This window comes from Nocardioides zhouii (genome assembly GCF_004137345.1).
GTDB classification, from domain to species: Bacteria; Actinomycetota; Actinomycetes; order Propionibacteriales; family Nocardioidaceae; genus Nocardioides; species Nocardioides zhouii.
Genome location: NZ_SDWV01000007.1, coordinates 1 through 115,343 on the forward strand (window position 1 = coordinate 1; position 115,343 = coordinate 115,343).

Sequence of the window (115,343 nt, forward strand, 5' to 3'; positions counted from 1 at the left end):
CTGAGCACCGCCATCCGCGTCATGGACCCAGCATCAAGCCCGAACCACGCTCAACATTGGAGACACGCCCTAGCTGCGCGCGGCCTCGTCGATCAGGGCGGCCAGCGCGGCCGGCTGGGTGAACATCGGCCAGTGGCCGGAGTCGATGTCGACGAAGTCGACGCTGGTGGACTTGGCGAGCTCGGGGATGTCGCCCGACTCCATCCACTCCTTCGCCTGGGCCGGGGAGTACTCCGGGCACACCATCGTCACCGGCACGCCGTAGCGGCGCTCGTCGGTGAGGTGGATGGTGCCCTGCGTGACGGCGGCCGGTACGGCGATGGCGCCGGCCGCGACGCTCGCCTTGAGCTCGGCGGACATGTCGTCGGAGTCCGGGCCCTCGAACGGCTCCCACCCCGGGAACGGCACCACGCCGTCGACCGGGGCGAAGAAGCCGAAGTAGGTCTCGCCATCACCGTTGGGCATGCCGCCCACCAGTGCGACGCGCGCCACCTTCTCGGGCCGGGCGTCGGCGGCGACCCAGGCCAGCGCACAGGCCGCCGAGTGGCCGACCACGAACGCCGGTCCGTCCGTGGCGTCGACCGCGGAGAGGATCGCGGCCACCTGGTCGTCGTACGTCGCCGCGGTGTTGCCGTCGCCCTGCCCGGGCAGCGTGAGGGCCTGGGGACGGTGCCCGAGCCGCTCGAGCTCGGGGACGACGTCGTCCCACGCGGATCCGTCGAGCCACATGCCGGCGATGAGGACGATGTCCATGGTGTTCTCCCAGTTGAGTGCGGGTGGGGTCGGTGGTGGAGGTACGTCGACCACGCTAACGAGCATTCCGGACGCTCCACGACCGGATCCGGTGGCACCATCGCCCCATGAGCGAGATCAGCCCGACCGCGCGCGCCCTCCGGGCGCTCGACATCCTGCAGACCCGGCCGGGCATCACGGCCGCCGACCTCGCCCAGCGGCTCGGCGTCACCGAGCGTGCCGCGCGCCGCTACGTCGCGATCCTGCGCGAGGCCGACATCCCGGTGGAGTCGACCCGCGGGCCGTACGGCGGTTACACCCTGGGCCGGGGCCTGCGGCTGCCACCGCTCGTCTTCTCCGCGACCGAGGCGCTCGGCCTGGTGATGGCCGCGCTCGACTCCCAGCACGCGGTCGCCGACCCCGACGACCCGGTCGGCTCCGCGCTCGGCAAGATCCTGCGGGTGCTGCCGAGCAACGTCGCCCGGCAGGCCGTCGCCCTCCGCGAGACCGCTCGCGCCGTGCCCGAGCGCTTCCCGGCCAAGCCCGACGCCACCGTGACCACCGAGCTGGTGGAGGCCGTCGCGGGGCAGCGCCAGGTGCGGCTCGGCTACCGCACGGCTGCCGGCAACGCTCGTACGTTCGAGGTCGACCCGTGGTCCGTGGTGGTCCGCTACGGCCGGTGGTACCTGCTCTGCCACTCCCACCACGCCAGCGAGCTGCGCACCTTCCGGATCGACCGGATCACCGAGGTCCACCTCCTCGACGGCACCTTCGAGGTGCCCGCCGACCTCGACCCCGCGGCCGAGCTCGAGGCCAACCTGGGCAAGGGCTGGGAGCACGAGACGTACGTCGTGTTTGAGGCGCCGCTCGAGGAGGTCAGGCCGTGGATCCGGCCCACGCTCGGCGAGCTGCGCGCGCGGCCGGGAGGTGGCTGCGAGCTGGTGGGCACCACGAGCAACGCGACGGCGTACGCCGGCGAGTGGCTGGCCGGCGTCCCGTTCGCGTTCACCGTCGTGGGAGGTGCGGAGCTGAAGGCTGCGGTGGCGGTGCTGGGGGCGCGCTTCACGGCCGCCGTCAGCGACTGACCGCGACCTCCTTGCCGAGGGTCCAGCCGTCGGAGATCGGGAGGTAGTCGCCGCTCCAGAAGGTGCCCGGGTCGTACCAGGTGGCGCGGCGGTCGTCTCGCAGGATGCCCATCTCGATGTAGCAGCTCGCCACGATCTCCGCGCAGAACGCCGCCTCGGGGGTGACGCGTCGGGCCCGGTGACGGTGCGGGACGTACGCGTCGCGGCCGCGCAGCCAGCGCGCGCCGAGCTTGGTGAGGCTGGGGAAGGAGACGCCGTCGAGGCGCGCGACCGTACGGAGCATGCCGTCCTCCTCGACCTGGCCGATCTCCGGCTCGAGCTGGCGCAGCCACGCGTCCTGGCCGTACTCGGTCTGCCACCGCGACACCGCCTCGCGCAGGTCGTGCAGCTGGACGCCGCGGTGGTGGCCGCCGGTCCACATGTCGACCTGCTTCTTGCCGAGCTCGGCGTGGAAGATCAGCGGCGGCAGGTCGTCGACGACCACAGCGATCCCGACGTGGTTGACCGGCGAGTTCGTCACCGCGCGGATCGCCCGGTCGGGCGCGCGGCGCCCACGGAACAGCCAGATGTCGCCGCTCCGGGTCAGGTCCACCGCCTGGTCGAGGGTCACCGACGTCGCCATGCCGGGAAGTCTGCCGCACGACCCCGCCTCGCGGTGCGCGGTCGGGGATACGCTCGGGCCATGCGCGTGTGGAAGCTGCTCGGCCTGGCCGGGATCCTGGCCGGTGTCGCGACCGGTGCCGCGGTCGCCCGCGACGAGCGCGTACGCCGCCACTACGACGCCGGCGAGATCCGCGACCGCCTCCACGCCCGCCACGACGAGGCCGTCGCCCGGGAGTCCTCGGACTCCTGAGCGCTCGTGTGCGCGCCGGGGGTAGTCCAGTGAGGGATGGCTGTCGAGACGGCCTCCGGACAGCCGAAAGTCACTGGACTACCTCAGGAGCCTAGGGCCAGCCGGACCGCAATCGCGAGCATCACCAGCCCGATGAGGACGTCGAGGACCTGCCAGGCGCGGGGGTTCGCGAGCCGCGGCGCGGCGAGCCGGGCGCCGTACGCCAGACCGGTGAACCAGCCGATGCTGGCCAGGCACGCGCCGAGGGCGAACCACCAGCGGCCGGGGTGGCCGTGGGTGCCGGCGATCGAGCCGAGCAGCAGGACGGTGTCGAGGTAGACGTGCGGGTTGAGCCAGGTCAGCGCGACCGCGCGGGCCACCACGCCGCCGCGCGACTCGACCACCGCTCCGTCGACGGCGAGCGCCTGGGTTCGGCGCGCGCGCAGCAGCGAGGCGAGGCCGTACGCCGTCAGGAACGCGACGCCGAGCCAGCGGATCACCTCGATCGCCCACGGCGCGCGGTCGACCACCACGCCGATGCCGGCGACGCCGGCCACGATGAGTACTGCGTCGGAGACCGCGCAGATCGCGACGACGACCGCGACATGGCTGCGGCGCAGGCCCTGGCGGAGGACGAAAGCGTTCTGCGCGCCGATCGCGACGATGAGGGAGAGGCCCGTCAGCAGCCCGGCGGCGATGTCTCCCACGCGCTCAACCTAGAGGTGCGACAGCAGTGGTCCAGACCCCTGCCGACACCCCGGCACACCCCTGACGGATGTCAGGGCAGGCTGGGGGTGATATCCCATGGCTGCCCGCTTCGCAGCCCTGCGAGACTCGTCGCATGACTCAGCAGCCGGGGGACGCGACGAACGCCGTCGCAGCAAGCGCACGCGACCTGATCAAGGTGTACGGCAAGGGCGAGGCGGAGGTGCGGGCCCTCGACGGTGTGACCGTCGACCTCATGCAGGGGGAGTTCACGGCCATCATGGGGCCGTCCGGCTCCGGCAAGTCGACCCTCATGCACTGCCTGGCCGCCCTCGACACCCCGACCTCCGGCGAGGCCGTCGTCGACGGCACCTCCCTCGGCAAGCTCAAGGACAAGGACCTCACCACGCTGCGCCGGGAGCGGGTCGGCTTCGTCTTCCAGTCGTTCAACCTCGTGCCCACCCTCAGCGCGGAGGAGAACATCCTGCTGCCGCTGAGCCTCGCCGGCCGCAAGCCCGACCGCGCGTGGTTCGACCAGGTCGTCGACGCGGTCGGGCTGCGCCCGCGCCTCGGTCACCGTCCGAGCGAGATGTCGGGCGGCCAGCAGCAGCGCGTCGCCTGCGCCCGCGCGCTGGTCAGCCAGCCGAGGATCGTCTTCGCCGACGAGCCCACCGGCAACCTCGACTCCACGAGCAGCGCCGAGGTGCTCGGCTTCCTCCGCCGCAGCGTCGACGAGTTCGGCCAGACCGTCGTGATGGTGACGCACGACCCCGTCGCGGCGTCGTACACGGACCGGGTGCTGTTCCTCGCCGACGGCGTCATCGTCGACGAGCTGCGCTCGCCCGACCGCGACCAGATCCTCGCCAAGATGGCCAGCCTGCAGGACGCCGCCGTGAAGAAGGCGGCGAGCTGACGTGCTCCTCCTGACCTGGCGCAACCTGCTCGCCCGCAAGGTGCGCCTGCTGATGAGCACGCTCGCGATCGTGCTCGGAATCGGCTTCCTCGCCGGCGTGATGACCTTCAGCACCGGCCTCAACGCCACCTTCCAGAACATCGTCAGCGGGTCGACCCCCGACGGCCTGGTGCGACCGGCCGGTGACGTCTCGGGCGCCAACGCGGGTGTCGCCACCACGCAGCTGATCACCCCTGCCGACATCGACAAGATCGGCGCCCTGCCCGAGGTGGCGGCCGCGACCGGCTCCGTCGACGGCTTCGGCTCGTTCCTCCTCGGCAAGGACGACAAGCTGGTCGGCGGGCAGGGTGCCCCGACGCTGGCGTTCAACTACGCGCCCGGCGAGAACATGGCCGGTGACGAGGTCCTCGAGCTCAGCCAGGGCGGCTGGCCCGAGAAGCCCGGCGAGGTCACGCTCGACACCTCGTCGGCGGAGCGCGGCGGCTACGACATCGGTGACACCGTCACGATGATCGTGCCGACCGAGGTCCAGGACCCCCGGCGTACGTTCACGCTCGTCGGCACCGCCGACTTCAACGGTGGCGGCACGGCCGGCGCGACGCTGGTGCTGCTCGACACGTCGGAGGCGCAGGAGATCTTCCTCGGCGGCGAGGACGCGTTCACGAGCGTCGCGCTCACCGCAGCGGACGGCGTCTCCCAGACGCAGCTCGCCGATGCCGCGGACGCGGTGGTGCCGGGGGGCTTCACCGCCGTGACCGGCGACAAGGTGGTCAAGGAGACCCAGGACCAGATCGGCCAGTTCCTCGACGTCATCTCCATCTTCCTGACCACCTTCGCCGTGATCGCGATCGTGGTCGGCGCCTTCATCATCTTCAACACCTTCTCGATCCTCGTCTCCCAGCGGGTGCGGGAGTCCGCCCTGTTGCGCGCGCTCGGGGCGAGCAAGAAGCAGGTCACCCGCTCGGTGCTCATCGAGGCGTTCCTGATGGCGGTGGTCGGAGCGACGCTCGGGCTCCTGCTCGGGCTGGGGCTGTCGCGCCTGCTCGCGGGGCTCTTCCGTACGTTCGGCCTCGACATCGCCGGCGACGTGCTGACCCTCACGCCCTTCACGATCATCGCGGGCTACGTCGTGGGCATCCTGGTGACGATGGTCGCGGCCTTCGTCCCTGCCCGCCGGGCCGCCAAGGTGCCGCCCGTCGCGGCGATGCGCGACGACCTCGTGGTCCAGGAGAAGGGAATGGGCCGGCGCCTCGTGCTGGGCTCGATCGCCATGGCCGTGGGCGTCGCCCTCGCCGCGGCCGGGCTGGTCGGAGCACCCGGCACGGACGCCATCTGGATCGGTGCCGGCGCGGTGATCTGGGTCATCACGACCGCGGTGCTCGCACCCGTCCTCGGCCACCCGGTGCTGGTCGCGTGCCGCGCCGTGTTCGGCCGGCTGTTCGGCACGGCGGGTCTCCTCGCCGGTGAGAACGCCCTGCGCAACCCGCGTCGTACGGGCGCCACCGCGTCCGCCCTGATGATCGGGCTCGCGGTCGTCTCGGCCGTCGGCGTCCTCGCCTCGTCGCTCAGCGCGACGAACGACAAGGTGGTCGACGACCAGTTCAAGAGCGACTTCCTCGTGCAGATGCCGACCTTCCAGGGCTTCCCGTCCGGCTTCGGAGACCGGATGCAGGACGTCGACGGCGTCGACCTGGTCTCGCGCCAGCAGGGCACGCCGGTGAGCGTCGACGTCGACGGCACGCCCGACCAGACCTTCGCGATCGGCGTCGACCCCGGCTTCTTCGAGATCTACGACCTCACCATGATCGACGGGACCGACCAGATCTCCGGCCACCAGACGCTCCTCAGCGAGGGCCGCGCCGACGACCTGAAGGCCGGTCCCGGCGACACCATCGACGTGGAGTTCCCCGGTGGGAAGAAGATCCCGCTGGAGGTCGTGGGGGTCTTCGAGGACACCCCGACCACGGGCGGGATCACCTTCCCGCTCTCCGTGCTCGCCGACGCCGGCATCAAGCGCAGCGACTCCACCCTCAGCATCACCCTCGCCGACGGCGCCGACCGCGCGACGGTCAAGCGGGACCTCGAGGACGTGGTCAAGGACCTGCCGATCCTGTCGGTGCAGGACAAGGAGGAGTTCAAGGAGCTGATCAGCGGCCAGGTCAACCAGCTGCTCTACGTCATCTACGGACTCCTCGCCCTCGCCGTCGTCATCGCGGTCATCGGCATCGTCAACACCCTCGGGCTCAGCGTCCTCGAGCGGACCCGCGAGATCGGGCTGCTGCGCGCCGTCGGGCTCTCGCGGCGCAAGCTGCGCACCATGATCACCCTCGAGTCGGTGGCGATCGCCCTGCTCGGCGCCGTCCTGGGGATGGTGGTCGGCCTGGTCATCGGGGTCGTGCTGCGGCAGTCGCTCAAGGACGACCTGACGGTGCTCTCACTGCCGGTGAGCAACCTGCTGATCTTCCTGGTGGTCGCCGTGATCTTCGGCGTGCTTGCGGCGATCGTCCCCGCCATCCGTGCCTCGCGGATGAAGGTGCTGGCGGCCATCGCGACGGAGTGATCGGTGGCATGATCGTCACGTGATCGAGGCCCTCGGCTGGGGAGCGCTGGGCGCCAGCTCGCTGCTGATCGGCGCCGCGCTGGCGCTGGTGCGGACGTGGTCGGACCGCGTCGTCGGGCTGGTGCTCGGCTTCGGCGCGGGCGCACTGATCGCGAGCGTGTCCTTCGAGCTCGCGGAGGAGGGGCTCAAGGTCGGCAGTGCGTACGCCGTGGCGGGCGGGCTGGCCCTGGGCGGCCTCACCTTCTTCGCCGCCGACCGGCTGGTCGAGCGGTGGGGTGACCGCTCAGGTGGTTCGTCGGCCGGGGCGCCGCTCGCCGTCGGCGCCTTCCTCGACGGCATCCCCGAGCAGGCGGTCCTCGGGATCGGCATCGCGGCGGGCGGCGGCGTCAGTGCGGCGCTCGTGGTCGCGATCTTCGCCTCCAACCTCCCCGAGGCGATCGGCTCCGCATCCGACATGCGCTCGGGTGGCCGGTCGGGTCGCTCGATCCTCGGACTGTGGGCTGGTGTCGCTGCCCTCTGTGCCGCCGCGACGGTCGGCGGCGCGGCGCTGTCCGACGTGGTGTCGAGCGAGGGCCAGGCCTTCATCGACGGCTTCGCAGCCGGCGCGCTGCTCACGATGCTGATCGACTCGATGGTGCCCGAGGCCAAGGACAAGGCGAAGGACCTCGCCGGCCTGGCCACCGTGGTCGGCTTCGCGATCGCTGCCGGCCTCTCGCTGATCGGTCAGTAGCCGGCATTCTGCTGTCACTCGGTGCTGATGGCGACAGTGGAGCCAGCGGCCCGACCTAGCGCCCTCGGGCTCCACTGTCGTCGGTCAGTAGCCGCCGTCGGGCGGGACCATCTCCCCGCGCACGCCGAGCAGCCGTACGCGTCGCTGGTCGTCGAGCGCGAGGTAGAGGTCGTACGCCGTCTGCGTGATCACCTCGACGTCGAAGGTCGGCTCGGGCAGCTTGCGCACCTTGGTGAAGGTGAAGAACGGCGCGAACCGGACCTTGAGGTGCACCCGCTGCACCGCGCGCTCCTCCTTGCGTACGTCGTCGACGACGCGCGCGGCGAGCTCGGCCAGCGCGGCGCGCACCTCGTCGGGCGTGATCAGGTCGGCCTGGTAGGTCGTCTCTCGGCCGTGTGCGCGTGCCACCCACGGGGTGTCGTCGGGCGTCGTCCGTCCGCCACCTCGCCCGAGCCGACCCAGGTGGGAGCCGCTCGCCGGTCCGAAGGCGGCGACCAGTGCCTCCTCGTCTGCCGCGGCCAGGTCGGCGACCGTGCGGATGCCGATCGCCTCCAGCCGTGCACCGATCTTCGTGCCGACACCCCACAGGGCCGTCGTCGGCCGCTCGCCCATGACCTCCATCCAGTTGTCGCGGGTGAGCCGGAACGTGCCCTGCGGCTTGCCGAAGTCGGTGGCGATCTTGGCCCGTACGAGCGTGTCGCCGATGCCGACCGAGCAGTGAAGTCCGGTCGCCTCGAGCACCGCCGCCTGGATCGAGCGGGCCGCCGCGAGCGGGTCGTCGGTCTCGATGCCGACGAACGCCTCGTCCCACCCCAGCACCTCGACGACGGCACCAGGCGTCGCGCGCAACGTCTGCATCACCACCGCCGACGCGGCCTCGTAGACCGGGAAGTCCACCGGCAGGAACACCGCGTCGGGGCTGCGCCGCTTGGCCAGCTTGAGCGCCAGCCCGCTGCGCACGCCGTGCGCCCGCGCCTCGTACGACGCCGTCGACACCACCGCTCGTTCGGTGGGGTCGCCCCGCCCGCCCACCACGACCGGCAGCCCCACGAGCTCGGGGCGGCGCAGCAGCTCGACCGCGACCAGGAACTGGTCCATGTCGACGTGGAGCACCCAGGGGGTCACGCCGTCATTGTGGCCGAGGGGTGCGACAGCGGGGTGCGTCGAAAACCAGGTGCGCTGCGATGCGGTCGGCTCCTACCCTTGGTCGCGGCGAGATCAGCGGCAGGCCAGGAGTTCCGGGGCCGGTTCCGCGCGTCGTACCTCGCCACCAGCCCTGACAAGGCAATGGCATCGGAGCTGTTCACTCCTGTGAGTTCGACTCTCACTTCCTCAGGTGGTGGCCGGTGACGACGCGCAGGGTCGAGCCCTGAGGCGGATCCGGTCAGCACGACGGTTCCGGTCCCCGCTCGACGTTGTGGTCACCGGCCACCATCCCCATCCCATCCGTCACGCACACCCACCACGCCCACCAGAAGGAGGATCGCCATGTCCCTCATCCACTCACTCATCCACGTCCTGCGGCCCCGTCTCACGGTGCAGCCGTGGCAGGTCGCGCTCGAGCGCCGCGACGGTGAGCCCACCCGGGTGCTGCAGCCGGGTCGGCACATCGAGCGGACCCGGGCGACGTACGACGTCCTCGACGTGCGTCAGCACATCGACGTCGTGCCGGCCCAGGAGCTGCTGACCGCCGACGGTGTCACCGTCAAGGTGTCGGCGGTCTGGGTGTGGACCATCGGCGACCCGGTCGTGTTCACCGAGAAGGTGCGCGACCCGGTTCACGCGGTCTACCTCGCCATCCAGCTCGCCCTGCGTGACGCGCTGGCGACGCAGGAGGCCGAGGCGCTGGTGCGCTCACCGCGGACCGGTCTGGTGGCCGGCTTCACCGAGACCGTCGCGGGGGCGGCGGCCGAGGTGGGCATCCGGGTGCACGACGTCGTCGTCAAGGACGTCGTGCTGCCGATCGACCTGCGGATGGCCTACTCCGAGCTCGTCGTCGGCCGGCACCGGGCGCAGGCTCAGCTCGAGGCAGCGCGGGCGGAGACGGCCGCGCTGCGGTCGCTCGCCAACGGCGCCAAGCTGCTCGACGACCACCCGTCGCTCGCGCAGCTGCGGCTGGTCCAGGCGCTGCCGCCCGGCTCGCGTGTCGAGCTGGTGCAGCCCGGCCGCTCCGGCTCGCGGTCCGGGGAGTAGGCCGTCGAGCGGTGCGCGAGGCAGGTTCTGTCGTCCGGGAACCTGTCCCGCGCACCGCTCCCGGAGGCGTGGACGCCACCACCCCTGTGGGCGACCACGGCGGTACGCCGTCGGCGTAGCGTCGCGAGCATGAGCGACGACCAGCCCGAGGCCGACCCCTACGCCGTGCACTCCGAGGAGTCGGACTTCCCGGCCGCCGGTGAGCGGGTCAGCGACGAGGACCGGCAGCGCGCCCTCGACGCCGAGCCCGCGGGCAACGCCACCGTCGGCGACACCGTGGACACCGACGGCCTGGACTCGCGTACGCACGAGGACGGTGCGGGCTCGGAGGAAGTCGCCGAGCAGGCGCACGACAACTGAAAAAACGCGGTGCCGCGCAGGCGGCGGCGGTGCGAGAGTGCGGCCATGACTCCCGAGCGGCTGGACATCGACGCTGCCCTCCCGCGCATGCAGGCCCTGGCCTCGTCGCTCTGGTCGCCGCGGGCGCGCCACCACCCCGGGCAGCTCGCCTGGTCGGCGGCGTACGGCGAACCCGCGGCGCTCGACCTCGGACCGGTGTTCATCACCGACGGTGCCTGGGCCTGGCTGGAGTCGCCGGGGTGGCTGGAGGTCTGCGGCGCCGACCCCGAGGCCGTACGCGCCGTCGTGGACGCCGCGCTCGGAGAGTGCGACGGCGAGGTCAGGACCAGCACCCTCGAGACCGAGGACGTGGTGCTGGCGGTGCTGGCCGACGTCGCTTTCGTCGAGGTCGAGTCGCCATGGTTCACCCACCACTTCATCGACCTGGCCGACCTGCCGGACGTGGCCCTTCCCGAGGGGTACGCCGTCCGCGCGGTGCGCGAGGGCGAGCACGAGCCGCGGTCGGCGGTCCACCGCGCCGCCTGGTCGGCGACGTCGCTTGTCACGAGCGCGGCGTACGAACGGCTGATGGCCACGGCGCCTTATCGCGCGGCCACCGACCACGTCGTCGTCACGGACGAGGGCGAGTGGGTCGCGTCGTGCTGCGTGTGGCTCGACGAGGCGACCGGCATGGCACTGGTCGAGCCCGTCGGCTGCGTGGATCCGCACGCGCGCCGCGGCCTCGCGACTGCCGCCTCCGTCTCGGCCCTCACCGCCGCCCGCGAGCTGGGGGCGACCACCGGGCTGGTCTGCCCGCGCGGTGACGACGACTACCCGGCGCCGGCATTGCTCTACCGCGGCATCGGGTTCGAGCCGGGCGCGCGCACGCGGACCTACCGACAGCGGGGCTAGGTCGACCTTCGCTCGCGGATGCCGCGAGCCGACTTCGAGTCAGGCACGTCGGAGGCCGAGCGTGGCTCGCTCAGTCGGTGCGCCGGTACGCGGCCCACGCACAGAGCAGGAATCCCACGGCCACTGCCGCCCGCAGCCAGCTGAAGCCGTCGAGGAGCCAGAGCCCCTGCATGATGCCGAGGAACGCCAGGAGCATCGCCTCCCACCTGTGCTTGCGCGCGCGGTCCGGGGCGAAGCCGGCGGCGCACTCCTCCGGCGTCCCGAACTCCTCCTGCACCGTCCGTCCAGCGTGTGCATACCTATATACGGCACAACCTCACTTCAGGAAGTCGTCGAGGCCCTCGAGCAGGCGGTCCACGTCGGAGTCGTCGGTGTACGCCGCGAGCCCGATCCGCAGGCCCGAGTCGACGGGCAGGCCGAGCGCGCGGAACGTCTCGTACGCGTAGAAGGTGCCGGCCGGGACCAGCACGTCACGCTTCGCGAGCGCCTCGTACGCGTCCACGGGCAGGCGGTCGCGGAACGTGAGGAACAGCGTGGAGGTGCGATCGGCGGCGCGCGAGTGGAGCGTGAGGTCATCGCCCAGGTCGGCGAGGCCATCCTCGATCCGGAGTCGCAGCCGTAGCTCGTGCTCGGCGATCGAGGCGGCGGCCGAGACGAGCCGTTCGCGTCGGGTCGCGCCCGAGCCGAGGGAGGCGATCAGGTCGATCGCCGCGGTCGCGCCGGCGAGCAGCTCGTAGGGCAGCGTGCCGAGCTCGAACCGCTCCGGCACGGCGTCGCTCGACGGCAGCAGCTTGTCGGGGCGGAGCGTCCCCAGCAGGGCCGGGTCGGCGACGAGCGCGCCGCAGTGGGGCCCGAAGAACTTGTACGGCGAGCAGACCATGAGGTCCGCGCCCATCGCGGCGAGGTCGGGGGCGGCGTGCGCGGCGTGGTGGACGCCGTCGACGTAGACCAGTGCACCCACCTCGTGCGCGCGCGCGGCGACGGTCGCGACCGGCGGCTGCGTGCCGAGCAGGTTGGACGCCGCGGTCATCGCGACGAGCCGGGTGCGCTCGGTGATCGCGTCGAGCGACGACAGGTCGAGCTCGCCGGTGGCGGGGTCGAGCCGCAGCCACCGCACGGTGACGCCGGCCCGCTCGGCCGACTGGATCCATGGCCGCACGTTGGAGTCGTGGTCGAGCTCGCAGAGGACGATCTCGTCGCCCGGCGACCAGGTGCGCGACAGCGTGCGCGAGAAGTCGTACGTCAGTGCCGTCGCGCTGCGCCCGTGGACGACCCCCTCGGCCACCCCGCCGACCAGGTCGGCGATGGCCGAGCGGAAGCCGGCGACGGACTCCTCGGCGTTGCGCTGGCTGGTCGTCGCGGCGCCGCGCTGCGACAGCGGCCCGGTGAGGGTACGGGCGATCGCCTCGCCGACCACTCGGGGCGTCTGGGTGCCGCCGGGGTTGTCGAAGTGGGCGATGCCCGACTCGAGCGAGGGGAACTCGGCACGGAAGCCAGCGACGTCGAAGGACATGCAGGGCACGCTAGTTGGCGATGTGCACGACCGCGTCACCGGAGTTGACGAGGGGCGCCTCGGTGCGGCCGATGACGATGCCGTCGCGGCTGGCGTACACCGCGCGCAGCGTCCGGCCGAAGGAGTCGAAGAGGGTGCCGAGCCGCTCGCCGTCGCTGACCTTCTGGCCGAGGGCGACATCGAGGTGCAGGATCCCGGTGCGGCGCGCCCGCACCCACCCGCTCGACCGGCACTCCAGGCTGGGCTCGACCGTCGGCTCGTCGACCGGCTCGGTCATGCCGAGCGACGCCAGCACGCGGCGTACGCCGATCACGCCCGCGTCGACGGCGTACGCGTCGAACCGCAGGGGTTCGCCGGCCTCGTAGAGCAGCACCTTCGCGCCCTGCTCGCGGGCGGCGTGGCGCAGCGACCCGTCGCGGATCTTGGCGTGCAGCATGACCGGGGCACCGAAGGACTGGGCGAGCTCGCGGGTGCCGGGGTCGTCGAGGTCGGCGCGGATCTGGGGCAGGTTGCTGCGGCGGTCGGACCCGGTGTGGAGGTCGATGCCGACCTCGCAGCCAGCCACGATCTCGCGCATGAAGAGGTAGGCGATCCGGCTCGCGAGCGACCCGCGCGCCGAGCCGGGGAACGACCGGTTGAGGTCGCGGCGGTCGGGGAGGTAGCGGTCGCCGTTCATGAAGCCGAGCACGTTGACGATCGGCACCGCGACGAGCGTCCCGCGGAACGTCTTGGGGTCGAGGCCGGCCATCACCTGTCGAACGATCTCGACACCGGCGACCTCGTCGCCGTGGATGGCGGCGTCGATCCACACGCTCGGCCCGTCCTCGCGACCGTGCACGACCCGCACCGGGAGCGTCACGTCGGCACCGGTCACCAGGCGGGTGATCGGAAGCTCGAGGGCGCGCACCGTGCCGGCGCGGATCCGGACGCCGCCGATGGCGAAGGACTCGCGGGCCACTAGGCAGCCTGAGCGGGAGCGGCGGCAGTGGTCACGGGCTCAGGGTAGTCGCGCACGAGACCCGCCCCGGCCACCTCACGGGGAGAGGCGGTCCGGGGCGGGTCGGTCGGGGGTCAGCTGTTCTGCGTGGCGGAGTCCGAGGTCGAGCCGGAGTCGGTCCCGCTGTCGGAGTCGGTGTCGGGCTGGCCGTCGCCGTCGAAGTCCGGCGCCTGCCCGGTGCTGCCGTCGCCCTGCGTCGTGCCGTCCATCGGACCGCCCGGCATCTGGCCGCCCATCTGCCCGTCGCCGTCCATGTCGCCCATCGGGCCGCGGTCGCCGGGCATCCCGCGGTCTTCCCAGTCGGTGCCGGTGGTCCGGGTGGTCGCGGCGTCGTCCGCGCCGCTGTCCGCGACCGCGTACCCGGCGCCGAAGCCTGCACCGCCGATCGCGAGCCCGGCCACGACGGCGCCGGCCGCGGCCGCCTTGCGACCCGACGGGAGGCGGTCACGCCAGGTGCGCCGCGCCGCCGGCTGGTCGACGGGGGTGGCGGAGCCTTCGGTGGCGGGGGCGGTGGGGAACTGGTTCTCGGTCATGGAGGTTCCTTCTTCTTCTTCTGGAGTGGTGGAGGGAGTGGAGGTGCGGTCGGTCATCGGAGTCAGCCGCCCATCGGGCCGCGGCCCCCGGCCGGTGCCACGCCGGCGGTGACGGTGGTCGCGGTGCCGTCGACCGTGACGGTGTAGGTCGAGCCCTGCTCGATGTCGACCGACGAGAAGACGACGGAGGCGAAGTCCTTCTCGATCGCGTACGTCGCCACCTCGGCGCCGTCGGCGTCGCTGATCACGACCTCCGAGCCGGCCGCGGCGGTCGAGGCGAGGGCGGTGGCGATCCAGCCCTGCGCGGAGTCGGTCGACGGGGCGACCATCATCCCGGAGCTGCCGGTGGCGACCAGGGTGCCGCCGCTGACCTCGAAGGTGCCGTTCACGTCGAGGGCGCCGTTGCCGTCGGTGGTGGGTCCGTAGACCATGATGTCGCCGGCGGTGATCGTGGCGTTGCCGTTGGAGTCGAGGCCGTCGCCGCTCGCCCAGACCTCGAGCGAGCCGCCGTTGACGAACAGGTGCAGCGAGTCGTCGGCCTGCATCGCGCCGCCGCCCATCCCGCCGCCCTGTCCGGCCTCGCCGTCGGTGGCGGCACTGTCGTCGGACGTCGCGGCGTTGACCCCGTCGTCGGCGGAGTGCAGCTCGACGTCGCCGTCGTCGATGATGATCAGCGAGCCCTCCATGGCCTCGTTGGAACCAGCCACGTCGATGGTGCCGCCGCTGACGAGCACCTGGACGCCCTTGATGCCGTCGTCCTGGGTGGTGACGGTGAGCTCGCCGCCCTCGACGAGCACGAAGCCGGAGCCCGCGTCCTCGGTGTTGTCGGACTTGAAGGCGTCGCCGACGGAGTCGACCGTGACGCTGCCGTCGGTCAGGACGAGGTAGTCCTTGCCGATGATCCCGTCGTCGACCGAGGTCACCTCGACGGTGCCGCCGGTGATGACGAGCCCGTCCTTGCCGACGATGCCGTTGTTGCTGTTGCCGGTCACCGTCAGCGATCCGGCGCCGCCGATGGTGAGGTCGGCGGTGGAGTACAGCGTCGCGGTGGGCGCGTCCTCGGACGAGTCGGCGTACGTCGCCGCGTCGCTCAGCGCGTTGTCGCTGCCGTCGGCGAGCACGACCACGACCGACCGGGCGTCGACCACGTTGATCGCTGCCGTGGTGTCGGAGGTGATGGTCGCGTCGTCGAGCACGAGGCGTACGACGCCGTCGGCCGCGCTGTCGACGACCACCTGGCCGGTGAGGTCGCCGGTCAGGACGTAGGTGCCGGCGGCGGTGATAGTGACCGTGCCGTCCTCGGTGCGCACCGCGTCGCTGTCGGCGCTGGCGGTCGTGCCGTCGAGGGTGACCGCGATCGCGTCCGACTCGTCGTACGCCGTGTCGCCGGTCTCGACGGTGACGTCGTCGGCCAGGGCGTCGGCCACCGTGGTGCCGTCACTGGCCACCACGGACGTCGAGGAGCTCGTCGACGTCGTGGTGGTGGACGTGGTCTCGCTGGCGACGGAGGTGCCGCAGCCGGCGAGGAGGAGGACGGCGGCCCCGCCGGCGACGGCCTGGCGGATCCTGGTCGAGGTGGGCAGAAGTCGCATGGGAGCGGCCTTTCGGGGCAGGTGGAGAAGAAGGGAGCCGGGTTCAGCGGCTGGTGGAGTCGACTGTGGTCGGCTCGCCTGTCGGGGACGTGGGCTGACCTTGTGGACTGCCTGTGAGACCAGCCGGCGCCCGGAAGACGAAGCCGCGCTGGGCCGCGAAGCTCGTTGAGACGAGGGCCAGCTCGGTGACGACCTTGGCCGGGAGCAGCCCGACGCCCGCGCCGGAGAGCGCGCTGAGCAGGAGGTAGTTGAGGCCCAGCAGGCCGGTGGCGAGGAGGGCGTAGCGGCCGATGGCGCTGCGGGTGCGGACCCGGTGCCCGGCGTCGAAGACGAGCTGACGGTTGACCGCGAAGTTCACGCCGGCGCTCGTCAGCCGCGCTCCGACGACCGCGACGAGCAGGTCGCCCGTCATCGCCTGGAGCGCGACCAGCGCCACTGTGTCGATCACGAAGGCGGCGAGCGACGAGGCCAGGAAGGCCACGACTGGGGCGTAGACCCGCAGCGAGTCGAGCACGGGCCGGAAGTGGGACGACGCGTTGTGCTCGAGGTAGATCGTGGCGATCGGCAGCTGGTCGAGCTCGATGCCGGCCCGCCCCGCGCGCAGCAGGACCTGGAGCTCGTACTCGTACCTCGCGCCCGGCACGGCGCAGGCCCAAGGCCAGCAGGCCGGCCGGGATGCCGCGCAGGCCGGTCTGGGTGTCGGTGATCCGGGTGCGGGTGGCGGCGGTGAACAGCCACCGGGTGACGGTGTTGCCGAGCTGGCTGCGCAGCGGCACCCGACCGTCGAAGGTCCGCGCGCCGAGGACGAGTCGACGCGCGTCTGGGTCGGCGACGAGTCGTTCGCCGACGGCGACGATGTCGTCCAGCGCGTGCTGGCCGTCGGCGTCCGCGCAGACCACGGGTGCGCCGGGTCGGGTCGCTGCGACGTGGGCGAGCCCGGCCTTGAGGGCGGCGCCCTTTCCGCGGTTGGTCGGCAGGGTGACGACCTCGGCCCCGGCCGCGCGGGCCGCCTCGAAGAGACCGGCGTACGCCGCTCCGGAACCGTCGTCGACGACGAGCAGCGCCCAGTCGGGGCGGGCCGTCCGGAGGTCGGCGAGGGTCTGGAGCAGGGCGGGACCGGGGACGTACGCCGGCACCAGCACGGTGGGCAACACGGGGTCAGCCCTTGACGTAGAGGATGTCGGAGGTGCCGCGCTCACCGCCGTTGCTCGGCTGGTTCACCAGCTCGCCGTCGAAGACCATCGTCGAGGAGCCGCCGCCGTCGATGTTGTACGCGGTGACGGCGCCCAGCCCCTGCATCAGCGTCGCGAGCTCGGTCATCGTCGCGCCGGCGCTGTAGCCCGAGGACCGGCCGTCGACCACCACGAGCAGCAGGTGGTTGTCGTCGACGACGCCGACGGCGGTGCGCGGCTGGTCGCCCTGGATCGAGTGGTTGCCGACATTGGTGTCGACCTCGACCTCGTCGATGCCGCTCAACACCTGGCCGTCCGCGACGAGCGCCGGGCCGAAGGACAGCGTGTTCCACACCCCGGCGTCGACGAGGGTCGCGGCGTCGGTCGCCGTCTCGTCGTAGAGCTCGACGTGGCCGTCGCGGTAGAACGCGAGCCCCTCACGGGCGCCCGCGTCGCGGTAGGCGACGCCGTTGCGGATCACGATGCCGGTCTCGCGGAAGCCGTAGTAGTCGCCGTTGATCGCGAAGATCGCGCCGTTCTGCTCGGCGATGTCGGAGGTCTCGTCGACGATGTTGGTGCCGAAGGAGTCGCCGGCGAAGGCGGAGCGCAGCACCGTCGCGTCGCTGAGGACGAGGTCGGCGACGAAGTACGTCACGGTCTGGCTGCCCGATCCGGTGCTGACCTCGCGCACCGTGAGCGTGGTGCCGTCGGCCGACCAGCCGTCGTCGGTGAGCACGGCCTGCGAGGTGTCGAGCTCGGCGCCGTCGCTGCCCTGGCTCGCCTCGTACGCCGACGCGTCGGCGATCTCGACGTGGTCGATGACGAAGCGGTCGAGCGCCCACGCGCCGGTGCCGGTGGTCAGGGTGAGGGCGGTGAGGCCGCCCACGAGGAAGGCGCGTCGGGTGGGTGTTGGCACGGGAGGATTCCTGTCGTCGATGTGTTCTCGACGATGGGTCGACTCCCTGTTCGGACCCTGTGGTCCGCCTCACGATTCGATGTGGGCTACCGGCCCCAGTTCCTCCGTCGGACGGCCCGGCGCGGCTTGCCACCGGCGTACGAGCGTGCCGAGTCGACGAGGAAGCCGCGCTCGAGAGCCTCGCGCCCGATCAGCATCCGGAAGCCCATCTCGTCGCGGTTGCTCAGGGTCATCACGGTCGTGATGGTGCGCCCGGCGAGCGTCACGTCCAGCGCGACGGCGTACCTCTGCTCGACCTGGCCGTTGCTCGAGCGGACCTCGCGCCGGTCGAGGACCGGGAGGCTGACCTCGACGTGGTCCTCGTCGGACTTCTGCCAGGGATGGAGGGAGAAGCGCACCCACTCCGCGCCGTCGCGGTCGAAGGCCTCGAGGTCGAAGGCATGGATGGCCGACGACCGCGCGCCGGTGTCGATCTTGGCCTTGACCCACTCGACGCCGGCCTGCGGGAGGGCGACCCACTCGCGCCAGCCGACGACCACGGGATCGGTCACCTCGACGGGCTGGTCCCCGGAAAGCGAGGTCTCGGGGGAGGTGGACACCCGACCATCCTGTCAGGTCGCCTCGTGCTTGTATGAGGCCCGTGAAGCTCGCCATCCTCTCCCGCGCACCGCGCTCCTACAGCACCCAGCGACTCCGCACCGCCGCCCTCGAGCGCGGCCACGACGTCAAGGTGCTCAACACGTTGCGCTTCGGCATCGACCTCACCGGGGACGAGCCCGACCTGCTCTTCCGCGGAAAGCAGCTCTCGACGTACGACGCCGTGCTGCCGCGCATCGGCAACTCGATCACCTACTTCGGCACCGCCGTCGTGCGACAGTTCGAGCAGATGGACGTCTACACGCCCAACACCAGCTATGGCATCGCCAACAGCCGCGACAAGCTCCGCGCGACGCAGATCCTCTCGCGCCACAAGATCCCGATGCCGGCGACGACCTTCGTGCAGGACCGCGCCGACGTGATCCCCGCGATCGAGAGCGTCGGCGGTGCGCCGGTCGTGATCAAGCTGCTCGAGGGCACCCAGGGCATCGGCGTGATCCTCGCGCCGACGCTGAAGGTCGCCGAGGCGATCATCGAGACGCTGCAGAGCACCCGGCAGAACGTGCTGATCCAGCGCTTCGTCAAGGAGAGCAAGGGGCGCGACATCCGCGCTCTCGTCGTCGGCGACCGCGTGGTCGCGGCGATGCGTCGCGTGGCGCAGGGCGATGAGTTCCGCTCCAACGTGCACCGCGGCGGCAGCGTCGAGCCCGTCGCGCTCGACGAGGAGTTCGAGCGCGTGGCCGTACGCTCGGCGCAGATCATGGGCCTGCGCGTCGCCGGTGTCGACATGCTCGAGGGCAAGAACGGTCCGCAGGTGATGGAGGTGAACTCCTCGCCCGGCCTGGAGGGCATCGAGGCCGCGACCAAGCTCGACGTCGCCGGCGCGATCATCGACTACATCGACAACCAGGTCGCCTTCCCCGACATCGACGTACGCCAGCGGCTGACGGTCTCGACCGGCTACGGCGTGGCCGAGATCGTCGTGCACGCGGGCTCCGACATGGTCGGCAAGAAGCTCGGCGACTCGGGCCTCGACGAGCGCGACATCACCGTCCTGACGCTCCACCGCGGCCCGCAGGTCATCCCGAACCCCCGCAACAAGACGGTCCTCGAGGGCGAGGACCGGCTGCTCTGCTTCGGCAAGCTCGAGGAGATGCGCTCGATGATCCCCGACCGCAAGGAGCGCCGCGTCAAGCGGCTGATGAAGAAGCACCTGCCGCCCACGTCGCCGTAGGGCTGCGTCACATGTGGTGCGCGCCGAGGGAGCCCTGGACGGCGCCCGCCGGGTACGTCCGGTTGTGGACGTTGACGTAGTACCTGCCCGGTTGATCGGCGATGCGACGGATCAACCGACGCGAGGCGTTCGTGCACTTCGCGCCGCCGGTCACCGACCCCGTCAGGTCCACGACCACCTGCCCGTCCGATCGGCGGTGGATGTGGGCCGCGGAGGGCTTGTCGATCCCGGACCACGAGATGGTCGCGCAGACTCGGCTCACGGCCGGCCTGAGCGTGACCATCGCCATGCCCGAGCCGTCAGCGTCACCGCTCGGTGCGAGCGAGGCGTGCAGCACGGTGGCACTGACCAGGAGGGCGCCGGCGGAGGACGCCGGCAGGAGCAGCAGGGCGGCACCGAACGCGGCCGCGGCACGGGTGGCGAGGTTCATCTACTGATGGTGCTCCGAGCGACCCACGAAGTCGAGTGCGCGGCCCCGTGGCGACCACTACCGCGAGCGCACTCAACCTCGGGGGCGCGTGCGCCAGAGCCAGGCCAGGCCCACGAACGGCAGGACGAGCGGCAGCCAGCCGTAGCCCGCGCCGTACGCCGACCACACGGTCTGGTCGGGGAACAGCTCCGGGTCGAGGACGGTCAGCGTGCCGACCGTGAGCACCCCGACCAGCTCGAAGCCGACGGCCGCCCAGGCCAGCCGGCGCGGTGCCGGTCCGACCTCGGCGAGCCCGAGGGTGGCGGCGACGTAGACCAGCGCGGCGAGGGCCGAGAGGGCGTACGCGAGCGGCGCCTCGTCGGCCTTGGTCGCCAGCTGCACCAGCGAGCGCGCGGTGGCGGCGAGGGCGAAGACGCCGTAGACCGCGACGAGGGCGCGCCCCGCGCCGCTGCGCGTGGAGCTCACGACCACACCTGCAGCGTGCGTACGATGACAAAGGCTTGGGTCAGGCCCGTCACGGCGAGTACAGCGGTCGCCCCGCGGCTCCGCTCGGCGAGCGACCACACGAAGCCGATCGGCAGCACGACCAGTCCGGCCAGCAGGTAGCCGAAGAGCGTGACGGTGGCGCCGCCGCTCAGGTCAGCGTTGCCGACCTGGACACCGGCGATCACCAGGAGCACGAGCGTCCCGGCCTCGATCAGCCCGGCGAAGCCGAGCAGGCCCCAGTCGGGCGTACGGGCGAGGGCGACGTACACCAGCACCACCACGGCGAACGCCAGCGACGCGTAGATGAGCACGAGGGGCAGGGGTCCGTCCACGGCGCCGATCCTCTCAGGTCGGTCCGCATCTACAGCGCGGCCACAGGTCGGGAGCAGGCGGGCGACAGGTCGGCGCGACAACCTCGGGGCACACCGAACGCCGCCCGATCTGCAAGGACACCGCAATGAACCCGACCTACCTCCTCGCCGCCGTCGACCTGGTCGCCGTGCTGGTGCTCGCCATGGCCGTCTACTACCCGCGCCACCGTCGCGCCGACCTCGTCACCGCCTTCATCGCCGTCAACGTCGGCGTCCTGGCGGTGACGATCGTGCTGTCCGGCAGCGCGGCGACCGTCGGCCTCGGGCTGGGGCTGTTCGGTGTCCTCTCGATCATCCGGCTCCGCTCCGACGAGCTCGGGCAGCACGAGATCGCCTACTACTTCGCCGCGCTGGCCATCGGCCTCATCGGCGGCCTCGGCACCGGTGACGTCGCGCTCTCCGTCACCCTGATGGCCGCGTTGGTGGGCGTCCTCGCTCTTGCTGACAGCCGGCTGCTGCACGGCACCGGGCTGCGGCAGGTCGTCGTGCTCGACTCAGCGATCACCGACGAGGCGACGCTCGTCGAGCGCCTCGAGCTGCTGCTCGACGCCCGGGTCACCCGCGTCACGCCGGTGCGCGTCGACCTGGTCAACGACACGACCACCGTCGAGGTCCACTACGCCGCAGCGTCCCGACCTGCCATGCCCCGGGTGGAGCGCCACGACGTGCCGGCGGTCACCCGATGAACACCCCACGACGTTCTCCTCCCCCGCTCCGCTCCTCCGAACAACGCCGTAGGGACCCCGCATGAGTGCCGTCGATCGCCTTCCGACCGTCTCCCTCGCCGAGCTCAACGAGCGGGCCGAGCTGCTGACCCGCACCGATCGCAAGTACGTCATCCCTGCGGGCGACCTCGACGCCGTGCTGACCGGCATCCCCGGGATGCGCGTGCTGGAGATCGACGGCCGGCGCTCCTCGCGCTACGAGTCGACCTACCTCGACACCGTCGACCTCGACAGCTGGACCTCCGCCGCCCACCGCCGGCGGAGGCGGTGGAAGGTGCGGACGAGGACGTACGCCGACTCCGGCGAGCGCTGGCTCGAGGTCAAGACCCGCGGCCGCCGCGGCGTCACGGTCAAGGAACGGCTGCCCGGCTCCGGCGACGACATCCTCGTCATCGACGGGGGCGCGGGCGCGTGGGTGCGCGGCCGCCTCGCCGCGGCCCACGTGCACGACGTGGACCCGGCCGGTCTCGTGGCCACGCTGCACACGAGCTATCGCCGTACGACGCTCCTGCTCGACGGCGACACCGCCCGGGCGACCATCGACCGCGACCTCCGCTGGGTCTCCGGCCACGGCACCGCCGAGGTCGGCGACGTGCTGGTCGTCGAGACCAAGTCGGCCAGCGCCCGGCCCGGTCCACTCGACCGCCGGCTCTGGGAGCTCGGCCACCGGCCGACCCGGATCTCCAAGTACGGCACCGGACTCGCGCTCCTGACCCCCGACCTGCAGGGCAACCGCTGGCACCGCGTCACCAGCCAGCACCTCGCCAGCCGGCTCACCCTGCACACCGGGGTGCTCGCATGAGGCGCGGGCTCGCCGGTGTCGTTGCCGTTGCCGCCCTCACGCTCGGTGGCTGCGCCGACGGGGGCCCGCCGGACGCGGGATCGGGAGTCTCCGCGGCCGCTCGTACGGTGGCCGACGGCGCCGGCGTCTGGGACGCGAGCACCGTCCACCAGATCGCGATCGAGGTCGACGAGTCCGCGGTCGCCGCGATGATCGACACCTACCAGGAGACGGACGAGAAGGAGTGGCTGGAGGCCGCGGTCACGATCGACGGCACCACCTTCGAGCACGCGGGCATCCGGCTGAAGGGCAACTCCTCCCTGCGCGGCGTCGGCGACGGCGCCGACCCGACCGACCTGCCGTGGCTCGTACGCCTCGACGAGTACGTCGACGGCCAGGCGCTGGACGGCTGGACCGAGCTCGTGGTGCGGTCGAACGGCTCCGAGACCGCGCTCAACGAGGCGGTGGCGCTCGACCTGCTCGCGAAGGCCGGCCTCGCGAGCGAGTGCCCGGTCAGAGGTCAGGACGGGCACGAAGTGCCCGGTCAGCTGAGCACGTCGCGGATTTCGTCGGCCTCCTGCTGCACGGTGTCGGCGTCCACGAGGGCGTTGGACCCGCCGCGCATCCCGCCGCCGGCGCCCCCGGGGCCGCCCTCCGGCCGCTCGCCGTCCGGCATCTCGGGCATCCCCTCTGGCGCTCCCTCCGGGCGCTCGCCCGGGAAGCCGCCGGGGCCGCCACCGGAGCCGCCGGGCGACCCGCCGAACGCGAGGTTGTGGTCCCACGCGACGACGGTGAACCCGCCGGACTCGGCGTCGTAGCGGAGGTAGGCGTTGTTGCCCGGACCGTCGATGTCGTCGAAGTTGCCGACGAGCTCCTCGAACGCGAGGTAGCGGGCGAAGGCCTCCACGTCGAGCCGTTCGGGCAGCTCGGCGGCGAAGTCCTCGTCGCTGCTGGTGTCGAGGAACTCGAGGAAGTCGATCAACGGCGTCAGGTCGTCGTCGCCGGTCTCCTGGTCGAAGACGTCGGTGTACGCGTCGGGGTCGTCGCCCCGGTAGGTCCAGTCGCCGCCGGCCTCGGCCTTGTAGAGCAGGCCGGGGGTGCTGAAGTTCTCCGCCTCCCAGGCCTCGTCGAGCCCCTGGACGACCAGGCGCAGGCGGGCGTCCGCGCCGTTGACGCTGAACGACGACGCGATCGCGTGCTTCGTGCCCGTCCTCATCGGCGGACGGGCACGAACTGCCCGGTCGGTCTTCATGACCGGCACGAAGTGCCCGGTCACTGCACGGCGGGGAACTCCGTCATCGCATGGTCGGCGATCTTCTTCATCATGAAGCCGTCGATGCCGCCTCCGACGAGCCCGCCGGCCACGGGGATGCCGCGGCCGAAGCGGGAGAGCACCTTTTCGCTCACCCCGCGCATCAGGCGGAAGCCGACGGCCTTGTTGACCACCATCAGCGCCGCGGGCGGCAGGCCCTTGAGGGCGTACGACGTGACGCGGCTGCCGGCGGTCGCCATCCCGGCTTTCTTGAGCACCTCGTCGGAGTCCGAGCCGACGAGCGTGAGGAGGACGGCCGTACGCACCCGCGGCTCGGCGATGTCGTACCCCCGGAGCGTCGCGATGCCGCCGACCATCCGCACGGCCTGGACGTAGAACTCCGCGACGTTGACCGGCAGCGCAACCGGCATCGTGACGAAGCCGCCGAGCCCGGTGACGAAGCCACCGATGCTGCCGGTGACCATCGTCGAGCGGGCGAGCCGGTTGATCGCCTGCTCGCGGTCGCCGTGGGTCTTGGCGAGCGCCCCGTCGGCCAGCTCGCGCGCCGAGCTCAGCGGTCCGCGCCCCTCGAGCCCCGTGTCGACCAGCATTGCGACGAGCTTGTCGATCGCACCGGGGTCGGGGTCGACGTCATTGGCGGCGTCGAGCGCGGCGCGCGTCTTCTTCGTCTCGGAGCGGCCCGGCTTGAGCATGTCGATGAGTCCCATGCCGGGGAGCCTACGAACCCAGCGCCGGTGGCGGCTCACCCGAGCGAGTCTTTCAGCGCTGCGAGCGGTGGTCCACCCACATTTCGACAGCTTGAAAAGGTGGCTGGACCACCGCCCGAGCGGGATGTCAGATGGAGGAGCGGAAGCCCCGCAGCCGCAGGCTGTTGGTCACCACGAAGACGCTCGAGAACGCCATCGCGGCACCGGCGAGCATCGGGTTGAGCAGGCCGGTGGCGGCGAGGGGCAGGGCGGCGACGTTGTAGGCGAAGGCCCAGAACAGGTTGCCCTTGATCGTGCCGAGGGTGCGGCGTGAGAGCCGGATCGCGTCGACGGCGACGAGCAGGTCGCCGCGTACGAGCGTCAGGTCGCTGGCCTCGATCGCCACGTCCGTGCCGGTGCCCATCGCCAGGCCGAGGTCGGCCTGCGCCAGCGCGGCGGCGTCGTTGACGCCGTCGCCGACCATCGCGACGACCTTGCCGGCCGCCTGCAGCCGCTGCACCTCTGCCACCTTCTCGGCCGGGAGCACGTCGGCCACGACCGTCTCGATCCCGACCTGGGCGGCGACGGAGCGGGCGGCGGCCTCGTTGTCGCCGGTCAGCAGGATCGGCGTGAGCCCGAGGTCGCGCAGCCGGGCGATGGCCTCCGCCGACGACGGCTTGACCGTGTCGCCCACGACGATGACGCCGCGCGCCTTGCCGTCCCAGCCGACCGCGACGGGCGTACGTCCTTCGCCGTGCGCGCGGTCGACCGCGGCGGCCAACGACGCGTCGAGGTGCTGCGACCAGTCCGCCAGGAGCCGGGGTCGTCCGACGACGACGGCGTGGCCCTCGACGATGCCCTGCACCCCGAGGCCCGCGACGTTGGCGAAGTCCTCGACCCCCGATACCTGAGGACGCGGTGAACGGATTCCGAGGTGGATCACGTTCATGGTGTCCTCAGACATCGCGGCGATGGCCCGGCCGATCGGGTGCTCGGACGCGGACTCGAGGGCGGCGGCCAGACGGCGTACGTCGTCGACGGACTCGCCGTCGGCGGCCACCACGTCGTGGACGGCCATCTCGCCCGTGGTCACCGTGCCGGTCTTGTCGAGCACGATCGTGTCCACGCGGCGGGTCGACTCGAGCACCTTGGGGCCCTTGATCAGGATGCCGAGCTGCGCGCCGCGGCCCGTGCCGACCATGAGCGCCGTCGGCGTCGCCAGCCCCAAGGCACACGGGCAGGCGATGATCAGCACCGAGACCGCGGCCGTGAAGGCAGCCGTCGCCCCGCCGCCGGCGCCGAGCCAGAAGCCGAGCGTCGCGACGGCCAGGCCGATCACGACGGGCACGAACACCCCGGACACCCGGTCGGCGAGGCGCTGGACCTCCGCCTTGCCGTTCTGCGCGTCCTCGACGAGTCGCGCCATCTGGGCGAGCTGCGTGTCGGCGCCGACCCGCGTCGCGCGCACCACCAGCCGCCCGCCGGCGTTGACCGTCGCGCCGACGACGAGGTCGCCGGGACGGACCTCGACGGGCACGGACTCGCCGGTGAGCATTGAGGCGTCGACGGCGGACGTCCCCTCGAGGACCTCGCCGTCCGTGGCGACCTTCTCCCCGGGGCGTACGACGAACTCGTCGCCGACGACCAGCTGGTCGATCGGGACGCGCACCTCGCTCCGCCCACCAGAAGCGTCGTCGCGCAGCACGCCCGCGTCCCGGACCCCCAGCTCGAGGAGCGCCCGCAGGGCCGCTCCGGACTGGCGCTTCGAGCGGTGCTCGAGCCACCGGCCGGCGAGCAGGAACGTGGTCACGCCGGCCGCGGCCTCGAGGTAGATGTTGCCCGCGCCGTCGGTGCGGTCGATCGAGATCCGGAACGGGTGGGTCATGCCGGGCTCACCGGCGGTGCCGAGGAAGAGCGCCCACAGCGACCAGCCGAAGGCTGCCAGCACGCCGACCGAGACGAGGGTGTCCATGGTCGTCGCGCCGTGGCGCAGGTTGGTCCAGGCGGCCCGGTGGAAGGGCAGCGCACCCCAGACCACGACAGGTGCGGCGAGCGCGAGCGAGGCCCACTGCCAGTAGGTGAACTGCCACGCCGGCACCATCGCGAGCGCGACGACGGGGATGCTGAGCAGGGTGCTGACCAGCAGCCGCTGGAGCAGCGGGTCCCGCTCCGGCTCAGCGGGGGCCTGGACCGAAGGCGGCGTCGGCAGCGCGGCGGCGTACCCCGCGGCCTCGACGGTCTTCAGCAGGTCATCGGTCGAGACGGTGTCGGGGTAGGACACCTTGGCCTTCTCGGTCGAGTAGTTGACCGTCGCCGTGACGCCGTCGAGCTTGTTGAGCTTGCGCTCGATGCGGTTCGCGCACGACGCGCAGGTCATGCCGGTGATGGCGAGCTCGACGTCAGTGCTCATGGTCGCCTCCTTCGGCGTGGTCGCCCGAGGGTGCTCCGCCGGACTCGACGGTGAACGCGGCCGTACGGACGGTGCCGCGGTGCTGGAAGTCCAGGAAGAGCCCGTACGTCGCCGGCTCGGGGAACGCGGTGGCGAAGTCGATCGCGGGACCGGGCTCGCCCTCCTCGGGGTGGACGTGGAGGTAGCCCAGGTCGCCGGCGCGGATCGCGACGAGGTGGCCGAAGGCGCCGAGGTAGGGCTCGAGGTCGGTCACCGGCTCGCCGTCGAGCTCGATGCGGGTGGTCAGCACGGTCGCCGCGCCCGGCGCGGTGTCGCCCTCGAGAGTCACGGTGTACGTGCCCTCGTCGGTCGCGAGCGTCGCCGTCCGGGTGTCGCTCGGCAGCGGTTGCGGGGTGAAGTCGCCCACGACCGCGAGGTCGTCGGCGAGCGTGATGCCCTCCCAGCCCTCGGGCGTGAAGTCGGCGACCACGCGCCACACACCCGGCGTCAGGCGGACGTCGACGGACCAGGTCCCGCTCTCCGGGTCGAGGACCGTGTGCACGTGCTGGAAGCCGGTGAGGTCGCGGCGTACGACGATGAGGTGCAGGTCCTTGTCGTGCTCGCGCGTGTAGTCGAGCAGCGGCCGACCGCTGGACGTGAGGACCTGGAAGTCGAGCCGAGTGCGTCCGGCGGCCACCTCGCGGTCGGCCAGCGCCAGGGTGAAGCCGTCGGCGCGTGCGGTGAGGCCACCGACATCGGCGGCCGTCGTCGCGCCGTGCGCATCGCCGTGCTCCGCCGCGTCACCGTGCGCGGTGTCCTCGTGGGCAGCGACCGGCTCGGTGTCGATCGGTCCGACGGCCTGGCCCGCGCCCCACGCCACCGCGAAGGCGGCGACGAGGGCGGTGACGAACGCGGCCACCCGCAACGGCGTACTCATGCGATCGCGTAGCCGGCTTCCTCGACGGCGGCCCGGACGGCGGCGGGGTCGAGGGGGGCGGCGCTGGTGACGGTGACGGCTCCGGTCTCGACGACGACGTCGACGTGCTCGACGCCGGCGATCTCGGAGATCTCCTCGGTGACCGAGGCGGCGCAGTGGCCGCAGGTCATCCCGGTGACGGTGTAGGTGCTGGTGGTCATGGTGGCTCCTCGGGCGTGGGGATGGGTCAGGACTTCACGAGGCGCGCGATGGCCTCGGAGGCTTCCTTGAGCTTCTGCTCCTGCTCCGCGCCGCCCTGGCGGGCGGCGTCGACGAGGCAGTGGGCCATGTGGTCGTCGAGCAGCGACAGCGCGAGGGCCTGCAGGGCCTTCGTGGCCGCGGACACCTGGGTGAGGATGTCGATGCAGTACTTCTCCTCCTCGACCATCCGCTGGATGCCGCGCACCTGCCCCTCGATCCGGCGCAGTCGCTTGAGGTGGGCCTGGACGGCGGCGTCGTTGCCTTCGAGGTGTCCGTGCTGGTCGCTCATGCCTCCACCATACCCCTAGGGGGTATGTATTCAAAGTCGTTGAACCCGCCGCGCCCACCCCTGGGGGTGGAGTTTGCTACCCGATTCACGCTCAACCGGCCGACGGTGAAGGCGATCTGGTCTGGTCCAGTCCTACAGTGACGAACGACGGTCCGGGGGGACGTCGAGGACGCACTACCGTGCGCTCCTCTTCCTCAGGACTGTCAGGACGCACATGATCATCCGCGTAGCCATGCTCGGGGGCGACGAGCTCGTCCGCCGAGGACTCGAGAGCATGCTCCGGACCCTGGGCGGGTTCGAGCTCGGCAGCGTCAAGGACCGCATGCGGGCGCCGATCGACATCGCGCTCGTCGAGACGTACGGCACCTCGCTCGACGACACCACGCTCGCGCGCGCCGCCGCCGACCCATTCATCCACCGGGTCGCCGTCTTCACCTGGAACCACCACCCGGGACTCGTCGACGAGGTGCTCGTCAACGGCGTCGCGGGCTACCTCGGCAAGAGCCTCACGGCCGCCCAGCTCGGTCGCGCGCTGCGCTCGATCCACGAGGGCCAGGCTGTCGTCGCCCCGCCGCTGCCGGGCCCGGGTGCGCAGGGCATGGCCGTGCCGAGCGAGGTCGACATGCTCACCGCCCGCGAGCGCGAGACGCTCGCCCTCATCGCCACCGGTCGCAGCAACGACGAGATCGCCCGCGAGATGCGGATCTCGCTCAACTCGGTGAAGTCCTACATCCGCAGCGCCTACCGGAAGATCGGCGTGCAGAGCCGCAGCCAGGCCGTGCTCTGGGCGGTCACCCACGGTGTCCGCGTCGAGGTCCTCGAGAACGCCTGAACCCGCATCGGCCGGGCAGCCTCACGCCACCGGCGAGGGGCGTACGACGTCGGGGCGGGTCCACTCGCCCCGGCTGACCAGCACCTCGCGCAGCACGTCCGGCCGGTCGGTGATGATCCCGTCGACGCCGGCGTCGAGCAGGGTGCGCATGGTGGCCGGGTCGTCCACCGTCCACACCACGACCCGGATGCCGAGGTCGTGGGCACGGGCGATGACCCGCGCGGAGTGGATCGGCATCCGCCCCAGCCGCATGGGCACGTGCGCGAAGGCGCCGCCCGAGCTGCCGGTCGCCCGCACGCCGAGCGGGCGTACGCGCCCCTTCGAGCAGGCGATCAGGGTGGTGAGCGAGCGCCAGCCCAGCGCGGTGGTGACGCCCGGCGCCTCGTCCTGCAGTCGGCTCAGCCACCGGCTCCACGCCCCTGCGACGAGCACCCGCTCCGCCCAGCGGGGGTTGGCCGTGAGCAGCCGGGCCATCGAGTCGATGGAGGCCTCGTCCTTGAGGTCGATCGCGAACCTCGCCTGGGCGAAGGTTCCCATCGCCTCGGCCAGCGTCGGGATCCGCTCGGTGCCGTGCACCCGGAGCCTCCGCAGGTCGGCGAGGTCGAGGTCGCTGACCCGGCCCCGTTGTCCGGTCACCCGGCGCAGGTCGGCATCGTGGAAGCAGACGACGTGGCCGTCGCGGGTCGTGTGCACGTCGGTCTCGAGGTGGGTCAGGCCGAGTGCGGTGGCCCGGCCGAACGCCGCCAGGGTGTTCTCGGGAGCAAGCCCCATGCCACCGCGGTGGGCGATGGCGAGCGGACCGTCAGTGTCGCCGTAGCTGGTCACGCCTTCAGGATGCGCGTCCGGGCACCTCGCGCGAAGCCGTACGGCCCTCCATCGGCCACTGTTCATGCAGCCTTCGTCCGTGGTCCGTCCCCGACACCTGCTGGACACCGGGATGCCCCACAATGCGCGCGTGCCGACCCTGCTGACCGCCCTGCTCGCGAGCGGGCGAGCGCCCGCCCCCCGGACACTGGTCGACATCTTCCGTGAGGTCGTCGACTTCGCGCCGCAGAGCCCGGCGGTCGACAGCGGCGTCGCCCTGCTGACGTACGCCGAGCTGGCGGAGGCCGCCGACCGGGTGGCCGCCGAGCTCCACGAGGTGGGTGTGCGCGTCGGCGACAAGGTCGGCATTCGCATCCCGTCCGGCACCACCGACCTCTACGTCGCCATCCTCGGCATCCTCTGCGCGGGTGCCGCCTACGTGCCGGTCGACGCGGATGATCCCGACGAGCGCGCCCGCGTGGTGTTCGAGGAGTCCGGGGCGGTGGCCGTGATCGGCAACGACCTGCGCATCGAGGCACGTACGCCTGCCGACCTGCCGAGCGCCGACCACGTCGACCACGCCGACCACCCCGACCACGCCGGTCCGTCGATCGGCGACGACGCGTGGGTGATCTTCACCAGCGGGTCGACCGGCAGGCCCAAGGGTGTCGCGGTCACCCACCGCAACGCGGCGGCGTTCGTCGACGCCGAGTCGCGGCTCTTCCTGGCCGAGGAGCCCATCGGCCCGGGCGACCGGGTGATGGCCGGACTCTCGGTCGCCTTCGACGCGAGCTGCGAGGAGATGTGGCTGGCCTGGGCCCACGGCGCCTGCCTGGTCCCGGCGCCGAGGTCGCTGGTGCGCAGCGGAGTCGACGTCGGACCGTGGCTCGTCGCCAACTCGATCACCGTGGTCTCGACCGTGCCGACGCTGGTGGCGCTGTGGCCCGCGGCGAGCCTCGACGACGTCCGGCTGCTGATCATGGGCGGTGAGGCGTGCCCGCCCGAGCTGGCCCAGCGGTTGCAGCGGCCGGGACGCGAGGTGTGGAACACGTACGGGCCGACTGAGGCCACGGTCGTCGCCTGCGGCGCACTGCTCGACGGCTCGGACCCGGTCCGGATCGGTCTGCCGCTCGACGGCTGGGACCTGGCCGTCGTCGATTCCCACGGCGAACCGGTGGCCGAGGGCGAGAGCGGGGAGCTGATCATCGGAGGCGTCGGCCTCGCGCGCTACCTCGACCCCGAGAAGGACGCCGAGAAGTACGCCCCCATGCCCAGCCTCGGGTGGGAGCGCGCCTACCGCTCCGGCGACGTGGTCCGCAACGATCCGCTCGGACTGGTCTTCACCGGCCGGGCCGACGACCAGATCAAGCTCGGGGGCCGCCGCATCGAGCTCGGCGAGATCGACGAGCAGCTGCTGCGCCTGCCGGGCGTGCACCAGGCGGCAGCCGCCGTCCGGTCCACGAAGAGCGGCAACACGCTGCTCGTCGGCTACCTCACCGTCGACGACTCGTACGACGCCGTGACGGCCCAGGAGCTGCTCCGGGGCCGGCTGCCAGCAGCCCTCGTGCCCCGGCTGGCCGTGGTCGCGTCCCTCCCGACCCGCACGAGCGGGAAGGTCGACCGGGACGCCCTCCCGTGGCCGCTGCCCACGGTCGCGAGGCCCACTGTCGGGCTCAACGAGACGCAGCGGTGGGTCGCCGACATCTGGGCGGACGTGCTCGGCGCCGATGTCACCACGCCGGAGGACGACTTCTTCGCGTTCGGCGGCGGCTCGCTCACCGCCGCGCAGGTCGTCAGCCGGATCCGCGAGCGCTACCCCGAGGTGGTGGTCGGCGACGTGTACGCCCACCCGACGATCGCTGCCCTCGTCGACGCGCTGTCCGCGCTGGCCGGCAGCCAGGGCGCCGCGAACCGCGACGTCCGGCCGCTCCCGCTGAAGAGCCAGGTCGGCCAGCTGCTCAGCCTCGTTCCGCTGCGTACGCTCGCCGGCCTCCGCTGGCTGAGCTGGCTGCTCCTCGGGTCGGCCGTCGCCGGACCACTGCTGGACCTCGACGGCCTCCCGCAGGCGCCCGCCTGGGTGCTCGTGCTGACCACCTGGTTCTTCCTCGTGCCGCCAGGACGCATGACGCTCGCCGCGCTCCTGGCCCGCCTCGTGCTCCGGCCGCTCACGCCGGGGGAGCACCCGCGCGGAGGGAGGATCCACCTCCGGATCTGGCTCGCCGAACAGATCCAGGACGAGCTCGCCGCGACTTCGCTCGCCGGCGCCCCGTGGTTCCCCTACTACGCCCGGCTGCTCGGCAACACCATCGGCAAGGGCGCCGACCTGCACACCCTGCCGCCGGTCACCGGGCTGCTCACCGTGGGCAACGGCGCCGCGATCGAGCCCGAGGTCGACCTCGCCGGGCACTGGATCGACGGCGACGTGATCCACGTCGGTCCCATCGCGGTCGGTGCCCGGTCGCGCATCGGTGCCCGGTGCACGCTCAGCCCCGGCGCCGTCATCGGGAAGGACGCGGAGGTCGCACCGGGCTCGCTGGTCGAGGGCACGGTCCCCGCCGGCGAGTTCTGGGCGGGCTCGCCCGCACAGCAGAGCCGCGCGGAGGCGCGGGGACCCTGGCAGGGAGCACCGACCGGCCGGACGGCCACTGCCGAGCAGGCCTGGCTCGGCCTCTACGGCGTGATGGCCGTGCTCATCGCCGCGTTGCCGGCCCTCGCGGTCCTCGCCGGCGCGCTCGTGGTGCTGCCGGTCGTCCGGGACGCCGACGGACTGGGGGACGCCGTGCGACGTGGGATCCCGTGGCTGCCGCTGGCCGGGTTCGTCGGCTACAGCGCGCTGATCCTCATGATCTGTGCCCTGGTCCGGCTCCTCGGCGCCGGGATGGAGGCCGGTGTCCACAGGGTCCGCTCGGGGACCGGCGTACGGATCTGGAGCACCCTCCGGGTCCTCGACGAGGCGCGCACCTGGCTGTTCCCGCTGTACGCCAGCGCGCTGACCCCGACCTGGCTGCGGATGCTCGGTGCCACGGTCGGACCCGGCGTGGAGGCCTCGACGGTCCTGCTCATCCCGAAGTTCACCACCGTCGGCGAGCACGCGTTCCTGGCCGACGACACCCTGGTCGGCTGCTACGAGCTGGGTGGCGGATGGATCCGCGTCGACCACGTCAAGATCGGCAAGCGGGCCTTCGTCGGCAACTCCGGCATGGCGGCTCCGGGCCGCAAGGTCCCGAAGGAGTCGCTGGTCGCCGTGCTCTCCGCCGCGCCCGCGCGGCAGGTCGCGAAGGCGGGCTCGAGCTGGGTCGGGAGTCCGCCGACCCGCCTGCGTCGTACGGCGGGTGACTCCGACGACACCCGCACCTACTCCCCGGCCACCCGCCTGAAGATCGCCCGCGGGATCGTGGAGACGCTGCGCGTGTTCCCGCTCCTCCTGCTGCTCGTCCTCCACCTCGGCGTTGCGGTCGTCCTGCTCGCGCTGCTCGGAGCCCACCCGCTCGCAGCGGTGCTGCTCGCTGGACCGGTCCTGATCGTCGCCGGGCTCCTCGCCGCCCTGGTGACCGTGGCCGCCAAGCTGGTCCTCGTGGGCCGGCACCGCGTCGGCAACCACCCGCTCTGGTCGTCGTTCGTCTGGCGCAACGAGCTCGCCGACACCTTCACCGAGGTCCTGGCCGCACCCTGGTTCGCGGCCCCCGCGCGCGGCACGGTCGCCCTCAACGCATGGCTGCGCCTCCTGGGCGCCCGGATCGGACGAGGGGTGTGGTGCGACTCCTACTGGCTGCCCGAGACCGACCTCGTCACGCTCGACGACGGCGCCACCGTCAACCGCGGGTGTGTCGTCCAGACCCACCTCTTCCACGACCGCGTGCTCAGCATGGACGTCGTCACCCTCAAGGCTGGTGCGACCCTGGGGCCGAACAGCGTTATCCTTCCCGCCGCGACGATTGGTCGGCACGCAACCGTGGGCCCGGTTTCTCTCGTGATGCGCGGCGAGGGCGTCCCCTCCCGCACCTGCTGGATCGGCAACCCGATCGGCCCCTGGGAGGCACCATGAGCGACGAGCCCTACATCCCCGACCACGGGGACGACAGCTTCGACGTCACGCACTACTCGCTGGGCCTGGCCTACAAGGTCGTCGGCAACCGCCTGGACGGAGACGCAGAGCTGGCATGCCTCGCGCGTACGGGCACCACCAGCGTCACCCTCGACCTCGCCCACCTCCGCGTCAGCAGGGTGCTGCTCGACGGCAAGCCGGTGCGCTACTCGCACCGGGGCTCACGGCTGAAGATCACCGCCGGGCTCGCGGCCGGGCAGCAGTTCGAGCTGCGCGTGAAGTACGCCGGCTCGCCGAGCACCCTCAAGGCGCGCCACCTCGACGACGCCGGCTGGGAGGAGCTGACCGACGGTGTGATCGTCGCGGCCCAGCCGCACGGAGCTCCGACCTGGTTCCCGTGCAACGACCGCCCCAGCAACAAGGCGACGTACGCCGTCACGCTGGCCGCGCCGTCCGACTACTACGTCGCCATGTGCGGCCGGTTGACCGACCAGCGTCGCCGCGGCTCGGTCACCGATTGGACGTGGGAAATGACCCACCCGATGGCCACCTACCTCGCGACCGTGCAGATCGGTCGCTACGAGGTGCGCGACCTGGAGCACGGCATCGTCGTGGTCGCGCCGTCCGACCTCGCGGGCGAGGGGTACGACGCGTCGTTCGGCGAGCAGCCGGAGATGATGGCCTACTTCGAGACGGTCTTCGGCGACTACCCGTTCGACGCCTACACCGTGGTGGTGACCGACGACCCGCTCGAGATCCCGCTGGAGTCGCAGTCGCTCTCGACGTTCGGCCGCAACTTCGCCTCCGCCGACTGGGACGCGGTCCGCCTCGTCGCCCACGAGCTGGCCCACCAGTGGTTCGGCAACGCGGTGACGTTGACCGAGTGGAACGACATCTGGCTGCACGAGGGCTTCGCCTGCTACGCCGAGTGGCTGTGGTCGGAGGAGTCCGGTCGCGAGAGCGCCGCGGAGCAGGCCGAGCACCACCACGGCAAGCTCTCCGATCTCGACCAGGACCTGCTGCTCGCCGACCCCGGCCCGGCGCTGATGTTCGACGACCGGGTCTACAAGCGCGGCGCACTCACCCTGCACGCCCTGCGCACCACCGTCGGCGACGAGCCGTTCTTCGACGTGCTGCGCCAGTGGGTCGAGCGGTTCGGTGGCGGCAACGCGACCACGGCGGACTTCGAGGCTGTCGTCGAGGAGGTCACGGGCGAGCCGCGCGCCGACCTGTTCGACTCGTGGCTCAGGGAGCTCCCGCTCCCGGCGCTCCCCAGCTGATCGCGGCGACGTAGCCGTCAGGGGCGTCCAGGTCGTGCCACTGCTCGTCGGCCAGCACGACCTCGATCATCGGGGTCGCCAGACCCGTGCCGCGCTGCTTGAGCACCGCTTCCTTGCGCGACCAGGCGCGCGCCCGGTCCTCGTCGGTGGCCGGGTCCTCGCCGGGAGCGAGGACGAGGCTCGCGTCCCAGCGGCGCGCCACGTCGGCGACCGACTCGACGTCGATCCCGACGGGCGCGTAGGCCAGGACGGTGACCAGATGAGCACCGGAGCGCGACAGCGACACGTGGTGCGCGACCCCGTAGGCGCGCAGCCACGGGCGTCCGTGCCGCGATGAACCACACTGCAGACACAGGCGCCCGCTGTTCACGACGTCCGCCGTCACCCCGAGGTGGGCGGCGGCATGGAGCTCGAGCGCTCGCTTGCTGGTGGTGCCGGTGGCGTGCCAGCGGACGTCGTACGGCACCCGGGTCATGGCGCTCAGGCTCGGTACCCGCCGAGCAGCTCAGCCAGCCGGAGGTGCGGTTGGGCCTCGTCGCGACGACCCTGCCGCTGCAGGGACCGCCCCACCAGGAGGTGGGCGTACGGCTCGTTGGGGTCGTGCTCGAGCAGCTCGGTCGCGACCCGGATCGCCCCGTTGAGCTGGGCGGAGTGGTAGAGCGAGCGCGCCAGCAGGAGGCGTACGTCGGTGAGCTCGTGGCGTACGTCGTCGGACGCATCGGCGGCATCGAGCAGCTCGGTCAGCAGCACCGCCGCCTCGCGGTAGGCGCGCTCGTCGAAGAGCGCCTGGGCCCGCACCCAGCGGTCGTGGTCGCTGTCCCCGAGCAGCCCCGCGTGTCCGCGCAGCAACTGTTCGAATGGGATCTGGTCGAAGGGGGTGAAGTCGGTCATCGTCGCTCCTCTCGAGCGGGTCTCTCCTCCGAGCGTGCGCCCGGACACCGTCCCAACGCCGTAACGGTGCCCGGCGATTCCGCGGAATACTGCAGCCTCCAGCCTCGTTGGAGATAATACAAACTTCAACCACTGTGCATCTGGGAGGAACACCATGCAGTTCGGCATCTTCAGCGTCGGCGACGTCACCGAGGACCCCACCACGGGTCGCACGGTGTCGGAGGCCGAGCGCATCGAGCTCATGACGAAGATCGCGCTGAAGTCCGAAGAGGTCGGCCTCGACGTCTTCGCGACCGGTGAGCACCACAACCCGCCCTTCGTCGTGTCGTCCCCGACCACCCACCTGGCGTACATCGCGGCGAAGACCGAGAAGCTGCTGCTCTCCACGAGCACCACGCTGATCACCACCAACGACCCGGTGAAGATCGCCGAGGACTACGCGTTCCTCCAGCACCTGTCCGGCGGCCGCGTCGACCTGATGATGGGCCGCGGCAACACCGGCCCGGTCTACCCCTGGTTTGGCAAGGACATCCGCGACGGCATCAAGCTCGCGGTCGAGAACTACCACCTCCTCCGCAAGCTCTGGCGCGAGCCGCAGGTCAACTGGCAGGGCCAGTTCCGTACGCCGCTGCAGGGCTACACCTCGACGCCCGCGCCGCTCGACGGCACGCCGCCGTTCGTGTGGCACGGTTCGATCCGCAGCAGCGAGATCGCCGAGCAGGCGGCCTACTACGGCGACGGCTTCTTCCACAACCACATCTTCTGGAACAAGGAGCACACCGAGGCCATGGTGAAGCTCTACCGCCGCCGCTTCGAGCACTACGGCCACGGCGCCGCGGACCAGGCGATCGTCGGACTCGGCGGGCAGGTCTTCATGGCATCGTCCGAGGCCGAGGCCAAGCGGGTCTTCCGGCCCTACTTCGACAACGCGCCGGTCTACGGCCACGGCCCGTCGCTGGAGGACTTCAGCGAGATGACGCCGCTGACCGTCGGCACGCCCGAGCAGGTCATCGAGCGCACGCTCGGCTTCGCCGACTACGTCGGTGACTACCAGCGCCAGCTCTTCCTCGTCGACCACGCCGGCCTGCCCGAGTCGCTGGTCCTGGAGCAGGTGGAGATGCTCGGCACCGAGGTCGTGCCCGTGCTTCGCAAGGAGTTCGAGCGCCGCCGTCCGGCCCACGTGCCGAGCGACCCGCCGACCCACGCCTCGCTCGTTGCCGCCGGCCCTGACGCCCCGCACCACCTCGTCGAGCCGGCCCGCGCGCGGGCCGAGGAGCTGGCGAAGGCATGACGCGGAACATCGTCGTGGTGACGGCGGGACTGACCGTCCCGTCGTCCACCCGGCTGCTCGCCGACCAGATCGCCGAGGCCACCTCGGCTCAGGTCACCGCGCGCGGCGAGTCGGTCGACGTCGAGTTCGTCGAGCTGCGCGAGGTCGCGAGCGAGCTGGCGACCTTCATGACCACGGGCGGCATCCCAACCCCGCGGATCACCCGGCTGCGCGAGCAGGTCGCCGCGGCCGACGGCCTGGTCGCCGTGACGCCGGTCTTCAACGCCGCGTACAGCGGGCTGTTCAAGATGTTCTTCGACGCCCTCGACCCCGACGGCCTCACCGGTACGCCGGTGCTGATCGCCGCGACCGCCGGCACGGCCCGGCACTCGCTGGTGCTCGACCACGCGATGCGCCCGCTCTTCGCCTACCTCCGCGCGGTCGTCGTACCGACCGGGGTGTTCGCGGCCACCGAGGACTTCGGCAGCCACGGGCTCTCCGACCGGATCACCCGGGCCGCCTCCGAGCTCGCCGCGGCAGTGCTGAGCCAGGGCGACTACGGCGTCGGTGGGTTCGCTCCCGACCTCGCCGCCCGCCCCCGGCGTACGTCCGGCACGCAGGTGGAGTCCGATGTGACGCCCTTCGGTGACCTCCTCAGGGGTCACAGCGGCACCGACTGACGCCTCCCCGGTTCCGGTAGGTACGCCCCGAATCGCGTGCCCGTCGGCCACTCCGTCGTTAGCGTTCCGCTGGAGCGCAGCCGACGAGGTCGGGCTGGGCGTGGTCAAGGGGGCGTGGGATGGCGGGTCTGCCCGGCGAGGGTGCGACGTTCGGTCGGTACGACCTGAAGCGGCGGATCGGTCGCGGCGGGATGGGCGTGGTGTACGAGGCGACCCACCGCGACCTGCAGCGATCGGTGGCGCTCAAGCTGTTGTCGATGGACCTGCTGGACAACGAGGCACTGCGCAACCGCTTCATCCGCGAGGCGCAGGCACTGGCGGCCGTGGACTCGCCGATGATCGTGCCGGTCTTCGACGCGGGTGAGCACGAGGGCTGGCTCTACATCGCCACCAAGCTGTATCCCGACGGCGACCTCGGCGACTGGATCCATGAGCACGGCGCCCTGTCGCAGGAGGAGTCGATCTCGGTGCTGGCGCAGGTGGCCGAGGGGCTGGCCGACGCCCACGAGGCGGGATTCCTCCATCGCGACATCAAGCCGTCCAACGTCCTGCTGCAGCAGCGTCCGGGCGGCCTGCGCGCGGTGATCTGCGACTTCGGCATCGCGTTCGCCGAAGGCAGCGAGCACACCAAGACCGTGGGCGTCATCGGGACGCTGGGCTACATGGCGCCGGAGCGCCACGAAGGGTTGCCGGCCACTGCCGCCTCTGATGTGTACAGCCTGGGCTGCGTGCTCTACGCGTGCCTGCAGGGTCGGGCGCCCTGGGTCGGCACCGACGTCAAGGTGGCGATGGGCCACCTCTACAACCCCGTGCCGCAGATCCCCGAGGGCGCTGACGCGCTGAACCGCGTGCTGGCGCGCGCGCTCGCCAAGAGCCCCGACGATCGGTACCAGACCGCGGGGGAGTTCAGGGCCGCGCTCCTCCGCGTCGACGAACCCGAGGAGTCGACCGTCATCGTCGACTTCGCGCCCGGGGGGAGTGCCGAGGACCTGGTGGTCGTGCCGCCCGATCTCACCTACCTGCTGCCCGCCTCGTCGTCCGGCAACGGTCCGACCGTCGACGACACTTTCGTCCCCCGGATCGAGGCGGCCGCCGCGGCGCCCGAACCCATCGACCCGCCTTCCCCTCCTCGCCCTGACGGGGATCGCCACGTGGTCGCCGAGGACACCGTCGTCCCGCTCGCCGGCGCCGTTCCGGTCGCCCCGACGGAGTCGTCGCCGGCGTCCTGGCGCGACCGGCTCGCCGGGCTCGACCGCCGGCGTACGTGGTGGGTCGCAGGAGCAGCTGCCGTGCTGGTGGGCGCGCTCGCGCTGATCCCGGTGCTGAACGGGAGCGACGAAGCGCCGGCGAGCACTGGCCCGGACACGCTCACGCTCGAGGTCGTGGGCAACTGCACGCCGTACGAGCCGCGCTGCGACAAGGTGCGCATTCTCGCGACGGGACTTCCGCCGAATGAGCTGGTGCTCGTGCGGACACTCGTCGACGGGGTGATCGACACGGAAGGCTGCAGCTACGAGGACGACACGGTCCTGCCCTGCTTCTCCGGGACGACGTCGAGCACCGGCCGCCTCGAGGTGGGCATCGACTGGACGTCTCCCGGCGACATCGAGGTCCAGCTCCGGGGCAAGACCGCGAGCGTCGAGGTGCCGTAGCGACGTCCTTCACGATGAGGGGTCCTTAGGGGTCCTCAGGGGTCACAGCGGCACCGACTGACCCACGCGTGCCGTCCGGGCGCTGTCCACCCCTATCAAGGAGGTGGACTCCGAGGATCACGCGTGGTTACGTCGAAGGCGCACCACAGATCCCTGGGGAGGGAACATGCGTGACACCGTACGGAGGGACGTCGACGGCGTGATCGGGGCGGACCGGTGATCCGCGTCGGACGGGATCCTGCCTCGCGGCTGCCGCGGCCACTTCTTCCGCGACCGCGGCAGGAGTCACTAGGTTGGGTCGACAACACCGAGCCACGGGAGCCGACGATGTCGATCAACCTCAACCCCTACCTCAACTTCCCCGACGCCAAGGCGCGCGAGGCGATGGAGTTCTACCACTCGGTCCTCGGTGGCGAGCTCAGCGTGATGACGTTCGGCGACATGGGCACCGAGGGGCCGCTGGCCGACCAGGTCATGCACGGCCAGCTCCAGGCGCCGGGCGGTCTCGTGCTGATGGGCGCAGACGCGCCGCCGGAGATGGTGCAGGTCACCTTCGGCGACAACGTCTCGGTGAGCCTGTCCGGCGGGCCCGAGGACGCCGACGAGCTGCGTGGCTGGTTCGCTGCGCTCGCCGAGGGCGGCGACGTACGCCAGCCGCTCGAGGCCGCCCCCTGGGGCGACGAGTTCGGGATGTTCGTCGACCGCTTCGGGATCAGCTGGCTCGTGAACATCGCGGGTGCGGCTGCCTCCTGAGATCGGCTCGCTTCGGTCCGTAGGCTCGTCCCATGTTCAAGCGGCGCTCCCGACCTCAGCCACCGGTGGTGCGTACGGACGCGGAGTGGCGGGCGCGCCTGGAGCCGGAGGCCTACCGCGTGCTCCGTCAGGCGGGCACGGAAGCCCCGGGGAGCAGTCCGTACGCCCACCCGTCGCCCGGCTCCGACGGGATCTACCGGTGCGCCGGCTGCGAGGCCGAGCTGTTCCGGGCAGGGGACCAGTTCGACTCGAGGACGGGCTGGCCCAGCTTTTCGGATGCGGCGACCCGCGATGCGGTGTCGATCCACACCGACTTCAAGCTGCTGATCCCGCGCCGCGAGGCGACCTGCGCCACGTGTGGTGGCCACCTCGGGCACGTGTTCGGCGACGGTCCTCGGCCTACCGGCCAGCGGTGGTGCATCAACGGCGCCGCCCTCACCCTCGATGACACCCGTCCACAGGGGATCGAACACCTTGACGGATAGTGTCTTTCGGCGGTAGGATGGACGTACGTCCACGAGCTTCCGGGCCACCACTTCAGGCGGTGCGCTTTCCCGGTTGTGATGAGGACGAGTTGCGAGGGTAAGTAATAGCCCGGTCACCGGGCCTCCAGGAGCGACGACCGTTGTCAGGCACGCGAGCGCGTGCAGACCCCGTCGTCGAGAGGAGGCCGACCGTGACCGATGTGGCGACGCATCCGATCGTGGCAGCCGTGTCCGACGTCCGGTCCTCGCTCAAGTCGGTGTCGGGGGTGAACCCGACCTTCATGTCGACCGCCGACAAGGCTGTGGCGCTGATCGACCTGATCCGCGCGGAGTCGCAGCTCGCGGAGCTGCGGCTGCGGATCCTGGCCGATGCCGGCGACCTCGCGCACGAGACCGCTGCGAAGGATGCTGCCGGTTGGCTCGCGCAGGTGACCCGGACGCGGTTCGCCGACGCCCGCGCCGACCTGGGCTTGGCCTCCGCTTTGGTCCAGGACCGTACGAGCGTTGCTGCGGCGATGCGCGAGGGCTCGGTGACCTTGGCGCAGGCGCACGTGATCCACCGGGCTGTCTCGGCGCTTCCCGCGTCGGTGGACAGCGACACCGTGGCGCGTGCGGAGTCCCACCTCGTGGAGAAGGCGGGCGAGTTCGGGCCGAAGGAGCTCGGCCGGATCGGACGCCGGATTCTCGACGTGGTCGCACCCGAGATCGCCGAGGCCGTCGAGGCGGCCCGGCTGGCCGACCTCGAAGCGAATGCTGCGGGCCGGACCCGGCTCACGTTGCGTCGCCTCGGCGACGGAACCACCCGGATCTCCGGGCGGGTACCGGACGCTGTCGGCACGCGGTTCGCGACCTACCTCGAAGCCTTCGCCAACCCCCGCCTCCAGAAGAAGACCAGTGGAGGCGACCCGGTGGCCCGGTCGGCGTACCCGAAGCGGCTGGGCCAGGCGTTCAGCCTGTTCCTCGAGGCCGTCAACCCGAACCGTCTCCCGCTCCACGGCGGCGACGCCACGACCCTGATCGTCACCATCCCGCTCGCCGCGCTCCTGTCCGATCTCGCCGCAGGCGACCTCATCGGCGCCGGTCTCGTCCCCGGCGACGACCTCACTGGCGACCGGATCACTGCCGCCCAGGCGCGACGGCTCGCGTGCACCGCCAACATCCTTCCCGCGGTCCTCGGCGGTGACAGCCTGCCGCTCGACCTGGGCCGCACCCGGCGCTTCTTCAACTGGCCGCAGCGCAGGGCCTTGCTCGTGCGCGACAAGACCTGCCGCGGAGAGGGCTGCGACGTCCCCGGCGCCTGGTGCGAGGCCCACCACCGGGGCAAGCCCTGGAGCCAGGGCGGCCGCACCGACCTCGACGACGGTGAGCTTCTCTGCGGCCATCATCACCATCGGGTCCACGACCCCGCCTACCGCACCGAACGCCTCCCCAACGGCGACCTCAGGTTTCACCGACGCAAATAGGAGCCCTCGCCGAGGCTATGAAGGTGACTGCCGGCGGGTGTTGCATCCGAAGACGCGACGTGTCAACGAGGCGCTGGACAGCGCCGCTTGTCGGGCCGGACTTGCGCCAGGTCTCGTCCCACGTCGACCGCGAGCTCGTCAACATCCGACACTGACATCGCAGAGACCCGCGAGCTGCCGGAGTCCTGACGCCGGATCGAGGTGCGGGCCGAGTACCGCTCGTTAAACGCCCGATAGACAAACCACCCCCGACGAAACCCGCCGGGGGTGGTGATGGTGTCTCGTGCCCCCTCTCAGGGGGTCCGGGTGTCCGTTCTCTCGACCACCCGATCCTGGGGCAACGAGCATTCATGAATGCGTTGCCACCTGAAGTGACCGTACCCGGAATCGATCGTGGGATCCGTCTGTGCGCCCGTTGTCGCTCAGTCGTGACAACTGCCAACGTTGTGAGGCGGCCAGTGTGCGTACGGCGGAGCGTCAGGCATGAGGCATGAGGCATGTGCGCGTGGGTGATCTTCGTGGTCGCCCGTGCGTTCGAGTCCGGCCCAGGGACATGTCGGCGCGTTGAGCTAGCTCGCCTGGGGCGCCGGCTCAGTGACGGTCGCATTGCCTTGATTGTGGTGCGCCACGATGTCCTGGGCCATCTGCCGCAACTTGATGTTGAGGTCTTGGGAGTGGCCAGTGAGCTTCTCGAACGCCGCCGCATCGTCGAGCTTGTACTGCGCCATCATCAGTCCCAGTGCCTTGCCGATCTGGCGGCTGCTCTCCATCCCCTGCTCGAGCTGCTCGGCTAGCTTCCGGTAGTGTTCGGCGGCTGCTTCAACCTCGTGCCGCCGCTCTTCCTCCAGTCGCACGACCCGAATCGCGGCGAGGCGCAGCTCGAGTGAGTCCATCACGGTGGCGGCAAGCGTCCGGAGCGTTACTGCTTCTTGCACGCTGAGCTGGCGTGGCTGACGGTCGATGATGCACAGGGTGCCTAGCCGATGTCCCTCAGCGGTGATGAGCGGCTGGCCGGCGTAGAACTGCAGACCCATAGCGCCTGCGACCAACGGGTTGGCGAGAGTGCGCGGGTCGGCCTGTGCGTCCTCGACCACGTAGATGTCATCCGCCAGGATCGCCGAAGCGCAGAGCCCTGGGTCGCGGGAGGTCTCTGCGGCGTCGACGCCGTGATGGGACTTGAACCAGATCCGGTCGGTGTCGACGATGCTCACGATCGAGATCGGCACGCCGAATAAACTCGACGCCAATTCCGTGATCCGGTCGAAGGCGCCGTCGCGCGGCGTGTCGAGGATGTCGTAACGACGCACGGCTGCGAGACGCTCGACCTCGATCTCCGCCAGATGACGGTCATTCACATCGAGGGACGTGTCGTGACCACCCCGGGACGCGGGTTGATTGCCCTTGGTTGTAGAGATCGTCGCTCCTTCCCCGAGTTCCGCCAGAACCCCACCCGGCCAGCATGTCCTGATGGGGAGTTGATCGCTCCACTGCGCGAGGACCTCTGAGCTGAGTGAGAGGCCACCGGTCGCACTGCCGACACCTCGCTGACGAACACCGCTAGCGCGTGCGTCGATACAAAGGTGCGGGGGTCAGGGCACCACCCGCCAACTTACCGCAATCCTAGAGGGTGGAAGAACTACGGGTCGGCCGCGAGAGTGCGTCCTTTCGCCGCCAATGCCCGCCGCGTTGCGTACTCACCAGTCCAACTGCAAGCAGTAGAACCAGGCCGCGTGCTCTGGGCATAGCCCTCAGTGCTCAGAAGCCGCCGAAGTCGAATCCGCCGCCGCCGTCGAACCCGCCGCCATCGAAGCCCCCACCATCGCCACCACCGTCGTACCCGCCGCTGTCACCACCGTCGGATCCGCCACCGTCGCCGGAGTCGTCGCCCCCGTCACCACCGCCGTCGTAGCCGCCACCGAAGTCGCCGAACATCATCCCGCCCATGAACATCCACGACATGGGGCCGAAGGCGCCGAAGTAGCCGGCGGCGTACGGCTCGTAGGCGCGGCCGCCCTGGTAGTAGGGGACGCGCTGCGCGCCGACCATCACCTTGCGGACGTCGGGCTCGGCGCCGGCGTTGACGCGCTCGACGTCGAGGGCGCAGGCGGGGACGTCACGCTCGACGCCGTCCGGCGGGACGAAGAGGACGTCGGCGACGGACGGTCCGTGGCGGGGGTCGAAGAAGCACGGCGGCCGTCGGGTGGGCAGCGGTCGTCCTTCGACCCGGGCGCGCACGCACGCGACGGCGTACCGACCGTCCTCGACGATCGAGGTGATGTGGCGGATGTCCTCGGGCTTCGTGATGGAGTCACCCGCGGTCTTGGCCGACTCGTACGTGTCGAGTGCGCGCTGGTAGTCGGCGTTGGCGCCGGCATCCAGGTCGTGGCCGCTCATCTCGTAGTCGAGCTCCTGCAGGTCGACACCGAACGCGGTGATGTCCTCGAAGGCGAGCTTCTTCACCGGGGCGAGCTCGTCCTCGCGTCGCTGGAGCTCACGCTCCTTGGTGCGACGTGACATGACGACCGCGACGGCGCCGACGACACCCAGGACCACCAACAGCAGGATCAGCTCCATGACGAGAGCCTAGGTGGCCAGTCGAAGCCGGTGCTCCGTCTCGTCCTCGCCGACGTACGCGAAGCCGCACGACTCCCAGAAAGCGCGGGCGCGCGGGTTGTCCTTCTCCACGCCGAGCTCGACCGGCAGCCCGTCCGCGCGGGCCGAGGCGACGACGCCCTCGACGATGGTCCGTCCGACCCCGCGGGACTGGTGGTCGGGAAGCAGCTGCAGCCCGGCGATCTCGACGAGCCCGCCCCGGCGTACGACGCGCAGGCGGCCCGCGGGCTCACCGTCGACCTCCACCACCGAGATCGACGACCCGGCGCCGTCGCCGTCGACCTGCTCGGCGGTCCACGCGCCGAAGCCGGCGCGGTAGTCGACCTCGTCGAAGTCGTCGGGCAGTCGCCCCTGGTGCAACGTCGCCTCGATCACCACGGTCGTCAGGAAGTCGACGTCGGCGCGGGTGGCGGGACGGACGGTGACCTCCACGCCGTTCAGGACTCCCACGCCGGGCCGGACCCGCCGAGGCGCTCGACCAGGAGACGCCCGACGTGAGCGGCGTTGGCGCGACGTACGTCGTCGGGGATGTCGGGAAGGTTCTCCTCCCAGTCCAGGACGCACGAGCCGCGGAGCTGGCCCATGCGGGCCGGGCGACCGAAGAAGAACGGGTGCAGGTGCGCACCGCCGTCGCCGTAGCGCCCGACGTGGCAGCGACCCACGCTCGGCAGCGACTCGATGGCCGCGGTGATCGCGACCATCAGCCGGCCCATCTCCGAGGCGAGGTCGTCGGGGAGATCGGCCAGGTCGTGGTGGGCGCGCGGCTTCAGGATGAGCGTGACCGGGAGCTTCATCCCGGCGTCGGAGACGACCCACCGCTCGTTGCTCCACACCACCCGGGCCTCCTGCTCGGCCGAGGTGGGCTGGGCGCACGGGCACTCGGCCGGGTCCTCGCCGCGGCGGGCGGGCTCCTCGTCCAGCAGCGGCTCGAGCGGCTTGATCCGCAGGCCCTCGAGCTCGAACGGGAAGATGTCCCACCCCGGCATCAGCTCGATCGCGACGGGCAGCCGGCCCTCGTCGTCGGTCGCGGCGGCGACGCGTGCGTGGAAGTCCTCGGCGCTCTCGAGATCGCTCATGGCGCCGAGTCTGTCAGGTCACCAGGGGGACGGCTGGTAGTCCTTCACGAAGCAGCCGAAGAGGTCCGTGCCGGCCTCGCCGAGCACGATCGGGTCGTACACCCGGGCCGCGCCGTCGACGAGGTCGAGGGGCGCGTGCCAGCCCTCGGCGGCGATCCGCAGCTTCTCGTGGTGCGGCCGCTCGTCGGTGATCCAGCCGGTGTCGACGGCCGTCATCAGGATCTTGTCCGTCTCGAACAGCTCGCCCGACGAGGTGCGGGTCATCATGTTGAGCGCGGCCTTGGCCATGTTGGTGTGCGGGTGCCCAGGGCCCTTGTAGCGCCGCGAGAACTGGCCCTCCATCGCCGAGACATTGACGACGTACGCCCTGCCGGAGGCCGCCGATGTGGCCGCTGCGGCGAGCGCCGGCCGGAGCCGGGAGACCAGCAGGAACGGGGCGATCGAGTTGCACAGCTGCACCTCGAGGAGCTCCAGCGGGTCGACCTCGCCGACGGTCTGGGTCCACGAGTTGTTGACCTGCATGTCCGGCAGCAGGCCGCCGGCGTCGACGGCCGTGCCGGCGAGGTGTGCGTCGAGCGAGGCGTGCCCGGCCTTGAGCGCGAGCGCGGTCAGGGTCGCCGCGTTGTGGGCTGCGAGGGCCTGCTCGGCGGTCTCGCCGACGTGGTGCGCGACCGCGGTGTCGGTGAGCGCTCCGGCGATCGCGGCCGGGTGCGCCTCGGAGATGTGGTCGAACGTCACCAGCTCGGGCAGGGCGATCCCCGACGGGAGCGGCTGCTGCTCGGCGTCGACCAGCGGGGCGTACGCGCCGGGCGTGCGACGTACGGTCTGGCACGCGTTGTTGATGAGGATGTCGAGCGGACCGGACGCCGAGACGTCGTCGGCGAGCGAGATCACCTGGGTCGGGTCGCGCAGGTCGATGCCGACGATCTTGAGCCGGTCGATCCAGTCCGCCGCGTCCGGCAGTGAGGAGAAGCGGCGGACGGCGTCCTTGGGGAACCGGGTGGTGATCGTGGTGTGCGCGCCGTCGCGGAGCAGACGGAGTGCGATGTACATCCCGATCTTGGCGCGCCCGCCGGTGAGCAGCGCGCGCTTGCCGGTGAGGTCGGTGCGCTGGTCGCGCTTGGCGTGGCTCGTGGCCGCGCAGGCGGGGCAGAGCCAGTGGTAGAACGCGTCGACCAGGGTGAAGTCCTGCTTGCAGATGTAGCAGCCGCGCGCGACCGCCAGCTCGCCGGCGAACGCGCCGACAGTGGTCGACACCAGCGGGATGCCGGCGGTCTCGTCGTCGATGCGCATCGCCGACCCGGTCGCGGTGCGCTCGATGATCTCGCGGTCGTGGGCCAGCTCCGCGGCGCGCGCGGCCAGCTTCCGCTCGGCCTTGATCGACTTGTACATGTGCGAGGCCGCCCGCTTGACCGTGACGTGGTCGGGGTGGTCGCCGGGCAGGTGGTGCAGCGCCGCCAGCACCCGGAGCGTCGCGGCGAGGTCCTCGGGGTCGACGCCGTCGACCTGGGGGTGCTCGCTCACCGGGGAAGCGTACGGGCGATGTCGCCCGCCCCGGACATCCGGAATGGGGGTCAGCTGCGAGCGGGGGACCCGTTGATCCGTACGCGGTCGGCGCGCATGCCGTGCTCGACGCCCCAGAGCACCGCCTTGGAGCGGGAGTCGACGTCGATCTTGCGGTAGGCCGAGCGGATGTAGGACTTGATCGAGTTGAGCGACAGCAGGGTGCGCTCGGCGATCTCCTGGTTGCTCAGGCCCATCGTGATGAGGGACAGCACCTCGGCCTCGCGGGCGGTCAGGCCCTCCTCGCGGCCGGGCCAGTCGCCACCGACGAGCGACGAGCGGCCGCGCGAGGGGGAGACGACGAGCTGGCCGGCGGAGATCGCGTGGAGCGCGTCGACGAGCCGGGCCGCCGGGAGGCTCTTGGAGAGGTAGCCGCGGACGCCGGTGCTGAGGGTGTCGCGGGTCAGCCAGGGCTGGAAGTTCCAGGTGTAGACGGCGACGCTGCGCACCTGCGGGCTGTCCACCAGTCGCTGCACCGCGGGGCCGTTGCCCTGGCCCATCCCGAAGGTGTCGTAGAGGGCCACGTCGACCGGCTGGCTGACCGGCTTGCTCGCGACGAGCTCGACGACCTCGATCCGCTGGCTGTAGTTGCGCATCATCGCATCGAGGCCGCGGACGACGACCTCGTCGTCGTTGACGAGCGCTACACGTATGACCATGCGCTCAACGTACGTCAGTTTATGTATGTTGAAGCCCGTTGTTCATGACTTAGGGGGGGACGTGCGGGGAAGGGCCACCACGGTCGAGGAGACCCGCACGGGAGGACTCGGCATCCGCTGCGAGGGCGTCGTCCACCTCTACAAGACCTTCGGCGGTCACGACGTCGTGGCGCTGCGCGGCGTCGACCTGACGATCCGTGCCGGCGAGCGCGTCGCCTTCCTAGGGCCCAGCGGCTCGGGCAAGTCCACCCTGCTCGCGCTGCTCGGCGGCATCCAGCGCCCCAGCGCCGGCCAGATCTTCCTCGGCGAGGAGGAGGTCTCGCGGATGGGCGAGCGCTACCTCGCCCGGATCCGCTCGCGCCAGGTCTCGACGATGCTCCAGGGCGCCACGCGCAACCTGCTGTCGTACGCCACCGCTCGCCAGAACATCGCCTTCGCGCGGCTCTCGCTGTCCGGCAGCGAGCGCGAGGACGCGCTCATCGACACCGAGCTCCTCGACCGCGTCGGACTGCTCGACCAGGCCGACCAGGTGGTCTCCACGATGTCGGGCGGCCAGCGCCAGCGCCTGGCCCTCGCCTGCGCCGTGTCCACCTCGCCGCGCCTGCTGCTCGCCGACGAGCCGACCAGCCAGCTCAGCCACGCCGACCGCGACCACGTGCTGCACCTGATCCACTCGCTCGGCGACGACTTCGGCACCACGATCGTGGTCGTCACCCACCAGCCCGAGGTGGCCGCGACCTTCCCGCGCACCGTCACGATGAAGGGCGGCCGCGTCGGGGCCGAGGGCCACGGCGGTTCGGAGTACGCCGTCGTGGGCGAGGACGGCGTCCTCCACCTGCCCGGCCACATCGCCGCCGAGTGGCCTCCCGGCACGCTGGTGCGGTTCGAGGACGACGAGCAGGGACGGATCATCGTGACCCGCGCGAGCAACGAAGGGGCACAGTCATGACCTCACCCCACGACGTTCTTCTCCCCCGCTCCGCTCCTCCGAACAACGCCGCAGGGACCCCGAAATGACGCTCGGCGGCTTCCGGCCCGGCCCCGTGGTGACCGACACGGCACTGCGGCTCGACTCGATCACGTACGTCGCCGGCCGCACCCTCCTCGACGACGTCAGCGTCACCTTCCCCGCCGGCAAGGTGACCGCGCTGTCCGGGCCCAGCGGGTCGGGCAAGACCACGCTGCTCTCCATCGCGGGCGGGCTGCTCCAGGCCACCTCCGGCACCGCCGAGCTCGACGGGCGCGAGATGTGGACCGGCAGCGGCGACCCGCTCCCGCAGGTCGCGTTCGTGCTCCAGGTCTACGGCCTGGTGCCGATCCTGTCCGCCCGCGAGAACGTCTCCATCGCGCTGAGGGCCCGCGGCACCGCGCCCGCCGACGCCGACGACGCCGCGGAGGCCGCGCTGGCCCGCTTCGGCATCGCCGACCTCGGGGAGCGGCAGGTGGAGGAGCTCTCGGGCGGCCAGATGCAGCGCGTCGCCTGTGCCCGCGGCTTCGTCGTGGGCGCCGAGGTGCTGCTGGCCGACGAGCCGACCTCCGAGCTCGACGAGGGCAACCGCGGCGTCGTGCTCGCCGAGCTCCGCGAGGAGGCGGCCCGCGGGGCCGTCGTCGTCGTCGCCACCCACGACCCCGCCGTCGTCGAGGCCTGCGACCTCCACATCGCCCTCGACGAGGGCCGGGTCGTCGGGTGAGCCGAGTCCTTCGCGGGGCCTGGAGTCGTCGCGGTGCCCTGACCACGCTGGTCCTGATGACCGTCGTGGTCGTCGGTGGCGCGGTGACCGTGCTCCAGTTCGCCGAGGCGGCCGGCACGTCGCGATGGCTGACCGCGCCGCTGCTCCTGCTGGGCGCGGTCGCCGTGCCCAGCATCGGCGCCGAGCTCGCCGTCGCACGGCGCGAGGAGATAGGGCTGGCGCGACTGCGCGGGATCCACGGCCTCCGGCTCTGGCGCTTCCTGCTGGTCGAGCCCTTGCTGGCCATCGCGATCGGCACCCTGCTGGGCCTCGCCGTCGGCGCGGCCGGCACCGTCCTGGCCACCCGTACGTGGCTCGACGACACCGCCGCCGCGCTCCAGCAGCCGGCCCTCGTCGCCGCGGCCGCCATCGCCGGTGCGGCGCTCGTGATCATCGCGCTGTCCGCCGCCGCCGCGCTCCGCGAGCCGCTGGCGGTCCAGGTCTCGATGCGACGACGGCCGCGCCGCGCGACGACCGTCGCGGTGTTCCTCAGCGTCCTCGTGCTGGTCGGCGCGGCGGTCGCGGCCTACCGCAGCCGCTCCGCGAGCGACGAGCCCGACCTCGTCGTCCTGCTCGGCCCGGCCCTGGTCGGGCTGGCGCTCGGGCAGGCCGCCATCTGGGTCATCCGCATCGCGGCGCGCGGCCTCACGCCGGTCACCGAGCGGCGCGGCATGGGCGCGTTCCTCGCGGCCCGCCGGCTGGCCCGCGCCGACGACCTGGTCACCCCGGTCCGCCTGGTGGTGGCCGCGGCCATCGTCGGGTCGCTCGCGCTGAGCGGCGCGGTCAGCGTCAGCAGCTGGACCCGCGACCAGGCGGGCGTCGAGGTGCCCGGGGCCCGCACCATCGACGCCACTGAGCTCGGCGCCGTCGGTGCCGTCGACCTCACCGAACGCGCCGACCCCGAGGGCGACCACCTCATCGCCTCGGCGATCGTGCGCAACGAGGAGCGCCTCGGCGAGCGCCGGGCGTACGTCGACGCCGCCCGCTGGGACGCCGTCGTGGGCGACTTCTACGACGGCACTCCCGCCCGGGCCGCCTCCGACGCGGTCGACCGGCTGAGCACGGACGCGGCGCCCCTGCAGGTGCGCGGCGACCGGTTCGAGGTCACGCTCTCGGGCATCGTGGTGCCGGCGGTGCGCTCTATCAACCTGCCCGGTGAAGAGGTCTACAGCAGCGGCGGCGGAGCAGCCGAGGTGACGCTGACCTACGTCACGACCGCCAACGCCTCCGGCTCGGTCGCCGTACAGCTCGTCACCCCCGGCGACGGCACGCCCGCGACCGCTCGGGCGCGGGTCCGCGAGTGCGCCCAGGGGTGCACCGTCACCGGGCTCGAGTTCGGCCGCAACGACGAGGGCGTCATCGACGACAGCGAGTTCGTGGTCCTCGCCGAGCGCCTCACGCTGGGCGACACCGACCTGCTGGCCTCGACGTGGGCACCCGACCCGGCATCGGTGCAGGCCGTGCTCAACAACAACTTCATCCGCGGCTGGACCCCACCGGGCAGCTTCGTCGTCAACCGGACCGACGGCCTCCAGGTGGCGATGCTGCCCATCGGCGCCGTGCTCGACGTCCACCTGGACCGCACGGGCGACGCTGTCCCGGTGCTCGTCGCCCCGGTCGACGACGAGGCCGAGACCCAGGCCCTCGACCTCGGCGGCGACGACCGGACGACCGACGTGATCGGCATCGGCGGCTCGCTGCCGCTGGTCGGCAGCGTCGGAGTGCTCTCCGACATCCGCACCTCGGCGGCCGGCTCCGGTCCGACGGTCCCGTCGGCCGAGGTGCAGATCGTCGCGGCTTCCGGCACCCCGGACGCCGTGCTCGACGAGGTCGCGGAGGCGACCGGGACGTCGTGGCGATCCTCCGGGGCCGTACGCGACTCGCTCGGCGAGACCTACGGCGGCGACCAGTCGGTGGCGTACGCCCTCACCGCCCTCGCCTGCGCGCTCGTCGCGCTGCTCGCGCTGGGCGCCGGGGTGGCGCGGCACCTGCGCGACTACCGTCGCGACGTGGCTTCCCTGCGCGTGCTCGGCATCTCCGTCGGCACCGCCCGCAGGGCCGGCCGTGCCGAGCTCGTCAGCCTGACCGTGCTCGTGCTGGCCATGGTCGTGGCAGGCGGCTGGCTGGCCGTGACCCTGCTCCTCGGCGGCCTCCCACTCCTGGCGCTCCCCGTCGCGGCGCTGCCGCTCGACACCGCTCCGCACCTCCTGCCCCTGGTGATCCCGGCGGTCCTCTCGGCCGCCGCGGTCGTGCTCGTCGGCGGCCGCGCCCGCGCGGTGCGGGCGTCGACCACCCGGCCCAGCCTGCTGCGCGAGGAGGACCAGTCATGATCCAGCTCCTCGGCGCCATCGTCCGCGGACTGCGCTCGCGCGCGCTGCTGTCCGCCGGCTCGGTGCTCCTGACCGCCCTCGCGATCGGCTCGGCCGTGCTCGGCCCGGTCTTCTCCGAGGCCGTCACCAACTCCTACATCGTGACGCGCCTCCAGGAGACGCCGGCCGGACTGACCGGCCTCAGCCGCGTCCTCACCCCGGACTCCACCAGCTCGGTCGAGCAGGCCGAGCGGGACGCCGTGGCCGTCGCGGACGCGGTGAACGTGGGGCCGTGGGCCCCGTCGGTCACCACAGTCGAGTCGCCGCGGTTCATGGCGCTGCGGGGCGCCGTCCGCTTCTGGGCCCGCGACGGGGCGTGCGAGAGCCTCGAGGTGACGGGCCGCTGCCCGGAGCGTGTCGGCGAGGTCCTGATGCTCACCGCCGACGTCGAGACGACCGGCGCCACGCTGGGCGAGCCGCTGACGCTGGCCACCTTCGAGCCCGTCGAGCTGCAGCGGCTCGGACTCGAGCGCCCGGGCCTCGACCAGGTGGTCGTGGTCGGGTCGTACGACACCCCGCGGACGGACGAGGACTGGCTGATCCCGAGCCGGCTCACCAAGTCGAACGAGCAGACCAGCATCAACGGCGGCTACCAGCCGTACACGCCGGCCCCGTTCATCACGACCCCGGAGACGGTGGAGGCGCTCGGTGGCTGGACAGTCCGCGTCGACACCCATCTGTCGATCCCGGCGGACCTGACCCCCGAGCAGCTCGACGAGGCCGCGGCGGCGGCGGTCGCCGTGCCGCGCGACACCGAGGTCGAGGTCGAGGGCGGCACCATCCGGGCCGACGACACCAACTCGCTCGCCGACGTCGTCGAGGAGGTGCGCTTCCAGCAGTCGACCGCGCGCAGCTCCATCGCCCCGGCCGTCCTCTCGCTCGTCCTCGTCGCCTTGGCGCTGCTGATGCGCCTGCTCAACGCGGCCAGCGAGCTCCGCGTCCCCGAGCTCGCCCTCGCCTCGCTGCGCGGCGTGACCGCGCGCCGGCTGTGGGGCCTCGGTCTCGCCGAGCCGCTGGGGATCCTGCTGATCGCCACCCCGCTCGGGATCGCGTTCGGCATGGGCCTCTCGTTCCTGCTCGTCCGCAGCTGGCTGGTGCCCGGCCTGCCCGTCCCGCTCCCCTGGGCGAGCTGGGTGGCGGGAGCGCTGGTGCTGCTCGCGGCCTTCGCCGTCGCGTGCGTCGCCGTCGGCCTCGTGGTGCGCGAGTCGCTGGCCTCCCAGCTCAGCGGCGTACGACGTCCGGTGGCCGCGCGCCGCTGGTCGGTCATCGCCCAGCTGACCCTCGTCGCGCTCGCCGTGGCCGTCCTCGCCAGCAAGCTGTCCGCGAGCGGACCGGGCGAGCCCGACGCGACCGACCTCGTCCTCCCGGTGCTGCTCGCCGTCGTGGCCGGGCTCGCAGCCACGCGGCTGACCGCGATGCTCGCCACCTGGTGGACCGCCCGCTCGCGTGGCCGCTCGCTGAGCGGCTTCGTCTCCTCCCGGGCGATCTCGCGCCGGCAGGAGGGCACCCTGGTGATCCTGCCGATCACCGCGGCGATCGCGGTGGCGGTCTTCGGGGTGGGGGTGTACGACTCCGCCGCCACCTGGCGCACCAGCGTGGCCGCGACGGTCTCGCCGGCCCAGACGACCTGGGCCACCACCCTCACGCTCTCCGAGGCCATCGACCTCACCCGGAAGGTCGACCCCGACGGGGACTGGATCATGGCCGCCGGCAGTGCGACCAACCCCGGTGCGAACTTCTCGATCGTCGACTCCAGCAGGCTCGAGCGGGTCGCCACCTGGCCCGCCACCTGGAGCCCGGGGCTCGAGGTCGGTCAGGTCGTCGACGACATCAGGCCCGCGGGCGTGGTGCCGACGGTCACCGGCAAGAGGCTCACCCTCACCATCGACAACCAGGCGGAGATGACGGCCGACCTGGCCGTCGAGGTCAGGTTCGGCAGCCGTGGCGGCCGGCCGCTCAAGGCGTACCTCGGCCCCTTCCCGCGCGGCGAGCAGACCCGATCGGTCCGGATCCCGTTCTGCAAGGACGGATGCCCGCTCGAGGGCATGACCCTCGGTGGCGGGGCCGGCACCAACACGGCGATGTCCGGGACGCTGCGGCTCGCGGGCATCGAGGTCGACGGCGCGCCGGTCGACGGCGCCATCGACGGGGCCGGCTGGACGCCGACCCCCGACCCCTCCGTACGGACGTCGATCGTCGAGATGACCGAGTCGGACGGGGGGCTCGACATGACCGTCGACACCGGCGACTCGGTCGGGATGGCGCGCATCACCGTCGGCGGCATCACCCGCGACCGGCCCGCGCTGGCCGGCCCCGGCGTGCAGCAGCGCGCGATCGCCAAGCTCGACGAGGGCTTCGGCCTGATCCCGGTCGCGCAGGTCGGCGAGATCGAGGGCATGCCCTTCACCGGGCCGTCCGGCCTGCTGGTCGACTACTCCTCCTTCATCACCGACCACTCCGTGTACGACAACCTCGTCACGGTCCGCGTGCTGGCGCGCGAGGGCACGCCCGCCTCGATCGAGGCGGCGCTCTCGGAGGCCGGGCTCACTGTCGGCACGACCCTGGCGCAGGAGCGGCACGTGCTCGACCAGAGTGCGTACGCCCTCGCGCTCCGGCTCTACGGCGTGGTCGCCGCGCTCGTGCTCGCGATGGCGCTGGCCGGCCTCTTCGTCAGCGCAGCCGTGCAGCTCCCCGCCCGGCGCCGGGACGCCGCTGCGCTGCGGGTGGTCGGGGTGCCCAAGGGAGCCGTGATGGTCGCGGTGGTCCGCGAGCTGGCGGTCGTGCTCGGCAGCGCGGCGATCGCGGGCATCCTCGCCGGCTCGCTCGCGCAGTGGGTCGTGCTGCGCACGATCACGCTGGGCTACGCCGACGACCCGACGACGCCGGCGCTCGTCGCGGCGATCTCGCCGCTCCGGCTCGTGGTGCTGGCGCTGCTCGCGGCGGCGGTCTTCGGCACCGTGGCACTGATCAGTGCCTCGATGACGGTCCGGGGTGCGCGCGGCGCGACCCTGCGGGAGTCGGCCCGCTGATCGAGCTGCTTGGTTACAGGCAGCAGGGGTCGAAGCGGAACCCGACGCCGCGGATGGTGCGGATCCACTGGTTGTCGGCCGAGGCGCTGCGCAGCTTGCGGCGCAGGTTGGCCAGGTGGACGTCGACGACGTGGGTGCTCTCGGGCACGAAGTCGGTGGACCACACGGCGCGGAGCAGGTCCTCGCGCGCCACGACGACGCCGGGATGGCTGACGAGGTGGGCGAGCAGGTCGAACTCGGTGCGGGTGAGCTCGATCTCCTCGCCGTCGACCCGCACCTCGCGGGCACGCGGGTTGAGCACGAGGTCGTCGCAGCCGGTCTGCCCCGAGACGTCGACCGGCGCCTGCAGGGCAGGGCCGTCCTGGGCGAGGGGCGCCTCGGGGGCGGCGATCAGCTCGCCGCTGCGGGGACGACGGAAGAGCGCCGCGACCCGCGCCTGCAGCTCGCGCATCGAGAACGGCTTGACCAGGTAGTCGTCGGCACCGACCTCGAGGCCGACGAGACGGTCGACCTCGCTCGTACGGCCGCTGACGACGATCACGTAGCAGTCGCTGAGGGTGCGGATCTGGCGGCAGACCTCGACACCGTCGATGTCGGGAAGGGTCAGGTCGAGGGTGACCAGGTCGGGGTCCTGCTCCCGGACCACGGTGAGCGCCTGCGCGCCCGTACGCGCCACGGTGACGTCGAACCCGGCCTGGACGAGCAGGCGCGAGAGGGCGTCGCCGACGTCGTGGTCGTCTTCCACGACCACGGCTGTGCGTGTGTTGTCCATGCGTCTGTCCCCCGACGGCCGATCCTATGGTGCACACGATTGTGCCGACCAGAGCGCCGCTCGTCCCTGGGGACGCGCGCAGCCGAGCCACTGCCGATGCTAGGCGGCAGGGCTCGGCGCGCGTGGCGTTATCGCGATGCGAGCGGGACTCAGAAATCGAGGCCGCGGGCCCAGTCCTCGGAGTCGATGCGCGCCACGAGGTAGGGGCCGCCACCTGCACGACGGTCCTGCTGCTGGCCCTCACGGTCCATCCGGTAGCCGATGCCGCGGATCGTGTGGATCCAGGTGGCGTCGGAGTGCCGGCGCAGCTTGCCTCGCAGGTTGGCCACGTGCACGTCCACCAGGTGGTGGTCGTGCGTGAGCGCGCTGCTCCAGATGGCCAGGACCATCTCCTCGCGGGTGCACACCCGCGAGAGGTGCGTGGCGAGGTACTCGAGCACGTCGTACTCGATGCGGGTCAGCTCGACGATCGAGCCGTCGATCTGCACCTCGCGCCGGGCCGAGTTGATGACCAGGCCCGCACCGCACGAGATCGTGGTCGGCTCATCGGCCGGCTGCGACGGGCTCGGCACGTGCGGGGCCGAGGCCGGCACGTCCTCGCTCGCCATCGCCGAGCGCGGCCGGCGGAACAGCGCGGCGACACGGGCCCGCAGCTCGCGCGGTGAGAACGGCTTGAGGACGAAGTCGTCCGCGCCGACCTCCAGCCCGATCAGCTTGTCCACCTCGTCGGACCGTGCGGACACGATCACGATGTAGCAGTCGCTGGTCTCCCGGATGCGGCGGCACACCTCGATGCCGTCCATGTGCGGCAAGGTCAGGTCGAGCGTGACCAGGTCCGGTGGATCGGCTGCCGCCACGTCCACCGCTGCCCGTCCGTCGCGCGCCGAGGTCACGCGGAAGCCCGCGCCCTCCAGTGTCTCCACCAGCGCCGAGGAAATGTCCGGATCGTCTTCGACGACCAATGCATGTAGATCTTGCACGTTGAAACCCCCACAGAAAAAGCCGAAACAGGGACCCCACGTCCCCGCCGTGGCGCCGCCCGATCCGGCGTCGGTCGATGGTAAGGCCAAGATCCCCTCTAGAGGGAGCGTTGTTTCCGAAGGCGAGTCGGATGTCTAGACCAGTGGATTTGACGGAAACTTTTGCCATGAGGCAATTAGTGTGCGCTTTCCGTGGTTGGCGCGACGTCGATCGCACGGTTGACCCAGATGCTCTCTGCGACCATTCCGACCCGTTCGTAGAGGCCGAGCGCGCCGGTGCGCGAGTCCGTGCTCAGCTCGGACGTCGACGTCCCGTGGGCCCGCGCCTGCGCGAAGGAATCGACGAGGAGCGCCTGCGCCAGCCCGCGGTTGCGCTGGTCGCGGCGCACCGCCAGCCGGTCGACGTACCCCGTCGAGCCGGTGTCTGAGACCAGCACCAGCGAGACCCCCACGACCGTGCCGTCGGGGTCGAGCGCCACACGGAGGTTCCACGGCTCGAAGCCGGGCCGGCCGGTCGTCGAGGCCGTGAAGTCCTCGAAGCTCTCGCGCTCGCGCACCGACCACTCGAGGAAGGCGTCCTCCAGGACGTCGTGGGCGTCCCGCAGCTCGCCGGGCTCGGCCGTACGGACGACGTAGCCCTCGGGCAGGTCGCGCTCCGGGATCGTCGCGCCCGCGGGGAGCTTGAGCACCCAGCTGGTCCACCGCACCCGGAAGCCGAGCTCCTCCAGGAGCCGGTCGCCGGGGGAGCCCTGCGGCACCGGCATCCCGACGACGCCCGACCTGACGCGACGACCGAGGTCCTGGAGCCAGTGGGCCAGCCAGGTGCCGATGCCGCGACCCCGGTGGGAGGGGAGCACGGAGGTGTCGGCGCGGTCGGCGCCCATCAGCTCGGCGTACGCCACCAGCGTCTCCCCGTCGAACACCCCGACCGAGCGGGCACCGAGGTCGTGGCTGGGCTTGGCCCAGTCGCTGACGATGTCGGACTCCTCGATGGCGACCTCGCCGATGTCCTCCTGCTCCTGGGCGGCCATCAGCACGAAGACGGCGTGCGCGTCGGACTTCTCCAGCGGGCGGGTGGTGAGACCGGCGGGGAGGGTAGACGGGTGCTGGTCGGGCATGGGGAAAGTGTGCTGCCTCACGTGGCGCGCTGTCGCGCGCTTATTGCCGGTCTCCGGGCCCGCTGGGGAATGTCCGATTCCCCCGTGAGGCCCTACCTTTGTGAGCGTGAGTGACGACCAGCCCGACGCCCCCCAGCAGACCTTCGCCGACCTCGGTCTCTCGCCCGAGGTCCTCAAGGCCCTGTCCGACGTCGGCTACGAGTCGCCGTCGCAGATCCAGGCCCAGACCATCCCGCCTCTGCTCGAGGGTCGTCACGTCGTCGGGCTCGCCCAGACCGGGACCGGCAAGACCGCGGCCTTCGCGCTGCCGATCCTGTCGCAGCTCGACATGAACCAGAAGACCCCGCAGGCGCTCGTCCTGGCCCCGACCCGCGAGCTCGCGCTCCAGGTCTCGGAGGCCTTCGAGAAGTACGCCGCGCACATGAAGGGCGTACGCGTCCTGCCGATCTACGGCGGCCAGGGCTACGGCGTCCAGCTCTCCGCGCTGCGCCGCGGCGTCCACGTCGTGGTCGGCACGCCCGGTCGCATCATGGACCACCTCGAGAAGGGCACGCTCGACCTGTCCGAGCTGCGCTTCCTTGTCCTCGACGAGGCCGACGAGATGCTCAAGATGGGCTTCGCGGAGGACGTCGAGACGATCCTCGCCGACACCCCCGACAGCAAGCACGTGGCGCTGTTCTCGGCCACGATGCCGGCGCAGATCCGCCGCATCTCCAAGAAGTACCTCCACGACCCGGTCGAGATCACCGTCAAGAACAAGACGTCGACGGTCTCCTCGATCACCCAGCGCTACCTGATCGTGTCGTACCCGCAGAAGGTCGACGCCCTCACGCGCATCCTCGAGGTCGAGAACTTCGAGGGGATGATCGTGTTCGTCCGCACCAAGAACGAGACCGAGACGCTCGCCGAGAAGCTCCGCGCGCGCGGCTACTCCGCGATGGCGATCAACGGCGACGTCGCCCAGGTGCAGCGTGAGCGCACGATCAACCAGCTCAAGGCCGGCAAGCTCGACATCCTGGTCGCGACCGACGTCGCCGCCCGCGGCCTCGACGTCGAGCGGATCAGCCACGTCGTCAACTACGACATCCCCACCGACACCGAGTCCTACGTCCACCGCATCGGGCGTACGGGCCGCGCCGGGCGCAGCGGCGACTCGATCGCCTTCGTCACCCCGCGCGAGCGCCACCTGCTGCGCTCGATCGAGAAGGCCACCCGCCAGCCGCTCACCCAGATGCAGCTGCCGACGGTCGACGACGTGAACGCCACCCGCCTGTCCCGCTTCGACGAGCAGATCACCCAGGCGCTGACCGAGCCGGACCGGATCGACTTCTTCCGCGACGTGGTCTCGCACTATGTCAGCGAGCACGACGTGCCCGAGGTCGACGTCGCCGCCGCCCTGGCCGCCGTCATGCACGGCGCCCAGCCGCTGCTGCTCGAGCCGGAGCCGGAGCGGTCCACGCGCACCTTCGACGAGCGCCCCACGCACGGCGGCAAGGCCGAGCGCGCGCCGCGGGAGTCGCGCACCGGCCAGCCGATGGCGGCGTACCGCATCGAGGTCGGCAAGCGCCACAAGGTCGAGCCGCGCCAGATCGTCGGCGCGCTCGCCAACGAGGGCGGCCTCTCGCGCGGCGACTTCGGCTACATCTCGATCAAGCCGGACTTCTCCGTCGTCGAGCTGCCCGCCGACCTGCCCGCCGGCACGATCGAGCGCCTCGCGGCCACCCGTATCTCTGGCAAGCTCATCGAGATCAAGCCCGACAACGGCCCGTTCCGCGGCCGTCCAGGCGGCGGCCACCGCGGCAGCTCGTCCGGCGGCGGCTACAAGGGCAAGAACCCCCGCTGACCGGGCGGTTCCTCGCGCTGACATGCACTGACCGGGCGCTTCGTGCCCGTCCTGAACGCCGACCGGGCACCTCGTGCCCGTCCTGAACGCCGACCGGGCACCTCGTGCGAAACGAGGTGCCCGGTCGATCATGGTGACGGGCACGAAGTGCCCGCTCAGCGGTAGGTCAGGCGCTCTTGATCGCCGAGATGTCGAACTCGAGCTTGATCTTGTCGGAGACGAGGACGCCGCCGGTCTCGAGCGCGGCGTTCCAGGTGAGGCCCCAGTCCTTGCGGCTGATGGTGGTCTCGCCCTCGAAGCCGACGCGGACGTTGCCGAAGGGGTCCTGGGCGGAGCCGGTCTGCTCGAACGGGATCGTGACGGAGTGGGTGACGTCCTTGATGGTGAGGTCGCCGGTGATGGTCCAGTCGCTGCCGTCGCGCTTCACGTCGGTCGAGGTGAAGGTGATGTTCGGGTAGGTCTCGGCGTCGAAGAAGTCGCCGGACTTGAGGTGGCCGTCGCGGTCGGCGCTGCCGGTGTCGACGGAGGTGACGTCGATGGAGAGGTCGACCTTGGAGTCCGCGGGGGTGGCCTCGTCGATGTGCGCGGTGCCGGTGAAGGCGCCGAGCTGGCCGCGCACCTTGGTCACCATGGCGTGGCGGGCGACGAAGCCGAGGCGGCTGTGGCTCACGTCGAGGGTGTAGTCGCCGGTGATGTCGTTGATGGCGGTGGTGGGGGCGTCGAACGAGGTGGTCATCGGAAATGCTCCTGGGGTAGTGGTGGAAGTTGGTAGAACTTTCAACCACTAGAACGAGAGAGGTCCGAGCTTCATTCCCGATGGGCGGAAAGTTTTTCCGGCACCCCGGCACGAGGGCGTGACATGCAGCGAGCCACGCACCCGGGTGGGGCGTGGCTCGTCAGCGGGGGAGCGCGGTCAGGCGGCCTGGACCGCGGTTGCCTGCGCAACCGCCCAGCGTGCCTCCATGTGGGTGCGACCCGACGCATCCGTCACGGAGATCCAGGTGCAGACCGGCGCTCCGGTCATCTGCTGCTTGCTCATGTGACACCTCCCGTTCACTTTCTGTTCACCTAAACTAGCACGTCCCCACCAGCGCGCACGCATTTCGCTGAAAGAGCGTCGACATTCCCCACTCGCGCACCATCTGATCGCGTGTTGACCGGATGGCGCCCCACTTGTGGCGGATGGTGCACGGGCGATCCGAGCCTGGTCACTGCCAATCACTGGAACCTGCCCGAAATCGGGCAGGAAATTGGCTTTCGACGGCACGCGCGCTCATCCTGTTGCGGTGCCCGATCCCGCTCTCGTCTCCCACGTCGTCGCCACCACGTCGCTGACACCGGGAGAGGCGGCCCGCGTGATCGACGACGTGATCGCCTTCCACGCCCAGACCGTGGAGGAGTACGTCCGTGTCCGGCACGCCCACCTCAAGACGTACGGGGCGAAGAACCCCGAGATCTTCGCCCGGATCGCCGACGAGCTCAGCGGCCGCGTCGTCGCGGCCCCCGAGCTCTCCGAGCGCCAGCTGCGTCGCCTCGTCTACGGATGACCAGAAGTAGGAACAAGGAGCTCATCGCATGTGTGGAATCGTCGGCTACATCGGCCGCCAGGACGCGGCACCCGTCGTCCTCGAAGGACTGACCCGCCTCGAGCACCGCGGCTACGACTCGGCCGGCGTGGCCGTGCTGGGGTCACGCGGCATCAAGGTGGCCAAGCAGTCGGGCCGCGTCCGTGACCTGACGACGGCGCTGCCCAAGCGCTTCGCCGGCACGACCGGGATCGGTCACACCCGCTGGGCCACCCACGGTCCGGCCACCGACGCCAACGCGCACCCGCACCAGGACGAGTCGGGTCGGGTGGCCGTCGTGCACAACGGCATCATCGACAACTCCGCCGCCCTCCGCGCCGCGCTCACCGACGACGGCGTCACGCTGGCCAGCGACACCGACACCGAAGTCATCGCCCACCTGGTCGCGCGCAGCAGCGCCGACACCCTCGAGGGCAAGGTGCGCGACGCCCTCGGCTCGGTCGTCGGGACGTACGGCCTGGCGGTGCTGCACGCCGACTTCCCCGACCGCATCGTCGTCGCCCGCAACGGCAGCCCGCTCGTCGTGGGAGTCGGTGACAAGGAGATGTACGTCGCCTCCGACCTCGCCGCGATCGTGCGCCACACGACCACCGTGGCGATGCTCGACGACGGCGAGATGGCCACCGTGACGGCGGCCGGCTTCACGACCATGCGCCACAGCGACCTCTCCTCGACCGGCAAGACCGCGAGCGAGGTCGACATCGACGCGTCGGCGTACGACGCCGGCGACCACGAGTCCTTCATGCGCAAGGAGATCCTCGAGCAGCCCACCACCGCGCAGGCCGTGCTCCGCGGCCGGCTCGACGACCGGTTCGGCACCGCGCACCTCGGTGGCCTCGACATGGATGCCCGCGACCTGCGCGCCGTACGCCGGGTGAAGATCCTCGGCTGCGGCTCGGCCTACTACGTCGGCCAGATGGGCGCCGCACTGATCGAGGAGCTGGCCCGCATCCCCGCCGACGCCGAGGCCGCCAGCGAGTTCCGCTACCGCGACCCGGTGATCGAGCCCGACACCCTCTACGTCGCGGTCAGCCAGTCCGGCGAGACGATCGACACCCTGCTGGCCGTCCAGGAGGTACGCCGCAAGGGCGGGCGCTGTGTCGGGCTGGTCAACGTCGTGGGGTCGGCGATCGCCCGCGAGTGCGACGGCGGGATCTACCTGCACGCCGGGCCCGAGGTCGCGGTCGCCAGCACCAAGGCGCTGACCAACATGTTCCTGGGCTTCGCGCTGCTCGCGCTGCAGCTGGGCCGGGTGCGCGACCTGTCTATCGCCGACGGCAAGCGGCTGGTCGCCGGGCTCGAGCGGCTGCCCGGGCAGATCGAGGAAGTGCTGGCCGGCGAGGCCGCGCTGATCGAGATCGCGCAGTCGCTGGCCGAGGCCCGGAGCCTCTTCTTCATCGGTCGCGTACGGGGCTTCCCGGTGGCTCGCGAGGGCGCGCAGAAGTTCAAGGAGATCAGCTATCGGCACGCCGAGGCCTACCAGACATCCGAGCTCAAGCACGGCCCGCTGGCGCTCATCGACCCCGAGGTGCCGACCGTCGCGCTGGTGCCGCGCGACGAGCTGACCGAGCGCAACATCGGGGCGCTGCACGAGATCGATGCGCGCCAGGGCCCGCTCGTCGTGATCACCCACGCGGAGGTCGACCTCGGGGAGGTCCGCGCGCGCCGGATCGACGTACCCCGCAACGAGCCGGAGCTCGACCCGATCCTGCTCACCATCCCGCTGCAGCTGCTGGCCTACCACGCGGCGCAGCACCTGGGTCACGACATCGACAAGCCGCGCAACCTCGCGAAGTCCGTCACGGTGGAGTAGCCAGAAATGGACTGGGCGCCCCTTGCCGCATGGGGTCGGCAAGGGGCGCGCCGTGGAGAACGATCCCACCGGCCCGGCACGGTGTCCCTGCTTCTCCGGAAGTCCCGATGGATTTTGCTGTCGCCTTGATCACTGGCGGCTCAACCGCCCCACGGGTGTGCCGGCGCCTCGTCAGCGAGCGACGGAACGGTTCTGGGCGACGAGCTCGAGGGCACGCTCGGCCAGCGGCTCGGCGACGGCCCGGTCCGCGGCGATGAGGCCCACGCGCGTACGCCGGTCGAGCAGGTCGTCGACGTCGTGGGCGCCCTCATGGGTGATCGCGAAGACCAGCTCGGCGAGCGTCACCGGCACCTCGGGCGACGCCGGCGCCAGCAGCTCGTCGTCGCCGAACCCGGTGACCTCCCGGGCCGTGGCCAGCACCAGGTCGGCGTCGGTGCCGAAGCGGCGAACCAGACGATCGGGGGCGAGCCGGGTCGGAGCGGTCGTGTGCTCGAGCGGCCCGGCGCCGAGGAGGGGGAGCGAGGCGGTGCGGCACGGCCCGGCGGGGAGGCGGTCGGCGAGCGCGTCGAGGGTGTCCTCGGCCATCCGGCGGTAGGTGGTCAGCTTGCCGCCGACCACGGTCGTCACGCCGGTCGCGGAGGTGAGGATGGCGTGGCGGCGCGACAGGTCGGTGGTGGTGTTGCCCGTGGCCCCGGCCACCTCGAGCAGCGGGCGCAGGCCGGCGAAGGCGCCGACCACGTCGGCGCGCGTCGGGGGCACGGTGAAGGCGGTGCCGACCACGCCGAGCAGGAAGTCGATCTCGGCCTCGCTCGGCGTCGGCACGTCGGGGATCGGGCCGGTGACCGGCTCGTCGGTGAGCCCGACGTACAGCGTGCCGTCGGGCTGCGGCAGCACCATCGCGAAGCGCGACGACGAGCCCGGGATCGGCACCATCACGGCCACCCGCGTGTGCGGCAGCACCGACCCGCGCAGCACCAGGTGGGTGCCGCGGCTGGGCCGCAGCCGGACCTGGTCGTCGAGGTCGCCGGCCCACACGCCGGTCGCGTTCACGACGGCCTGCGCGCGGACGGCGTACGTCCGGCCGGTGAGCTCGTCGCGCAGCTCGACGCCGGTCCCGGTCGCCGCGGTGACCCGAGCCCGGGTGCGCACGTCGGCGCCGTACGACGCCGCGGTGCGCGCCGCGGTGACGACGAGCCGGGCATCGTCCTCGAGCTGTCCGTCCCAGGCGAGCAGCCCGCCGCGGAGGGTGTCGGCGCGCAGCGACGGGGCGAGGCTGAGCGCCTCGGTGGCGTTGAGCCGCCGGGGTCGCGGGAGCGTACGCGTGGTGGTGCGGGCGGTGCGGCGCAGCAGGTCGCCGGCGCTGAGGCCGCCCCAGGTCATGGCGGTGCGGGCGCGTGACATCACGTCGTTCACGGGCGTCAGCATCGGCAGCGGCCGCACCAGGTGGGGCGCGGTGATGCCCATCAGGATGCCGCGCTCGACCGCGCTCTCGTGCGCGATCGCGAGCTGGCCCTGGGCGAGGTAGCGCAGTCCGCCGTGGACGAGCTTCGACGACCACCGCGAGGTGCCGAAGGCGAGGTCGTGCGCGTCGACGGCGAGCACCGTCAGGCCGCGGGTGACCGCGTCGAGGGCGACCCCGGCGCCGGTGATGCCGAGGCCGACGACCACCACGTCGACCTCGTCCGGGATGCCGACGAGGCCCGGGGTGATCCGGCGCTCGGTCGGCACCGTGTCATTCACTGGGGCTCCAGGGTCCGGGCGATGAGCCGGGCGTACTCCGCGTCGAGCTGCTCGAAACCGATGCCGGCGTCGGTCATCGTCTGGGCCGAGAGCACGAAGCCGTGACCGGCCAGCGTGAGGGAGCGCGCGATCAGGATCGCCTCGCCCGTACGGATCGCGCCGGACGCCTGCCCGCTCTCGATCTCGGCGGCGAGGATCTCGACCAGCGCCTCCTGGGAGCGGCCGCGCCGGGAGATGAGGTAGGGCAGCAGCAGGTCGGGGTCGAGCTCGACGATGCGGACGAAGAGCTCGTTGTCGCGCAGTGCGCGGATGGTCGACAGCGCGGCGGCGGCGATGCCGGCGGGGGTCGAGGTGTCGCGGGCGGCGACCCGGGTCGCGGCGGCGATGCCGACCCACTCGCGGGTCATCAGGTCGCCGAGCAGCGATCCCATGTCGGGCCAGGCCCGGTAGATCGTCATCCGGGAGACCCCGGCGCGCTTCGCGACCTCGGTGAGCGTCGTACGCCGCCAGCCGACGTCGAGGATGCAGTCGCGGGCGGCGTCGAGGTACGTGGCCGTCCGCGGATCGGGTGTGTGACGAAGTGACGACATATGTCACACTGTAACGCATGAGCCCGACGACACCGACGGTCGAGATGCACCCGCAGCGCTGGGGCGACCCCGCCGCCGCCACGGACCTGCCCGCGACCGCGCTCGGCCTGGTGGAGCTGGCCTTCGGGCTGCAGGACCGGCCAGCCGTCACGGACGCGACCCCACCCGGGTCGGCCCTGGACGCCACGCTGCTCGACGGCCTGCGCGAGCTCGTCGGCGCCGAGCACGTCCTCACCGACGACGAGACGCGCACCCTGCGCACCCGCGGGAAGTCGACCACCGACCTGCTCCGCGCCCGGGCCGGCGACCTGACGGACGCGCCGGACGCCGTGGTCCGGCCCGACGGGCACGACGAGGTCGCCGCGGTCCTGGCATGGGCGAGCGAGTACCGCGTCGCGGTCGTCCCCTTCGGCGGTGGCACGAGCGTGACCGGCGGACTGGCCGCCCGCCGCGACGGCTTCGCCGGCGTCGTCAGCCTCGACCTGGTCCGGATGAAGCGCCTGCTCGCCGTCGACGAGGTCTCGATGACCGCGACCCTCGAGCCGGGGCTGCGCGGTCCCGAGGCCGAGGCGCTGCTGGCCGGGCACGGGCTGACGCTCGGCCACTACCCGCAGTCGTTCGAGCACGCGTCGATCGGCGGCTTCGCCGCGACCCGGTCCAGCGGCCAGTCGAGTGCGGGCTACGGCCGCTTCGACGCGATGGTGGTCGCGCTCACCGCCGCCACCCCCACCGGACCGCTGGTGCTCGGTTCCTCGCCGGCCAATGCCGCCGGCCCCGACCTGCGCCAGCTGCTGCTCGGCTCGGAGGGCGCCTTCGGCGTCATCACCTCGGTGACCGTGCGCGTACGTCGCACCCCCGCCGTGACGACGTACGAGGGCTGGCGCTGGTCGTCGTTCGACGCGGGCTCCGACGCGATGCGCACCCTGGCCCAGGCCGGCCTGCTGCCCACCGTGATCCGGTTGTCGGACGAGTCCGAGACCGCCATCAACCTCGCCGACCCGGCCTCCATCGGCGGGACCGAGGACCCCGGCTGCCTGATGATCACCGGCTACGAGGGCACCGCGTCGCAGGTCGACTCGCGGCGGGCCGCTGTGTCGGCAGTCCTGGCCGGCCTCGGTGGCGCGCCGCTCGGCACCGAGCCCGGTGAGAAGTGGTCGCACGGCCGCTTCGGTGCCCCCTACCTCCGCGACGCGATGCTCGACCACGGCGTCCTCGTCGAGACCGTGGAGACGGCGACCTTCTGGTCCCACCGCCAGCGGCTCTACGCCGACGTGAAGGCCGCGCTGCAGGCCGCGCTCGGTGAGGGCTCGCTCGTGCTGTGCCACGTCTCGCACGTCTACGAGACCGGCTGCTCGCTCTACTTCACGGTCGCCGCCCGCCAGGTCGAGGACCCGGTGGCGCAGTGGCAGGCCGCCAAGGCCGCCGCCAGCGACGCGATGATCGCCGCCGGCGCCACCATCACCCACCACCACGCCGTCGGCACCGACCACAAGCCGTGGTTCGCGCTCGAGATCGGCGAGGTCGGCGTACGCGTGCTGCGAGCGGTCAAGGCCGAGCTCGACCCGGCGGGGATCCTCAACCCGGGCGTCCTCATCCCCTGAGCGTCACTCGGTCCTCCGGGTCGGGGTAGTCCAGTGACCGATGGCTGCGTTCAGCCCGATCTGACGACCATCCCTCACTGGACTACCCCGGCCAGACAGCCAGAAGTCACTGGACTACATCCCTCGGGTCGGTCAGCGGAAGGACCAGACCAGCAGCTCGGTGTCTGAGCTCGCCCGTACGACGTGGCCGGGCTCGTCGGTGACCCGGGCCGCGTCACCGGGGTGCAGGACCCGAGCGTCGAGCGCGACCGACCCCGAGGCGGCGAAGACGTGCTGGCGCGGACCGTCGGGCAGGGCGACGGACTCGCCGACGGTCAGTCGGGCGACCAGGAGCCGGGCGCCGTGCGTACCGAGCGGCAGGCCGTCGCCGCCGGCCACGTCGACGAGGCCGGACCCCGGCGGCGGCGCCTCGCCCAGGACGTACGACGGCTCGGTGCCGGCCACGGTCGGCGCGAGCCACGCCTGGACGAACCGGCAGCGACCCGACCCGGGGTCCGCCACCTCGCTGTGCCGGATGCCGGTGCCGGCCGACAGCACCTGCGCCCGGCCGGCCTCGACGACGTGGCGTACGCCTGTCGAGTCGGTGTGCACCAGCGCCCCCTCGAGGACCCAGGTGACGATCTCGAGCTCGGAGTGCGGGTGGTCGGGATAGCCCGCCACGTCGGACCGGGACGGGTCGAGGACGTCGTCGTTGTGGCACACGAGCGGCCCGAAGCCGAGGTTGGCGGGGTCGTAGTGCGGGCCGAAGGAGAAGGAGTGCCTGGTCACCCGCCCGTCAGCGGTCGAGGACGACCTCTGCGAACCGGCGTACAGGGCCACTGACATGCCGATATCTTCGCGGACGTGCCCCCCACACACGACTTCCCCCTGCTCCCACCCGGTTTCCGTTTCGGAACCAGCACGGCGAGCTACCAGATCGAGGGAGCGGTGGCGGAGGACGGCCGGGGCCCGAGCATCTGGGACACCTTCACCGCCAAGCCGGGCACCGTCGTCGACGGCAGCAGCGGCGAGGTCGCCTGCGACCACTACCACCGGGTCGACGAGGACGTCGCCCTGATGCAGGAGCTCGGCACGGGCGGCTACCGGTTCTCGATCGCCTGGCCGCGCATCCAACCGACCGGCCGGGGTCCGGCCAACGAGAAGGGGCTGGCGTTCTACGACCGCCTCATCGACACCCTCCTCGAACACGGCCAGCAGCCGATGGTCACGCTCTACCACTGGGACCTGCCGCAGGCGCTCGAGGACGACGGCGGCTGGCTCAACCGCGACACCGTCGAGCGCTTCGCGGAGTACGCCGCCATCGTGGGCGAGCGCTTCGCGGACCGCGTCGAGCACTGGATCCCCGTCAACGAGCCCAACGTCGCCTCGGTGCTCGGCTACGCGATGGGCACCCACGCCCCCGGCCGGAAGATGCTCTTCGACTTCCTCCCCGCGGCCCACCACCTGCTCCTCGCGCACGGCCGCGCGGCGATCGCGCTGCGCCAGGCCGGCGCGCAGTCCATCGGCTGTGCCAACAACCACGCGCCGATCTGGCCGGCGAGCGACGACGACGCCGACGTCGGGATGAGCAAGATCTTCGACGCCCTCTGGAACGGCATGTTCCTCGAGCCGATGCTGCTCGGCCGGTACCCGGCGGACCTGATGCCGCTCTTCGAGGACGTGATGGCCGACGGCGACCTCGCCACCATCCGCCAGCCGCTCGACTTCTACGGCGTCAACTACTACAACCCGATGAAGGTCGCCGCTGCTGGCGAGGACTCCGACATCCCCTTCGAGTTCCGCGACATCGTCGGCTACCCGACCACCGACTTCGGCTGGCCGATCGTCCCCGACGCGCTGCGCGAGTGGCTGGTCATGTTCCGCGCGCGCTTCCGCGCCGCCCTGCCGCCGATCTACATCACCGAGTCGGGCTGCAGCTACAACACGGGCCCCGACGAGCACGGCGTGGTCGACGACCAGGCCCGCATCGACTACCTCCGTTCGCACGTCAACGCCGTCTCCGAGGCGATCACCCGGGGCGTCGACGTACGCGGCTACTACTCCTGGTCGCTCATGGACAACTTCGAGTGGGCCGAGGGCTACACGCAGCGCTTCGGCCTCGTCCACGTCGACTACGAGACGCTGGAGCGCACCCGGAAGAACTCGTTCCGCTGGTACGCCGACCTCATCGCCGCGCAACCCCAGCACCTCTGACCGCGATACCTGAGGACATCACGTACGTCCTCGAGGGTCGGATCCGTACGTGGCGTCCTCAGGTATCTGCCGCTCCGGTGGACCAGACAGGTCGGTAAAGGACACGCCGAGTCCATAGCGCGAACGCGCCACTGTGGGACAAGAAAAATGACCCGGATTGGGCATTTACACAGGGATGCGCCATTGGGCCTATCGGGGTCGTGTCGCCGAGGCGTAGGACGGGACCGTCATCCGGCTCGGGCTGACCTCTGCTCTCGGCGTCGACTCGACCGGTCCTCCTGACGTGAGGCTTTGTCATGCCCGACACCCGATCCAGCCGTCCTGCCCGCTTCCGCGCGCTCGTCGTCGCGATGGCGCTCGCAGTGGTCGCGGCCTTCCTGGCTGCCGTGACTGTGCCGGCGCAGGCGGATGCCTCGCCCTTCGTGGTGACGATGACGCCGTCGAGCAACCCGGTGTCGTCAGGGTCGTCGCTGACGTACACGATCGACGTGAAGAACGGCGGGGGTGACATCACCGAGGACACGTTCCTCTCGACCCAGATCAGCGGCATGACCGGGCTGATCATCACTAGCAACGTGGGCACCTGCGAGCAGAGCGGCGAGCAGGTGACGTGCCATGCCGGCACCCTGTCGGGCCAGCAGAGCTGGCGCCTGATCATCCGCGGCACGGTGACGGCCCCGAACGGCGCCACGCTGCACAACGGCGTGACGGTCACCGGCAACCACGAGAGCAGTGGCTACGAGACGACCGTCTACTCCGACGTGCTGGTGTCCAACACCTCCAGCAGCCCGCTCGCGGACCTGCGGGTCAGCGTCTCCGGCCCGTCGGTGATCCTGGACAACTCGCAGGTGACGTACACGCTGACGGTCAACAACTCCGGCAACGCCCACGCGACCGATGTCGTGGTGATCAACACCCTGCCCGACGGCACCACGGTGGCCTCGAGCAGCGCGACGAGCCTGTTCTCGTGCTCGAGCGCTGCCCAGACGACCACGTGCGTCGGTGGGCGGGTGAATGCCGGCACCAACGCGACGATCACGATCCTCGCGAACGTCGCCAGCCCGGACGACCTCAACCAGTTCAAGGACACCGCTGTCGTCGACCCCTACGACGCGATCGAGGAGTCCAACGAGCTCAACAACACCGGCTCACTGGTCTCGACGAACGGTGCGCCGCCCGCCCAGACCGGTGGCCTCACGATCCTCAAGACCGGCACGCCGGACGTGCTGCGGCCCGGCGACAAGATCACCTACACGCTGCTGGTGAGCAACACCGCGGCGACGCGCGCCGACAACGTGTCGATCACCGACGTCACGCAGGGGTTGAACGCCTCGAGCATCACGGCGACCACGACGGCGGGCGCCTGCACGGTCACCGCGCCGCAGGTGGTCTGCACGCGCAAGAGCCCGACGCTGCGGCTCGAGCCCGGCCAGACCATCACGGTGACGATCACCGGCACCGTGACCAGCCAGGCCGGCACGCTCATCACCAACGTCGGCACCGTGACCGGTGTCATCAAGAACAAGTCGGTCACCAACACGTCGCGCTCGACGGCCACCATCAGGCCGGGCTACGACCTGACCGTCGTGCAGTTCGCCCACACCAACCACGAGGACGCCGACGACACGCCTGGCGCGACCGACCCGTTCCGCGCGTGGGACCACTTCCAGTACGACGTCGCGGTCGGCAACAGCGGCCTCGACACCGCCACCAACGTGCTGCTCCGAGAGGTGGTGGCGCCGGGAGTCCTGTTCCTCGGCGACAACCGCGGCGACGTCCTCTGCAACCAGGCGGGTGGGGCGGGCAACCCCATCATCTGCACGTTCCCCTCGATCGTGGGAGCCACGAACCCGCTGCCCGGAGGGTCGGTCGAGTTCATCACCCTCAACGTGGTCTCGCCCCACACGCCCGGCACCATCGATGCGACGGCCACCGTGGACCCGGCCAACGCCATCTTCGAGGCCGACGAGACCAACAACGTCTGGAAGATCTCGACCCCGATCGTGACCGGCATCGACCTGTACGTCGAGAAGTCGAGCGAGTCGCCGATCGCGCCGAGCGGCACGCTGACCTACACGGTCTTGGTCAAGAACCTCGGCACCCAGGACGCGACCGGGGTGACGATCAAGGACACGCTGCCCGCGGGCGTGCGCTTCCGCTCGGTGCAGGACGACCCGAGCGACCCGCACAACTTCACCTGCAGCCACGACGGAGCGGCGACCGGTGGTGACGTGACCTGCGTGGGCGGGCGCATCGATGGCACCCACGACCACTTCCCGGACATCCTCGCGCCGGAGATCGACGTCGCCACGATCACGATCGTCGTCTTCGCGCCGTCGCAGCCGGGCTTCGTCCGCAACCAGGTCCGCGTCGATCCCGCCAACGAGATCGCCGAGCTCCTCGAGACCAACAACATCAACACGTTCCGCACCGAGATCCAGATCGACGGCGGGCTCCACCCGTACCACGAGTTCAACCTCACCAAGACCCAGGTGTCGCCGCTCGGCGGGGTCGGCAACCCGGTCGCGCCCAACGGGATCGTGGAGTACGACCTCGTGGTCACCAACACCGGATCGGACGTCGCCTTCGACGTCCAGGTCGACGACATCATGCCGGCGGGCTTCACCTTCCGCTACGCCGTCGACACCCTGCCGGGGACGGGTGACTTCCAGTGCGACCTGGTCGCCTCGACGATCCGCTGCACGGGCGGCACGCTCGACGGCGACGAGGTGCCCCCTCCCGGTCAGACGGCCCAGCTGGGCGACACGACGCGCACCATCCACGTCAGCATGTTCAGCGCCGGCCAGCCCGGGACGTACACCAACAAGGCGCTCGTCGACCCCAACAACACCCACCCCGAGGCCGACGAGACCAACAACAGTGCCCAGGCGATCACGACCGTCGCGGTCGGCGGAGGCGGGAGGTACAAGGACCTGACGATCGACAGCAAGCAGGCCGCACCCGTCGGTGACGTCGCGCCGAGCGGCACGCTGCGCTACACGCTCGACGTCAGCAACACCGGCACGGCCGTGGCGTTCAACGTCAAGGTGCGCGACACGCTGCCCGAGGGCTCGGTCTTCCGCACCGCGGTTGACAGCGCTCCCGGAGCGGGCGCCTTCGAGTGCACCGGCGCCGGCGGCATCGTCACCTGCACCGGCGGCACGCTCGACGGCAACGTCGACGAGACCACGAGTCCGAGCACGCGCCAGATCGTCATCGAGGTCTTCGCGCCTCCTGAGCCGGGCAACTACCTCAACACGGCGATCGTCGACCCGGACGACGCGATCGCGGAGAACGACGAGCTCAACAACACCGACACGACACCGCTGCAGGTGCGGATGGGCGGTGGCGGCCTCTACCGCGACCTCACCATCGACGACCCGATCGTCACCAACGTCACCTACGGCCCCGTGTCGCTGCGCGAGCCCAAGCCGTCGCAGGTCTACACGTACACGGTCAAGGCCACGAACACCGGCACCAACCCGGCGTACAACGTGGTGGTCAGGCACGTCCTCGAGGACGGGGCGACGTTCCTCAACGCCACGGCCGACCAGGACTTCAGCTGCACCATCGCGGCCAACGTCGTCCTCTGTGACGGAGGCGTCCTCGACGGCACGCCGGGCTTCGACGCGGCCGGTCCGACGGCGACGTTCACCCTCACGGTGCGCGCGCCGGCCCGGCACAACTACGTGTACGGCCTCACCAGCCGCGTCGACCCCGGCAACGTCATCGCCGAGGCCAACGAGGCCAACAACTCCCGCTCGCTCAACGTCAAGGCCGTCTCCCAGGTCGACCTGACCGTCGACATCACCGACGTCGACGGCACCCAGGGCAACCCGGGCTCGGTCACCTGGAAGGCGCTCGCGACCGGGGACGACGCCAGCAACGTGTACGTCGTGGTCGAGCTCCCGGTAGGGGTCATCCCGCAGAACATGACCACGGTGCCCACGGGATGGACGTGCCAGATCCAGCAGAACCCGATCAACAAGGTCACCTGTCACGGCGACCTCGCCAAGGACGACGCCACGGTGGAGTTCAAGGTGGACACCTATGTGACCGCCACGACGACGACGGCCAACGCGTTCATCGATCCGGACAACACCGTGGTCGAGTACGCCGAGGGCAACAACGCCGACAGCGAGAGCTGACTCGTCGTGATGCGTGCCAGCAGGCTGGCCGTGGCGACCACCACCTTCTCGGTGGCGGTCGTCACGGCGATGTCCCTGCACGTGCCGGTGGTCGTGGCGGCGTCGGGTGACCTGCCGATGCCCGACCCCTGCGGCAAGCCGATCGAGCTGCCGTACGTCGCGGTCGGCGACGGTGTGCCGTTCGGCGCGAAGAAGGTCGACGACACCAACGCGATCAGCGAGGCAGAGCGGTTCCCCGAGGAGCTCACCAAGCTGCTCCAGGCGGCCAACTTCCCGTTCTGCCTGCACAACGCGTCCCAGGGCGAGACCACCACCGACGACTACCAGGACGAGGACACGGACACCGGGTTCACCCAGCAGAGCATCGCCCACGACCTGCGACCGCGGCTGGTCACCGTCACCCTCGGCCGCGAGCAGGACCTGATCCGCGAGCACATCGACAAGTGCATGACGCTGATCAAGAACCACCAGTTCATCGAGGCCAACGCCTGTGCCCTGGCGATCTACACCGGTGGCCCGTGGAAGAAGCTCAACGACGACCTCTCCGAGATCCTCGGCCAGCTGGCGCAGGATCTCGCCGATCACCCCTACAAGGCGGTCGCGGTCATGGGCTACTACAACCCCTACCCGCGCGCCGAGGATGTCATCACCGAGATCGCCAGCTTCTGCTCCGACCTCCAGGACACCATCCCCACGTGCACGATCCGGTGGATGCTGCTCCCACCGGTGCTGGTGACGATGGACCAGATCACCAAGAAGCTGAACTCGACGATCGAGGAGGTCGTGAAGAAGTTCTCGCTCGCCACGCAGGGCAGCTTCTACTTCGTCAACCCCTACGACGCGTTCGAGGACCACTGCATGGAGATGCAGGTCCAGATCCAGACGCAGGTCTACCACCCGACGAACACCGTCCACCCGCACAACAGCGACGAGGACTTCGGCTGCTCGGACCCGTGGATCGAGAGCGATGGCGACGCTGGGCAGCTGCCGCCGTGGCACTACCTGCCACCGGCCGTGACCGGAGTGCTGGTCTTCACCACCCAGACCACGACCGGCATGGGTGCCTACCCCGACACCGACGGCCACGAATGCCTGGCCAAGCTCGTCTACAACGCCAAGGGCGATGCCAACAACGGTTTCAAGCCGCTCAAGCAGAAGCTGGGCATCCCTGAAGAGGCGGAGGACGACCCGTGCTGACCGGGCCGGCGCCGCGTCGCGCCCACTTCGTACGCCTCCTGCTGGCGCTGGTCCTCGGCCTCGCCGGGATCGCGTACGCCGCCTCCCCCGGCGCCGGCGACTCCAGCGAGGGCGGCATCGCCGCGACCCGCGACGCGCAACGGCTGATGTCGCTGGGCGCCGAGCACTCGTGCGCCATCACTGATGCGGGGGCGGTCGAGTGCTGGGGAGACAACTCCCACGGCCAGCTCGGCACCGGTGACGTCACCACGAGCACCACCCCCCGGCTGGTCGCGGGCATCACGGGAGCCCTCGAGGTCGGCTCGGGGACCGAGCACACCTGCGCGCTGGTCCACGGCGGGACCGTGAAGTGCTGGGGGCTCAACGGGAGCGGCCAGGTCGGCACCGCGTCGGACGACGACCAGCTGATCCCCGTGACCGTGCCGATCTCCGGCGTCAAGCACCTCACTGTCGGGAGCGTGCACAGCTGCGCGATGAAGCAGGACGGGTCGGTCTGGTGCTGGGGGCAGAACGGCATGGGCCAGCTCGGCGACGGCGTCCCCGGCGGCACCAGCAAGGTGCCGGTCCCGGCGTCGGGAATCGATGCCACGTCCCCGGCAGCCGACATCACCGCGGGTGAGAACCACACCTGCGCCCGCATGGTCGCGGAGGGCACGCTGCGGTGCTGGGGAGACAACTCGTTCGGCCAGCTCGGCGACGGGACCAAGGACCAGCACGACACCCCGGTCGCGGTCCGCAAGCCCGGCAATCCGGGCGCCCGGATGAAGGGCGTGCTGGCGGTCAGCGCCGGCGGGGGTCACACCTGCGCGCTGCTCGGCGGCGCCGACTGGGCGGACAACCCGGTCTACTGCTGGGGGCAGAACAGCTACGGCCAGCTCGGCAACCTGACACCTGTCGTCGACGGGGTGATGAGCCCGAGCCTGGTCCCGGTGCGGGTCCAGATCGACCTCGAGCCCGGGGACGCGCTCGTCGACACCAGCGCGGACTTGGAGGAGGCGCGGTCGATCTCGGCCGGCCAGTTCCACAACTGCGCGGTGATGAACACGCGCGAGGTGCGCTGCTGGGGACAGAACGGTCACGGCCAGCTCGGCTTCGACCGCAACATCCTGACCAAGCCGTGGGAGGACTCGCGCTGGGCCAACGCCGTGCCGGGCATCGACGCGGATGCGGTCGTCGCGGGCGGCTTCCACTCCTGCTCGCTCGACACCGGCCAGATCTCCTGCTGGGGCTACGACTTCTTCGGCCAGCTCGGTGGCTACGTGCCGCAGGTCCCCACGCCCACCACCGTCACCGGGGTGCGCGGCGCCAAGCGGATCGCGCTCGCCAACGACGCTGCGTGCGCGCTGATCACCGACGGCATTACCGAGGCGACGAGGCCGCAGTGCTGGGGCAGCAACGCCGACGGCAGGCTCGGGATCGGCTCGACCAGCCCCACCTCGTCCACCATCCCGGTGCGCGTGGACCTCGATCCGACGCAACCTCCCGTCGTGCTCGACCCGATCCACCAGGGCCGCGAGCCCGCGACCGCGCTGCACGGAGGCAACGGCTCCTTCTGCGCCACCCCGGACGGGATCCCGGGGGAGAGGTGCTGGGGCCTCAACGGGCACGCCGAGCTCGGCGACGGCACCACCACCTCACGAGCCACGCCGATCGCTCCGACCCACCTGGCCGGAGTGACGGCGTACGACCTGGGCGGGACGCTGGTGGGTGGCATCGAGCGCGGCACGACCTGCAAGGCCGTCGGCGGTCAGGCCCGGTGCTGGGGCTACAACGGGCAGCGCCAGGTCGGGGACGACACCACCACCGACCGGACGGCGCCTGTCCCGGTCCTCCACGACCCCGACCCCGACGACCCGGACAACCCGCTGGTCCCGATCACCGGCGTCACCGCCGTGGCGGTCGGCGGCGACCACGCCTGCGCGATCGTGGGCGGCGGCCAGGTGCGCTGCTGGGGCAGCAACACCGTGGGTCAGCTCGGCAACAACACCACCGACCCGCAGGCCGGTGCCGTCACCGTGCAGAGCGACACCGACCCCGACGACGACGAGCCGCTGACCGGCGTCACGGCGCTGGTGGCCGGCGACAGCCACACGTGCGCGATGCGCGGTGCGGGTGAGGTGCGCTGCTGGGGGCTCAACTCCCGTGGCCAGCTCGGCACCAGCGGCGGCAGCCGTGACGAGGCCGACAAGGTCGTCCGGGCGCTCGCCCCGACGCCGCTGTTCGCGCCCGGTGACCTGACCGACGCGACGAAGATCGTGTCCGGCGACGACCACACGTGCGCGATGCGCGCCTCCGACGCCGTCACCTGCTGGGGCGAGAACGCCGACGGCCAGCTGGGGACCGGCGGGATCGGCGGCTTCCAGTCCGTCGGTCAGGTGAGCCTGCCCGCGCCCACCACGAGCGGCCTGCCCGAGCCGTGGATCAAGGACATCGGCGCCAGTCGCCGCAACACCTGCGCGGTGCTGCTCGACCGGACGGTGTCGTGCTGGGGGGACAACAGCCTGGGCCAGGTGGGTGACGGGATCGGCACCCACTCACTTGCGCCCGTAGCGGTCGGCGGAGGGGCGTCCGTGGGGCAGAACCACGTCCCGACGCCGGCCGCCATCTCGGTCGCGACCACTCCCGGCACCTCCGTCGTCATCCCGGTCGTGCTGACCGGCATCGACGTCGACGGCGACGCGGTCACGCTGGTCTCGGCGAGCGACCCGCCGAAGGGGACGTCCGCGCTGACCGGCCCCGCGCAGATCACGTACACCCCCGACGCCGGCTGCCAGGACGACGAGTTCGCGTACGTCGTGTCCGACGGCACCGCGCAGGTGGCGGCGACCGTGACCATCACGATGAACTGCCCGCCGGTCGCCGATGCCGACTCGGCGATCACCGTCGAGGACCAGCCGGTCGACATCGACGTCCTGGCCGGGGACACCGACGAGGACGGCGACACGCTGACGATCAGCGGCTTCCCGGTGCCGCCCGCCCACGGCACGGTGAGCCAGGTCGGCGGGAAGGCGCGCTACGTCCCCGCACTCGACTACTGCGGACCCGACTCCTTCACCTACTCCGTCTCGGACGGCCACGGCCACACGGTGATCGCACCGGTCACCGTCACCGTGACCTGCGCGACCGACCCGCCGAGCGCCGTCGCGGACGCCCTGCCTGCTGACGAGGACACCCCGACCCTCTTCGACGTCCTGGCCAACGACTCCGACCCCGACGGCGACCCGCTCGCCATCGTCGCAGTCACCGCACCGAGCCACGGCACGGCCGTCAAGGACGGTTCGCGGATCCGCTACGTCCCCGCGGCCGACTACTGCGGACCGGACTCCTTCACCTACACGGTCTCCGACGGAGCCCTCACCTCGGCCGCGACGGTCACCGTGACGGTGGTGTGCGTCGGCGACTCGCCGCGCGCCGTGCCGGACTCCGCGACCACGGCCGAGGACACCTCCGTCGACGTGGCGGTGCTCGCCAACGACACCCACCCCGACGGCCTGACCCTGTCCCTCACCGGGGCGCTCGGCCAGCCTGTTCACGGCACCGCGACGGTCGTCGGCACCCAGGTGCGCTACGTGCCGGCGGCCGACTACTGCGGCCCCGACTCCCTGACGTACGTCGTCACCGACGGCACCCTCACGGCGACCGGGACGGTGACCCTCACGGTCACCTGCACCAACGACCCGCCCGTGGCGGCGCCGGACGTGGCGAGCACCGACGAGGACGTGACCGTCCACGTGCACGTGATCTCCAACGACTCCGACGTCGACGGCGACGTCCTCCACGTGGGCACGATCTCCGACCCGGCGCACGGCGCCGCGGTCGGCGCGATCGACAACGCCGTCGCCTACACGCCGGACCCGAACTTCTGCGGCACCGACTCCTTCACCTACGAGAGCGTCGACGGCAAGGGTGGGGTCACGACCGGCACCGTGACGGTCACGGTCAGATGTGTGGACGACCTGGTCCAGCTCGCGCCGGTCGCCGACGTGACCGTGCCGTGGGGCGAGCCGGTCTCCGTGCTGCTGGCGGCCACCGACATCGACGAGGGCGCGGTGATCACGTACGACGTGTCGCCGCTGCCGCTGGGCGCCTCTCTCACCGGACCCGCGTTCGCCTGGACGCCCGGCGCCGCGCAGGTCGGCTCGCGGCTCCTCACCGCGACCGCCAGCTCGGGCGGCAGGACGGCCACCCGCACCTTCCGGATCGTGGTGACCAAGCGCGCGACGTCGCTGTCGTGGACCGGCCCGACCAGCGGCCAGATCTCCGACCAGACGCCCGTACGGGCGGTGCTGCTCGACGCGGGCAGCCCGGTGCAGGGACGCAGCGTGGGCTTCGCGCTCGGCACGGCGACCACGTCCGCGTCGACGGACGCGACCGGCACGGCCACCTCGGCGGTCCAGGTCACCGGTGCCCTCGGGGCCCGGTTCGTCACCTCGTCGTTCGCCGGTGACGCGGCCTACCTCCCCGCCACCCTGACCACGCCGTTCACGGTCCTGGCCGAGGGCCTCGCGGTCCAGCTCGCGGGCACGCCGCACGTCGTCACGACCGGCAGCAGCGCGACGGTGACCTACACGGCCGACCTCACCGAGGAGCAGGACGGCTCGTACGTCGGTTCGCTCTCGAGCAGCACCGTCCGGTTCAAGGGCCTCGACGGCACGACCATCTGCACCGGCGCGATCAGCGCGACCGGCGCGGGCAAGGCCCGCGCCACCTGCTCGGCCAGCCAGCCGCTCGGCGCGCTGCCCGTGGTGGTGACCGTGACGTCCTCGGCCCACACGCCCCGCGCGGACGTCGGTGTCGTCACCGTCGCGAAGGCCGGGGCCGGCCTCGCCTCGGGCGCCGGTCGGGTGGCCGGCGACGCCTTCGGCTTCACCGCGACCAGCGCCAGGAAGGGCGCCCCGACCGGCCGGCTCGTCCACGTCGTCCTCGGCAGTGGCCAGGCCACAGTGGTCGACACCGCCACCCTGTCGTCGTACGCCACCACGTGCACCGGCGGCGGGTCCAGCAAGGTCTGCACGGCGACCATCGCGGGCACAGGCGCGACGGCGCGCACCGTCGACCTCGCCAGCGGCGCGGTCTCCGGCCCCGTCGCCGCGAGCATCACGGTGACCGCGGTCAGCACCAACAGGTACGGCGTGCAGCTGGGCGGTCCGGCGCCGAAGACCCTCGCGCCGACCGTCCTCACCTCCGGCGCGGTCCGCGTCGACTGACCCCCATCCGATAGCTGAGGACGTGGCCTACGTCCGGAGGCTCCGGATCCGTCCATGGCGTCCTCAGGTATTGGGGGCGGAGGCGGCCCCGAGGGCCACCGATAGGCTGCGGAGCGTGACTTCTAGGCGTGTGGTCTTCGTCGTCGGGTCGGGCCGCAGCGGCACGAGCACGATGGCCGGGACGCTGCGCGCGCTGGGCCTGCACGTGCCGCAGCCCGAGGTCGTCGCCGACGCCACGAACCCCAAGGGTTTCGGTGAGCCGCGCTGGGTGGTCGACCTCCACGCCGAGCTCCTCGCGCGCAGCAACGTGCAGGTCTCCGACGCCCGTCCGCGCGCCTGGCTGGACACCGGGACCACCAGCGGCGACCACGCGACCCGGGAGCGTGTTGCCGCCTGGCTCGAGGGCCAGTTCGAGGTCGCTGACGAGCTCGTGATCAAGGACCCGCGGGCCTCCTGGTTCCTCGGCCTGTGGCGTGCGGCGGCCGAGCGCTGCGACGCGACGCCGTCCTACGTCACCATGCTGCGGCCGGTGACCGAGGTGGTCGGGTCCAAGCAGAAGTACTACGGCCAGATGGGCGCCGGCTCCGACCAGGGCGCCGTCACCCGCACGGCGGCGTGGATCAACATGATGCTCCACACCGAGCGCGCCACCCGTGGCCAGCACCGCGCCTTCGTGCACTACGGCGACCTCCTCGACGACTGGACCCAGCCGGTGTTCGCCCTCGGCGAGTCCTTCGACCTCAACGGGGTGAAGACCGCGATGGCCGTCGACATCGCCGAGGTGCACCGCTTCATCGACCCGTCGCTGCGACGCGTGACGGCGACGTGGGACGACATCGGCGTCCCCGACCGGCTCCGCGAGCTCGCCGACGAGACGTGGCAGGCGCTCGGCGCCCTCGCCGCGGACGACTCCACCACGAACCAGGAGTGGTGCGACCGGCTCCGCACCGCGTACGCCGGGCAGTACGCCGACGCGGAGGCGTTCGCCCACTCGACCGTCCTGGCCCAGCGGCGTACGGCTGCCGCCGAGGCCCGTCGCGAGGCGGCCGGCCAGGCGTCGTCGGGCCGCAGTGCCGCCGACCGGGTGCCCCACGCCGTACGCGCGATGGTCCCGCCGGCCGCCCGCCAGAAGCTCCGCAGGGCCATGGGCCGCGAGCGCCCCGAGGGCCAGGGCCAAGGGCAGGCCTGATGCCCGACATCGCCGCGCTGGAACAGGATTCCGGCTACGACGTGACCTGGCCGTGGTCCTCCGGCGAGGCCCTGGTGCCCGGGCTGACGTGCGTCTTCCGGGTCCGCAACGAGGCACGCAACCTGCCGTGGGTGCTGCCGCCGATCTTCTCGGCCGTCCAGCACGTCCTGCTGGTCGACAACGGCTCCGACGACGGCACCGCCGACGTGGCGAGGCGGGTCGCGGAGCAGTGCGGTGCGGCCGACCGGCTGACCGTGCTGGTCTACCCGCACACGGTGTCGCGCGCCGGCGGCGAGCACCTCGCCACCCCGGCCACGAGTGTCCACTCGCTGACCCACTTCTACAACTGGTGCTTCTCCCACGTGCGTACGACGTACTCGATGAAGTGGGACGGCGACATGGTGCTGACGCCGGAGGGCGCCGGCATCCTGCGCGACCTGTCGTGGCAGCTCCAGTCGACCCGCGCGATCGTCGCGATGCCGCGCCACCCGCTGACCGTCGTCGACGAGTCGACCGGCTGGCTCGACCTGTCGCTGCGCTTCCTCGAGCCCTGGGTCTATCCGATGGGGCCCGACTTCACCTTCGTCAAGGCCTTCGACTGGGAGCTGCGGGAGTTCCCGCCCGGTGTCGAGCGGATCGTGCTGCAGCAAGGACTCTGCGTCGAGGTGAAGTGGCTCGACGCCGACGAGTACGCCCACTGGCGGCGCGACGGGGTCGACTTCACCAACACCCGGCTCTACCGCAAGCTGCGCGAGTTCGAGGTCGACGAGGCGATCCGCAACGGCGATCCCGAGGCGCTCGGCGGGCTCGTGAAGGTGACCGCCCCCGAAGGAGTGCACATCATCGACCACGTCAGCCGCGACTGGCTCTGGCGCCAGCCCCGCCCGCTGGTGCAGCACTCGCTGCCCGCCTCGTTGAAGGAGCGGGTGCGGACGTGAGCCCCACTATCCCCGGACAGGCGCTGCACCCCCTCCACGACCTCCGGATGCCCGGACCGACGCTCGTGCTCGTCGACGACTCCGACAGCGTCGCGCTCGACGCGCTGCACGGCATCGAGGACGTCGAGGGCCTCGAGCCGCAGGTCGTCACGCTGTCCTCGATCACCGGACCGCTCAAGGGCTGGGGCTCGGTGCTCGTGGTGGCGGGCGACCGGTCCCGCCTGCGCCGGATGGCGAGCGCCGTACCCCTCCTCGGGCAGTGCAAGGCGGTGGCCTGCTGGCTCACCGACGCCCCCACGCCGTGGGTGCTGGTGCCGCGCCCCGAGTGGCCGCCCCTCGCGCACCTCGCGGCCCGGCCCGCCGGCGACCGCGGGGTCCTGACGGTTGTCCGGTTCGCCTCCGGCGCCCGCGCCCAGCTCGTCGTGATGGAGATGGCGCGGCAGGCCGCCGGTCCCGGCGACACGACGCACGGCGGGGTCGTCGTGGCGTACGCCGGCCGCCCGGCCGCTCCCGGTCTCGACGCCCGGAGCGTGCTGCTGCCCGATGTGGCCGGCGCCGGTGACGCCGAGCGCGACGTGCCGCCCGACGTGGTCGTCGCCCGCCGCGGCGGAGACGTCGCGGAGCACCACGTCATCGACCGTGCGCCGACGGTCGTCACCGACCCCGGACCCGAGCCGGTCGACGAGCGCGTCTTCAACCCGATGGGCTTCCGCAAGGACTGGGACCACCCGGTCGTCGACCTGTCCCGGCTGGTCCAGGGGTCCGGTGAGGGGCCGGTCACCGAGGACGTCATCGAGGCGGCGCGCGGGTTCCAGGGCGTACGACTCACCCCCGACACCCCCACCGCCGACCTGCTCGCCCTCGCCATGTCGGGCGTGCCGATCGTGACCGAGGGCGTGGTCGACGTGGCGCCGCCGGTGGCGGCCGCGCTCGACGCAGCGGTCGACCTCGACGACGCCCTGCGGCGCGAGGAGCACAGCCTCGCCGTGCGCCGCGCCGCCTTCGACCACCACTCCACGCTGGCCTGGCGTTCGGCGCTCGCGACGCGCGCCGGCGTACGCCACACCGCGCTCCCGCCGGTCAGCGCGCTGCTGGCCACGAAGCGCCCGGAGATGCTCGACTTCGCCCTGCGGCAGATCGCCCGGCAGCGGGGCGCGGAGGTCGAGCTGGTGCTGGCCGCGCACGGCTTCGAGCCCGACCGCGACGCCGTACGACGTGCTCTCGGCGACCGGCCGCACCGGGTGCTGACCTTTGACGGGTCGGAGTTCTTCGGCGACGTGCTCACCGCCGCCGCGCACGCCGCGTCGAGTGAGGTGCTGCTCAAGGTCGACGACGACGACTGGTACTCACCCGACGCGGTCCACGACCTCCTCATGGCGCGCCGATTCTCGGGCGCCGACGTGGTGGGCATGCCCTCGGAGTTCGTCTACCTGCACGCCAACGCGGACCGCGCCGACCTCACGGTGCGGCGGATCCACCCCTCCGAGATCTTCGCCCGCTTCGTCGCCGGCGGCACGCTGCTGCTCGACCGCGGACTGCTCCGCTCGCTCGGCGACTTCCGCCGGGTGCGCAAGTTCGTCGACGCCCAGCTGCTGGCGGGGGTGGAGGCTGCCGGCGGCCGGATCTACCGCACCCACGGCCTCGGCTACATCCTGCGCCGCACCGGCAAGGGACACACCTGGCAGCGCGACGACGAGGAGTTCCGCCGACCTGACATCGTGGCCACGGAGTGGGCCGGGTTCCAGCCGAGCCTGGCGATGGAGGTCGACCCGCTCGACCTGCCCGACACGGACGGGGGTGCCTAGGTGGCCCGGCAGCCCGTGGTGCGCCACAACGACTGGGGATCGCTCGTCCCCGCGACCCTCGGTGCGTGGGAGCCGACGCTCGGGGTGACGGTCGTGGTGCCCACCTTCAACTACCAGCACACCCTGCCGTACGTGCTCGCCGGCCTCGCCGCCCAGTCCTACCCGGCCCACCTGCTCGAGGTGCTCGTCGTCGACGACCAGAGCAGCCCGGTGCAGGAGCTGCCCGAGGTCCGTCCGGACAACACCCGGCTGATCCGCGTCGAGGAGGGCTGGGGTCGCGCCAACGCGTGCCACCTCGGCGCGCTCGCCGCCGAGGGCGACGTCCTGCACTGGTACGACGCCGACATGCTCGCCTACCGCGAGGAGGTCGAGGCGCACGCGCGCTGGCACCACCTCGTCGACTACGCCGTGCCGGGCGGCGACAAGCACTTCGTCGACCCCGCCGGACTGCTCGGGCTCGACCCTGCCGTCGTACGCGACCGGGTGGCGGCGGGCGAGGCCGCCGACCTCTTCCCCGGCCAGGACCACGAGCCGCACCAGTGGGTCGAGGACTATTGGGCCCGGACCGACGACCTGCGCACCGCCGGGCCGCGGGCGCAGCGCTTCCACATCGGCATGACCGGCTCGGTGACCAAGGCGCTCTACTTCGACTCCGACGGCTTCGACCGGTCGCTGCGGCTCGGCGAGGACATGCACCTCGGCCACTCGCTCGCCCAGGCCGGCGGCGTCTTCGTGGTCGACCGCGAGGCCCGCAGCTGGCACCTCGGCCGCTCGCAGGTGCTCCGCCGTGCCGAGCAGGTCAACCGCTACAACGACCCCTACCTCGCCGACCTCGTGCCCACGATGCGCCCGAAGCGCAACAAGCGGGGGCGGACCTACCAGGTGCCGTACCTCGAGGCGGTCGTGACCGCCGGCCCGGCCGATGAGACGATCCGGGTCGTCGACGCGCTGCTCGACGGCGACGTTCCCGACCTGCGGGTGACGATCGTCGGGCCGTGGGGCTCGGTCCACGAGGACCGCGTCCAGCCGGTCGAGGACCCGGTGCTCGAGACCCGGCTGGTGCACCGCTCCTTCGTCCACGAGCCGCGCGTACGGCTGGTCGTGGCCCTCGTCGGCCCGAGCGACGCCGAGTTCGTGCTGACCCTCCCCGACGTCACTCTCGCCCCGCTGCGCGGCGTGCTGCCGGCGCTCCTCGACGACCTCGAGCGCACCCACCACGGCGCCCGCCTGCTGTCGTACGACTCGGGCGCGGTCGCCCGCCTGGAGCGGACCTCGGCCCTCGCCCGCGTCGCGCGGGTGGCTGATTCCGGAGACGATCACGAGGTGCTCCTCGAGGAGTCGTTCGGCACGAAGACGTACGCCGCCACGGCCGTCGGCTGGGTGCCAGTGGGCGAGCGCGAGGTCGAGCGCTTCACCCTCCCCGCCCGCCCGCCGATGGACACCGAGAAGTCCGAGCAACGCATGGTCAAGGCGCTGCGCAAGGCCGACGCGATCTCGGCCCCCGGCGCTGAGGGTCCCCCCTCCGAGGGCGGCGAGAGCGTCGATCTCACGAGCGAGGCTGACGACGGCGACCAGGGCAAGCGGGGGCTCTTCGGCCGCCGCCGCTGAGGGCGTTGCTCTTGTCGGAGTCCCCGCTTAGGCGGTGACTCCCGCGCGGGTGGGCTGTTGCAACGGCCGAAGGGCGCAAGACTCCGCCGAGCTGTGTGTCGCACGGGGCTGGCGGGGCGAGGGCTCTCGAGACGCCTCGCTCGACTGCTCGACTACTCGACCAGCGAGGAGGGATCAGTCGGCGCCGAAGAGGTCGCGGGTGTAGACCTTGTCGGCCACGTCGCGCAGCTCGTCGACCATCCGGTTGGCGACGATCAGGTCGACGCGCTCCTTGAACGACGCGAGGTCGCTGGTGACCTCCGAGCCGAACCAGGTGTCGGCGCCGAGCTCGGGCTCGTAGACGACGACCTCGATGCCCTTGGCCTTGATCCGCTTCATGATCCCCTGCACCGAGGACTCGCGGAAGTTGTCCGACCCGGCCTTCATGATCAGCCGGTGGATGCCGACGACGTCCGGCTTCCGGTCGATGATGTCGAAGGCGATGAAGTCCTTGCGGGTCGTGTTGGCCTCGACGATCGCAGAGATCAGCGTCTGCGGGACGTCGGAGTAGTTGGCCAGCAGCTGCCGGGTGTCCTTGGGCAGGCAGTAGCCGCCGTAGCCGAACGACGGGTTGTTGTAGTGGGTGCCGATGCGCGGGTCGAGCCCGACGCCGTCGATGATCTGGCGCGAGTCGAGCCCGCGGGAGAGCGCGAAGGAGTCGAGCTCGTTGAAGTAGGCGACCCGCATCGCGAGGTAGGTGTTGGCGAACAGCTTGATCGCCTCGGCCTCGGTCGGCTGGGTGAAGAGAACGGGTACGTCGTCCGCGTCGGCGCCCTTGACCAGCAGGTCGGCGAACGCCCGGGCCTGCTCGGTGTCGTCGCCCACGACGATCCGGGCCGGGTGCAGGTTGTCGTGCAGCGCCCGGCCCTCGCGGAGGAACTCGGGGGAGAAGATGACGTTGGTGGTGCCCAGCCGCGTGCGCACGTCGTCGATGTAGCCCACCGGCACCGTCGACTTCACGACCATGGTCGCGTCGGGAGCGATGCGGATGACATCGCGCATCACCGACTCGATGGAGTGGGTGTCGAAGTAGTTCGTCACCGGGTCGTAGTTGGTGGGCGTCGCGATGATCACGAAGTCGGCGTCGCGGTGCGCCTCCTCGGCCTCGGTCGTGAAGGCGAGGTCGAGGTCCTCCTCGGCGAGGAACCGGGAGATGTCGTCGTCGTGGATCGGGCTCTCGCCACGGCGAAGCCGGTCGATCCGCGGGGCGTCGACGTCGAGGCCGACGACGGTGTTGTGCCGGGACAGGAGCACGGCCATGGAGAGGCCGACGTAGCCCAGGCCGGCGATGGAGATCTTCGCAGTCACCTGCTCAGTCTGCCGCACCCAGCCCGGGCCGGGAGGCCGAGGACGCCATGCGGAGCGGTCGGGAGGTGACCGCTCCGCACGGCGCCGGCCGGTGGTGCGATCAGCTGCGGTCGCTGGAGTCGCCGGTGATGACGACGTAGAACCTCTTGCGGACGCCCGGCTGCGTGACGCTGCCGTCACTGTTGCGAGGGCTCACCACGACGTACTCAGGGAAGTTGGTCCCCGGAGGGGCACACGTGGTGCCCGGGAGGCCGCACTGGCTGACCGAGATCTCGCCGGAGAACTCCGCGTTCATGTTCGGCGGGGTAGTCGAGCCCGGGGGGGTCCGCCCGGCCATGCCGCCGCCGTCCTGGTCAACCGAGTTCTGCAGGGCAATGGTCGCAATGATGCCGTTGTTCGTCAGGTCCTCGTTGGTCTCGATGTAGACGTTGCCGCTGGCCCGCAACGAGTTGTCGGGAGCCCCGCCCACTGCCGTGTTGGGCAGAGTCGGGTAGGCAAACTCGACCTCGAAGCCACCCGACTGCGCCACGATCGCGCCGTTCGCGTCGATGAGCGCCCAGCGCCCGACACCTGCCGGACCAGCGGGGCCGGCGGGGCCGGACTTGAGCACTCCGGCCTTGAAGTCGCGCTCCTTGAGTGAGCCGTTGCGGATCTTGTTGGAGCCGATGACGTTGTTCTTGATGTCGCGGCCCTTGATGGTCTTGTCCTTGATGTCCGAGGACTGCAGCGAGTTGTTCTTGACGTCGTCGGAGCCGATCAGGCCGGCGGCGTACGACGTGCCGGTCGAGGCGACGACCAGGGCCATGATCGACACTGCCATGGACGGGGAGGGGCGGAGACTGGGGAGGCGCATGGGTTCGAACCCTTCATCGGCAAAGCCGCCGGGTGTCGACGGCTAGGAGGTGTTCGGAGTGACGCGGCTCACGGATGGGAGACTTTCGTAGCATTTGGCGCGGAAGCGGGTTGGTGGGCGCTGGCAGGGTGGTGAGCATGGGAATCATGACGAAGGCGGGCGCGTTCGCCGTAGCCAAGAAGGTCTACGACGAGGCCCGGAAGCCGCACAACCAGGCGAAGATCAAGAGCGCCGTGCGCAAGGTGCAGGAGCGTCGTCAGCGCCCGAGCTGACCGTCCCGCCGACGCGGCCGGTGCTCCCACGCGACGCCGGCCAGCCCGAACAGGACCGGCCACAGCGCGAGCCGCTCGAGCGCACCGCCGGCTTCGAACGACCGGTCGCCGGACACGATGAACCCGATCGCAGCAGCGGCCGTGACCGCGCCGGTGGCGAGCAGCGCCCTCGCCAGCCGGGGCCGGTCCTCACGCAGCCTCACCCCGAGCAGCACCAGCGCCAGCGGCTGGGCGACGAACAGTGGCGTCGCGGCGATCGCGTGGAGGGTCGCGTCCTGGTCCAGCGGCGCCAGCCCCGTGGCGTACGAGCTGACGCCCGACACCACGAGCAGGCCGGTCACCCACGGGCCGAGCGGTCGGGCGAGCAGCAGCGCGCCACCGGCGAGCAGGACGCCGTAGCCCATGAAGGAGCCGTTCATCACTGCGTGCCGTGGTGAGCAGTACGCCTCCGAGCAGCCGACCTCGCCGAGCTTGCTCACCGAGTCGGACACGAAGCTGTAGCCGCCCGTCGTCGCGGCGGCGGTGACGACCTCGGTGGCGATGTAGGTCGGCCGGAGCAGGAAGGCGAGGGCTCCGAGCTGAGCGGCGCGGGCGGGGAGGTCGGGCACGACGTCACCGTAGTCGGGCCTGCACACTGGTCCCGTGGACCTCCAGCGCTTCGTGGCAGCCCAGGACGCCCTCGGGACGTACGACCGCGCGCTGGGCGAGCTGCGCGCGGGTCGCAAGCGCAGCCACTGGATCTGGTTCGTCTTCCCGCAGCTCGCCGGCCTCGGCTTCACCCTGACGACGCGGGCGTTCGCCATCGCTGACCTCGCCGAGGCGCGGGCCTATCTCGACCACGACGTGCTGGATCCGCGGCTGCGCGAGTGCTGCGCGGTGCTGCTCGCGCTCGAGGGCGTGTCGGCCGAGCAGGTATTCGGCCCCATCGACGTGGTGAAGCTCAGGTCGTCGATGACGTTGTTCGGTCGCGCCGCGCCGGACGAGGCTGTCTTCGCCGAGGTCCTCGACCGCTTCTTCGACGGGCTGGAGGACGAGCGGACCGTACGACTTCTGGGCTGACCCCGGGGCGATCTCGCGTTCAGCACGCGCTCTGACCCGAGCGACGCAGCACCTCACTCGGGGTGGTCGGCCGTTGCCACCGTGGCGAGGGCGGCGTACGACTGAGGCATGACCACGACGCCGTTCGAGCCCAACCCCGACCCCGAGATCGTCCCGTCCGGAGATCCCCAGGTGAACCCGATCGACCCGGGCGTGATCCCGGATCCGGGCCTCCCGGACACCCAGCCGGACGGTGCCCCTTAACCCGGCACCGTTGGCTGCCTATGCTCGCGGGATGACCATCCAGCAGCCGACCGAGCTCACCCACGCAGCGATGCTCGGCCTCGGGGTCCACCGGCCCGAGCGCCTCGTGACCAACGACGAGATCTGCGAGGTGCTGGACTCCTCCGACGAGTGGATCCAGACCCGCTCGGGGATCCGGACGCGGCGCTTCGCCGGCGAGGACGAGACGCTCATCGGGATGTCGACCAGCGCGGCCGAGAAGGCCCTCACAGCAGCTGGCGTCGGCGCCGACCAGGTCGGCTGCGTCATCGTCGCGACCTCCACGCACCCCGAGCACACGCCCGCGTCGGCGCCGCAGGTCGCGACCGCGCTCGGCATCAACGCGGCGGCCTTCGACATCTCCGCCGGTTGCGCGGGCTTCTGCCACGCCCTCAACCTCGCGGCCTCGATGGTGCGCTCGGGTGCGGAGTCGCACGTCCTCGTGATCGGAGTCGAGCAGCTCAGCCGCTTCATGGACCCGACCGACCGCGGCACCGCCTTCATCTTCGCCGACGGCGCAGGTGCGGTCGTGGTGGGACCGTCGGACGCCACCGGCATCGGCCCGACCGCCTGGGGCTCGGACGGTTCGCAGGCGCACGTCATCACCCAGACCCCGAGCTGCATGGGCACGCGCAGCCACTCCGACGCCGACCACCCCGTCGTCCAGATGGAGGGCACGGCCGTCTTCCGCTGGGCTCCGTTCGCGATGGCCGAGGTCGCGCACGAGGCGCTGCGCCTCGCCGGCGTCGCGGTCGAGGACCTCGACGCCTTCATCCCGCACCAGGCAAACCTGCGCATCACCCAGACGCTCGCCAAGAACATCAAGCTGCCCGACTCTGTCGCCGTCGCCACCGACGTGATCGACTCCGGCAACACCTCCGCCGCGTCGGTGCCGCTGGCGATGGAGGCGATGCTGCGGCAGGACGAGGCGTCCGCCGGAGACACCGCTCTCCTCATCGCCTTCGGTGCCGGGCTGAGCTACGCCGGCCAGGTCGTGACGCTGCCGCCCCTCGGCTGATGCCACGGGTGCCCGTCTAGGTTCGGGAGATGGCTCACCACTGGATCGCGACCAGGCCCGGCGGGCTCGACGTCTTCTCCTTCGAGGAGTACGTCGTCCCCGCGCCGCAGCACGGCGAGGTCACCATCGCGGTCCGCGCGGCCGGGATGAACCCCGCCGACGCCAAGCACGTGGCCAGTGGCGCCGGGGACTTCCCGCGGGGGATCGGGTACGAGGTCGCCGGCGTGGTGAGCGCCGTCGGTCCGGACACCGAGATCGCGTCGGGTGCCGTCGCGGTGGGTGACGAGGTCCTCGCCTTCCGGGTCAGCGGGGGCTGGGCCACCGACGTCACCGTCCCTGCGGCGGACGTCTTCGCGAAGCCGCCCTCACTGTCGTTCGGCGAGGCCGCCAACCTCCTGCTCGCCGGCACCACCGCGGCGGAGATGCTGCACGTGACCGGCGTGGGTCCGGGCGACACGATCCTGGTGCACGGGGCGTCCGGTGCCGTGGGGGTGAGCGTGCTCCAGCAGGCAGCCCTCATCGGCGCGCAGGTGGTCGGCACGGCGAGCCCGGCGAGCCACGACGTGGTGGCCCGCTTCGGTGGAGTACCGGTGGCGTACGGCCCCGGGCTCGAGCAGCGGGTGCGCGAGCTGGCACGGACGAGGCGCTCGACGTGTCGCTCGCGCTGGTCGCGGACCGGGGGCGGATCGTCACGATCGCTGCCGCCGACCGTGCCCGTAGGGACGGGTTCACCCACATCGCCGGCGCGCTGCCTGCCAGCAAGGCCTTCCGCGCGTCGGTGCGGGCCGACCTCGTGCAGTGGGCGGCCTCCGGCCGGCTCGTGGTGCCCGTGGCGCGCTCGTACGCCCTGGCCGACGCGCTCGAGGCCACCGAGCTGCTGATGGGGCAGCACCCCGGCGGGAAGCTGGTCCTGCAGCCGTAGGGCCTGGGCTCGCGAGCCTGTCGTACGCTCGAACCACGCTCGGGCCCACGCTGACGGGAGGACGACCATGACCCCGCTCGGCAAGAGCTCGTCGTACGCCGTCGTCGGTGGCGGCATCCTCGGTGCGGCCGTTGCGCGCCGGCTGCAGGTGAGCGACCCCGACGCGGTCGTGACCGTGTGGGAGAAGGAGGACCGCCTCGCCGCGCACCAGACCGGCCGCAACTCCGGAGTGGTCCACGCCGGCCTCTACTACGAGCCCGGCTCGCTCAAGGCGACCCTGTGCCGCCGCGGGGTCGGCCTGCTCCGCGACTTCTGCGACGAGCACGACATCGCGTACGACGCCTGCGGCAAGGTGCTGGTGGCGCTCGACGAGGTGGAGGAGGGGCGCCTGGACGCCATCGAGGCCAAGGCCCACGCCAACGGCGTGCCCGGCATCCGCCGCCTCTCCGGCGGCGAGCTGCGCGAGATCGAGCCGCACGTGCGGGGCATCGCCGGTCTGCACTCCCCGTCCACGGCGATCGTCGACTACCCCGGTGTCACGCGCCGCCTCGGGCAGCTCGTCGAGGAGAACGCCGGCACCGTCCGGCTCTCCACCGAGCTCACCGGCATCCGCCAGGACGGCACCGGCGTGGTGCTCACCGGCCGGACCGACAGCGGGCCGGTCGAGGACCGCTTCGACCGCGCGGTGCTCTGCACGGGGCTGTGGGCCGACCACACCGCCGAGCAGGCGGGCGACACGAGCGAGCCCCGGGTCGTGCCGTTCCGCGGGGAGTACCTCCTGCTGCGCCCCGAGCGTCGCTCCCTCGTCAACGGTCTCGTCTATCCCGTCCCCGACCCGCGCTACCCGTTCCTCGGCGTGCACCTGACGCCTCGCGTGGACGGCGAGGTGATGGTCGGGCCCAACGCCGTCCTCGCACTCGCCCGCGAGGGCTACGACTGGCGGACGGTCTCGGCGCGCGACCTGCGCGAGGTCGTGGCGTACGACGGCTTCCGCCGCTTCGCCCGCCAGCACTGGCGTACCGGCGTGAAAGAGGTGGCGGGCTCGCTGAGCCGGCGGCGCTTCGTCGCCGAGGCCCGCCGCTACGTGCCCGAGCTCCGGCTCGAGGACGTGGTCGCCGGCCCGAGCGGCATCCGCGCCCAGGCGATGGAGCGGTCCGGCGCACTGGTCGACGACTTCCGGATCACCACGCGCGACCGGGTCACCGCGCTGCGCAACGCGCCGTCGCCGGCGGCCACCTCGAGCCTGGCGATCGCCGAGCACGTCGTCGACGTCGTCCTGGGTCGCGACGTCGCACGGTGAGCGCGGCACTCCCCGATGGGGAGGACCTCTACGACGACCTGGTCCGGTCCGCGAGCCGGGCGGCCACGATCGACCACACGTCGGGGTCGAACCCCATGCCGAGGTGGGTCGAGGAGATCTCGATGTGCTCTGCCAGCGGGCTCGCGTGGTCGATGCAGGCCTGCCACGACACGATCCCGTCGCGGCGCGAGAACAGGATCGTGAGCGGCACCCGGATCGGGTTGCTCTCGTCGAGGCGGCGGCTCTCGCGGTGGCCGTCGACGTCCGCCCCACGGTTGTAGGCGCGCGCCACCGTCGTGTACGTCGGCCCGCCCACCGGGGTGCCGTACGTGATCACCCGGTCGATGGCCTCCGGGTGGAGCCGCGCCACTTCGCGGGCGACCACGCCGCCGAGGCTCCAGCCGACCAGCGAGGCGGGCCTGCCCGTCTCCTCGGCCAGCTCCACGACCCGTGCTGCCAGCCGCTCGATGTCGCGGCGCGTGCTGCCGGTGTTGGTGCCGAAGCCCCAGCCGCGGGCGTCGTACCCCAGGCGCCTGAGGTACTGCCGCAGCGGTGCCCCCGAGACCTCCGGTGCCTTCCACCCGGGGATGTCGATGACCAGGTGGCCGTCCCCGCGGGGCGCCGCTGCCAGTCGCGGCAGGGCGCCCACCAGTCGGGCGGCGTCGAGCGCGGCGCGGACCTCGCCCAACGCCGTACGCGTCGCGGGCGGACCGCTCGGCCGTTGGAGGGACACCGTGTCCGACCGCTCGCGCGCCCGGGTGCGTACGCCGACAGTGGCCAGGAGGGCTGAGGGGCGGAGGGGGCTGGCCATGCCGGCGACTGTACGACGGGGCGAGACCTTGGTCCCGGCGATGTCGGGACCTTCGCCGCTGCCGGGCGCCGCGCCGGTCCTCGACGCTGGGTGCATGACGTACCCGCTCGCTGTCCTCGTGCCTGTCCTGCCCACCCACGAGCGGTGGTTCGTGGAGTCCCAGCAGGCGGGTGACTGGTCGTTCTTCTTCTCGCCGTTGCCGCTCGTGCTCACGACCGCGGTCGTGGTGGTGACGGTGCTGTGGCGCGTCCTCGCGCTGCGGGTCGACCGACCGGAGCTGGCGTTCCTCGCGCCGCTGGGCAGGCTCGTGCCGTGGGTGCCGCGCCTGCTCGGGATCCACCTCGGCGTCGCGCTGCTCGCACTGGCGGCGACGGGCGCCTTCATGACCCCGGCGAACGACGACCTCCACGGGGTCGGCGGGACGGCACTGCTCCTGGTCGAGGCGGCCCTCGGGATCTGGCTGGTCACCGGCATCAACCTGCGTCCGGCCGCGGGCTTCGTCCTCGCGCTCGGGCCCGCGCTCGCCCTCGTCGCCGGTCCGACGGCGCTCGGCGAGAGCGCCAACCTGGCTGCGGTCGCGGCCTTCCTGCTCGTCGTACCTCCCGGCCCCGACGCCCACGGCGCCGCCCACCCGTCGAAGGCCCAGCTGCGGCTGGCGCTCCTGCTGCTCCGCCTCGGCGTCGGCACGGCGCTGATCGTGCTGGCCTTCAGCGAGAAGCTGACCAACCCGGCGATGGCGATCGACACCCTCGAGCGCTTCCCGGCCCTCGATGTCTTCTCGCTCGTCGGCATCCAGGTCTCGCCCGAGACCTTCGTCGCGATCGCCGGCGCGACCGAGCTGCTCTTCGGCCTGCTCGTGATCTCGGGGGCGTTCCCGCAGGTCGCCGTGCTGGTGGCGATGGTGCCGTTCAACGCCACCCTCCTGCTCTTCGGGCAGACCGAGATGGTGGGCCACCTGCCGGTGTACGGCGTCTTCCTGGCGCTGCTCGCGTACGGGTCCTCGGCGCAGACCGCGGCTGCGGTCCGGTGGCTGCCGAGTCCCGCCTGGCGACGCCTGTCGGCCGTGAGGCATCCGGTCGAGGCGTAGCCGTCGCGGGGGCTACTCGTTGGTAGGGGTGACCCCTCCCGCGAAAGAGGCCCCTGATGAACCGACTCCTCGCCGCCACAGTCATCGGCGTCGTCACCGCCGCCACCAGCCCGCTGCTCGTCGCGCCACCGGCCACCGCGGCCGACGTCACCACGACGGACGGCTGCCTCACGAGCATCCCGGATCCGGGCACGACCGCGCCGGTGCAGATCTGCTACACCCTCTTCCGCCCGGCCGGCGCGACGACGGCCGCGCCCGTGCCGATGGTGCTGCACAGCCACGGCTGGGGCGGCAGCCGCACCACGGACCCCGCATCCTTCTCCTACCTGACCGACGCCGGCTTCGGCGTGCTGAGCTTCGACCAGCGCGGCTTCGGCGAGAGCGGCGGCCACGCGTACATCGAGAATCCCGACGTCGAGGGCAAGGACGTGCAGAAGGTCGTCGACCTCGTGGCCGCCCAGCCGTGGGTCGCCAAGCAGAAGCCGGGCGATCCGGTGCTCGGTGCGATCGGTGGGTCGTACGGCGGTGGCTACCAGTTCGTCGGCGCCTTCAGCGAGCTCCGCGACACCGGCACCACCCGCTTCGACGCGCTCGTCCCCGAGATCACCTGGTGGAGCCTGACCGAGAGCCTGTTCCCGCAGGGCGTGCCGCGCACCGAGTGGGCCGCCGCCCTCACGGCCGCGGCGCTGCCGACCGACGCGCTGCCGCCGATCGTGCTCCAGGGGTTCGCCGAGACGACCGCGACGGGCAACGTGCCGTCGTACCTCCACGACGTCCTCGACAAGAACGGTCCGGAGTGGCACGTGCGCAACGGTCGCAAGCTCGACATCCCGGTGCTGTTCGGCCAGGGCGAGACCGACAACCTCTTCCCGCTCCACCAGGGGCTGAAGAACTTCCAGCGCGCGCTCACTGACAAGGCCCGCAGCCGCAGCATCTTCGTCGGCTACAACGGCGGCCACACGCTGCCGTCCGCGCTGCCCGCCGGCACGAACTACGACATCCCGCTCGCGGTGAACGACGCCTGCTCGCCGACGCTGGGCAGCCCGTCGTTCGACCAGCTGGGCCTGCGGTTCCTCCAGCAGAACCTGCAGGGGAAGAAGACCGGCCTCACCGGCTTCGGCCGCTACCACCTCACGACCGCGGCCGGTCGCTGCGTGAACGTCCCCTCCGTCGCGCCCTCGACCACGGTGCCGCTCGGCGACGTCGTCAGCACCGTCGGTGTCGGTGCGCCGATCGCCTACCCGATCGCGCAGGGGCCGCTGACGATCGCCGGCTCGCCGTCGCTCGACGCGAGCATCAGCACGATCGGCCTCGACAACCGCGCGTTCCTCGCGCTGTCGGTCGGCACCAGCCCGCTCGACGCGAAGATCGTGCAGAACAACATTCTGCCGATCCGCGAGAACGGCATCACCCTCAACAAGCCACGCACCGGCATCGAGCTGCCGTCGGTCGCCGTCGACGTGCCCGCCGGCCAGACGCTCTTCCTCACGGTCTCGCCGATCTCGGACATGTACGCCGGCTTCGGCAGCCGCGTGGTCGGCGCGATGACGCTCCGTGGGGTGAAGGTGCACCTGCCGGTGACGTCGAGGTGACCTCGCTCCGGTAGCGCCGGCGGGAACTCGGAGGCGTACGTCTGCCGCCGCAACAGCGTCGTCAGAGCGCCGCGAAGATCGACCAGCCGAACGGGTGAGCCGTGGGTTGTGGCACTCCCCGAAGCGGTGGACAGTGGGCCGGAGCCCCGTGCTCTCGATGCCGTCGTCACCCAGCGGGGCTCAGGAGGGCGCAGCCCTCTCAACGACGTACTCGGAAGGCACCCAGTGACCAATCTGGCCGACAACCTGACCCGGACCGCCGAGCAGCACGGGGACCGCCCCGCGGTGAAGCTCGACGACCTGGTGGTGACCTACGCCGAGCTCCAGGACGGCGCCCGGCGGGTGGCCACCCTCCTGAAGTCCAAGGGAGTGGGCCCGGGTGACCGCGTCGGCCTGGTGATGCCCAACGTGCCGCCGTTCCCGGTGGTGTTCTACGGCGCCCTGGCTGTCGGTGCCGTGGTCGTGCCGATGAACCCGCTGCTCAAGGGCCGCGAGGTGAAGTACTACCTCGAGGACTCCGGCGCATCGATCGTCTTCGCCTGGAAGGACATGGCGGACGAGGCGGGCAAGGGAGCCTCCGAGGTCGGGATCGAGTGCGTGGAGGTCAGGCCCGACTTCGCCGAGGTGCTGGCCGGTCACGACCCCGACGAGGAGGTCGTGGACCGCGACGACGACGACACCGTGGTGCTCCTCTACACCTCCGGCACCACCGGCCAGCCCAAGGGCGCCGAGCTCACGCACCGCGGCATGAGCACCAACGCCGCGCTCAGCGCGGAGACGCTGGTCGAGCTCACCGAGGAGGACGTCGTGATGGGGTGCCTGCCCCTCTTCCACGTCTTCGGCCTCACCTGCGGCCTCAACGCCTCGGTCCTCACGGGGGCGTGCCTGACCCTGCTGCCGCGCTTCGACGCCGACAAGGCGTTGACGATGGTGGCCCGCGACCAGGTCACCGTGTTCGAGGGCGTCCCGACGATGTACGCCGGCATGCTCCACGCCGACGGCGCGGACGAGGCGGACATGTCCAGCCTGCGCACCTGCATCTCCGGCGGGTCCGCGATGCCGGTGGAAGTGATGAAGAAGTTCGAGGAGAAGTTCGACTGCGTCGTGCTCGAGGGCTACGGCCTCTCCGAGACCTCCCCCGTCGCGTCCTTCAACCAGCCCGACCAGGAGCGGAAGCCGGGGTCCATCGGCACCGAGGTCCGCGGCGTGGAGATGAAGCTCGTCGACGACGACGACAATGACGTCGCGCAGGGCGAGGTCGGCGAGATCGTGATCAAGGGCGAGAACGTGATGAAGGGCTACTGGGGACGTGAGGAGGACACGGCCGAGGCGATCAAGGACGGCTGGTTCCACACCGGCGACCTCGCGAAGGTCGACGAGGACGGCTACTTCTTCATCGTCGACCGCAAGAAGGACCTGATCATCCGTGGCGGCTACAACGTCTACCCCCGCGAGGTCGAGGAGGCGCTCTACGAGCACGGGTCGGTCGCCGAGGTGGCCGTCATCGGCATCCCGGACGACGACCTGGGCGAGGAGGTCGGGGCCGCCGTCGCGCTGAAGTCGGGCGAGGACGTCAGCGTCGAGGACCTCCGCGCGTTCGCGAAGGAGCAGCTGGCGGCGTACAAGTACCCCCGCGTCATCTGGATCGTGGACGAGCTGCCCAAGGGACCCACCGGCAAGATCCTGCGTCGCGAGGTCAGCGCGCCCGACGGAGACTTGACGTGAGCACGACGGCCGAGACCGAGCGAGCGGTCACGAGCAAGAAGAAGCCGGCCGCGAAGAAGTCCGCCCGCACGAGGGCCCCAGCCAAGAAGGCCCCAGCCAGGAAGACCGCAGCCAGGAAGACCGCAGCCAAGAAGACCGCAGCCGCTGCCCCGGCGCCCGCGCAGCAGGCCGAGGGCCGGATGCACGCGCACGACGAGTCGGAGGAGTCCGCCGAGCGCGACGCCAGCAGCGCGCTTGCGACGCCGCTCGACCTGCTGCTCGCCAACGCCGGCAGCGGCCCGATGCGGCGCTTCGTCCCGGGGATGTCGGGGGTGAAGTTCACCGCTGGGCTCGCCCGCCACCCGCGCGTGGTCGCCCGGCGCGCGGCCGGGCTCGCCACCGAGCTCACCCGGGTCGGCGTGGGTCGCTCGCGGCTGGCTCCCGACGAGAAGGACCGCCGCTGGAGCGAGGAGGCGTGGGCCCGCAACCCGGCGTTCAAGCGCACGCTGCAGAGCTACCTGGCGATCGGCGCCGCGGCGCGCGGCCTGGTGGACGACGCCGGGCTGGGCTGGGGGGACGACCAGCGCATCCGGTTCATCGTCGACAACCTGGTGGAGGCGGCCGCCCCCAGCAACAACCCGTTCCTGAACCCCAAGGTGATCAAGCGGACCCTCGACACCGGCGGCGGCAACCTGGTCGCCGGTGGGCGGCGCTTCGTCCGGGACTTCGCCACCGCTCCCCGGGTGCCGTCGATGGTGGAGGCGGACGCGTTCGAGGTGGGCCGCGACATCGCGGTGACACCCGGCGCGGTGGTGCTGCGCACCGACGTCTTCGAGCTCATCCAGTACACCCCGCAGACCCCGCAGGTGCGGACCGTGCCGATGCTGATCGTGCCGCCCACGATCAACAAGTACTACGTGATCGACCTGGCGGAGCAGCGCTCGCTAGTGGAGCACCTGGTGCAGAACGGCCAGCAGGTCTTCTGCATCTCGTGGCGCAACCCCGACGTACGCCACGCCGACTGGGGGCTGGACACCTACGGCCAGGCGATCCTCGAGGCGATGACCGCCTGCGAGGACATCACCGGCCAGGACCGGACGGCGGTCTTCGGCATCTGTTCGGGCGGGATGATCGCCTCGATGGTGATGGCCCACCTCGCCGACATCGGCGAGCAGGACCGGGTCGCGGCGTACAGCCTGGCCGTGACCGTGCTCGACCAGGAGCGGGCCGGGGTCACCAGTGCGCTGCTCTCGCACAAGGCGGCCGCGGCCTCGACGCAGGCGTCGAAGGAGAAGGGCTACCTCGACGGCCGCACGCTGGCCGAGATCTTCGCGTGGCTGCGCCCCAACGACCTGATCTGGAACTACTGGGTCAACAACTACCTGATGGGCCACGCGCCCAAGGCGTTCGACATCCTCTACTGGAACGCCGACCCGGTGCGGATGAGTGCCGCGATGCACCGCGACTTCATGGACATCGCCCTGCGCAACGCGCTCGTCGAGCCGCGGGCGGCCACGATGCTGGGCACCAAGGTCGACCTCGGCGAGATCACCACCGACACGTACGTCGTTGCCGGGATCGCCGACCACCTCTGCAAGTGGGAGTCCTGCTACCAGACCACGCAGCTCTTCGGGGGCGACACCAAGTTCGTGCTGTCGACCAGTGGCCACATCGCCGCCATGGTCAACCCGCCCGGCAACCCCAAGGCCAGCTTCCAGACCTCACCATCGGGTGGTGGCCGCAAGGGCACGGACAACCCCGACGACACCCGGGAGTGGTTGGACCGGGCGGTGAAGGTCAAGGGCAGCTGGTGGGACGACTGGGTGGCGTGGCTGGCGGAGCGCAGCGGCGAGGAGCGCGCCCGGCCGCGCTCCCTCGGCAACGCCTCCCACCCACCCCTGGACGACGCCCCGGGCACCTACGTCCATGACCGCTGAGCACGGCGACCGCGTCCGCAACGTCACGGTCCGGGGCATCACCGCCCGGGTCTCGGTGCGGCCCGGGGTCGGGTCGTACACCGACCAGCCGCCGCTGCTGCTGTGCAACGGCATCGGCATCAGCTTCGAGGCGCTGCAGCCGCTGGTCGACCGGCTCCACCCCGACCGCGGGGTGGTGCGCTTCGACGTCCCCGGCGTGGGTGGCTCGGCGCTGCCACCGCTGCCCTACCCCATCGCCGGGCTGGCCTCCTGGGTGACCGCGCTGATGGCGAGGCTGGGGCACCGGCGCTTCGACGTCCTCGGCCTGTCCTGGGGTGGTGGCCTGGCCCAGCAGCTGGCGGTCCAGGCTCCGCGGCGCGTACGCCGGGTGGTGCTGGTGGCCACCGGCACCGGCACCCTGATGGTGCCGGCCCACCCGCGCGTGCTGAAGATCATGTCGACGCCGCGCCGCCACCGCGATCCGGCGTACGCCGCCCTGGTCGCCCCGCAGATCTACGGCGGCTCGATGCGCACCGACCCCGGGCTCGGTGCAGCACTGCTGCACGGCGCCACCCGCTCCGGTCCCAAGCGGGGCTACTACTACCAGCTGGCGGCCATGGTCGGCTGGACGAGCCTGCCGTTCCTGGGCCTCCTGCGGCAGCCGACGCTGGTCATGGGCGGCGACGACGACCCGATCATCCCGGTCGCCAACCCGAAGATGCAGGCCGCACTGATCCCGCACTCGCAGCTGCACATCTACCACGGAGGACACCTCGCCATCCTGACCGAGGCTGACGAGCTCGCACCCATCATCGACGTGTTCCTCGATGCCCCCGGCATCGACGGCACGAGCCTGAACGAGGAGAACCCCGGATGAGCAGGAACGAAGACCTGAGTCTCGAAGACTCCCCCTCCTCGGACTTCCTCGGCTTCGAGCTGCTGCTCGGCGAGGAGGACCGCACCGTGCTCAGCAGCGTGCGCGCGTTCATGACGCGAGAGGTCGAGCCGATCATCAACGACCACTGGACCCGCGCCACGTTCCCGCATGAAGTGGTCCCGGGCCTCGCGAAGCTCGGCATCGCCGGCCTGGCGTTTGACGGACCCGGCTGTCCCGACCGCGGGGCGCTTGTCGACGGCATGGTCATGATGGAGCTCGGCCGCGTCGACCCGTCGATCGCCACGTTCATGGGCGTCCACGGCGGCCTGGCGATGGGCTCGATCAACCTGTGCGGCTCCGACGAGCAGCGCGAACGCTGGCTGCCCGCGATGGCGCGGATGGAGATGATCGGAGCCTTCGGACTGACCGAGCCCGACGTCGGCTCGGCGATCTCGGCCGGTCTCGCCACGAGCGCCCGGCGCGACGGCGACGAGTGGGTCCTCAACGGTGAGAAGAAGTGGATCGGCAACGCCGCCTTCGCCGACCTGGTCATCATCTGGGCGCGCGACGAGGAGGACGGGCAGGTCAAGGGCTTCGTCGTCGAGAAGGACACGGACGGGATGACCTTCGACAAGCAGGAGGACAAGATCGCCCTCCGCGTCGTGCAGAACGCCGAGATCCACCTCCGCGACGTCCGCGTCCCCGAGGCCAACCGGCTGCAGAAGGCGGACAACTTCCGCTCCACCGCCGACGTGCTGCGCGTCACCCGGATGAGCGTGGCCTGGTCGGCGGCTGGATGTGCGCGCGGTGCGTTCGAGCACGCGCTTCGCTACACCAAGGCCCGCGAGCAGTTCGGTCGGCCGATCGCCTCCTTCCAGCTGGTGCAGGACTTGCTCGTGAAGATGCTCAGCAACGTCACCGCCTCCACGGCCATGAACGTACGAGCGTCGCAGCTGCAGGATGCCGGCCTGCTCCGCGACGAGCACGCATCGCTGTGCAAGGCGCATGCGACGGTGCGGATGCGCGAGGCCGTCGGCTGGGCGCGGGAGGTCCTCGGCGGCAACGGCATCCTGCTCGAGCACCACGTGGGTCGGTTCGTCGCCGACGCGGAGGCGATCTACTCCTACGAGGGCACCCGCGAGATCAACACCTTGATCGTGGGACGAGCCATCACCGGTGAGAGCGCTTTCGTCTGACGGCGAACCGCCCTACCCCCTCACAACCCCGCGACGACCTCGGTCCCCTGCTTGATCGCGCGCTTTGCGTCGAGCTCCGCCGCGATGTCGGCTCCGCCGATGAGGTAGGCGTCGCGGTCGAGCCCGTCGTACAACCCGCGCACCGAGTCCTGGCCGGCGCAGACGACTACGGTGTCGACCTCGATCACGCGGGCGACACCGTCGACGGTGACGTGCAGGCCGTCGTCGTCGATGCGGTCGTAGGTCGCGCCGCTGACCTGGGTGACCTTCGACTGCTTGAGCACGGCGCGGTGCGCCCAGCCCGACGTCTTGCCGAGGCTGATGCCGATCGGCGTGGTCTTGCGCTGCACGAGGGTCACCTCGCGGGCCGGCGTACGCGGCTTGGGCTCGGTCAACCCGCCCTCGGTGAGGGCCGGGTCGCCGACGCCCCAGTGGGCCATCCAGTCGTCGAGGTCCTCGTCGGTGTGGGTGAGGAAGACGCTCACGTCGACGCCGATGCCGCCGGCACCGATCACGGCGACGCGCCTGCCGGGCACGACCGCGCCGCTCAGCACCTCGGCGTACGACGCCACGGATGCGTGGTCGATGCCGGGGATGTCCGGCATCCGGGGCTCGACGCCGGTCGCGACGACGACCTGGTCGAAGCCGGCGAGGTCCCCGGCGGTGGCCTCCGCCCCGAGGCGTACGTCCACGCCCAGCACCTCGAGGCGACGGGTGAAGTAGCGCAGCGTGTCGGCGAAGTCCTCCTTGCCGGGCACGGCCATCGCGAGCCGGAACTGGCCGCCGAGCCAGGCCGACTTCTCGAAGAGGGTCACCTCGAAGCCACGCTCCGCGGCGCTGGTCGCTGCCGCGAGGCCGGCGGGACCGGCGCCGACGACGGCGACGGTCTGCTTGCGCAGCGTCGGCATCAGGACGAGCTCGGTCTCGTGGCAGGCGCGCGGGTTGACCAGGCAGGAGGCGCGCTGGTTGGCGAAGACGTGGTCGAGGCAGGCCTGGTTGCAGGCGATGCAGGTGTTGATCTCGTCGGCGCGCTCGTCCATCGCCTTGGCGACGAAGGCCGCGTCGGCCAGCAGGGGCCGCGCCATCGACACGAGGTCGGCCTCGCCGCTCGCGAGGATGTCCTCGGCGAGCTCGGGGGTGTTGATCCGGTTGGACGCGCAGACCGGCACGTCGACGACCTGCTTGAGGCGGGCCGTGTACGACCGCCAGGCGCCGCGCGGGACCTGCGTGATGATCGTCGGGACCCGCGCCTCGTGCCAGCCGATGCCGGTGTTGAAGACAGTGACGCCGGCCGCCTGCAGGTGCAGCGCGAGCTCGGCGGTCTCCTCCCACGTCTGGCCGCCCTCCACGAGGTCGAGCAGCGAGATCCGGTAGACGATCGGGAAGTCGTCGCCGACCAGCTCGCGCGAGCGGCGTACGACCTCGACGGGGAAGTGCATCCGGCGCGCGGCCGAGCCGCCCCACTGGTCGTCGCGGTCGTTGGTGCGCGAGGCGAGGAACTGGTTGATGAGGTAGCCCTCGGAGCCCATGATCTCGACCGCGTCGTAGCCCGCCTTGCGGGCCAGGGCGACGCTCTTGGCGAAGGCGGTCGCGGTGTGGTCGACCTCCTTGGTCGACATCGCGCTGGGGCGGAACGGCGTGATCGGCGACTTCTTGTCCGACGCGCTCTGCGACAGCGGGTGGTAGCCGTAGCGGCCGGCGTGCAGCACCTGCAGCGCGATCGCGCCGCCGGCCTCGTGGACCGGGCCGGTGACCCGCTCGTGCCGCTTGGCGTGGAGCCGGTTGGTCATCTCCGAGGCGAACGGCTTGAGCCACCCGCGCTTGGTGGGGGCGTACCCGCCGGTGATGATCAGCCCGACCCCGCCGCGCGCCCGCTCCTCGAAGAACGCGGCCAGCTTGTCGATGTCCCACGGGTGGTCCTCGAGGCCGGTGTGCATCGAGCCCATCACGACGCGGTTGCGCAGGGTGAGCGCGTCGGGACCGCTGCCGAGGGTGATCGGCTCGAGCAGGTGGGGGTAGAGGGGGTGGGTCATGGTGTCGCCTCACTCATTTGGTGTGCCTGCAGGTAGTCGGTGAACCACTCGATCCAGAACCGCTCCATCCGGATGCCGCCGCGGAGGACGAGCCACTGGTCGAGCGTCGCCCCGTCGAGGGCGGCGGGGTCGGGGAACTGCTCGCGCTCCATCTGCTCGTAGTGCGCCAGCCGCGTCGCGTGGTCCGAGCGGAGGTCGGTCAGGTGGCCGGTCAGCCTGGCGCGGTCCCCGTACGACGCCCCGCGCAGCTTGACGGCGACGTCGCTGCGGAACGCCTCCATCGGCATCGGCCCGGCGAGCCAGTCGGCCAGCACCCGGCGGCCCTCGGCGGACGGCGTGTGGACGCGCTTGTCCGGACGTCCGTCCTGCTCGACCACCTCGACGGTGACCCAGCCGTCGGACTCCATCCGCGCGAGCACGCGGTAGATCTGCTGGTGGGTGGCGTGCCAGAAGAAGCCGAGCGACTTCTCGAAGCGGCGGGTGAGCTCGAGGCCGCTCGCGGGTCGCTCGCTCAGCGCGACGAGGAGGGCGTGCTCGAGGGCCATGGAGGCAGTCTGACTGACCTATGCAACGAGTTGCAATCATCGTGCCTGAGTCGAAGATCACTCGTGGGATCCACGAGCAGCCTTCGACCCTCGGTCGTCCACAGATCGCCCCGACGCGCTGGCAGCGGGCCGGTCGCCGGACGAGGGTGGTGGTCGTGACCGCCGAGCTGAGCCCGAGGACGTACGCCGACCCGGTGACCGCGCTGCTCTCCGCGCAGGACGGAGTCGTGTCACGCGCCCAGCTGGTCGACGCCGGGTGCGATCCGCACGACCTCGAGCGGATGCTCCGGCGCAAGGAGCTGTTCGTCGCGTTGCCGGGTGTCTACGTCAACCACAACGGACCGCGCTCGTGGAACCAGCGGGCGTGGGTCGCCGTGCTGGCGTGCTGGCCGGCCGCGCTCGCCGGGGCCTCGGCGCTGCGGGCCGAGAGCGGGCCCGGGCTCCGAGGGTTCGACGACAGCGCGGCGATCGAGGTCGCCGTCGACGTGTCCCGCACCGTCCGCGACAAGCCGGACGTCCGCGTACGCCGGATGGCCGGGCTGCAACCCCGATCGCGGTGGAACGCCTCGCCGCCGAGGGTTCGCTACGAGGAGGCGGTGCTCGACGTGGTGGCGGGGTTGCCGCGCGAGTGGGACGTCATCGAGGCGTGCGCGGCTGCGGTGCGTGGGCGGTGCACCACGGCGCCGCGACTGGCGAAGGCGCTCGCCGCGCGTCACCGGTTCCCGCGCAGGACCTGGCTCGCCCGGGTGCTCGCCGACGTGGCAGCCGGGACGGCCTCGGTCCTGGAGCACGGCTACCTCGACAAGGTCGAACGGGCGCACGGCCTCCCTGCCGCAGACCGCCAGCAGCCGGACCGGATCGCGGGAGGCCGGGTATACCGCGACGCCCGCTACCCGGCGTACGACCTCGACGTCGAGCTCGACGGCCGCCTCGACCACAGCGCTCTCGCCGACCGCGACAGTGACCTGGAGCGGGACCTCGACACGGCCACCCGTCGCAGACGCAGCGTCAGGCTGGGATGGGGCCAGGTCTACGACCGACCCTGCCGAACGGCAGCGCAGGTCGCCCGCCTGCTCGCGATCGGTGGCTGGGAGGGCACGCCGACTCCGTGCTCACCGACCTGCTCGGTCGGAGGCGTCTGACTCGAAGTCCGCTCGTGGATGTCACGAGCAGAGTTCGACCTAAGGGCTCGCGACCGTGACAGCACCGGTGTCATGATCGGGCGCATGACGTACGAGCTGGGGCAGGGGACCGGGCCGCTGCGGGGCGTGAAGGTGGTGGAGGTCGCCGGCATCGGGCCGGGGCCGCACGCCTGCATGATCCTGGCCGACCTCGGTGCCGACGTGATCCGGATCGACCGACCGGGTGGTGGGATGTTCGCGAGCGGGCGGGCCGACCTGCTCAACCGGGGGCGGCCGAGCGTCGCGCTCGACCTCAAGCGGCCGGCCGCGGTCGAGACGGTGCTGCGGCTCGTCGAGGGCGCCGACGTCCTGGTCGAGGGGATGCGGCCGGGCGCGATCGAGCGGCTCGGGCTCGGCCCCGAGGAGTGCCACGCGCGCAACCCGCGGCTGGTCTACGGGCGGATGACCGGCTGGGGCCAGGACGGGCCGTGGGCGCACGCCGCGGGCCACGACATGAACTACATCGCGATCACCGGAGCCCTCCACGGCCTCGGGCAGGACCGCGACCGGCCGCACTTCCCGAGCAACCTGCTCGGCGACTTCGGCGGCGGCTCGACCTACCTCGTCATCGGCATCCTCGCCGCCCTCGTCGAGGCGCGCACCAGCGGGCAGGGGCAGGTCGTCGACGCCGCGATCGTCGACGGCACCGCCCACCTCAACGCCATCGCGTCGACGTTCGCCGCGGTCGGCCTCGACACGGGACGGCGCGCGTCGGGGATGCTCGACGGCGGCACTCCCTGGTACGACGTGTACGAGACCGCCGACGGGCAGCACGTGAGCGTCGGTGCGCTCGAGCCGCAGTTCTGGAGCGCGCTCGTGGAACGCATCGGCGTCGAGCTGCCCGACCGCGACGACCCGGCCAACCATGCGACCATCCGCGGTGCCCTGACCCGCCGCTTCCGGGAGCGTACGCAGGCCGAGTGGGCCGAGGTGTTCGACGGCACCGACGCCTGCGTCGCACCCGTCGTACCCCTCTCCGATGCGCCGCACCACCCGCACCTGGCCGCGCGCGGCACCTTCGTCGAGCGCGACGGCGTCACCCAGCCGGCCCCCGCGCCGCGCTTCTCACGGACCGCGGCCACGCTGACAGCGCCGCCCGCGCTCCCCGGCGAGCAGACCCGGGAGGCCCTCGCCGCCTGGGGGATCGACGGCGTGGACGCCCTCGTCGCCGACGGCGTCGCGACGCAGTGGACTGAGGTGTAACTCATAGTTACAACTCCCACCCTCGCGCCTAGGCTGGTGGCGTGACGAAGGCCGAGCACGTGGACGTGCTGATCATCGGGGCGGGGTTGTCGGGCATCGGCGCGGCGGCCCACCTGGTCAAGGACCTGCCCGGGACGACGTACGCCGTACTCGAGCGCCGCGAGGCCAGTGGCGGCACGTGGGACCTGTTCCGCTACCCCGGCGTGCGGTCCGACTCGGACATGCACACCCTCGGCTACCGCTTCCGTCCGTGGCGCGGCCACGTGGCACTCGCCGACGGCCAGTCGATCCTCGACTACGTCCGCGACACCGCGCGCGAGTACGGCGTGGACGAGCACGTCCGCTACGGCCATCACGTCGTCTCCGCTGCGTGGGACTCGCTCACTGCGAGGTGGACCGTCACGTCCGAGGTGGCGGGCGAGACCCGCACGACAACCACCGACTTCCTCTGGGCGTGCAGCGGCTACTACGACTACGACGAGGGCTACACCCCGCACTTCGAGGGCCAGGACCGCTTCCGCGGACAGGTCGTGCACCCGCAGCACTGGCCCGCGGACCTCGACTACGCCGGCAAGCGCGTCGTCGTGGTCGGCTCCGGCGCGACCGCGGTGACCCTCGTCCCGGCGATGGCGGCAGCCGGCGCGGCCCACGTGACGATGCTCCAGCGCTCGCCGACGTACGTCATCTCGGTGCCCGGCAAGGACGCGGTCAAGAAGCGCCTCACCCAGCTGGTCGGCGAGCGGAAGTCCTACGCCGTCACCCGCTGGAAGAACATCGCCCTGCAGTCCGCGCTCTATCGCGTCAGCCGCCGCCGGCCCGACCTTGTCCGCAAGGTCGTCCGCACGACCAATGTCGCGCAGCTCCCGCCGGGCTATGCCGTCGACACCCACTTCAAGCCGGCGTACGACCCGTGGGACCAGCGGATGTGCCTGGTGCCCGACGGCGACCTGTTCACGGCGATCAGGAACGGCTCGGCCTCCGTCGTCACCGACCGGATCGCGACCTTCACCGAGACCGGGCTGGACCTGGCGTCGGGCGACCGGCTCGAGGCCGACGTCGTGGTCACGGCGACCGGCCTCAACCTCCAGGTCTTCGGGGGCACCGAGCTCACCGTGGACGGCGAGACCGTCAAGCCGCACGAGACGATGGCCTACCGCGCGATGATGCTCTCCGGCGTGCCCAACTTCGCCTTCACCATCGGCTACACCAACGCCTCGTGGACGCTGAAGGCCGACCTCGTCGCCGAGTACGTCGTCCGGCTGCTGACGCGGATGCGGTCCACCGGCTCGCGCGCGGTCGTGCCGGTGCGCGACGAGTCCGTCGCCGAGGTGCCGCTGATGGACTTCGACTCCGGCTACGTCCAGCGACTGGTGCACACGCTGCCGCGGCAGGGCACGGAGGCGCCGTGGTCGCTCAGGCAGAACTACCTGTACGACGCCCTGGCGATCCGCACAGCGTCGCTCGACGACGGCGTGCTGCACTGGCGCTGATGCGGCGCCGCAGCCTCCGTTGAGCGTGGTTGGTGGAAGCGCTCTCACAAATCTGGGACGACTTCCCAGCGTGGCATTGACACTGCCTGTGACGCGCGCCATAGTCGTGCCCGGACGAAAGTGGAAGCGCTCTCACACCCCGCTCCCGTCCACCTTCCCGGCCGGGCACCGCGCCCGGCGTTCCGCAGGACGGCAGGAGTGCAGTGGTGCAGACATCCAGGACCCGGCGAGCCCGACTCGCCACGAGCGCGCTGATGGCGCTGACCCTCGCATCGACGTTGGCCGCGTGCGGCGGCGGCGACGACGGGGGCGAGACGGCCGACGGCAAGACCAGGATCACCGTCGCGACGTTCAACGAGTTCGGCTACGAGGGACTCATCGAGGAGTACAACGAGATGCAGGACGAGGTCGTCCTGGAGCAGGTCAAGGTCGGCACCTGGGACGACGCCAAGGCCAACCTCTACACCAAGCTCGCCGCCGGCTCGGGCCTCGCCGACATCGAGGCCATCGAGGGCGACGCCATCGCAGCGGTGCTCGCCGAGAGCGATGCCTTCGCCGACCTGAGCGACCCTGAGCTCGACGGTCGCTGGCTGGACTTCGTCGCGGAGAAGGGCACCAACGCCGATGGCCAGATGATCGGCTACGGCACGGACGTCGGCCCCGAGGGGATCTGCTACCGCGCCGACCTGTTCGAGAAGGCGGGCCTGCCCACCGACCGCGACGAGGTGGCGGCGATGCTCGGCACCTGGGACGACTACTTCGCCGCCGGTGAGAAGTTCGTCGCCAAGGTGCCCGACACCGCGTGGTACGACTCGTCCGGCGCCCTCGGCCAGGCGATGCTCAACCAGGTCGCGAACCCGTTCGAGGCTGACGACGACACTATCGAGACCGACAACCCCGACCTCGAGGCCGTGTGGGACGACGTCACCGGGAACTCCGACACGCTGTCCACCCAGCTGGCCCAGTGGGGCGACGACTGGACCGCCTCGTTCCAGAACGACGGCTTTGCCACGACCTTCTGCCCCGGCTGGATGCTCGGCATCATCGAGGGCAACGCCGAGGGCGTCGAGGGCTGGGACATCGCCGACGTCTTCCCCGGCGGCGGCGGCAACTGGGGCGGGTCCTACCTGACCGTCCCCGCCCAGGGCGACAACATCGACAAGGCCACGGAGATCGCTGCCTGGCTCTCCGCCCCGGAGCAGCAGGCCAAGGCGTTCGCTGCGAAGGGCACGTTCCCGAGCCAGGTCGATGCACTGGCCGCCCCCGAGATCGTCGACGCGGTCAACCCGTTCTTCAACGACGCGGAGATCGGCCAGATCCTGGCCAACCGGGCCCAGGCCGTGACGGTGCAGCCCTACAAGGGACCCAAGTACTCCGACATCCTGACGGCCTTCCAGGCCGCCGTGCTGCGGGTCGACGAGGGCGCCCAGGAGCCCGACGAGTCGTGGGAGCAGTTCCAGGCCGACGTGGCAGCGCTGGGCTGAGACCCTTGTCGCAGCGGACTCTCGACCCCGCCGGGGCCCGGGACGGGGAGGCCATCGCCTCCCCGCCCCGGGCGGGTCGTCCCCCCGGTCCGGCGCCGGCCGCCCCGCGCCCGTGGCGTGAGCGCCGCGCGGCGTGGGACGCCCGCCTCGCGCCGTACCTCTATGTCTCGCCGTTCTTCCTGGTGTTCGCGGTGGTGGGGGCGTTCCCCCTCGTCTACACCGCGTACGTCTCGGTCCACGACTGGAGCCTGCTGGGCGGCAAGGGCGACTTCGTCGGGTTCCAGAACTACCGCGACGTGTGGGCCAACCCGTACTTCTCCAAGCATGTCGTCAACACGCTGAGCATCTTCGTGCTCTCGTCGGTGCCCCAGGTCGTCGTCGCAGTGGTCCTCGCCGGCCTGCTCGACAACCAGCTGCGCGGCCGGACCTGGTGGCGGATGAGCATCCTGCTCCCGTTCGTGGTCTCCCCGGTCGCCGTCGCGATCATCTTCGGCAGCGTCTTCGGTGACCGTTACGGCCTGCTCAACGAGCTGCTCGGCACCGTGGGGATCGGTCCCATCGCCTGGCACACCGACCGGCTGGCCAGCCACGTGGCGATCGCCACCATGGTCAACTGGCGCTGGACCGGCTTCAACGCCCTGATCTTCCTCGCCGCGATGCAGGCGGTGCCGCGCGACCTCTACGAGTCGGCGGCGCTCGACGGCGCGAGCCGCGTACGACAGTTCCTCGCGATCACGCTGCCGATGATCCGCCCGACGATGATCTTCGTCGTCATCACCTCGACGATCGGCGGGCTGCAGATCTTCGCCGAGCCGCGGCTGTTCGACGAGACGACCGCCCGCAACGGCGGCAGCGACCGGCAGTTCGGCACCATCACGATGCTGGTCTACGACTTCGGCTGGCAGCTGCGCGATCTCGGCCGCGCCTCGGCGACCGCGTGGATGCTCTTCGTGCTGATCATGCTGATCGCGCTGGTCAACCTCGTGCTGATGAAGCGCATCGGCAGCCTGGCGGGTGAGCGATGACCCGGCGTCCCGGCTTCCTCGTGTACGGCCTGCTCGCGGCCTTCGTCGTCGGCTCGGCCGCGCCGTTCTACTGGTCCTTCCTGCTCGGCTCGCACACCGCGCAGGTGGCGGCCCAGGGCGTGCCGCCACTGCTCCCCGGCGGTCACTTCCTCGACAACGCGAGCCGGGTGATGGACACCGTCCCGTTCTGGAAGGCCCTCGGCAACAGCGTGCTGGTGTCGTCGGTCTGCGCCACCTCGACGGTCGTCTTCGGCACGCTGGCCGGGTACGCCTTTGCCAAGCTGCGGTTCCGCGGCCGGTCCGCCCTGCTGGCCGGCGTCGTGGCCACCATGGCGGTGCCCACCCAGCTCGGCATCGTGCCGCTCTTCATCGTGATGTCGAAGCTCGGCTGGACCGGCACCACATGGTCGATCATCGTGCCCACCCTGGTCACCGCCTTCGGGGTCTTCTTCATGCGTCAGTACCTCGTCGACGCCGTGCCCGACGAGCTGATCGAGGCCGCGCGGATGGACGGGTGCTCGCAGATCCGGGTCGTGTGGCACGTGGTGGCCCCGGCCGCCCGGCCGGCTGCGGCGATCCTCTGGCTCTTCACCTTCATGGCCACCTGGACCGACTTCTTCTGGCCCTTCATCGCCCTGCCCGCCGACAACCCGACGGTCCAGGTCGCGCTCAACCAGCTGCAGAGCGGGTTCTTCAAGGACTACAGCCTGGTCCTCACCGGAGCCACGCTGGCCACCGTGCCGCTGCTGATCCTGTTCGTCCTCACCGGCCGCCAGCTGGTCGCCGGCATCATGCAAGGAGCAGTCAAGGGATGAGTGTCCAGAGCAAGGTCGAGCCGGCGCGCACCGCTGCGACCACCGCGCGCTTCCCCAGCGACTTCGTGTGGGGCATGGCCACCGCGTCCTACCAGATCGAGGGGGCCGTCGCGGAGGACGGACGTACGCCCTCGATCTGGGACACCTTCTCCCGGGTCCCCGGCGCCGTGCTGGGCGGGGACACCGGCGAGGTCGCCTGCGACCACTACCACCGGATGCCGGCCGACGTGGATCTCCTCGCCGATCTCGGCGCCACGTCGTACCGCTTCTCGGTGGCGTGGCCGCGGGTGCGTCCGGACGCCGGTCCGGTCAATGCGACCGGACTGGCGTTCTACGACCGGCTCGTCGACGCGCTGCTCGCGCGCGGCATCGCGCCCTGGCTGACGCTCTACCACTGGGACCTGCCGCAGATCCTCGAGGACGCGGGCGGCTGGACGAACCGCGACACCGCGCACCGATTCGTCGAGTACGCCACCGCGGTGCACGACGTGCTCGGCGACCGGGTGCCGACCTGGACGACCCTCAACGAGCCCTGGTGCTCGGCCTTCCTCGGCTACTCCGCCGGGCACCACGCCCCGGGGCGGCAGGAAGGCGCGGCCGGTCTCGTCGCTGCGCACCACCTGCTGCTCGCCCACGGGATGGCGACCCAGGAGCTGCGCAGCCGCGGCGCCGACCGCCTCGGGATCAGCCTCAACCTGACGGTGCCCGACCCCAGCGACCCCACCGACCCGGTGGACGTCGACGCCGCGCGGCGGATCGACGCGCTGCACAACCGCGTGTTCCTCGACCCGATCTTCCGGGGTGCCTATCCCGCCGACCTGCTCGACGACACCGCCGGCCTGCTCTGGCAGGGCGGCGACTGGTACGACGTCGTACGCGCCGGAGACCTCGACGCCATTGCCGCGCCGATCGACGTGCTCGGGGTGAACTACTACCACGGCAACGAGGTGTCGGGTCACCCGCGCACGGACGTCGTCGGCATCGGCGCCGACCACCCCGACCGGGTGGCGCTCTCGCCGTTCGTCGGCTCCGAGCACGTCACCTTCCCCAGTCGCGGCCTGCCCGTCACCGACATGGGATGGGAGATCCAGCCCGACGGCCTGCACCGGCTGCTCCGTCGCCTGCACGACGACTACCCGCGCCTGCCGATCTACCTCACCGAGACCGGCGCCGCGTTCGCCGACGTGCCCGACGAGGACGGCGAGGTGCACGACCCCGACCGGATCGCGTTCCTGGACTCGTATCTGCGCGCGGTGCACCTCGCCCTCGAGGACGGCGTCGACGTGGGCGGCTTCTTCCACTGGTCGTTCTGCGACAACTTCGAGTGGGCCTTCGGCTATGCCAAGCGCTTCGGGCTGGTCCACGTCGACTACGCGACACAGCGGCGTACGCCCAAGGCGAGCGCGCGGTGGTACGCCGAGCTCTCGCGCACCGGCACCCTGCCCACGTACGACCCGATGGACTGAGCCATGGCCTTCGATCTGGTTGCCTGCTACGCGCCGCCCGGACACGCACGCTGGCTGCGTTGTCGTCAGTCGCCATGGCTCCGCCATGTCTCCCTCCTCCGCCTTGCCATCGCACGCGCCGAACGGCGCTCGCGACGGCCCCAGCTCGAAGGACATGGCCTAGCGTGGCGCGCGTGAGCAGCCCGCGGCCCCCGTCGAGCGCTGGCTCGCCCACCCTCGACGAGGTCGCGCGGGTCGCGGGCGTCTCGAGGGCGACGGCGTCGCGCGCCATCAACGGTGGCGAGCGGGTCAGCGCCCGCGCGCAGTCGGCGGTGGACGAGGCTGTACGCACCCTGGGCTACGTCCCCAACCCGGCGGCCCGCAGCCTGGTCACCCGGCGCACCGACTCGATCGCCGTCGTCGTGCCCGAGCCCGACGACCGCGTCTTCTCCGACCCCTTCTTCGCCGGCACGCTGCGCGGCGTCACGCGGGTGCTGGGGGAGCGCGACATCCAGCTCGTGCTGCTGCTCGCCCGTCCCGGCCCGTCCGCCACGCGCGCGCTGCGCTACCTCAACGGCCGCCACGTCGACGGGGCGCTCGTGGTCTCCCACCACCGCGATGACCGACTCGCCGAGCACCTCGCCGACCTCGGCCTGCCCTGCGTCTTCGGTGGCCGGCCGTGGACCGGCGGCGACCGCGTGGCCTACGTCGACGTCGACAACGCGCTCGGCGAGCGTGAGGCCACCGAGCTGCTGATCGCGCGCGGCTGCACCCGCATCGGCACGATCGCCGGGCCCTCCGACATGACGGCGTCGGCCGACCGGCTCGCAGGATGGCGTCAGGCGATCGCCGCGGCCGGACTGTCGGACGCGGCGGTGGAGCACGGGGACTTCACCGAGGCGAGCGGCGTCGTCGCGGCCCGCAGCCTGATGGAGCGCCACCCCGACCTCGACGGCCTCGTCGTCGCCTCCGACCTCATGGCCGCCGGTGCACTACGGGTGCTCGCCGAGCTCGGCCGCCGGGTGCCCGACGACATCGCCGTTGTCGGGTTCGACGACCTCGGCGTCGCCGAACGGACCACGCCCCAGCTCACGACGGTGCGCCAGCCCGTCGAGGAGATGGCCGAGCGGGCGACCCGCCTGCTGATCGAGCGCGTCGACGCCGTCCACGGCAGCCACCCGATGCGGGTGATCATCCCGCCGACGCTCGTCCGCCGCGACAGCGCCTGAGCGCCGAACGCGACAAGGGCTCAGCCGAGCGAGGCGATGAGTGCCTCGACGCGGCCGCGGATCTCGTCGCGGATGGGGCGTACGGACTCGAGGCCCTGCCCGGCGGGGTCGTCGAGCTTCCAGTCCTCGTAGCGCTTGCCGGGGTAGAACGGGCAGGCGTCGCCGCAGCCCATCGTGATCACGACGTCGGAGGCCTGCACGGCGCTGTCGCTGAGCAGCTTGGGCTGCTGCGCCGCGATGTCGATGCCGACCTCGGCCATCGCCTCGACCGCGATGGGGTTGATGGTGCCGGCCGGCGCGGAGCCGGCCGACAGCACCTCGACGCCGTCTCCGGCGAGGTGGCGCAGCCAGCCGGCGGCCATCTGGGAGCGGCCGGCGTTGTGCACGCAGACGAACAGGACGGTCGGCTTCTCAGCCAGTGCGTTGGTCAAGGGGTGCCTCCAGGGGTGAGGGGGTCGGGTGCAGCACGCGCAGCAGGCCGAGGGCGAGCCCGCCGCCGACGAGCTGCATGAGGACGAACATCGGCACCGACGCGGGGCTGATCCCCGCGAACGTGTCGGACAGGGTGCGGGCGATCGTCACCGCGGGGTTGGCGAAGCTGGTCGACGAGGTGAACCAGTACGCCGCGACGATCCAGCCGGCCACGGCCCACGCGATCGCGTCCGTACGCCCGGCGCGGACGCAGCCGAAGATCACGAGCAGCAGCCCGAGGGTCGCCACGACCTCACCGGTCCAGATGCCGGCGCCGGTGCGGTCGTGCGTGGAGATGCTGACCGCGTCGAGGTCGAACATCACGTTGGCGAGCACCGCGCCGATCGCACCGCCGACGACCTGGGCAGCGACGAGCACCGCGGCCGCGGACGGTGGCACCAGCCGCAGGACGACCTCGGCGAGCGTCACGACCGGGTTGAAGGCGGCCGACACCGGCTGGAGCGACACGATGAGCGCGACGAGGGCGGCGCCGGTCGCGACCGAGTTGGCCAGCAGCTGGAGC

The 115,343-nt window shown here is 71.5% G+C and carries 102 protein-coding genes and 2 pseudogenes (1 of these 104 running past the window's edge); 57 read left to right on the forward strand and 47 right to left on the reverse strand.

All coding sequences use genetic code 11. The features are described 5' to 3' along the window. Positions 1–69 precede the first annotated feature (69 nt). Positions 70–753: an alpha/beta fold hydrolase gene (locus tag EUA94_RS08425; RefSeq protein ID WP_129426436.1), complete on the reverse strand. Its 684-nt coding sequence runs from the start codon at positions 751–753 to the stop codon at positions 70–72. Positions 754–860: 107 nt separating this feature from the next. On the opposite strand from EUA94_RS08425, the gene EUA94_RS08430 reads away from it, so the two are divergent. Then, entirely contained in the window at positions 861–1,817 is a 957-nt protein-coding gene (locus tag EUA94_RS08430) for a helix-turn-helix transcriptional regulator (protein ID WP_129426437.1), read from the forward strand. On the opposite strand, the gene EUA94_RS08435 is transcribed toward EUA94_RS08430, so the two are convergent. After that, on the reverse strand, positions 1,807–2,439 hold the full coding sequence (locus EUA94_RS08435; protein ID WP_129426438.1) for a hypothetical protein: 633 nt from the start codon (positions 2,437–2,439) through the stop codon (positions 1,807–1,809). The genes EUA94_RS08430 and EUA94_RS08435 overlap by 11 nt on opposite strands. A gap of 60 nt (positions 2,440–2,499) precedes the next feature. Here EUA94_RS08435 and EUA94_RS22115 point away from each other — a divergent pair, with 60 nt between their 5' ends. Next, positions 2,500–2,670, forward strand: coding sequence for a hypothetical protein (locus tag EUA94_RS22115; RefSeq protein WP_165356841.1), 171 nt, complete (start codon positions 2,500–2,502; stop codon positions 2,668–2,670). A gap of 83 nt (positions 2,671–2,753) precedes the next feature. Here the strand turns inward: EUA94_RS22115 and EUA94_RS08440 are convergent, their stop codons facing one another. Continuing rightward, the gene (locus tag EUA94_RS08440) at positions 2,754–3,356 is read right to left on the reverse strand and encodes a LysE/ArgO family amino acid transporter (RefSeq protein WP_129426439.1); all 603 of its coding nucleotides are present in this window, start codon (positions 3,354–3,356) and stop codon (positions 2,754–2,756) included. A 134-nt stretch (positions 3,357–3,490) separates the two neighbouring features. Here EUA94_RS08440 and EUA94_RS08445 point away from each other — a divergent pair, with 134 nt between their 5' ends. Genes EUA94_RS08445 through EUA94_RS08455 form a run of 3 tightly spaced genes read left to right on the forward strand, consistent with a single transcriptional unit; the run spans position 3,491 to position 7,557 of the window. Continuing rightward, a complete protein-coding gene (locus EUA94_RS08445) occupies positions 3,491–4,267 on the forward strand; it encodes an ABC transporter ATP-binding protein (protein WP_129426440.1) in 777 nt (258 codons plus the stop codon). A gap of 1 nt (position 4,268) precedes the next feature. Next, on the forward strand, positions 4,269–6,827 hold the full coding sequence (locus EUA94_RS08450) for an ABC transporter permease (protein WP_242494747.1): 2,559 nt from the start codon (positions 4,269–4,271) through the stop codon (positions 6,825–6,827). Between the two features lie 19 nt (positions 6,828–6,846). Continuing rightward, positions 6,847–7,557, forward strand: a complete 711-nt coding sequence (locus tag EUA94_RS08455) for a ZIP family metal transporter (RefSeq protein WP_129426441.1) — start codon at positions 6,847–6,849, stop codon at positions 7,555–7,557. 84 nt (positions 7,558–7,641) lie between these two features. On the opposite strand, the gene EUA94_RS08460 is transcribed toward EUA94_RS08455, so the two are convergent. Further along, positions 7,642–8,682: a DNA polymerase IV gene (locus EUA94_RS08460; RefSeq protein ID WP_207210460.1), complete on the reverse strand. Its 1,041-nt coding sequence runs from the start codon at positions 8,680–8,682 to the stop codon at positions 7,642–7,644. A 363-nt stretch (positions 8,683–9,045) separates the two neighbouring features. Between EUA94_RS08460 and EUA94_RS08465 the strand changes: the two genes are divergently transcribed. The 3 genes from EUA94_RS08465 (at position 9,046) to EUA94_RS08475 (ending at position 11,001) form a co-directional block, all read left to right on the forward strand. After that, positions 9,046–9,750: an SPFH domain-containing protein gene (locus EUA94_RS08465; protein ID WP_129426442.1), complete on the forward strand. Its 705-nt coding sequence runs from the start codon at positions 9,046–9,048 to the stop codon at positions 9,748–9,750. Positions 9,751–9,879: 129 nt separating this feature from the next. Continuing rightward, positions 9,880–10,110 (forward strand): hypothetical protein, encoded by a 231-nt coding sequence (locus EUA94_RS08470; RefSeq protein ID WP_129426443.1) that lies wholly within the window; start codon positions 9,880–9,882, stop codon positions 10,108–10,110. A gap of 45 nt (positions 10,111–10,155) precedes the next feature. Further along, complete coding sequence (locus EUA94_RS08475) at positions 10,156–11,001, forward strand: GNAT family N-acetyltransferase (protein WP_129426444.1); 846 nt, start codon at positions 10,156–10,158, stop codon at positions 10,999–11,001. 70 nt (positions 11,002–11,071) lie between these two features. On the opposite strand, the gene EUA94_RS08480 is transcribed toward EUA94_RS08475, so the two are convergent. The 9 genes and pseudogenes from EUA94_RS08480 to EUA94_RS08520 form a co-directional block, all read right to left on the reverse strand. Then, positions 11,072–11,278 (reverse strand): hypothetical protein, encoded by a 207-nt coding sequence (locus tag EUA94_RS08480; protein WP_129426445.1) that lies wholly within the window; start codon positions 11,276–11,278, stop codon positions 11,072–11,074. A gap of 39 nt (positions 11,279–11,317) precedes the next feature. After that, on the reverse strand, positions 11,318–12,514 hold the full coding sequence (locus EUA94_RS08485; RefSeq protein ID WP_129426446.1) for a cysteine desulfurase-like protein: 1,197 nt from the start codon (positions 12,512–12,514) through the stop codon (positions 11,318–11,320). Between the two features lie 10 nt (positions 12,515–12,524). After that, the gene (locus EUA94_RS08490) at positions 12,525–13,472 is read right to left on the reverse strand and encodes a succinylglutamate desuccinylase/aspartoacylase family protein (RefSeq protein ID WP_129426447.1); all 948 of its coding nucleotides are present in this window, start codon (positions 13,470–13,472) and stop codon (positions 12,525–12,527) included. A gap of 113 nt (positions 13,473–13,585) precedes the next feature. Continuing rightward, on the reverse strand, positions 13,586–14,044 hold the full coding sequence (locus EUA94_RS08495) for a hypothetical protein (protein WP_129426448.1): 459 nt from the start codon (positions 14,042–14,044) through the stop codon (positions 13,586–13,588). A 62-nt stretch (positions 14,045–14,106) separates the two neighbouring features. Beyond that, on the reverse strand, positions 14,107–15,636 hold the full coding sequence (locus EUA94_RS08500) for a carbohydrate-binding domain-containing protein (RefSeq protein WP_129426449.1): 1,530 nt from the start codon (positions 15,634–15,636) through the stop codon (positions 14,107–14,109). 43 nt (positions 15,637–15,679) lie between these two features. Continuing rightward, on the reverse strand, positions 15,680–16,279 hold the full coding sequence (locus tag EUA94_RS08505) for a GtrA family protein (RefSeq protein WP_129426450.1): 600 nt from the start codon (positions 16,277–16,279) through the stop codon (positions 15,680–15,682). Positions 16,280–16,514: 235 nt separating this feature from the next. Continuing rightward, positions 16,515–16,835: pseudogene (locus tag EUA94_RS23110) on the reverse strand (glycosyltransferase); the annotation flags it as partial. Next, positions 16,795–17,724 (reverse strand): phosphodiester glycosidase family protein, encoded by a 930-nt coding sequence (locus EUA94_RS08515; RefSeq protein WP_129426451.1) that lies wholly within the window; start codon positions 17,722–17,724, stop codon positions 16,795–16,797. The gene EUA94_RS08515 and the pseudogene EUA94_RS23110, both read right to left, overlap by 41 nt. An 86-nt stretch (positions 17,725–17,810) precedes the next feature. Further along, a complete protein-coding gene (locus EUA94_RS08520) occupies positions 17,811–18,323 on the reverse strand; it encodes an ATP-dependent zinc protease family protein (RefSeq protein ID WP_242494749.1) in 513 nt (170 codons plus the stop codon). A gap of 41 nt (positions 18,324–18,364) precedes the next feature. On the opposite strand from EUA94_RS08520, the gene EUA94_RS08525 reads away from it, so the two are divergent. Continuing rightward, the gene (locus EUA94_RS08525; RefSeq protein ID WP_129426452.1) at positions 18,365–19,555 is read left to right on the forward strand and encodes a RimK family alpha-L-glutamate ligase; all 1,191 of its coding nucleotides are present in this window, start codon (positions 18,365–18,367) and stop codon (positions 19,553–19,555) included. 7 nt (positions 19,556–19,562) lie between these two features. Here the strand turns inward: EUA94_RS08525 and EUA94_RS08530 are convergent, their stop codons facing one another. The 3 genes from EUA94_RS08530 to EUA94_RS08540 all read right to left on the reverse strand — a co-directional run bounded on the left by EUA94_RS08530 (position 19,563) and on the right by EUA94_RS08540 (position 20,803). Further along, entirely contained in the window at positions 19,563–19,985 is a 423-nt protein-coding gene (locus EUA94_RS08530) for a CHRD domain-containing protein (protein WP_129426453.1), read from the reverse strand. Between the two features lie 72 nt (positions 19,986–20,057). Next, entirely contained in the window at positions 20,058–20,450 is a 393-nt protein-coding gene (locus EUA94_RS08535; protein WP_207210461.1) for a hypothetical protein, read from the reverse strand. Next, the gene (locus EUA94_RS08540) at positions 20,447–20,803 is read right to left on the reverse strand and encodes a hypothetical protein (RefSeq protein ID WP_129426455.1); all 357 of its coding nucleotides are present in this window, start codon (positions 20,801–20,803) and stop codon (positions 20,447–20,449) included. Before EUA94_RS08540 ends, EUA94_RS08535 begins: the two co-directional genes overlap by 4 nt. Before the next feature lie 125 nt (positions 20,804–20,928). Here EUA94_RS08540 and EUA94_RS08545 point away from each other — a divergent pair, with 125 nt between their 5' ends. Beyond that, positions 20,929–21,528, forward strand: a complete 600-nt coding sequence (locus EUA94_RS08545) for a DUF4956 domain-containing protein (protein ID WP_129426456.1) — start codon at positions 20,929–20,931, stop codon at positions 21,526–21,528. Between the two features lie 61 nt (positions 21,529–21,589). Continuing rightward, positions 21,590–22,369, forward strand: coding sequence for a polyphosphate polymerase domain-containing protein (locus EUA94_RS08550; protein WP_129426457.1), 780 nt, complete (start codon positions 21,590–21,592; stop codon positions 22,367–22,369). Positions 22,370–22,892: 523 nt separating this feature from the next. Here the strand turns inward: EUA94_RS08550 and EUA94_RS08555 are convergent. From EUA94_RS08555 to EUA94_RS08580, 6 genes are all read right to left on the reverse strand, one after another. Next, positions 22,893–23,564 (reverse strand): CotH kinase family protein, encoded by a 672-nt coding sequence (locus EUA94_RS08555; protein ID WP_207210462.1) that lies wholly within the window; start codon positions 23,562–23,564, stop codon positions 22,893–22,895. Between the two features lie 56 nt (positions 23,565–23,620). Continuing rightward, positions 23,621–24,328, reverse strand: a complete 708-nt coding sequence (locus EUA94_RS08560) for an EcsC family protein (RefSeq protein ID WP_129426459.1) — start codon at positions 24,326–24,328, stop codon at positions 23,621–23,623. Positions 24,329–24,455: 127 nt separating this feature from the next. Then, on the reverse strand, positions 24,456–26,717 hold the full coding sequence (locus EUA94_RS08565; protein ID WP_129426460.1) for a heavy metal translocating P-type ATPase: 2,262 nt from the start codon (positions 26,715–26,717) through the stop codon (positions 24,456–24,458). Next, positions 26,707–27,633, reverse strand: a complete 927-nt coding sequence (locus EUA94_RS08570) for a hypothetical protein (RefSeq protein ID WP_129426461.1) — start codon at positions 27,631–27,633, stop codon at positions 26,707–26,709. Before EUA94_RS08570 ends, EUA94_RS08565 begins: the two co-directional genes overlap by 11 nt. After that, positions 27,630–27,833 carry a heavy-metal-associated domain-containing protein gene (locus tag EUA94_RS08575; RefSeq protein WP_129426462.1) on the reverse strand — a complete coding sequence of 68 codons (204 nt, stop codon included), beginning with the start codon at positions 27,831–27,833 and terminating at the stop codon, positions 27,630–27,632. The genes EUA94_RS08570 and EUA94_RS08575 overlap by 4 nt, the downstream gene beginning before the upstream one ends. Positions 27,834–27,859: 26 nt before the next feature. Then, a complete protein-coding gene (locus tag EUA94_RS08580) occupies positions 27,860–28,162 on the reverse strand; it encodes a metal-sensitive transcriptional regulator (protein WP_129426463.1) in 303 nt (100 codons plus the stop codon). Between the two features lie 214 nt (positions 28,163–28,376). Between EUA94_RS08580 and EUA94_RS08585 the strand changes: the two genes are divergently transcribed. Then, complete coding sequence (locus tag EUA94_RS08585; protein ID WP_129426464.1) at positions 28,377–28,994, forward strand: helix-turn-helix transcriptional regulator; 618 nt, start codon at positions 28,377–28,379, stop codon at positions 28,992–28,994. Positions 28,995–29,015: 21 nt separating this feature from the next. Here EUA94_RS08585 and EUA94_RS08590 read toward each other — a convergent pair whose 3' ends face one another. Continuing rightward, positions 29,016–29,819: a glycerophosphodiester phosphodiesterase family protein gene (locus EUA94_RS08590; protein WP_207210463.1), complete on the reverse strand. Its 804-nt coding sequence runs from the start codon at positions 29,817–29,819 to the stop codon at positions 29,016–29,018. A 130-nt stretch (positions 29,820–29,949) separates the two neighbouring features. On the opposite strand from EUA94_RS08590, the gene EUA94_RS08595 reads away from it, so the two are divergent. Both EUA94_RS08595 and EUA94_RS08600 read left to right on the forward strand, forming a co-directional pair. Next, the gene (locus EUA94_RS08595) at positions 29,950–33,843 is read left to right on the forward strand and encodes a Pls/PosA family non-ribosomal peptide synthetase (protein WP_242494750.1); all 3,894 of its coding nucleotides are present in this window, start codon (positions 29,950–29,952) and stop codon (positions 33,841–33,843) included. Continuing rightward, positions 33,840–35,123 (forward strand): M1 family metallopeptidase, encoded by a 1,284-nt coding sequence (locus tag EUA94_RS08600; RefSeq protein WP_129426466.1) that lies wholly within the window; start codon positions 33,840–33,842, stop codon positions 35,121–35,123. The genes EUA94_RS08595 and EUA94_RS08600 overlap by 4 nt, the downstream gene beginning before the upstream one ends. On the opposite strand, the gene EUA94_RS08605 is transcribed toward EUA94_RS08600, so the two are convergent. Together EUA94_RS08605 and EUA94_RS08610 are read right to left on the reverse strand one after the other, a co-directional pair. After that, the gene (locus EUA94_RS08605; protein ID WP_129426467.1) at positions 35,089–35,598 is read right to left on the reverse strand and encodes a 4'-phosphopantetheinyl transferase family protein; all 510 of its coding nucleotides are present in this window, start codon (positions 35,596–35,598) and stop codon (positions 35,089–35,091) included. The genes EUA94_RS08600 and EUA94_RS08605 overlap by 35 nt on opposite strands. 5 nt (positions 35,599–35,603) lie before the next feature. Further along, a complete protein-coding gene (locus tag EUA94_RS08610; RefSeq protein WP_165356842.1) occupies positions 35,604–36,014 on the reverse strand; it encodes a tetratricopeptide repeat protein in 411 nt (136 codons plus the stop codon). Between the two features lie 154 nt (positions 36,015–36,168). On the opposite strand from EUA94_RS08610, the gene EUA94_RS08615 reads away from it, so the two are divergent. The 6 genes from EUA94_RS08615 to EUA94_RS08640 all read left to right on the forward strand — a co-directional run bounded on the left by EUA94_RS08615 (position 36,169) and on the right by EUA94_RS08640 (position 42,317). Further along, positions 36,169–37,305: an LLM class flavin-dependent oxidoreductase gene (locus EUA94_RS08615; RefSeq protein ID WP_129426468.1), complete on the forward strand. Its 1,137-nt coding sequence runs from the start codon at positions 36,169–36,171 to the stop codon at positions 37,303–37,305. Next, positions 37,302–37,964: an FMN reductase gene (locus EUA94_RS08620; protein ID WP_129426469.1), complete on the forward strand. Its 663-nt coding sequence runs from the start codon at positions 37,302–37,304 to the stop codon at positions 37,962–37,964. Before EUA94_RS08615 ends, EUA94_RS08620 begins: the two co-directional genes overlap by 4 nt. Positions 37,965–38,083: 119 nt before the next feature. Next, a complete protein-coding gene (locus EUA94_RS08625; RefSeq protein WP_129426470.1) occupies positions 38,084–39,616 on the forward strand; it encodes a serine/threonine-protein kinase in 1,533 nt (510 codons plus the stop codon). 327 nt (positions 39,617–39,943) lie between these two features. Continuing rightward, entirely contained in the window at positions 39,944–40,369 is a 426-nt protein-coding gene (locus tag EUA94_RS08630) for a VOC family protein (RefSeq protein ID WP_129426471.1), read from the forward strand. 32 nt (positions 40,370–40,401) lie between these two features. After that, complete coding sequence (gene msrB, locus EUA94_RS08635; RefSeq protein WP_129426472.1) at positions 40,402–40,854, forward strand: peptide-methionine (R)-S-oxide reductase MsrB; 453 nt, start codon at positions 40,402–40,404, stop codon at positions 40,852–40,854. 191 nt (positions 40,855–41,045) lie between these two features. Continuing rightward, the gene (locus tag EUA94_RS08640; protein ID WP_129426473.1) at positions 41,046–42,317 is read left to right on the forward strand and encodes an HNH endonuclease signature motif containing protein; all 1,272 of its coding nucleotides are present in this window, start codon (positions 41,046–41,048) and stop codon (positions 42,315–42,317) included. Positions 42,318–42,886: 569 nt separating this feature from the next. Here EUA94_RS08640 and EUA94_RS08645 read toward each other — a convergent pair. From EUA94_RS08645 to EUA94_RS08675, 6 genes are all read right to left on the reverse strand, one after another. After that, positions 42,887–43,672, reverse strand: a complete 786-nt coding sequence (locus tag EUA94_RS08645; RefSeq protein ID WP_129426474.1) for a GAF and ANTAR domain-containing protein — start codon at positions 43,670–43,672, stop codon at positions 42,887–42,889. 400 nt (positions 43,673–44,072) lie between these two features. Continuing rightward, positions 44,073–44,891, reverse strand: a complete 819-nt coding sequence (locus EUA94_RS08655) for a hypothetical protein (protein ID WP_207210464.1) — start codon at positions 44,889–44,891, stop codon at positions 44,073–44,075. Between the two features lie 9 nt (positions 44,892–44,900). Then, the gene (locus EUA94_RS08660) at positions 44,901–45,362 is read right to left on the reverse strand and encodes a GNAT family N-acetyltransferase (protein WP_165356843.1); all 462 of its coding nucleotides are present in this window, start codon (positions 45,360–45,362) and stop codon (positions 44,901–44,903) included. Positions 45,363–45,367: 5 nt separating this feature from the next. Then, positions 45,368–46,006 (reverse strand): HIT family protein, encoded by a 639-nt coding sequence (locus EUA94_RS08665; RefSeq protein WP_129426476.1) that lies wholly within the window; start codon positions 46,004–46,006, stop codon positions 45,368–45,370. An 18-nt stretch (positions 46,007–46,024) separates the two neighbouring features. Next, positions 46,025–47,530, reverse strand: a complete 1,506-nt coding sequence (locus tag EUA94_RS08670) for an SDR family NAD(P)-dependent oxidoreductase (RefSeq protein ID WP_207210465.1) — start codon at positions 47,528–47,530, stop codon at positions 46,025–46,027. A gap of 50 nt (positions 47,531–47,580) precedes the next feature. Further along, positions 47,581–48,228, reverse strand: a complete 648-nt coding sequence (locus tag EUA94_RS08675) for a response regulator transcription factor (protein WP_129426477.1) — start codon at positions 48,226–48,228, stop codon at positions 47,581–47,583. Between the two features lie 61 nt (positions 48,229–48,289). Between EUA94_RS08675 and EUA94_RS08680 the strand changes: the two genes are divergently transcribed. The 4 genes from EUA94_RS08680 (at position 48,290) to EUA94_RS08695 (ending at position 55,356) form a co-directional block, all read left to right on the forward strand. Further along, positions 48,290–49,177: an ABC transporter ATP-binding protein gene (locus EUA94_RS08680; protein WP_242494751.1), complete on the forward strand. Its 888-nt coding sequence runs from the start codon at positions 48,290–48,292 to the stop codon at positions 49,175–49,177. Positions 49,178–49,241: 64 nt separating this feature from the next. Continuing rightward, on the forward strand, positions 49,242–49,919 hold the full coding sequence (locus tag EUA94_RS08685) for an ABC transporter ATP-binding protein (RefSeq protein ID WP_129426479.1): 678 nt from the start codon (positions 49,242–49,244) through the stop codon (positions 49,917–49,919). Positions 49,920–49,975: 56 nt separating this feature from the next. Continuing rightward, a complete protein-coding gene (locus EUA94_RS08690; RefSeq protein WP_129426480.1) occupies positions 49,976–52,288 on the forward strand; it encodes an FtsX-like permease family protein in 2,313 nt (770 codons plus the stop codon). Beyond that, the gene (locus tag EUA94_RS08695) at positions 52,285–55,356 is read left to right on the forward strand and encodes an FtsX-like permease family protein (RefSeq protein ID WP_129426481.1); all 3,072 of its coding nucleotides are present in this window, start codon (positions 52,285–52,287) and stop codon (positions 55,354–55,356) included. The genes EUA94_RS08690 and EUA94_RS08695 overlap by 4 nt, the downstream gene beginning before the upstream one ends. Before the next feature lie 13 nt (positions 55,357–55,369). Here EUA94_RS08695 and EUA94_RS08700 read toward each other — a convergent pair whose 3' ends face one another. The 3 genes from EUA94_RS08700 to EUA94_RS08710 form a co-directional block, all read right to left on the reverse strand. Beyond that, entirely contained in the window at positions 55,370–56,128 is a 759-nt protein-coding gene (locus tag EUA94_RS08700) for a response regulator transcription factor (RefSeq protein WP_129426482.1), read from the reverse strand. A gap of 149 nt (positions 56,129–56,277) precedes the next feature. Then, a complete protein-coding gene (locus EUA94_RS08705; protein ID WP_129426483.1) occupies positions 56,278–57,108 on the reverse strand; it encodes a response regulator transcription factor in 831 nt (276 codons plus the stop codon). Positions 57,109–57,284: 176 nt separating this feature from the next. Then, positions 57,285–58,226: a GNAT family N-acetyltransferase gene (locus EUA94_RS08710; RefSeq protein ID WP_129426484.1), complete on the reverse strand. Its 942-nt coding sequence runs from the start codon at positions 58,224–58,226 to the stop codon at positions 57,285–57,287. A 106-nt stretch (positions 58,227–58,332) separates the two neighbouring features. Here EUA94_RS08710 and EUA94_RS08715 point away from each other — a divergent pair, with 106 nt between their 5' ends. Next, positions 58,333–60,069, forward strand: a complete 1,737-nt coding sequence (locus tag EUA94_RS08715; RefSeq protein ID WP_207210466.1) for a DEAD/DEAH box helicase — start codon at positions 58,333–58,335, stop codon at positions 60,067–60,069. Between the two features lie 166 nt (positions 60,070–60,235). Here EUA94_RS08715 and EUA94_RS08720 read toward each other — a convergent pair whose 3' ends face one another. Continuing rightward, a complete protein-coding gene (locus EUA94_RS08720) occupies positions 60,236–60,805 on the reverse strand; it encodes a YceI family protein (RefSeq protein ID WP_129426486.1) in 570 nt (189 codons plus the stop codon). A 177-nt stretch (positions 60,806–60,982) separates the two neighbouring features. Next, positions 60,983–61,108 carry a hypothetical protein gene (locus tag EUA94_RS22905; RefSeq protein WP_277986093.1) on the reverse strand — a complete coding sequence of 42 codons (126 nt, stop codon included), beginning with the start codon at positions 61,106–61,108 and terminating at the stop codon, positions 60,983–60,985. 247 nt (positions 61,109–61,355) lie between these two features. Between EUA94_RS22905 and EUA94_RS08725 the strand changes: the two genes are divergently transcribed. Further along, complete coding sequence (locus EUA94_RS08725; RefSeq protein WP_129426487.1) at positions 61,356–61,616, forward strand: hypothetical protein; 261 nt, start codon at positions 61,356–61,358, stop codon at positions 61,614–61,616. Positions 61,617–61,644: 28 nt separating this feature from the next. After that, positions 61,645–63,468 (forward strand): glutamine--fructose-6-phosphate transaminase (isomerizing), encoded by a 1,824-nt coding sequence (glmS, locus tag EUA94_RS08730; RefSeq protein ID WP_129426488.1) that lies wholly within the window; start codon positions 61,645–61,647, stop codon positions 63,466–63,468. Positions 63,469–63,639: 171 nt separating this feature from the next. On the opposite strand, the gene EUA94_RS08735 is transcribed toward glmS, so the two are convergent. Both EUA94_RS08735 and EUA94_RS08740 read right to left on the reverse strand, forming a co-directional pair. Beyond that, a complete protein-coding gene (locus EUA94_RS08735) occupies positions 63,640–65,208 on the reverse strand; it encodes a glycerol-3-phosphate dehydrogenase/oxidase (RefSeq protein WP_129426489.1) in 1,569 nt (522 codons plus the stop codon). After that, positions 65,205–65,798, reverse strand: coding sequence for a TetR/AcrR family transcriptional regulator (locus EUA94_RS08740; protein WP_129426490.1), 594 nt, complete (start codon positions 65,796–65,798; stop codon positions 65,205–65,207). The genes EUA94_RS08735 and EUA94_RS08740 overlap by 4 nt, the downstream gene beginning before the upstream one ends. A 17-nt stretch (positions 65,799–65,815) precedes the next feature. Here EUA94_RS08740 and EUA94_RS08745 point away from each other — a divergent pair, with 17 nt between their 5' ends. Further along, on the forward strand, positions 65,816–67,399 hold the full coding sequence (locus EUA94_RS08745; RefSeq protein WP_242494753.1) for an FAD-binding oxidoreductase: 1,584 nt from the start codon (positions 65,816–65,818) through the stop codon (positions 67,397–67,399). Between the two features lie 132 nt (positions 67,400–67,531). Here the strand turns inward: EUA94_RS08745 and EUA94_RS08750 are convergent, their stop codons facing one another. Then, positions 67,532–68,224 (reverse strand): pirin family protein, encoded by a 693-nt coding sequence (locus EUA94_RS08750; RefSeq protein WP_129426491.1) that lies wholly within the window; start codon positions 68,222–68,224, stop codon positions 67,532–67,534. Positions 68,225–68,242: 18 nt separating this feature from the next. On the opposite strand from EUA94_RS08750, the gene EUA94_RS08755 reads away from it, so the two are divergent. The 8 genes from EUA94_RS08755 to EUA94_RS08790 all read left to right on the forward strand — a co-directional run bounded on the left by EUA94_RS08755 (position 68,243) and on the right by EUA94_RS08790 (position 85,684). Next, a complete protein-coding gene (locus EUA94_RS08755; protein WP_129426492.1) occupies positions 68,243–69,592 on the forward strand; it encodes a GH1 family beta-glucosidase in 1,350 nt (449 codons plus the stop codon). Between the two features lie 296 nt (positions 69,593–69,888). Next, on the forward strand, positions 69,889–73,740 hold the full coding sequence (locus EUA94_RS08760) for a CARDB domain-containing protein (protein ID WP_129426493.1): 3,852 nt from the start codon (positions 69,889–69,891) through the stop codon (positions 73,738–73,740). Positions 73,741–73,749: 9 nt separating this feature from the next. Continuing rightward, the gene (locus EUA94_RS08765) at positions 73,750–74,937 is read left to right on the forward strand and encodes an SGNH/GDSL hydrolase family protein (RefSeq protein ID WP_129426494.1); all 1,188 of its coding nucleotides are present in this window, start codon (positions 73,750–73,752) and stop codon (positions 74,935–74,937) included. Then, positions 74,931–80,144, forward strand: a complete 5,214-nt coding sequence (locus tag EUA94_RS08770) for an Ig-like domain-containing protein (RefSeq protein ID WP_129426495.1) — start codon at positions 74,931–74,933, stop codon at positions 80,142–80,144. The genes EUA94_RS08765 and EUA94_RS08770 overlap by 7 nt, the downstream gene beginning before the upstream one ends. A 115-nt stretch (positions 80,145–80,259) precedes the next feature. Beyond that, on the forward strand, positions 80,260–81,333 hold the full coding sequence (locus EUA94_RS08775) for a sulfotransferase family protein (RefSeq protein WP_242494754.1): 1,074 nt from the start codon (positions 80,260–80,262) through the stop codon (positions 81,331–81,333). Further along, positions 81,333–82,271 (forward strand): glycosyltransferase family 2 protein, encoded by a 939-nt coding sequence (locus EUA94_RS08780; protein WP_129426497.1) that lies wholly within the window; start codon positions 81,333–81,335, stop codon positions 82,269–82,271. The genes EUA94_RS08775 and EUA94_RS08780 overlap by 1 nt, the downstream gene beginning before the upstream one ends. After that, positions 82,268–84,076, forward strand: coding sequence for a glycosyltransferase family A protein (locus tag EUA94_RS08785; protein WP_129426498.1), 1,809 nt, complete (start codon positions 82,268–82,270; stop codon positions 84,074–84,076). The genes EUA94_RS08780 and EUA94_RS08785 overlap by 4 nt, the downstream gene beginning before the upstream one ends. Beyond that, entirely contained in the window at positions 84,077–85,684 is a 1,608-nt protein-coding gene (locus tag EUA94_RS08790) for a glycosyltransferase (RefSeq protein WP_129426499.1), read from the forward strand. Between the two features lie 174 nt (positions 85,685–85,858). On the opposite strand, the gene EUA94_RS08795 is transcribed toward EUA94_RS08790, so the two are convergent. Both EUA94_RS08795 and EUA94_RS08800 read right to left on the reverse strand, forming a co-directional pair. After that, on the reverse strand, positions 85,859–87,031 hold the full coding sequence (locus EUA94_RS08795) for a nucleotide sugar dehydrogenase (RefSeq protein WP_129426500.1): 1,173 nt from the start codon (positions 87,029–87,031) through the stop codon (positions 85,859–85,861). 100 nt (positions 87,032–87,131) lie between these two features. Beyond that, the gene (locus EUA94_RS08800) at positions 87,132–87,884 is read right to left on the reverse strand and encodes a hypothetical protein (protein ID WP_129426501.1); all 753 of its coding nucleotides are present in this window, start codon (positions 87,882–87,884) and stop codon (positions 87,132–87,134) included. A 137-nt stretch (positions 87,885–88,021) separates the two neighbouring features. On the opposite strand from EUA94_RS08800, the gene EUA94_RS22910 reads away from it, so the two are divergent. Further along, positions 88,022–88,156 carry a hypothetical protein gene (locus EUA94_RS22910; RefSeq protein WP_277986094.1) on the forward strand — a complete coding sequence of 45 codons (135 nt, stop codon included), beginning with the start codon at positions 88,022–88,024 and terminating at the stop codon, positions 88,154–88,156. Here EUA94_RS22910 and EUA94_RS08805 read toward each other — a convergent pair. Further along, on the reverse strand, positions 88,141–88,764 hold the full coding sequence (locus tag EUA94_RS08805) for a DUF998 domain-containing protein (RefSeq protein WP_165356844.1): 624 nt from the start codon (positions 88,762–88,764) through the stop codon (positions 88,141–88,143). The genes EUA94_RS22910 and EUA94_RS08805 overlap by 16 nt on opposite strands. Positions 88,765–88,798: 34 nt before the next feature. Between EUA94_RS08805 and EUA94_RS08810 the strand changes: the two genes are divergently transcribed. The 6 genes and pseudogenes from EUA94_RS08810 (at position 88,799) to lhgO (ending at position 92,716) form a co-directional block, all read left to right on the forward strand. Next, positions 88,799–89,215 (forward strand): DUF1810 domain-containing protein, encoded by a 417-nt coding sequence (locus EUA94_RS08810; RefSeq protein WP_129426503.1) that lies wholly within the window; start codon positions 88,799–88,801, stop codon positions 89,213–89,215. Between the two features lie 108 nt (positions 89,216–89,323). Then, positions 89,324–89,458, forward strand: a complete 135-nt coding sequence (locus EUA94_RS22915) for a hypothetical protein (RefSeq protein ID WP_277986095.1) — start codon at positions 89,324–89,326, stop codon at positions 89,456–89,458. Between the two features lie 31 nt (positions 89,459–89,489). Beyond that, a complete protein-coding gene (locus tag EUA94_RS08815; protein WP_129426504.1) occupies positions 89,490–90,494 on the forward strand; it encodes a beta-ketoacyl-ACP synthase III in 1,005 nt (334 codons plus the stop codon). A gap of 146 nt (positions 90,495–90,640) precedes the next feature. Next, positions 90,641–90,796, forward strand: a pseudogene (locus EUA94_RS23120) (alcohol dehydrogenase catalytic domain-containing protein); the annotation flags it as partial. A 350-nt stretch (positions 90,797–91,146) separates the two neighbouring features. After that, complete coding sequence (locus EUA94_RS22605; protein WP_242494755.1) at positions 91,147–91,416, forward strand: zinc-binding dehydrogenase; 270 nt, start codon at positions 91,147–91,149, stop codon at positions 91,414–91,416. 67 nt (positions 91,417–91,483) lie between these two features. Further along, positions 91,484–92,716 (forward strand): L-2-hydroxyglutarate oxidase, encoded by a 1,233-nt coding sequence (gene lhgO / locus EUA94_RS08825; RefSeq protein ID WP_129426505.1) that lies wholly within the window; start codon positions 91,484–91,486, stop codon positions 92,714–92,716. 28 nt (positions 92,717–92,744) lie between these two features. Here lhgO and EUA94_RS08830 read toward each other — a convergent pair whose 3' ends face one another. After that, positions 92,745–93,527 (reverse strand): alpha/beta fold hydrolase, encoded by a 783-nt coding sequence (locus EUA94_RS08830; RefSeq protein ID WP_207210467.1) that lies wholly within the window; start codon positions 93,525–93,527, stop codon positions 92,745–92,747. A gap of 94 nt (positions 93,528–93,621) precedes the next feature. Between EUA94_RS08830 and EUA94_RS08835 the strand changes: the two genes are divergently transcribed. The 6 genes from EUA94_RS08835 to EUA94_RS08865 all read left to right on the forward strand — a co-directional run bounded on the left by EUA94_RS08835 (position 93,622) and on the right by EUA94_RS08865 (position 101,899). Next, positions 93,622–94,614 carry a hypothetical protein gene (locus EUA94_RS08835; RefSeq protein ID WP_129426506.1) on the forward strand — a complete coding sequence of 331 codons (993 nt, stop codon included), beginning with the start codon at positions 93,622–93,624 and terminating at the stop codon, positions 94,612–94,614. A 56-nt stretch (positions 94,615–94,670) separates the two neighbouring features. After that, a complete protein-coding gene (locus tag EUA94_RS08840; RefSeq protein WP_129426507.1) occupies positions 94,671–96,206 on the forward strand; it encodes an alpha/beta hydrolase family protein in 1,536 nt (511 codons plus the stop codon). Between the two features lie 225 nt (positions 96,207–96,431). Further along, entirely contained in the window at positions 96,432–97,931 is a 1,500-nt protein-coding gene (locus EUA94_RS08845; protein WP_129426508.1) for a long-chain-fatty-acid--CoA ligase, read from the forward strand. After that, entirely contained in the window at positions 97,928–99,847 is a 1,920-nt protein-coding gene (locus EUA94_RS08855) for a PHA/PHB synthase family protein (protein WP_207210468.1), read from the forward strand. Before EUA94_RS08845 ends, EUA94_RS08855 begins: the two co-directional genes overlap by 4 nt. After that, positions 99,837–100,703, forward strand: coding sequence for a poly(3-hydroxyalkanoate) depolymerase (gene phaZ, locus EUA94_RS08860; protein ID WP_129426511.1), 867 nt, complete (start codon positions 99,837–99,839; stop codon positions 100,701–100,703). The genes EUA94_RS08855 and phaZ overlap by 11 nt, the downstream gene beginning before the upstream one ends. Continuing rightward, positions 100,700–101,899, forward strand: coding sequence for an acyl-CoA dehydrogenase family protein (locus tag EUA94_RS08865; RefSeq protein ID WP_129426512.1), 1,200 nt, complete (start codon positions 100,700–100,702; stop codon positions 101,897–101,899). Before phaZ ends, EUA94_RS08865 begins: the two co-directional genes overlap by 4 nt. Positions 101,900–101,919: 20 nt before the next feature. Here EUA94_RS08865 and EUA94_RS08870 read toward each other — a convergent pair whose 3' ends face one another. Continuing rightward, on the reverse strand, positions 101,920–103,932 hold the full coding sequence (locus tag EUA94_RS08870; RefSeq protein WP_129426513.1) for an NADPH-dependent 2,4-dienoyl-CoA reductase: 2,013 nt from the start codon (positions 103,930–103,932) through the stop codon (positions 101,920–101,922). Continuing rightward, positions 103,929–104,477 (reverse strand): PadR family transcriptional regulator, encoded by a 549-nt coding sequence (locus tag EUA94_RS08875; protein ID WP_129426514.1) that lies wholly within the window; start codon positions 104,475–104,477, stop codon positions 103,929–103,931. The genes EUA94_RS08870 and EUA94_RS08875 overlap by 4 nt, the downstream gene beginning before the upstream one ends. Positions 104,478–104,632: 155 nt before the next feature. On the opposite strand from EUA94_RS08875, the gene EUA94_RS08880 reads away from it, so the two are divergent. The 8 genes from EUA94_RS08880 (at position 104,633) to EUA94_RS08915 (ending at position 114,349) form a co-directional block, all read left to right on the forward strand. Continuing rightward, positions 104,633–105,619 carry a type IV toxin-antitoxin system AbiEi family antitoxin domain-containing protein gene (locus EUA94_RS08880; RefSeq protein WP_207210469.1) on the forward strand — a complete coding sequence of 329 codons (987 nt, stop codon included), beginning with the start codon at positions 104,633–104,635 and terminating at the stop codon, positions 105,617–105,619. 84 nt (positions 105,620–105,703) lie between these two features. Next, the gene (locus tag EUA94_RS08885) at positions 105,704–106,861 is read left to right on the forward strand and encodes a CaiB/BaiF CoA transferase family protein (protein WP_129426515.1); all 1,158 of its coding nucleotides are present in this window, start codon (positions 105,704–105,706) and stop codon (positions 106,859–106,861) included. Positions 106,862–106,902: 41 nt separating this feature from the next. Next, positions 106,903–108,351, forward strand: coding sequence for a flavin-containing monooxygenase (locus tag EUA94_RS08890; RefSeq protein ID WP_129426516.1), 1,449 nt, complete (start codon positions 106,903–106,905; stop codon positions 108,349–108,351). A gap of 206 nt (positions 108,352–108,557) precedes the next feature. Beyond that, entirely contained in the window at positions 108,558–109,835 is a 1,278-nt protein-coding gene (locus EUA94_RS08895) for an ABC transporter substrate-binding protein (protein WP_242494756.1), read from the forward strand. A gap of 5 nt (positions 109,836–109,840) precedes the next feature. Continuing rightward, positions 109,841–110,860 (forward strand): carbohydrate ABC transporter permease, encoded by a 1,020-nt coding sequence (locus tag EUA94_RS08900; RefSeq protein WP_129426517.1) that lies wholly within the window; start codon positions 109,841–109,843, stop codon positions 110,858–110,860. Further along, on the forward strand, positions 110,857–111,675 hold the full coding sequence (locus tag EUA94_RS08905; protein ID WP_129426518.1) for a carbohydrate ABC transporter permease: 819 nt from the start codon (positions 110,857–110,859) through the stop codon (positions 111,673–111,675). The genes EUA94_RS08900 and EUA94_RS08905 overlap by 4 nt, the downstream gene beginning before the upstream one ends. Beyond that, positions 111,672–113,141: a GH1 family beta-glucosidase gene (locus EUA94_RS08910; RefSeq protein WP_129426519.1), complete on the forward strand. Its 1,470-nt coding sequence runs from the start codon at positions 111,672–111,674 to the stop codon at positions 113,139–113,141. Before EUA94_RS08905 ends, EUA94_RS08910 begins: the two co-directional genes overlap by 4 nt. Positions 113,142–113,314: 173 nt before the next feature. Next, positions 113,315–114,349 (forward strand): LacI family DNA-binding transcriptional regulator, encoded by a 1,035-nt coding sequence (locus tag EUA94_RS08915; RefSeq protein ID WP_242494757.1) that lies wholly within the window; start codon positions 113,315–113,317, stop codon positions 114,347–114,349. Positions 114,350–114,369: 20 nt separating this feature from the next. On the opposite strand, the gene EUA94_RS08920 is transcribed toward EUA94_RS08915, so the two are convergent. Further along, positions 114,370–114,780: an arsenate reductase ArsC gene (locus EUA94_RS08920; RefSeq protein ID WP_277986096.1), complete on the reverse strand. Its 411-nt coding sequence runs from the start codon at positions 114,778–114,780 to the stop codon at positions 114,370–114,372. Next, on the reverse strand, positions 114,761–115,343 hold the 3' portion of the coding sequence (locus EUA94_RS08925) for an aquaporin (protein ID WP_129426520.1). It continues 113 nt past the right edge of the window; the window shows 583 of its 696 coding nt (coding positions 114–696); the start codon falls outside the window, past its right edge; the stop codon is at positions 114,761–114,763. Before EUA94_RS08925 ends, EUA94_RS08920 begins: the two co-directional genes overlap by 20 nt.

Excerpts from the sequence above, each read along its gene's own strand:
- EUA94_RS08840 (WP_129426507.1), top strand. The coding sequence starts at position 94,671 with ATGAACCGACTCCTCGCCGCCACAGTCATCGGCGTCGTCACCGCCGCC.
- EUA94_RS22905 (WP_277986093.1), bottom strand. The coding sequence starts at position 61,108 with ATGAGCAAGCAGCAGATGACCGGAGCGCCGGTCTGCACCTGGATCTCC.
- msrB (WP_129426472.1), top strand. The coding sequence starts at position 40,402 with ATGTTCAAGCGGCGCTCCCGACCTCAGCCACCGGTGGTGCGTACGGAC.
- phaZ (WP_129426511.1), top strand. The coding sequence starts at position 99,837 with ATGACCGCTGAGCACGGCGACCGCGTCCGCAACGTCACGGTCCGGGGC.
- EUA94_RS08690 (WP_129426480.1), top strand. The coding sequence starts at position 49,976 with ATGACCGTCGTGGTCGTCGGTGGCGCGGTGACCGTGCTCCAGTTCGCC.
- EUA94_RS08720 (WP_129426486.1), bottom strand. The coding sequence starts at position 60,805 with ATGACCACCTCGTTCGACGCCCCCACCACCGCCATCAACGACATCACC.
- EUA94_RS08740 (WP_129426490.1), bottom strand. The coding sequence starts at position 65,798 with ATGTCGTCACTTCGTCACACACCCGATCCGCGGACGGCCACGTACCTC.
- EUA94_RS08620 (WP_129426469.1), top strand. The coding sequence starts at position 37,302 with ATGACGCGGAACATCGTCGTGGTGACGGCGGGACTGACCGTCCCGTCG.
- EUA94_RS08475 (WP_129426444.1), top strand. The coding sequence starts at position 10,156 with ATGACTCCCGAGCGGCTGGACATCGACGCTGCCCTCCCGCGCATGCAG.
- EUA94_RS08600 (WP_129426466.1), top strand. The coding sequence starts at position 33,840 with ATGAGCGACGAGCCCTACATCCCCGACCACGGGGACGACAGCTTCGAC.
- lhgO (WP_129426505.1), top strand. The coding sequence starts at position 91,484 with ATGACCCCGCTCGGCAAGAGCTCGTCGTACGCCGTCGTCGGTGGCGGC.
- EUA94_RS08865 (WP_129426512.1), top strand. The coding sequence starts at position 100,700 with ATGAGCAGGAACGAAGACCTGAGTCTCGAAGACTCCCCCTCCTCGGAC.
- EUA94_RS08630 (WP_129426471.1), top strand. The coding sequence starts at position 39,944 with ATGTCGATCAACCTCAACCCCTACCTCAACTTCCCCGACGCCAAGGCG.
- EUA94_RS08695 (WP_129426481.1), top strand. The coding sequence starts at position 52,285 with ATGATCCAGCTCCTCGGCGCCATCGTCCGCGGACTGCGCTCGCGCGCG.
- EUA94_RS08870 (WP_129426513.1), bottom strand. The coding sequence starts at position 103,932 with ATGACCCACCCCCTCTACCCCCACCTGCTCGAGCCGATCACCCTCGGC.
- EUA94_RS08780 (WP_129426497.1), top strand. The coding sequence starts at position 81,333 with ATGCCCGACATCGCCGCGCTGGAACAGGATTCCGGCTACGACGTGACC.
- EUA94_RS08495 (WP_129426448.1), bottom strand. The coding sequence starts at position 14,044 with ATGACCGAGAACCAGTTCCCCACCGCCCCCGCCACCGAAGGCTCCGCC.
- EUA94_RS08560 (WP_129426459.1), bottom strand. The coding sequence starts at position 24,328 with ATGGGACTCATCGACATGCTCAAGCCGGGCCGCTCCGAGACGAAGAAG.
- EUA94_RS08675 (WP_129426477.1), bottom strand. The coding sequence starts at position 48,228 with ATGGTCATACGTGTAGCGCTCGTCAACGACGACGAGGTCGTCGTCCGC.
- EUA94_RS08815 (WP_129426504.1), top strand. The coding sequence starts at position 89,490 with ATGACCATCCAGCAGCCGACCGAGCTCACCCACGCAGCGATGCTCGGC.
- EUA94_RS08465 (WP_129426442.1), top strand. The coding sequence starts at position 9,046 with ATGTCCCTCATCCACTCACTCATCCACGTCCTGCGGCCCCGTCTCACG.
- EUA94_RS08750 (WP_129426491.1), bottom strand. The coding sequence starts at position 68,224 with ATGTCAGTGGCCCTGTACGCCGGTTCGCAGAGGTCGTCCTCGACCGCT.
- EUA94_RS08530 (WP_129426453.1), bottom strand. The coding sequence starts at position 19,985 with ATGAACCTCGCCACCCGTGCCGCGGCCGCGTTCGGTGCCGCCCTGCTG.
- EUA94_RS08445 (WP_129426440.1), top strand. The coding sequence starts at position 3,491 with ATGACTCAGCAGCCGGGGGACGCGACGAACGCCGTCGCAGCAAGCGCA.
- EUA94_RS22910 (WP_277986094.1), top strand. The coding sequence starts at position 88,022 with ATGGGAATCATGACGAAGGCGGGCGCGTTCGCCGTAGCCAAGAAGGTC.
- EUA94_RS08570 (WP_129426461.1), bottom strand. The coding sequence starts at position 27,633 with ATGAGTACGCCGTTGCGGGTGGCCGCGTTCGTCACCGCCCTCGTCGCC.
- EUA94_RS08655 (WP_207210464.1), bottom strand. The coding sequence starts at position 44,891 with ATGGAGCTGATCCTGCTGTTGGTGGTCCTGGGTGTCGTCGGCGCCGTC.
- EUA94_RS08500 (WP_129426449.1), bottom strand. The coding sequence starts at position 15,636 with ATGCGACTTCTGCCCACCTCGACCAGGATCCGCCAGGCCGTCGCCGGC.
- EUA94_RS08835 (WP_129426506.1), top strand. The coding sequence starts at position 93,622 with ATGACGTACCCGCTCGCTGTCCTCGTGCCTGTCCTGCCCACCCACGAG.
- EUA94_RS08430 (WP_129426437.1), top strand. The coding sequence starts at position 861 with ATGAGCGAGATCAGCCCGACCGCGCGCGCCCTCCGGGCGCTCGACATC.
- EUA94_RS08580 (WP_129426463.1), bottom strand. The coding sequence starts at position 28,162 with ATGAGCGACCAGCACGGACACCTCGAAGGCAACGACGCCGCCGTCCAG.
- EUA94_RS08545 (WP_129426456.1), top strand. The coding sequence starts at position 20,929 with ATGAACCCGACCTACCTCCTCGCCGCCGTCGACCTGGTCGCCGTGCTG.
- glmS (WP_129426488.1), top strand. The coding sequence starts at position 61,645 with ATGTGTGGAATCGTCGGCTACATCGGCCGCCAGGACGCGGCACCCGTC.
- EUA94_RS08435 (WP_129426438.1), bottom strand. The coding sequence starts at position 2,439 with ATGGCGACGTCGGTGACCCTCGACCAGGCGGTGGACCTGACCCGGAGC.
- EUA94_RS08470 (WP_129426443.1), top strand. The coding sequence starts at position 9,880 with ATGAGCGACGACCAGCCCGAGGCCGACCCCTACGCCGTGCACTCCGAG.
- EUA94_RS08745 (WP_242494753.1), top strand. The coding sequence starts at position 65,816 with ATGAGCCCGACGACACCGACGGTCGAGATGCACCCGCAGCGCTGGGGC.
- EUA94_RS08615 (WP_129426468.1), top strand. The coding sequence starts at position 36,169 with ATGCAGTTCGGCATCTTCAGCGTCGGCGACGTCACCGAGGACCCCACC.
- EUA94_RS08700 (WP_129426482.1), bottom strand. The coding sequence starts at position 56,128 with ATGGACAACACACGCACAGCCGTGGTCGTGGAAGACGACCACGACGTC.
- EUA94_RS08685 (WP_129426479.1), top strand. The coding sequence starts at position 49,242 with ATGACGCTCGGCGGCTTCCGGCCCGGCCCCGTGGTGACCGACACGGCA.
- EUA94_RS08800 (WP_129426501.1), bottom strand. The coding sequence starts at position 87,884 with ATGCGCCTCCCCAGTCTCCGCCCCTCCCCGTCCATGGCAGTGTCGATC.
- EUA94_RS08760 (WP_129426493.1), top strand. The coding sequence starts at position 69,889 with ATGCCCGACACCCGATCCAGCCGTCCTGCCCGCTTCCGCGCGCTCGTC.
- EUA94_RS08585 (WP_129426464.1), top strand. The coding sequence starts at position 28,377 with ATGATCATCCGCGTAGCCATGCTCGGGGGCGACGAGCTCGTCCGCCGA.
- EUA94_RS08830 (WP_207210467.1), bottom strand. The coding sequence starts at position 93,527 with ATGGCCAGCCCCCTCCGCCCCTCAGCCCTCCTGGCCACTGTCGGCGTA.
- EUA94_RS08575 (WP_129426462.1), bottom strand. The coding sequence starts at position 27,833 with ATGACCACCAGCACCTACACCGTCACCGGGATGACCTGCGGCCACTGC.
- EUA94_RS08485 (WP_129426446.1), bottom strand. The coding sequence starts at position 12,514 with ATGTCCTTCGACGTCGCTGGCTTCCGTGCCGAGTTCCCCTCGCTCGAG.
- EUA94_RS08555 (WP_207210462.1), bottom strand. The coding sequence starts at position 23,564 with ATGAGGACGGGCACGAAGCACGCGATCGCGTCGTCGTTCAGCGTCAAC.
- EUA94_RS08550 (WP_129426457.1), top strand. The coding sequence starts at position 21,590 with ATGAGTGCCGTCGATCGCCTTCCGACCGTCTCCCTCGCCGAGCTCAAC.
- EUA94_RS08425 (WP_129426436.1), bottom strand. The coding sequence starts at position 753 with ATGGACATCGTCCTCATCGCCGGCATGTGGCTCGACGGATCCGCGTGG.
- EUA94_RS22115 (WP_165356841.1), top strand. The coding sequence starts at position 2,500 with ATGCGCGTGTGGAAGCTGCTCGGCCTGGCCGGGATCCTGGCCGGTGTC.
- EUA94_RS08875 (WP_129426514.1), bottom strand. The coding sequence starts at position 104,477 with ATGGCCCTCGAGCACGCCCTCCTCGTCGCGCTGAGCGAGCGACCCGCG.
- EUA94_RS08610 (WP_165356842.1), bottom strand. The coding sequence starts at position 36,014 with ATGACCGACTTCACCCCCTTCGACCAGATCCCATTCGAACAGTTGCTG.
- EUA94_RS08605 (WP_129426467.1), bottom strand. The coding sequence starts at position 35,598 with ATGACCCGGGTGCCGTACGACGTCCGCTGGCACGCCACCGGCACCACC.
- EUA94_RS08665 (WP_129426476.1), bottom strand. The coding sequence starts at position 46,006 with ATGAGCGATCTCGAGAGCGCCGAGGACTTCCACGCACGCGTCGCCGCC.
- EUA94_RS08625 (WP_129426470.1), top strand. The coding sequence starts at position 38,084 with ATGGCGGGTCTGCCCGGCGAGGGTGCGACGTTCGGTCGGTACGACCTG.
- EUA94_RS08885 (WP_129426515.1), top strand. The coding sequence starts at position 105,704 with ATGACGTACGAGCTGGGGCAGGGGACCGGGCCGCTGCGGGGCGTGAAG.
- EUA94_RS08710 (WP_129426484.1), bottom strand. The coding sequence starts at position 58,226 with ATGCCCGACCAGCACCCGTCTACCCTCCCCGCCGGTCTCACCACCCGC.
- EUA94_RS08565 (WP_129426460.1), bottom strand. The coding sequence starts at position 26,717 with ATGAGCACTGACGTCGAGCTCGCCATCACCGGCATGACCTGCGCGTCG.
- EUA94_RS08765 (WP_129426494.1), top strand. The coding sequence starts at position 73,750 with ATGCGTGCCAGCAGGCTGGCCGTGGCGACCACCACCTTCTCGGTGGCG.
- EUA94_RS08905 (WP_129426518.1), top strand. The coding sequence starts at position 110,857 with ATGACCCGGCGTCCCGGCTTCCTCGTGTACGGCCTGCTCGCGGCCTTC.
- EUA94_RS22915 (WP_277986095.1), top strand. The coding sequence starts at position 89,324 with ATGACCACGACGCCGTTCGAGCCCAACCCCGACCCCGAGATCGTCCCG.
- EUA94_RS08910 (WP_129426519.1), top strand. The coding sequence starts at position 111,672 with ATGAGTGTCCAGAGCAAGGTCGAGCCGGCGCGCACCGCTGCGACCACC.